This is a genomic window from uncultured Microbulbifer sp., assembly GCF_947504145.1.
Lineage (GTDB): Bacteria > Pseudomonadota > Gammaproteobacteria > Pseudomonadales > Cellvibrionaceae > Microbulbifer.
In genome coordinates this window covers 114,898-230,240 of record NZ_CANNGQ010000004.1, presented here as the reverse complement: position 1 = coordinate 230,240, position 115,343 = coordinate 114,898, and the positions used below count along the sequence as shown (strand labels likewise).

General features: G+C 57.0%; 79 protein-coding genes (2 of these 79 only partly in view). 47 read left to right on the top strand and 32 right to left on the bottom strand.

The genetic code is table 11. The features are described from left to right. From gltB to Q1A74_RS14225, 4 genes are all read left to right on the top strand, one after another. Positions 1–3,414, top strand: the 3' portion of a protein-coding gene (gene gltB, locus Q1A74_RS14240) for a glutamate synthase large subunit (protein ID WP_299597498.1). The gene continues 1,038 nt to the left of window position 1, outside the view; the window shows 3,414 of its 4,452 coding nt (coding positions 1,039–4,452); its start codon lies beyond the left edge, outside the window; it ends in the stop codon at positions 3,412–3,414. Positions 3,415–3,429: 15 nt separating this feature from the next. Next, positions 3,430–4,848, top strand: a complete 1,419-nt coding sequence (locus Q1A74_RS14235; protein WP_299597495.1) for an FAD-dependent oxidoreductase — start codon at positions 3,430–3,432, stop codon at positions 4,846–4,848. A 496-nt stretch (positions 4,849–5,344) separates the two neighbouring features. Next, positions 5,345–6,424: a uroporphyrinogen decarboxylase gene (gene hemE / locus Q1A74_RS14230; protein ID WP_299597492.1), complete on the top strand. Its 1,080-nt coding sequence runs from the start codon at positions 5,345–5,347 to the stop codon at positions 6,422–6,424. A gap of 134 nt (positions 6,425–6,558) precedes the next feature. Next, positions 6,559–8,019, top strand: coding sequence for an HD-GYP domain-containing protein (locus Q1A74_RS14225; RefSeq protein WP_299597489.1), 1,461 nt, complete (start codon positions 6,559–6,561; stop codon positions 8,017–8,019). 31 nt (positions 8,020–8,050) lie between these two features. Here Q1A74_RS14225 and Q1A74_RS14220 read toward each other — a convergent pair whose 3' ends face one another. The 4 genes from Q1A74_RS14220 to rsgA all read right to left on the bottom strand — a co-directional run bounded on the left by Q1A74_RS14220 (position 8,051) and on the right by rsgA (position 12,257). Continuing rightward, the gene (locus Q1A74_RS14220; RefSeq protein WP_299597486.1) at positions 8,051–9,277 is read right to left on the bottom strand and encodes an MFS transporter; all 1,227 of its coding nucleotides are present in this window, start codon (positions 9,275–9,277) and stop codon (positions 8,051–8,053) included. Between the two features lie 5 nt (positions 9,278–9,282). Then, positions 9,283–10,134: an archaetidylserine decarboxylase gene (gene asd, locus Q1A74_RS14215; RefSeq protein WP_299597483.1), complete on the bottom strand. Its 852-nt coding sequence runs from the start codon at positions 10,132–10,134 to the stop codon at positions 9,283–9,285. A gap of 251 nt (positions 10,135–10,385) precedes the next feature. Next, positions 10,386–11,192: a sulfurtransferase gene (locus Q1A74_RS14210; protein WP_299597481.1), complete on the bottom strand. Its 807-nt coding sequence runs from the start codon at positions 11,190–11,192 to the stop codon at positions 10,386–10,388. Positions 11,193–11,225: 33 nt separating this feature from the next. Then, positions 11,226–12,257 carry a small ribosomal subunit biogenesis GTPase RsgA gene (gene rsgA, locus Q1A74_RS14205; RefSeq protein WP_299597478.1) on the bottom strand — a complete coding sequence of 344 codons (1,032 nt, stop codon included), beginning with the start codon at positions 12,255–12,257 and terminating at the stop codon, positions 11,226–11,228. Between the two features lie 83 nt (positions 12,258–12,340). Here rsgA and orn point away from each other — a divergent pair, with 83 nt between their 5' ends. Next, on the top strand, positions 12,341–12,916 hold the full coding sequence (gene orn, locus Q1A74_RS14200) for an oligoribonuclease (protein ID WP_299597475.1): 576 nt from the start codon (positions 12,341–12,343) through the stop codon (positions 12,914–12,916). 8 nt (positions 12,917–12,924) lie between these two features. On the opposite strand, the gene Q1A74_RS14195 is transcribed toward orn, so the two are convergent. Then, positions 12,925–14,160: an MFS transporter gene (locus Q1A74_RS14195; protein WP_299597472.1), complete on the bottom strand. Its 1,236-nt coding sequence runs from the start codon at positions 14,158–14,160 to the stop codon at positions 12,925–12,927. 317 nt (positions 14,161–14,477) lie between these two features. Here Q1A74_RS14195 and Q1A74_RS14190 point away from each other — a divergent pair, with 317 nt between their 5' ends. The 3 genes from Q1A74_RS14190 (at position 14,478) to Q1A74_RS14180 (ending at position 19,467) form a co-directional block, all read left to right on the top strand. Next, positions 14,478–15,332: a carbon-nitrogen hydrolase family protein gene (locus Q1A74_RS14190; RefSeq protein ID WP_299597469.1), complete on the top strand. Its 855-nt coding sequence runs from the start codon at positions 14,478–14,480 to the stop codon at positions 15,330–15,332. A 190-nt stretch (positions 15,333–15,522) separates the two neighbouring features. Continuing rightward, entirely contained in the window at positions 15,523–17,901 is a 2,379-nt protein-coding gene (locus Q1A74_RS14185; protein WP_299597466.1) for a TonB-dependent receptor, read from the top strand. A gap of 87 nt (positions 17,902–17,988) precedes the next feature. After that, complete coding sequence (locus Q1A74_RS14180) at positions 17,989–19,467, top strand: sulfotransferase (RefSeq protein ID WP_299597463.1); 1,479 nt, start codon at positions 17,989–17,991, stop codon at positions 19,465–19,467. A gap of 62 nt (positions 19,468–19,529) precedes the next feature. Here the strand turns inward: Q1A74_RS14180 and Q1A74_RS14175 are convergent, their stop codons facing one another. Together Q1A74_RS14175 and Q1A74_RS14170 are read right to left on the bottom strand one after the other, a co-directional pair. Further along, positions 19,530–22,283, bottom strand: coding sequence for a M1 family metallopeptidase (locus Q1A74_RS14175; RefSeq protein WP_299597459.1), 2,754 nt, complete (start codon positions 22,281–22,283; stop codon positions 19,530–19,532). Between the two features lie 277 nt (positions 22,284–22,560). After that, positions 22,561–24,120 (bottom strand): alpha/beta fold hydrolase, encoded by a 1,560-nt coding sequence (locus tag Q1A74_RS14170; RefSeq protein WP_299597456.1) that lies wholly within the window; start codon positions 24,118–24,120, stop codon positions 22,561–22,563. A 354-nt stretch (positions 24,121–24,474) separates the two neighbouring features. Here Q1A74_RS14170 and Q1A74_RS14165 point away from each other — a divergent pair, with 354 nt between their 5' ends. Together Q1A74_RS14165 and Q1A74_RS14160 are read left to right on the top strand one after the other, a co-directional pair. Beyond that, positions 24,475–26,067, top strand: coding sequence for a hypothetical protein (locus Q1A74_RS14165; RefSeq protein WP_299597454.1), 1,593 nt, complete (start codon positions 24,475–24,477; stop codon positions 26,065–26,067). A gap of 151 nt (positions 26,068–26,218) precedes the next feature. Beyond that, entirely contained in the window at positions 26,219–27,190 is a 972-nt protein-coding gene (locus tag Q1A74_RS14160; RefSeq protein WP_299597451.1) for a glycosyltransferase family 2 protein, read from the top strand. 17 nt (positions 27,191–27,207) lie between these two features. On the opposite strand, the gene Q1A74_RS14155 is transcribed toward Q1A74_RS14160, so the two are convergent. The 7 genes from Q1A74_RS14155 to Q1A74_RS14125 are packed head-to-tail and all read right to left on the bottom strand — an operon-like array spanning position 27,208 to position 30,645. Then, a complete protein-coding gene (locus Q1A74_RS14155) occupies positions 27,208–27,591 on the bottom strand; it encodes a VOC family protein (protein ID WP_299597449.1) in 384 nt (127 codons plus the stop codon). An 18-nt stretch (positions 27,592–27,609) separates the two neighbouring features. Then, positions 27,610–28,173: a sugar O-acetyltransferase gene (locus Q1A74_RS14150; protein WP_299597447.1), complete on the bottom strand. Its 564-nt coding sequence runs from the start codon at positions 28,171–28,173 to the stop codon at positions 27,610–27,612. Between the two features lie 28 nt (positions 28,174–28,201). Next, positions 28,202–28,462, bottom strand: a complete 261-nt coding sequence (locus Q1A74_RS14145; RefSeq protein WP_299597445.1) for an FMN-binding negative transcriptional regulator — start codon at positions 28,460–28,462, stop codon at positions 28,202–28,204. An 8-nt stretch (positions 28,463–28,470) separates the two neighbouring features. Then, positions 28,471–28,770 (bottom strand): hypothetical protein, encoded by a 300-nt coding sequence (locus Q1A74_RS14140; protein WP_299597443.1) that lies wholly within the window; start codon positions 28,768–28,770, stop codon positions 28,471–28,473. Between the two features lies 1 nt (position 28,771). Beyond that, a complete protein-coding gene (locus Q1A74_RS14135; RefSeq protein ID WP_299597441.1) occupies positions 28,772–29,557 on the bottom strand; it encodes a bifunctional 2-polyprenyl-6-hydroxyphenol methylase/3-demethylubiquinol 3-O-methyltransferase UbiG in 786 nt (261 codons plus the stop codon). A 3-nt stretch (positions 29,558–29,560) separates the two neighbouring features. After that, positions 29,561–29,707 (bottom strand): hypothetical protein, encoded by a 147-nt coding sequence (locus Q1A74_RS14130; protein ID WP_299597438.1) that lies wholly within the window; start codon positions 29,705–29,707, stop codon positions 29,561–29,563. Positions 29,708–29,727: 20 nt separating this feature from the next. Beyond that, entirely contained in the window at positions 29,728–30,645 is a 918-nt protein-coding gene (locus Q1A74_RS14125) for a LysR family transcriptional regulator (RefSeq protein ID WP_299597435.1), read from the bottom strand. Between the two features lie 139 nt (positions 30,646–30,784). Between Q1A74_RS14125 and Q1A74_RS14120 the strand changes: the two genes are divergently transcribed. From Q1A74_RS14120 to Q1A74_RS14100, 5 genes are all read left to right on the top strand, one after another. Continuing rightward, complete coding sequence (locus Q1A74_RS14120; protein ID WP_299597431.1) at positions 30,785–32,230, top strand: NAD-dependent succinate-semialdehyde dehydrogenase; 1,446 nt, start codon at positions 30,785–30,787, stop codon at positions 32,228–32,230. A 212-nt stretch (positions 32,231–32,442) separates the two neighbouring features. Further along, positions 32,443–33,756, top strand: a complete 1,314-nt coding sequence (locus Q1A74_RS14115) for an aminotransferase class III-fold pyridoxal phosphate-dependent enzyme (protein WP_299597428.1) — start codon at positions 32,443–32,445, stop codon at positions 33,754–33,756. Positions 33,757–34,111: 355 nt separating this feature from the next. Beyond that, entirely contained in the window at positions 34,112–34,942 is an 831-nt protein-coding gene (locus Q1A74_RS14110) for a DUF6515 family protein (protein WP_299597425.1), read from the top strand. 196 nt (positions 34,943–35,138) lie between these two features. Next, positions 35,139–37,439, top strand: coding sequence for a mechanosensitive ion channel domain-containing protein (locus tag Q1A74_RS14105; RefSeq protein WP_299597422.1), 2,301 nt, complete (start codon positions 35,139–35,141; stop codon positions 37,437–37,439). A gap of 184 nt (positions 37,440–37,623) precedes the next feature. Further along, positions 37,624–39,030: a rhomboid family intramembrane serine protease gene (locus tag Q1A74_RS14100; RefSeq protein ID WP_299597419.1), complete on the top strand. Its 1,407-nt coding sequence runs from the start codon at positions 37,624–37,626 to the stop codon at positions 39,028–39,030. Between the two features lie 64 nt (positions 39,031–39,094). Here the strand turns inward: Q1A74_RS14100 and Q1A74_RS14095 are convergent, their stop codons facing one another. After that, positions 39,095–40,525 (bottom strand): tetratricopeptide repeat protein, encoded by a 1,431-nt coding sequence (locus tag Q1A74_RS14095; RefSeq protein ID WP_299597416.1) that lies wholly within the window; start codon positions 40,523–40,525, stop codon positions 39,095–39,097. Positions 40,526–40,681: 156 nt separating this feature from the next. On the opposite strand from Q1A74_RS14095, the gene pepB reads away from it, so the two are divergent. Further along, positions 40,682–41,971 carry an aminopeptidase PepB gene (pepB, locus tag Q1A74_RS14090; protein WP_299597413.1) on the top strand — a complete coding sequence of 430 codons (1,290 nt, stop codon included), beginning with the start codon at positions 40,682–40,684 and terminating at the stop codon, positions 41,969–41,971. A gap of 72 nt (positions 41,972–42,043) precedes the next feature. After that, positions 42,044–42,241, top strand: a complete 198-nt coding sequence (locus tag Q1A74_RS14085; RefSeq protein ID WP_299597410.1) for an antitermination protein NusB — start codon at positions 42,044–42,046, stop codon at positions 42,239–42,241. Between the two features lie 267 nt (positions 42,242–42,508). Here Q1A74_RS14085 and Q1A74_RS14080 read toward each other — a convergent pair whose 3' ends face one another. Beyond that, a complete protein-coding gene (locus tag Q1A74_RS14080; RefSeq protein ID WP_299597407.1) occupies positions 42,509–44,032 on the bottom strand; it encodes a UxaA family hydrolase in 1,524 nt (507 codons plus the stop codon). Between the two features lie 406 nt (positions 44,033–44,438). Between Q1A74_RS14080 and Q1A74_RS14075 the strand changes: the two genes are divergently transcribed. The 11 genes from Q1A74_RS14075 to Q1A74_RS14025 all read left to right on the top strand — a co-directional run bounded on the left by Q1A74_RS14075 (position 44,439) and on the right by Q1A74_RS14025 (position 58,998). After that, on the top strand, positions 44,439–45,176 hold the full coding sequence (locus Q1A74_RS14075; RefSeq protein WP_299597404.1) for a FadR/GntR family transcriptional regulator: 738 nt from the start codon (positions 44,439–44,441) through the stop codon (positions 45,174–45,176). 268 nt (positions 45,177–45,444) lie between these two features. Then, positions 45,445–46,884 carry a glycoside hydrolase family 28 protein gene (locus Q1A74_RS14070; protein WP_299597401.1) on the top strand — a complete coding sequence of 480 codons (1,440 nt, stop codon included), beginning with the start codon at positions 45,445–45,447 and terminating at the stop codon, positions 46,882–46,884. A 240-nt stretch (positions 46,885–47,124) separates the two neighbouring features. Then, entirely contained in the window at positions 47,125–49,767 is a 2,643-nt protein-coding gene (locus Q1A74_RS14065; RefSeq protein WP_299597398.1) for a TonB-dependent receptor, read from the top strand. A gap of 190 nt (positions 49,768–49,957) precedes the next feature. Further along, positions 49,958–52,471: a glycoside hydrolase family 88 protein gene (locus Q1A74_RS14060; RefSeq protein ID WP_299597395.1), complete on the top strand. Its 2,514-nt coding sequence runs from the start codon at positions 49,958–49,960 to the stop codon at positions 52,469–52,471. A gap of 28 nt (positions 52,472–52,499) precedes the next feature. Next, complete coding sequence (gene kduI, locus Q1A74_RS14055; RefSeq protein ID WP_299597392.1) at positions 52,500–53,342, top strand: 5-dehydro-4-deoxy-D-glucuronate isomerase; 843 nt, start codon at positions 52,500–52,502, stop codon at positions 53,340–53,342. Positions 53,343–53,387: 45 nt separating this feature from the next. Beyond that, positions 53,388–54,179, top strand: a complete 792-nt coding sequence (locus Q1A74_RS14050; protein WP_299597389.1) for a gluconate 5-dehydrogenase — start codon at positions 53,388–53,390, stop codon at positions 54,177–54,179. Positions 54,180–54,516: 337 nt separating this feature from the next. Further along, the gene (locus Q1A74_RS14045) at positions 54,517–54,690 is read left to right on the top strand and encodes a periplasmic nitrate reductase, NapE protein (RefSeq protein ID WP_299597386.1); all 174 of its coding nucleotides are present in this window, start codon (positions 54,517–54,519) and stop codon (positions 54,688–54,690) included. Positions 54,691–54,869: 179 nt separating this feature from the next. After that, complete coding sequence (locus Q1A74_RS14040; RefSeq protein WP_299597383.1) at positions 54,870–55,259, top strand: chaperone NapD; 390 nt, start codon at positions 54,870–54,872, stop codon at positions 55,257–55,259. 1 nt (position 55,260) lies between these two features. Beyond that, complete coding sequence (napA, locus tag Q1A74_RS14035; RefSeq protein WP_299597380.1) at positions 55,261–57,762, top strand: nitrate reductase catalytic subunit NapA; 2,502 nt, start codon at positions 55,261–55,263, stop codon at positions 57,760–57,762. 41 nt (positions 57,763–57,803) lie between these two features. Beyond that, entirely contained in the window at positions 57,804–58,292 is a 489-nt protein-coding gene (locus tag Q1A74_RS14030) for a nitrate reductase cytochrome c-type subunit (protein ID WP_367275404.1), read from the top strand. 19 nt (positions 58,293–58,311) lie between these two features. Beyond that, positions 58,312–58,998, top strand: coding sequence for a cytochrome c3 family protein (locus Q1A74_RS14025; protein ID WP_299597377.1), 687 nt, complete (start codon positions 58,312–58,314; stop codon positions 58,996–58,998). Positions 58,999–59,137: 139 nt separating this feature from the next. Here Q1A74_RS14025 and Q1A74_RS14020 read toward each other — a convergent pair whose 3' ends face one another. The 7 genes from Q1A74_RS14020 to Q1A74_RS13990 form a co-directional block, all read right to left on the bottom strand. Then, the gene (locus tag Q1A74_RS14020) at positions 59,138–60,628 is read right to left on the bottom strand and encodes a mannitol dehydrogenase family protein (protein ID WP_299597374.1); all 1,491 of its coding nucleotides are present in this window, start codon (positions 60,626–60,628) and stop codon (positions 59,138–59,140) included. A gap of 14 nt (positions 60,629–60,642) precedes the next feature. Continuing rightward, positions 60,643–62,058 (bottom strand): glucuronate isomerase, encoded by a 1,416-nt coding sequence (gene uxaC, locus Q1A74_RS14015; protein WP_299597371.1) that lies wholly within the window; start codon positions 62,056–62,058, stop codon positions 60,643–60,645. Between the two features lie 440 nt (positions 62,059–62,498). Continuing rightward, positions 62,499–63,677: an alginate lyase family protein gene (locus tag Q1A74_RS14010; protein WP_299597368.1), complete on the bottom strand. Its 1,179-nt coding sequence runs from the start codon at positions 63,675–63,677 to the stop codon at positions 62,499–62,501. A gap of 96 nt (positions 63,678–63,773) precedes the next feature. After that, a complete protein-coding gene (locus Q1A74_RS14005) occupies positions 63,774–66,722 on the bottom strand; it encodes a TonB-dependent receptor (RefSeq protein ID WP_299597365.1) in 2,949 nt (982 codons plus the stop codon). Between the two features lie 362 nt (positions 66,723–67,084). Then, the gene (locus Q1A74_RS14000; protein ID WP_299597362.1) at positions 67,085–69,547 is read right to left on the bottom strand and encodes a glycoside hydrolase family 2 TIM barrel-domain containing protein; all 2,463 of its coding nucleotides are present in this window, start codon (positions 69,545–69,547) and stop codon (positions 67,085–67,087) included. 62 nt (positions 69,548–69,609) lie between these two features. Then, positions 69,610–70,383: a 2-dehydro-3-deoxy-D-gluconate 5-dehydrogenase KduD gene (gene kduD, locus Q1A74_RS13995; RefSeq protein ID WP_299597359.1), complete on the bottom strand. Its 774-nt coding sequence runs from the start codon at positions 70,381–70,383 to the stop codon at positions 69,610–69,612. Positions 70,384–70,419: 36 nt separating this feature from the next. Beyond that, on the bottom strand, positions 70,420–71,712 hold the full coding sequence (locus tag Q1A74_RS13990; RefSeq protein WP_299597356.1) for a glycoside hydrolase family 88 protein: 1,293 nt from the start codon (positions 71,710–71,712) through the stop codon (positions 70,420–70,422). Positions 71,713–71,911: 199 nt separating this feature from the next. Here Q1A74_RS13990 and Q1A74_RS13985 point away from each other — a divergent pair, with 199 nt between their 5' ends. From Q1A74_RS13985 to kduI (Q1A74_RS13975), 3 genes are all read left to right on the top strand, one after another. Then, positions 71,912–72,988: a DUF4861 family protein gene (locus tag Q1A74_RS13985; protein ID WP_299597353.1), complete on the top strand. Its 1,077-nt coding sequence runs from the start codon at positions 71,912–71,914 to the stop codon at positions 72,986–72,988. 125 nt (positions 72,989–73,113) lie between these two features. Further along, a complete protein-coding gene (locus Q1A74_RS13980; protein ID WP_299597349.1) occupies positions 73,114–75,729 on the top strand; it encodes a BNR-4 repeat-containing protein in 2,616 nt (871 codons plus the stop codon). Between the two features lie 66 nt (positions 75,730–75,795). Beyond that, a complete protein-coding gene (gene kduI, locus Q1A74_RS13975; protein ID WP_299597347.1) occupies positions 75,796–76,629 on the top strand; it encodes a 5-dehydro-4-deoxy-D-glucuronate isomerase in 834 nt (277 codons plus the stop codon). Positions 76,630–76,732: 103 nt separating this feature from the next. Here kduI (Q1A74_RS13975) and Q1A74_RS13970 read toward each other — a convergent pair whose 3' ends face one another. Continuing rightward, positions 76,733–78,883: a hypothetical protein gene (locus Q1A74_RS13970; RefSeq protein ID WP_299597344.1), complete on the bottom strand. Its 2,151-nt coding sequence runs from the start codon at positions 78,881–78,883 to the stop codon at positions 76,733–76,735. Between the two features lie 455 nt (positions 78,884–79,338). Here Q1A74_RS13970 and uxuA point away from each other — a divergent pair, with 455 nt between their 5' ends. Both uxuA and Q1A74_RS13960 read left to right on the top strand, forming a co-directional pair. Then, complete coding sequence (uxuA, locus tag Q1A74_RS13965) at positions 79,339–80,514, top strand: mannonate dehydratase (protein WP_299597340.1); 1,176 nt, start codon at positions 79,339–79,341, stop codon at positions 80,512–80,514. Positions 80,515–80,627: 113 nt separating this feature from the next. Further along, positions 80,628–82,073, top strand: a complete 1,446-nt coding sequence (locus Q1A74_RS13960) for a mannitol dehydrogenase family protein (protein ID WP_299597336.1) — start codon at positions 80,628–80,630, stop codon at positions 82,071–82,073. Positions 82,074–82,113: 40 nt separating this feature from the next. On the opposite strand, the gene Q1A74_RS13955 is transcribed toward Q1A74_RS13960, so the two are convergent. Next, entirely contained in the window at positions 82,114–82,821 is a 708-nt protein-coding gene (locus Q1A74_RS13955) for a FadR/GntR family transcriptional regulator (protein ID WP_299597332.1), read from the bottom strand. Positions 82,822–83,275: 454 nt separating this feature from the next. On the opposite strand from Q1A74_RS13955, the gene Q1A74_RS13950 reads away from it, so the two are divergent. From Q1A74_RS13950 to Q1A74_RS13900, 11 genes are all read left to right on the top strand, one after another. Further along, on the top strand, positions 83,276–84,262 hold the full coding sequence (locus tag Q1A74_RS13950; RefSeq protein ID WP_299597329.1) for a sugar kinase: 987 nt from the start codon (positions 83,276–83,278) through the stop codon (positions 84,260–84,262). 98 nt (positions 84,263–84,360) lie between these two features. Continuing rightward, on the top strand, positions 84,361–85,347 hold the full coding sequence (locus Q1A74_RS13945; protein ID WP_299598380.1) for a TRAP transporter substrate-binding protein: 987 nt from the start codon (positions 84,361–84,363) through the stop codon (positions 85,345–85,347). A gap of 41 nt (positions 85,348–85,388) precedes the next feature. Beyond that, a complete protein-coding gene (locus Q1A74_RS13940; protein WP_299597326.1) occupies positions 85,389–85,982 on the top strand; it encodes a TRAP transporter small permease in 594 nt (197 codons plus the stop codon). Between the two features lie 15 nt (positions 85,983–85,997). Then, positions 85,998–87,299, top strand: coding sequence for a TRAP transporter large permease (locus tag Q1A74_RS13935; RefSeq protein ID WP_299597322.1), 1,302 nt, complete (start codon positions 85,998–86,000; stop codon positions 87,297–87,299). Between the two features lie 48 nt (positions 87,300–87,347). After that, positions 87,348–87,635 (top strand): hypothetical protein, encoded by a 288-nt coding sequence (locus Q1A74_RS13930; RefSeq protein ID WP_299597319.1) that lies wholly within the window; start codon positions 87,348–87,350, stop codon positions 87,633–87,635. Between the two features lie 145 nt (positions 87,636–87,780). Continuing rightward, complete coding sequence (locus tag Q1A74_RS13925) at positions 87,781–91,740, top strand: CBM35 domain-containing protein (RefSeq protein ID WP_299597316.1); 3,960 nt, start codon at positions 87,781–87,783, stop codon at positions 91,738–91,740. A gap of 439 nt (positions 91,741–92,179) precedes the next feature. Next, the gene (locus Q1A74_RS13920) at positions 92,180–94,717 is read left to right on the top strand and encodes a fibronectin type III domain-containing protein (protein ID WP_299597313.1); all 2,538 of its coding nucleotides are present in this window, start codon (positions 92,180–92,182) and stop codon (positions 94,715–94,717) included. 112 nt (positions 94,718–94,829) lie between these two features. Continuing rightward, positions 94,830–97,832, top strand: a complete 3,003-nt coding sequence (locus Q1A74_RS13915; protein WP_299597310.1) for a TonB-dependent receptor — start codon at positions 94,830–94,832, stop codon at positions 97,830–97,832. Between the two features lie 163 nt (positions 97,833–97,995). Then, positions 97,996–99,255, top strand: coding sequence for a pectate lyase (pelA, locus tag Q1A74_RS13910; protein ID WP_299597307.1), 1,260 nt, complete (start codon positions 97,996–97,998; stop codon positions 99,253–99,255). Between the two features lie 34 nt (positions 99,256–99,289). Further along, positions 99,290–100,093 carry a rhamnogalacturonan acetylesterase gene (locus tag Q1A74_RS13905; RefSeq protein ID WP_299597304.1) on the top strand — a complete coding sequence of 268 codons (804 nt, stop codon included), beginning with the start codon at positions 99,290–99,292 and terminating at the stop codon, positions 100,091–100,093. Between the two features lie 192 nt (positions 100,094–100,285). Continuing rightward, positions 100,286–100,510 (top strand): DUF2061 domain-containing protein, encoded by a 225-nt coding sequence (locus Q1A74_RS13900; RefSeq protein WP_299597301.1) that lies wholly within the window; start codon positions 100,286–100,288, stop codon positions 100,508–100,510. A 63-nt stretch (positions 100,511–100,573) separates the two neighbouring features. On the opposite strand, the gene Q1A74_RS13895 is transcribed toward Q1A74_RS13900, so the two are convergent. The 5 genes from Q1A74_RS13895 to Q1A74_RS13875 form a co-directional block, all read right to left on the bottom strand. Beyond that, complete coding sequence (locus Q1A74_RS13895) at positions 100,574–101,146, bottom strand: NADPH-dependent FMN reductase (RefSeq protein ID WP_299597298.1); 573 nt, start codon at positions 101,144–101,146, stop codon at positions 100,574–100,576. A gap of 426 nt (positions 101,147–101,572) precedes the next feature. Next, positions 101,573–102,589 (bottom strand): LacI family DNA-binding transcriptional regulator, encoded by a 1,017-nt coding sequence (locus tag Q1A74_RS13890; RefSeq protein WP_299597295.1) that lies wholly within the window; start codon positions 102,587–102,589, stop codon positions 101,573–101,575. Between the two features lie 183 nt (positions 102,590–102,772). Beyond that, entirely contained in the window at positions 102,773–104,107 is a 1,335-nt protein-coding gene (xylA, locus tag Q1A74_RS13885) for a xylose isomerase (protein WP_299597292.1), read from the bottom strand. A gap of 25 nt (positions 104,108–104,132) precedes the next feature. Continuing rightward, on the bottom strand, positions 104,133–105,665 hold the full coding sequence (gene xylB / locus Q1A74_RS13880; RefSeq protein WP_299597289.1) for a xylulokinase: 1,533 nt from the start codon (positions 105,663–105,665) through the stop codon (positions 104,133–104,135). A gap of 478 nt (positions 105,666–106,143) precedes the next feature. Further along, positions 106,144–107,250 carry a DUF1254 domain-containing protein gene (locus Q1A74_RS13875; protein ID WP_299597286.1) on the bottom strand — a complete coding sequence of 369 codons (1,107 nt, stop codon included), beginning with the start codon at positions 107,248–107,250 and terminating at the stop codon, positions 106,144–106,146. 211 nt (positions 107,251–107,461) lie between these two features. On the opposite strand from Q1A74_RS13875, the gene Q1A74_RS13870 reads away from it, so the two are divergent. The 3 genes from Q1A74_RS13870 to rrtA all read left to right on the top strand — a co-directional run bounded on the left by Q1A74_RS13870 (position 107,462) and on the right by rrtA (position 112,258). Then, a complete protein-coding gene (locus Q1A74_RS13870; RefSeq protein ID WP_299597283.1) occupies positions 107,462–109,369 on the top strand; it encodes a hypothetical protein in 1,908 nt (635 codons plus the stop codon). A 94-nt stretch (positions 109,370–109,463) separates the two neighbouring features. After that, positions 109,464–111,503 carry a bifunctional 2',3'-cyclic-nucleotide 2'-phosphodiesterase/3'-nucleotidase gene (locus tag Q1A74_RS13865; RefSeq protein ID WP_299597280.1) on the top strand — a complete coding sequence of 680 codons (2,040 nt, stop codon included), beginning with the start codon at positions 109,464–109,466 and terminating at the stop codon, positions 111,501–111,503. Between the two features lie 116 nt (positions 111,504–111,619). Further along, positions 111,620–112,258, top strand: coding sequence for a rhombosortase (gene rrtA, locus Q1A74_RS13860; protein ID WP_299597277.1), 639 nt, complete (start codon positions 111,620–111,622; stop codon positions 112,256–112,258). A 61-nt stretch (positions 112,259–112,319) separates the two neighbouring features. Here the strand turns inward: rrtA and Q1A74_RS13855 are convergent, their stop codons facing one another. Both Q1A74_RS13855 and Q1A74_RS13850 read right to left on the bottom strand, forming a co-directional pair. Then, on the bottom strand, positions 112,320–113,183 hold the full coding sequence (locus Q1A74_RS13855) for a hypothetical protein (protein WP_299597274.1): 864 nt from the start codon (positions 113,181–113,183) through the stop codon (positions 112,320–112,322). Positions 113,184–113,307: 124 nt separating this feature from the next. Next, a protein-coding gene (locus tag Q1A74_RS13850; protein ID WP_299597271.1) for a DEAD/DEAH box helicase crosses the window boundary here: on the bottom strand, positions 113,308–115,343 show its 3' portion. The gene runs 1,183 nt beyond the window's last position; 2,036 of the gene's 3,219 nt are visible here — the last part of the coding sequence; its start codon lies off the right edge, out of view — the gene reads right to left on this strand; its stop codon occupies positions 113,308–113,310.

The following is a 115,343-nucleotide window of genomic DNA, read 5'->3' as shown; positions in this document are numbered from 1 at the left end:
GGTCGCCACGCGGTGTGTACCCTCGATCGCAACGGCCTGCGCCCGTCCCGCTGGGTAATCACCAAGGACGACTTCATCACTGTTGCCTCGGAAGTGGGTACTTACCAGTACGATCCGGCGGACGTGGTTGCCAAGGGCCGCCTGGGCCCGGGCCAGATTCTTTCTGTGGACACCCTGAAGGGCGAGTTGCGCCACACCGCCGAAGTGGACGGCGAGCTTAAAAAAGCACAGCCCTACAAAAAGTGGCTGAAGGAAAAGGCCCGCCGCATTCGCTCTACTCTGGTCACTGCGCCGGTGGACAACAACTTCTCCCTGGATCAGTTCAAGGTCTTCCAGAAGCTGTTCAGCTCCTCCCTGGAAGAGCGTGATCAAGTGATCCGCCCGCTGGCGGAAGCTGGTCAGGAAGCGGTGGGCTCCATGGGCGACGATACGCCAATGGCGGTATTGTCGGAAGGCAACCGCTGTCTGTACGACTATTTCCGTCAGCAGTTTGCCCAGGTGACCAACCCGCCTATCGATCCGCTGCGGGAAACCATCGTCATGTCCCTGGAGACCTGTCTGGGCCGTGAGAAATCCGTATTCGAGGAAACCGTCGAGCACGCGGACCGGGTGATTCTGTCCTCGCCCGTACTGTCGCACATGAAGTACACCGCGCTGCTGGACCTGGGGCGCGAAGAATTCACCGCGAAGACCTTTGACCTCAATTACGATCCCGCTCAGCTGGATCTGAAGAGTGCCATCGAAAAGCTGTGCAGCGATGTGGCGGATTCTGTGCGCAACGACGGCACTGTGATCATTGTGCTGTCGGACCGTGAGATTGCAGAGGGCAAGCTGCCCATCGACGCGCTGATGGCCACCGGTGCGGTGCATCATCACCTGGTACACAACGGGCTGCGTTGCGATTCCAACATTGTGGTGGATACCGCAACGGCGCGGGACTCTCACCAGCTGGCATGCCTGATTGGCGTGGGCGCCACAGCGGTGCACCCGTACTTCTCCTACAGCATCATCAATCACCTGATTGAAACCGGTGAGCTGCTGCTGGACGCGGCCACTGCGCAGAAGAATTACCGCAACGGCATCATCAAGGGCCTGCTGAAGATCCTGTCGAAGATGGGTATCTCTACCATCGCCTCCTACCGCGGTGCGCTGCTGTACGAGCTGGTGGGTCTGTCTCAGGACGTGATCGATCTGTGTTTCCCGGAAGCACCGGCGCGTGTACTGGGCGCGGGCTTTGCCGAGCTGGAAGACGATATGCGCGCGCGCGCAACACTGGCGTGGAAGGCGCGCAAGAAAGTCTCTCCCGGTGGCCTGCACAAGTTTGTCTACGGCGAGGAATACCACGCCTTCAACCCGGATGTGGTCAAGGCCCTGCAGGAAGCGGTGCGCACTGGCGATTACGGTGCCTGGCGCGACTACGCCACCCTGATCAATCAGCGCCCGGTGGCCACACTGCGCGACCTGCTGGCACTGAAAAAAGACGTGCAGCCGATCCCGCTGGACGAAGTGGAGCCCGCAGAAAATATCCTGCGCCGCTTCGACTCCGCCGCCATGTCGCTCGGCGCTCTGTCGCCGGAGGCCCACGAGTCCCTGGCCCAGGCCATGAACCGTCTCGGCGGTCGCTCCAATAGTGGTGAGGGCGGTGAAGACCCGGTGCGTTTTGGTACCGATAAGGTTTCCAAGATCAAGCAGATCGCCTCCGGCCGCTTCGGTGTCACTCCGCATTACCTGGTGAATGCCGAGGTACTGCAGATCAAGGTGGCCCAGGGCGCCAAGCCCGGTGAGGGCGGCCAGCTGCCCGGCGGCAAGGTGAACGAGCTGATCGCGCGCCTGCGCTATTCCGTGCCCGGCGTGACCCTGATCTCGCCGCCGCCGCACCACGATATCTACTCCATCGAGGATCTGGCGCAGCTGATCTACGACCTCAAGCAGGTCAACCCGAATGCGCTGGTTTCCGTGAAACTGGTATCCCGCCCAGGTGTCGGCACCATCGCCGCGGGTGTGGCCAAGGCCTACGCGGACCTGATCACCATTTCCGGTTACGACGGCGGTACCGCAGCGAGCCCGATCACCTCCATTCGCTATGCGGGGTCCCCCTGGGAGCTGGGGCTGGCGGAAACCCACCAGACCCTGCGTGCCAACGACCTGCGCGGCAATGTGCGGGTGCAGACCGACGGCGGCCTGAAGAGTGGCCTCGACGTGGTCAAGGCGGCAATTCTCGGCGCTGAGAGCTTTGGCTTTGGCACCGCACCCATGGTGGCGCTGGGCTGTAAGTACCTGCGTATCTGCCACCTGAACAACTGCGCCACCGGCGTCGCCACCCAGAACAAGGATCTGCGCGACGAGCACTATATCGGCACAGTGGAAATGGCGATGAACTTCTTCAAGTTTGTGGCCGAAGAAGTACGCGAGTGGATGGCCGGCCTGGGTATTCGCACCCTGGATGAACTGGTGGGCCGTGTGGACCTGCTGGAAGCCATCGAGGGCAAAACTGCCAAGCAGAAGACGCTGGACCTGTCACCACTGCTGCACACCGATGCGCTGCTCGACAGCAAACCGCAGACCTGCCAGCAGGCCCGCAATGAACCGTGGGATAAAGGCCTTCTGGCCGAGCGCATGGTAGAAGAAACCCTGCCGGCGATCGAAAACCTGGCCGGTGGTGAGTTCAGCTTCAAGCTGACCAACTGCGACCGCTCCATCGGTGCGCGCCTGTCCGGAGAGATTGCCAAGCGCCACGGCAATCAGGGCATGGCAGATGCGCCCATAAAACTGCGCCTCACCGGCGTTGCCGGCCAGTCATTCGGTGTGTGGAACGCCGGCGGTCTGGAGATGTATCTGGAAGGCGACGCCAATGATTACGTGGGCAAAGGTATGGCCGGCGGCAAGCTGGTGATCCGTCCGCCTCAGGGCAGCGAATTTGCGTCCGAGGAAACCAGCATTGTGGGCAACACCTGTCTGTATGGTGCTACTGGCGGCAAGCTGTTCGCCTCCGGTTGTGCCGGCGAGCGCTTCGGTGTGCGTAACTCCGGTGCCTTCGCGGTCGTCGAGGGTTCGGGTGACCACTGTTGTGAATACATGACCGGCGGCATGATCGCCGTGCTGGGCAAGACCGGGGTCAACTTCGGTGCCGGCATGACCGGCGGCTTTGCCTATGTGCTGGATATGGATCGCGATTTCTTCGACAAATGCAACCACGAGTTGATCGAACTGCGCCGTATCAGCAGCGAGGCCCTGGAGGAATACCAGAGCCACCTGCGCGAAGTGATCGAAGAGTTCGTCGCCGAGACCGGCAGTGCCTGGGGTGAAGAGTTGTTGGACAACTTCGACGATTACCTCAACAAATTCTGGTTGGTGAAGCCCAAGGCTGCCAGCCTCGCCGGACTGCTGTCCGATGTACGCAAGCGCGGCGAATAAGGGGGAGACTTATCTATGTCACAGCGTCTAAACAACGATTTTCAGTTTATCGACGTGGGCCGAGTGGACCCCGCCAAGAAAGACATCATTACCCGCACCAATCAGTTTGTGGAAATTTACCAGCCATTCAGCGAAAAGCAGGTGGCCAGCCAGGCCCACCGCTGCCTGGATTGCGGTAACCCCTACTGTGAGTGGAAGTGCCCGGTACACAACTACATTCCGAACTGGCTGCGCCTGATTAGCGAAGGCAACATCATGGAAGCCGCGGATTTGTGTCACGAGACCAACTCCCTGCCGGAAGTGTGCGGCCGCGTGTGCCCTCAGGACCGTTTGTGTGAAGGGGCCTGTACCCTGAACGACGGTTTCGGTGCAGTAACCATCGGTAATGCGGAAAAGTACATCACCGATACTGCCTTCGCCCTGGGCTGGCGACCGGATATGAGCGCGGTGAAGAAGACCGACAAGCGTGTTGCCGTCGTTGGTGCCGGCCCTGCAGGTCTCGCCTGTGCAGACGTGCTGGTGCGCAACGGCGTACAGCCGGTAGTGTTCGACAAGTACCCGGAGATCGGTGGTCTGCTGACGTTCGGTATTCCCGAATTCAAGCTGGAAAAATCCGTGATGCAGCAGCGTCGCGCGATCTTTACCGAAATGGGTGTGGAATTCTGCCTGGAAACCGAGATCGGCAAGGACATCACCTTTGACCAGCTGATGGCCGATTACGATGCGGTGTTCCTGGCGATGGGTACCTACAACTACATGAAGGGCGGTTTCCCCGGTGAAGATCTGCCGGGCGTATACGATGCGCTGCCGTTCCTGGTGGCGAATGTGAACCGCAACCTGGGCTTTGAGAAGAGCCCGGAAGATTTCATCTCGGTGGAAGACAAGCGCGTTGTGGTTCTGGGTGGTGGTGACACCGCGATGGACTGTAACCGTACTTCCATTCGTCAGGGCGCCAAGCGCGTAACCTGTGCCTACCGCCGCGATGAAGAAAACATGCCCGGTTCCCGCCGCGAGGTGGCGAATGCGAAGGAAGAGGGCGTACGCTTCCTGTTCAACCGCCAGCCGGTGGAAATTGTCGGCGACGGTAAGGTGGAAGGCGTGAAGGTGGTGACCACCAAGTTGGGCGAGCCCGACGAAAACGGTCGCCGTCGCCCGGAAGTGATTCCCGGTTCCGAAGAGGTGATTCCAGCGGATCTGGTGCTGGTAGCCTTCGGCTTCCGCCCGAGCCCAGCGGAGTGGTTTGGCGATCACAATATCGAAGTCGCTGACTGGGGCGGTGTTGTTGCGCCTGAGAAGCAGGAATATAAATTTCAGACTACCAACGAGAAAATCTTCGCCGGTGGCGACATGGTGCGCGGTTCTGACCTGGTTGTTACTGCTATCTGGGAAGGGCGCCAGGCTGCTGAGGGTATCCTCGACTTCCTCGAAGTTTAACTCTGGGCTCTATATCTGAGTCTGTGGTACCGCTAGCTGGCTTTGTGGCGGTACTGCTACCGGTAAAGGTTTGCCAGACACGCCGTGGACCCATCCCTGGGGGCTCTGCAAAAACATCCTGTTTTTGAAGGTCTGGCAAACCTTTACCGGCACCAGCACGTTCTCATCGAACTTCAGAGCTCGGTTCGGGCCACGAACGGGTTTCTCCGTGATTTTAAATTGCACGTGAGTCGGTGCGAAGGCTTTGATACCGGGTGGTTGTATGCGGGACCTTCTCCGCCAGGGATGGCGGTGCAGAGCCCCCAGGGAGGGGTTTACGGCGTGTCCCGCATACAACCACCCGGTAGCAAAGCCGCCCAGCTCCTCCTGAGTGCGAACCCCAAAACCTCCAATAGCCCACCCCAATCACCCGCATAAATCCCGAGTCAGGCGAGTCTCTGTCCTAAACGAGACCCCGCGAGTACAATGGCCGGCCATTTACCCAGCCGTTGTGATCATGTCCGATACCCAGTTCGCCCCCCTCCAAAACGACCGTTTCCTCCGCGCCCTGCTGCGCCAGCCCGTCGACCGCACACCCATGTGGATGATGCGTCAGGCCGGCCGCTACCTGCCCGAATACCGCGCCACTCGTGCCAAAGCCGGTACCTTTATGGATCTGTGCCGCAACACCGAACTGGCCTGCGAAGTGACCCTGCAACCGCTGGAACGCTACCCCCTGGATGCCGCCATCCTGTTTTCCGATATCCTCACCATTCCCGACGCCATGGGCCTCGGGTTGTACTTTGAGGAAGGCGAAGGGCCCAAATTCAAAAAGCCCGTGCGCACCAGTGCCGATATCGCGGCGCTCGAAGTCGTGAATACTGCGAAAGATCTCAGCTACGTGACGGACGCGGTGACCACCATCCGCCGTGAGCTGAACGGTCGCGTGCCGCTGATCGGCTTTTCCGGCAGCCCCTGGACCCTGGCCACCTACATGATCGAAGGCGGCTCCAGCCGGGATTTTGCCCGCGCCAAGGAGATGCTCTACAACCGTCCTGAAGACATGCACCAGTTGCTGACCGTCCTGGCGGACTCGGTGATTGATTACCTGAATGCGCAGATCCGCGCAGGGGCACAAACGGTGCAGATCTTTGATACATGGGGTGGGGCCTTGAGCCACGCGGCCTATAAAGAGTTCTCTCTGAACTACATGGCGCGCATCGTGCAGGGGTTGATTAAAGAACATGACGGCCGCCAGGTGCCGGTGATCCTGTTCACCAAAGGTGGTGGGCAGTGGCTGGAGGCGATGGCGGATGCCGGTGCTACCGCACTGGGGCTGGACTGGACCACGGATATTGCGCAGGCACGTGCGCGAGTGGGTGACAGAGTGACCTTGCAGGGCAATATGGACCCGTCGATTCTGCTGGCGAGCCCGGAGCGAATTCGCGAGGAAGTGGCCTCGGTTCTGGCGGGCTTTGGCCGTGGGACCGGCCATATCTTTAACCTGGGCCACGGGGTTACCCCCAAGGTAGATCCGGCCCACGCCGGTGCCATGTTTGATGCAGTGGTGGAACTGTCTCCTCAATACCACCAATAACCCGGAATGAATTTGGTGGGTGAGCAGTCACTGACCACTTTTCCGTGACGCAAGTCACAATTATAATGCGTACTAGCGAGTAGACTTGTGTGACAATTCGCCCCGCTTTGGGCTTCCCAAAGCGGGGCATTAGTGTGTGCCAGCTATGCCGTATCCCGGCTGGTCACAGCTATACCCAGAACAAAAATTACGCAGCAACCATTAGCGGCAGCGATCAAGTGGCAATCCAACAGGCGAAAGTATTTGTTGAAGACCTGCAACGAGGCATGTTTGTGTCTCGTCTGGATCGCCCGTGGACGCGTACCCCGTTTGCTCTGCAGGGTTTCTATATCCGCGACTTGGAAGAAATCCGCCAGCTGCAGAAATACTGCCGTTACGTCTACGTGGATGTGGTCAAGACCGTAGGCGATGTGGGCGTCAAGCTGCGCAAGCTGACACGCGCCGCCAGTGAGGCCTCTGCCAGTGTCGCGCCCGCCAAGGGCACCCCGCGCCGAATCCCCGTTGCCATCAGCTGTAAACCGGTCCAGATCAAGCACGATAGCTACGCCCCCCCGGAGCCTGCTCGCAAAGAGGCGGCCAAGGCGAGGCAGTTGCACGATCGTATTGTTCAGGGCATGCACGAGGTCATGGTCCAGCTGAAAACGGATCGGCCGCTACCCACCGCACAGGTGAATCAGACCGTCACGCAGATGGTCGACAGCGTTCTGCGCAGTCCCGATGCCTTTTCCTGGCTGGCGCGGGTGCGGGAAAAGGACGAACACACGTATAGCCACTCGGTGCGCGCCAGCGTATGGGCGGTGGTGTTCGGGCGGCATATTGGCCTGCGTCGTCAGGAGCTGGTTCAACTGGGTATTGCCACGCTGCTGAAAGATGTGGGCAAGCTGTATCTTGCCGATACAGTGCTAAAAGCCGAGAAGCGTGAGCCGCGGGAAGAGCTGGAGTATCGGAAGTTCGTCGATTACAGCGTGAAACTGCTGTCGGTCGATCCGAATGTCGATCAGCAGATACTCAACATTGTGCAGTGTCACAAAGAGCAGTACGACGGAAGCGGCTATCCCCGCGGTTTACGCGGCGGCCAGATCCCGGTGCTCGCGCGTATGTGCGGTATTGTGACTTTTTACGATGAGGCCACCAATCCCCGCGGTGCGGAATTCCCATTGCCCCCTTCCCGGGCAGTCGGGCAGCTTTATGATCTGCGCAATTGCGCGTTTCAGGAGCAGCTGGTGGTGGAGTTTATCCAGTCCATCGGTCTTTACCCTACCGGCACCCAGGTCGAACTTTCCACCGGTGAAATTGCGGTGGTGGTTGAGCAGAGTCACAAACGCCGGTTAAAGCCGAAAGTCATGCTGGTGACAGATCGGAATAAGCAGCTTCTGGAAAAGCCGCGGCTGTTTGATATGGCTGCGGATGACGATCGCAAGCAGGCGGTGGTCAACAAGGGTAAAAAACTGCTCGCAGAAATGGGCCTGATTACCATTACCCAGGATCTGGATCCCTGCCGCTATCCGCAGATTGATGTGGCCAAGGTGCGCGACCAGTACCTGTACGAGCAGCGCCTCCCGGCATTTATCGCGCGCTTTATTCCCAGCCGTTAATTCCCGTTATTTTTTCTCGGTTTCCGCAACTTCAGGCGGCGCTTTCCTGTGGGTTCTGCTTTGCGGTCATCGGTGCCAGCAAGGTAAGAAGGCAGGCCGCCAGAATAAGTCCCGCGAACAGTAGCCCCACTCCCTGAACATCCCATCCCCGATCGAGAAGAAAGCCCAGCAGCAGCGGTGATGCCGCGGTGGAGAACACCATAGCTGCCTGTGATACGGAGCGGATAGCGCCGAGGTGACTGCTGCCGTAGCGCTCGGGCCAAAGCGCGCTACCGGCGGTGCCGGTTCCCGCCTGGGCAATACCGATCAGCGCCAGATACACATAGGGAACCCAGCTGGCATTACACAGCGCCAGCAGTACCAGCGCGCCGATCATCGGGATCAGTGCCAACGGCAGGCTGCGCTGGGCGCCGTAACGGTCCACCTGTCCCCCGGCAAATAATAGTGCAAGCAGGTGACCTGCGGCATAACTGCCAAATGCGCCGGCGAGCACCGCCATTGACCAGCCGCGTTCGTCGGCGATCGCGGCCTGGTGAAACAGGATGGCGGTAACCACAAAGGGCGTCATCAGCGCGGCGGGCAACAGGCAGTAGAACCCCGGGTCTTTCAGCACCTCAGCGCGGGTGTAGTCACTTTTACTGGTGGTATTTTCGGTGCTGCTTTGCCCATCGTGTTTGCCGGTATCGCCGGCCAGCCATATCAGAGTCGGTAACACTGCGACGATTAACACCGCTGCGGAAGCCAGCCAGACACTGCGCCAACCACTGCCAGCAATCATCAGGGAGCCGCCGGTAGGCAGTAGTGCCTCGGCGATGGGGAAGCCCAGTGCGGCGAGCGCGATGACTTTTCCGCGATTGGCTGTGAAATAGCGTCCGGCCGTGGTCATTCCCATGTGGGTCATAAACCCCTGCCCGGCGAAGCGCAGCAAGAAAAACCCGGGCAGAAGCATCCAGGCGCTGTGTGCGCTGGCGAGGGTGATACAGCCGGCACTGAGTAACAAGACACCGAGTATCGCCACGCGTTTTAGTGGCCAGCGATCGATCAGTGTGCCCGCGCTTAACAATACGAACGCCGACAGTAATGTTGCTGCGCTGTAGCTGGCGCCATACCAGCTGTTGCTGAGGTGGAATTCTTCGCGCAGGGCGCCGCCAAAAATGGCGATGAAAAATGTCTGACCAAAGCCGGAGGCGGCGACCGCGACCAGTGCGAAGAATGCTAGCTTGGGGTTGCTGCGGATAAATGCGGGGACTGCTGGCATTTTGGTTAAGCGAGATCCCCGAAGTGCTCACCCATTTTAACGGGTGTTTCCGCAGCCAATTCTTCCAGCCAATTTACCTTGTCGGCACCAAACAGCAGTACCACTGTAGAGCCGAGCTTGAAGCGGCCCATCTCTTCACCTTTTTTCAGTGCGATAGGTTTTTGCTCGTCGTAACGGGTGGTTTGGATCTGACGTTTGATGGGCGCCACCTGTCCGGCCCAGACGGTTTCGATGGCGGCGACGATCATGGCACCAACGAGGATCATGGCCATGGGGCCGGCGGCGGTGTCGAAGATGCACACGAGGCGCTCGTTGCGGGCGAACAGGCGCGGGACATTTTCAGCGGTGGTGGTGTTTACGGAAAACAGTTCGCCGGGCACATAGATCATGCGCTGCAGTACGCCGTCGAGCGGCATGTGTACGCGGTGGTAGTCTTTGGGTGACAGGTAGACGGTGGCGAATTTACCACCGGTGAATTGGGAGGCGACTTCTGGATCGCCGCCCACCAGTTCGAGCAGGCTGTAGTCCTGGCCTTTGGCCTGGAAGATTCGGCCGTTGTGGATTTCACCCAGTTGGCTGATGGCGCCGTCGGCGCAGCCGGCGATGGTGCCTGTGCCTTCGACGATGGGGCGGGCGCCGTCTTTGAGGGCGCGGGTGAAGAAGTCGTTGAAGCAGGTATAGGCGGTGTAGTCTTCCTCAAGCGCCTCACTCATGTCGACTTGGTATTTTTCCACGAACCATTTGGTGAATGGATTTTTGATGCCGCCGATACGCGTTTCGGCGAGCCATCCAGCGGCGCGGGAGAGTAGGTGCTGGGGGGTGATGTATTGCAGGAAGATAAACAGTTTCGGGTGCATTGGGGTTTTGTGGTCCCGTTGGTTGTAGTTCTGTGGCGGTCAGGCGCCGGGGATTCGTTTTCGAAACCGCTGTGAACCCATCCCTGGGCGCTGCGGCGCAAACATCCTGTTTGCGACGCTTTCGAAAACGAATCCCCGCCACCTGACCTGCGATTTAAGTTTTTGTTCTTCGTTAGCGAGATCGAAGGCTCAGACCGACAGTCATCGTCATACCCGCGAAGGCGAGAATCCAGTGAGCGATAGCAAGAAGCTTAATTCTCCACTGGCGTATCCGGCAGGTTGCCCCATTCGCTCCAAGAGCCCGGGTAGGCCTTGATCGGAAAATCGAGAGATTTCCCCACCAACCACGTAAATGCCGATCGATGGTGACTCTGGCAGTGGGTCGCGATTTCTTTTTTCCCATCAATCCCCAGTGTGGCGAGAAATTCTTTCGCATCTTTGCGAATCCGCAGATCCCGTTGAGGATCCATCAGCTGTGTCCACTCACAATTGATCGCGCCGGGAATGTGCCCGCCTTTCATTGCCAGTACCCGTTCACCGGAGTGCTCCTGTGGTGAGCGGGCGTCCCAGATTTGCAGGTCGTTTTGAGTCAGGCGCTGTTGGATTTGTTCCGCGTCGATCATTGGCGCATCGTTGGCAATCTGAATATCGATACTGCTGGGGGTGACGGATACGTCTTCGTTGGTAAGCGGTAGACCGGCGTTTTTCCAGGCGATCATACCGCCGTTCAGGTAGCTGTATTTTTTGTGGCCAATCACTTCGAGGGTCCACAGCAGGCGCGCGGCCCAGCCGCCGCCTTCGTCGTCGCAGGCGACGATGTGGGTGTCGGGGGTGAGGCCGATGGCGCGCATGACCTGGGTGAGGCGCTCGACGGAGGGCAGTTTACCCGGGGCCGGAGGTGTGCCGGCCATGAGGGCCTGGAAGGGGAGGCCGAGGGCGCCGGGGATGTGTCCGGCCTGGTAGTTGGCCGGCGCGCTTAAATCGACGACGCGGATTTCTTCGTGCTCCAGCAGTGGTGCCAGTTGTTCCGGTTCGAGGATCAGGGGTACATCGCTCACGTGGGGTTCCTTGTTGAGTGGCCTTTGGTTTGCTCAGTCGTTTTCCAGGCTGTTGCGCAAATGTAGAAAGCTGTCCATGCGCCGCTGGCTGATGTCGCCGCACTCCAGGGCGCCCTGAATGGCACAACCGGGTTCGCTCTGGTGGCGGCAGTCGCGGAAGCGGCAGTAGCCGATAAACGGGCGGAATTCGACGTAGCCTTCCAGCAGTGCCTGCTCGCTCATATGCCAGATGCCGAACTCGCGGATGCCCGGGGAGTCTATCAGATCGCCGCCGCTGGGCAGGTGAAACAGTTCCGCGGCGGTCGTGGTGTGGGTGCCTTTGCCGGTGGCTTCCGACAGGGCGCCGGTACGGGCATCGGTGCCCGGAAGCAGGCCGTTGATCAGGGAGGATTTGCCGACGCCGGACTGGCCGACAAAGACGCTAGTGCCTTCGGCGAGCGTTTTGAGCAGCCCGTCGAGGCCTTCCCCGGTCTTGGTGGATAACTTCAGTACCGGATAGCCGAGATCCGGATACGGCGCCAATAGTTCTTCAAGTTCTTCGCGATTGCTGTCGTCAATCAGGTCGATTTTGTTGAGTAGCAGCAGCGGCTGGATACCGGTGGTTTCCGCGGCCACCAGATAGCGGTCAATGGCGTTGGCGAACGGCTCGGGGAAGGGTGCGATGACGATCAGAATGCGGTCAATATTCGCGGCCACGGTTTTCATATCGCCGTAGCGGTCCGGGCGCTGCAGTTCCGAGTGACGGGGCAGGCGAGCGCCGACCACGCCGAGGCCGCCAGTGGACTCACCGGTAGCGGGATTCCAGGCCACGGTGTCGCCGGTTACCAGGGTTTCGATATTGGCGCGCACGTGGCAGCGCTGTCGTAACCGGCTGTCGGATACGCTTTCGACGAGGACCTGGGTGCCATAGTTGGCGATGACCAGGCCGGTCTGCTCTGCCCCCAGGTCGCCGATTTCCGCGGCCTGCTCGAGGTTTTCCTCACGCTTGCGCGCGCGGGCCTCCCGCTCCTCCTGGATTTTGGCGATACGCCACTGCTGGCGGCGGTTGAGTTTGCGTTTGCTCATGAGGGCTCGGTTTGCGGAAAGCGCCGGATTATAACTTGCATCGATAGGTGGTTGCGGTAACTTGCCCGCTATCCTCACTGATAATGGCGCCGTCAGCGGCAATTAAGGAGACTATTGTGGATCAGAATAATCTGATCTGGATCGATCTGGAAATGACCGGCCTCGATCCTGAGAAGGAGCGCATCATCGAGATCGCCACCGTGGTGACGGATTCTCGGCTGAATGTGCTGGCGGAGGGGCCGGTGATGGCGGTTCATCAGAGCGATGCACTGCTGAACGCCATGGACGACTGGAACACGGAGCAGCACGGTGGCTCCGGACTGGTGGCGCGGGTGAAAGAGTCGCAGATCAGTGAGCACCTGGCCGAGCGGGATACCATTGAGTTCCTGCAACAGTGGGTGCCCGAGGGTGCATCGCCCATGTGCGGCAACTCCATCGGCCAGGACCGACGCTTCCTGGTGAAGTATATGCCGCTACTGGAGCGTTACTTCCATTACCGCAATCTGGATGTCAGCTCGGTGAAGGAGCTGGCGCGGCGCTGGCGCCCGGATGTGCTCGATGGGGTCAAGAAAACCTCTTCACATCTCGCCCTGGATGACATTCACGATTCCATCAACGAGCTCAAGCACTACCGGGAACATTTCTTCCGCATGAGCTGATTGGGTGGCTATCGATCCAGCCTGGCGGCTGCGGGAACAGCGGCCAGGCAGATCACCAGCACCGTAGTCGCCAGAATAATCAGCTGCGTGTAGCTACCCCCACCGGTAATAAAGTACCCCGCGACCAGCGGGCCACAAGCGAGCCCGAGCTTGGACGCAAACCCGCCAAAAGCGCCCATCTGACCGGCGGCATCAAAGCGCGATGCCATGGTGAGAAAATAGGGTACGCAGAAGGCCCAGGTCATTCCGGTCACGATGTTGGCGAGAATGAATACCGGGCGAATATCACTGAAAACAAACATCAGCAAACCCACCAGGGTGATGATTAGCGCGATCGCCAAAGGTTTGGCCAGGGGGAGTTTCTGCCCGGTCACAGCCGCCAGTGCCGCACCGCCGATCGCGATCAGGTTCGCCCAGAACAGAGTCTGGCTGATAAAGCCAAGCGGCAAATCGAAAGACTTGCCAAGATCAAAAATAAACGCGAACAGAGCCATGTTGGCAAACTGGAAGCAGAACAGCGCCAGCAGTGTTACCGCAATAGGGAGCATTGGCAGTGGCACCCTGTTTTCTGCCTGTACGCGCTTTTCTTCTTCGGTAGGCAGCGGGTAGTCCGCTATCAATGGCAGCATCAACAGCGTGATCGCGCTGAAGGTGATCAGGGCATAAAAGGGCACATATGTGCCGTGCTCGGCCACAAGCGCCGGAAGAAATCCCACCCCGATGGCGCCACCGGTGTACTGCACCAGTAACACCATGCTGTAACTGCGCCCTGCGATACCACTGCGGGCAATCACCGCAAAACCCAGTCCCACCAACGCACCACCGAGCATCCCGTGCACCAGCCGCAGGGGAATCAGCAGGTCCAGATTGGCGAGCTGAATGGTCAGTACATCCATGCCGATGGAGCAGCATAGGAGAATGGCGGCGGCACGTTTCCAGCGGGGAATATGTCGGATCAGCCAGGAAACCGTAAACGCACCGATTACCGCACCCATGGTGTTGGCAAAGGTGATCTGGCCCGCCTGCTCCGCACTCAGGCCCGCGCCTGCCATCAGCGCATCCACAATCACCGGAAAAATATTGACGTAGTAGAGCCCGGCAGAGGAAAGAAAGGCGAGAAAAATACTCGCAATCCAGCCATTGCTTACCAGCAATCCTGCCGAAGCATCAGGTTGTGGAACTTGATTGCCGGAATAGCCCGAGTCGGGGGCGTCTGTTGCTGCGGATCTGGCAGGGTTTTGCATGGGTACTCCGGCGAAATTTAATCGGCTTTGTTCTTGTGATTGTTATGGCGTCTGCGCGGGTGCTCACTGGGCGCGAACGATTCCTGTACCGGACCAACGCTAACTTATTACAGCGCGCGGGATAGTGCCAGATGGATGCTCTCGGTGGATCCAATCACCGTTCAAGGGGGCAGGAAAGCCTTTTGGACTCATGCCTCTCGCTCATCTGGCCCTATAGCTGTGCCGGGCTCTGGGCCAGTATTGATCCAGGCCACGACAGGCACTCTGGATAGTCCCAGAAAATCAAAACCAATAATCCAGAATCAGGAACCGGTGTGATGAGTAGCAACCGCAGGTCTTTCGGAATAGCAGCGCTGCAATTGAAGCTGGATGAGGCAGACAACCTTGAGTTGTTGCTGCAGAAGATCCAGCGCACCAAATTGCGCTACCCCTGGGTCAAGATGATTGTGCTGAGTGAACTGGCTCTGCGCGGTGTGGGTGCTCAGCATGCACGGGAACTGCCCTCCGCCGAGGAAGACGCTTTTTGTCGGACCGCACGGGAGCTTGGTATCTGGCTGATCCCGGGTTCTATGTACGAAAAATGCGGCAGCGCCGTATTCAATACCACGCCGGTGATCAATCCCGATGGGGAAGTGGTGTCCCGTTATCGCAAGATTTATCCGTTCCTTCCCTATGAGAAAGGCGTTACCGCCGGTGATCAGTTCGTCGTTTTTGACGTGCCGGAAATCGGCCGCTTTGGTGTCTCAATCTGTTATGACATGTGGTTCCCGGAAACCACGCGAGCCATGGTCTGGATGGGTGCAGAGGTCATCATCCATCCCACCAAAACCGACACCATCGACCGCAAGGACGAGCTCTCCATGGTGCGTGCCAGCGCCGTTATGAATCAGTGCTACATCATCGACGTGAACGGTGCCGGCGCACAGGGTAATGGTCGCTCCATCGTCGTCGGCCCGGAAGGAGATACTCTCCACGAAGCGGATACAGAGGAAGAAATTATCTCTCTGTACCTCGATGTAGAAAAAGTTACCCAGGTGCGAGAGCGCGGAATGAAAGGCCTTGGCCAGACATTGAAAAGTTTCCGCGACGGTAAAGTGCGCTACCCACAATACCAACCCGGCGCTGTATCACCCGCGCTGGAGCAGCTCGGTGAGCTGAAAGTGCCGGAGTAAGACTGGCCACACAGAATTCATTTTCACAGGATGATTTTTCACTCACAACAAACTGGACCAGTCGTTGTAGACTAACTGGCACTAGGTATGGGCCAGGGTCCAGATATAAAACTAATCACAACAAAAGTCGGTGCAGTTTCACCAGACAAGACCAATCAAAATAACAGAACCAGACCTAGCAGAGGGCATCATGAAACAACCAATCAAGCAGGGGTTTAGCAAATCCACTTTGGCCAGCGCCGTAGCGGCAGTGTCTGCCGGAGCATTGTTCAGTGTGTCGCAGGTGTCTTTCGCACAAACAGAGAGCGAGGGACCGATCGAAGAAATCATCGTAACGGCAACCAGTCGTGAAGCTTCGATGCAGGATATTCCTTACAATATTTCTGCGGTTTCTGGTGATGAACTAGTATCCGCTCAAATCACTGACCAAGCGGAATTGATGCGTAGTATTCCCGGTGTCGCTGTTGTCGATCGGGGTAGTCGTAACTCTGGTGTGATCAACGGAATCATGATTCGTGGTTTAAACGTTGACGGTTCTGCTCTTGGTGATTATGCACTTTCAGCTTCGCCTACCGTGTCCACGTACATCAACAGTACTCCGGTATACGCAAACTTCATTTTGAAGGACCTCGAGCGCGTAGAGGTTTTGCGCGGTCCTCAAGGCACTCTGTATGGCTCTGGCTCACTTGGCGGTACCGTACGTTATATTACCCGTAAGCCCAGCACTGAAGGTGCAGAGGTTAATCTCAACTCGGGTGTTTCTTCTACCGCCGGTTCGGAGGGGCTGAATTACTACAGTGATGCAGTAGTAAATGTGCCGCTGTCCGATAATTTTGCGGTGCGTGCAGCAGCGGGCTTTGTTAATAGCGCGGGTGTAGTCGATTACGTCAATGTATACCAACTTGACAATGAAGGCCTGCCGACCGCTCCGAATGGTGTACTTTCACCTGATGCGGATTATCGCAGCGTGGAGGATGCCGATACCGTCGATATCAAATATGCCAAAGTAGCAGCGTTATGGCAGCCCAACGAAAAGATTGAAGCTGTGCTGACCCATATGATGCAGGAAGATGATATCGGTGGTCGACGTCAACAAACTCTGGGTAGTGATGGTTTCGGCAACCAGTACGATGACTACGAAAATGGGTCTATCCAACTTGAACCGTCCAGCCGTGAAGCCGATATGACGTCCTTGGAAGTCGATATCGATCTCGGCTTTGCGACCTTGACTTCAGCCACTTCTCAATACGATCACGTTGGTGAATCAATTTCTGAAAATACTGGCTTTTACGCGCAACTGGGATGGATTGGTGGTTTCTACTACAACCATACTCGTCCAATGGCGCAGGCGGTGCGCCAGTATGAGGATAGTGCATTCATTCAGGAAGTACGTCTGGTTTCCCAGACGTCCGGTAATTTTGATTGGACCCTCGGCGCTTTTCATATCGATCAGGATACAGCCGGCGCTCAGCAAAGTTACCTGCGCGGCTTTGACCGCTGGGCGGAAGCCGCATGGGGAATCGACCTTGTTGCAACTGATCAGGACTGGGATTACGACCGCGAGGACAACTTCACCGAAAATGCCATTTACGGTGAGGCCACCTGGCACCTCGACCGCCTGCACTTTACTTTAGGTGCCCGCTATTTCGATAACGAGTATGAGTCCGATGTGTTTATGGACTTGCCGCTGTGGGGCCCGGGGGTTATCGGCGACGCTGTTTACGAGAATCGCACCACTGCGGACTCGGGAACCCTATTTAAAGGCAACGTAGCCTACGATATCAATGAAGACACCATGGCCTACGTTACGGTTTCTGAAGGTTATCGCCGTGGCGGCAATAATGCTGTGCCTCTTTCCGGTAATTTTGAGGAAAGCGATGCTTGGCTTGATTACGATTCAGACTCCGTGCTTAACACCGAATTTGGTATCAAGGGCACGTTAGGCGGTGCACGTTACACCTTGGCTGCCTTTATGGTCGACTGGGATGATGTCCAGATCAATACTTCGACGCCTAGCGGTTTTTACGTTGTCGCCAATGGTGAAAACGCGAGTACCAGCGGTATCGAATTTGAGCTGCAAGGAAGCTTGACCGAGAGCCTGTCTTATGGGCTCGGTTATGCTTATGTGAAAGCGGAGCTCGATGATGATCTGATCTCGCCCATTGGTGGCCACATCACCGGAGCAGGTACCCGGCTGCCGGGGGCTCCAGAACATACCTTGACTTCCACACTGGACTACAGTGCGCCGATTGGCGACGGTGGCCTTAATTTGATCGCGCGCCTGGCCGGTTACTACCAGTCGTCGACCACCAACGCAGCCAGTGAAAGCCCGCGCTTTGCCGAAGAACTGGACGGCTTTGCGATTGTAGACGGCCATATTGGCCTTGCCGGTGACTGGTGGACAGCAACACTGTTTGCTAAGAATCTCACCAATGAAGCGGGAACCACCGGTGTATTCAAAGAGGAATATATGGGAACAGACCCGTCACAGAACTACTTTGGTAATGGCTCTAAAGAGTTTCTCGCGTTGCCGCGTACTGTTGGCGCTAACCTGAGCTTGGTTTTCTAAGTATCGGTTGCGTGTGACCTCGTTATTGTTGATATGATTCAGGGGCGCTTAGCGCCCCTTTTTTTGCTTTGACCCAGGTGAACGAGTTTGGTTACTGACAGCGATTCTGCCATTGTGGCGATTAAGCAGGCCAATCGGCACTTGCAGGAAAATCAGTTTTCTCAAGCGCTTACTGTTTTACTGGATGCACGACGATGCTCGCCAGATTCCCTAATTCTTTTCCCTCATACCATTCGCTGCCTAATGTTTGTTGGAGAACATGCTCGGGCTGGTCAACTGCTTGACGAATATCAATCGCGAGCCAACACGGATCTTCGCCATCTGGCTGAATGCGCGCAGTTGATGACGCAATGTCAGAAAATTCCGACAGGGGTTGAAATCTACCGGGAGTTGGCGAAAAGCGGAGACCGGGATGCGCGGTATAACCTGGCCGCGAACTTGGTGGCGGTGGGAGAGATCGCCGAAGCTGAAAGTGTGCTGCAGAATCTGCTTGAGCAGTTTCCAACTGATGGACAGGCGCAGCAGGTGTTGAGCGGGCTCGAGAAAGCAACTCGAGAAAAGAATAGTGTAGATCGGGTTCTGGCGATGTTGTCTCGCTCGAGTTTGCCCGTATCGGAGCGTATTCAACTCCATTTCGCACTAGGTAAGGAGCTGGAAGACCTAGGAGAATACGATCAGGCATTTTCGAGTTTTCAGCAGGGCGCTCGGATTCGCCGACGGGGTATGCAATACCGTGTTGAGGATGATGTGCGCGCACTAGCGCTGATCGGTGATCAACACGGAAAAGCCTTTAATGCGGAGTTTGAAAGTGATATCGAAACTGGTCTCGACGGTTCTCGCATGGTATTTGTTTGTGGCTTACCGCGGTCCGGAACTACGTTAGTCGATCGTATCCTTTCAAGCCATAGTGACTGTGGGAGTCTTGGTGAAATTACAGATTTCCCAATGTCCCTGATGGTTACAGCCGGTAAGAAGCTCACCAAAGAAACCTTGATTCAGGAAACTGCACAGTGGTCTCCGAAGGCTATCGCTGCGGGCTACCTAAAACGGATTAACAATTATCCGGGAAATAGCTTGAAATTGATCGACAAGACACCGCTTAATTTCCTGTATGCGGGTTTGATCGCGCGATCCATGCCTTCGTCGACCACTATCTGGATGGAGCGCCACCCGATGGACTCTTGTTTTGGCATGTTTAAAACACTGTTTCAGATGGGATATCCATTTTCTTACGATTTAAAAGAGCTTGGTTTCTACTATGTAGCCTACTGGAATTTGAAGGAGCGCTGGCGGACGTCGTTGGCGAACAGTGTGACCTTTCAGCGTTATGAGGATCTCGTGCATCATTTTGATCGTGATGCTCGGGCTCTAGTAGAAAGAATCGGCTTGGATTGGGAAGAATCCTGTGGTGATTTTCACAAAAATAAAAGCGCGGTCGCTACAGCGAGTTCGGCTCAGGTTCGTTCTCCACTGTATAAAACAGCAGTGGAGCGTTGGCGACACTATGAGTCGCAACTTGCGCCGCTGGCTGAACAGTTAGAGCGTGCGGGGATTCCCTTAGATTGAAATACTTCCATCTATAAAAATGGCAGCCAAGGCTGCCATTTTTGTTTCTAGTGGTGATCTGGCTATTTCAAGCTGCCCACTAACTCCTGCCCCTTACCTTTCTGTGCCACACACAGGTTTATCCCTTCTTCAGTCTGTGCCAGCGCCCGCTGGTATCCGGGCACCAGTTTTTCCTGTTGGGTAAACAGCATCTGCACTTGCTCGAGCGATTGCTGATCACAGAAATTGGCGGCAAAACGCGGGGTGTTGCGTCGCCACTGCTCCGGAATCTTTGCCACTACCGCAGCGAAGTTATCCTGTAGCCACTGCCAGTTCTTTGCCTGAAGGTCCGGTTCGATCAGGGCATTCTGAATCAGGCCGAACGCTTCCCGTGCACCCATGTCTTCGCTCAGGGCCAGGCTGTGGATGGTATCCAGTTGCGACGGGTCGGTGACGCGGCCGATGGCGTTGGCGCTGGCATTGTCGAACAGCGGGTCGTCCAGCTCACTGCGCACCTGGATCAGGTGATCGAGAAATTCCTTGCCGGAATCCTGGATGGCGACGGTGAGCGCAGCTTCGTACAGGTCGGAGTCCAGTGCCTTGGCATCGCGCTCACCGCGGAAACCGGTAAATTGCTCGGCGCGTTGTTGCAGCTGTTTACGGGTCTCCTGGTCTTGCCCTTCCAGGGCCAGGAAACCGAGCAGGCGGCTGCGCAGCAACTTGCTTTCCGAGTCGCTGTTGTCGGCCAGGGCCTGTGCTTTTTTAGCGTACTGTTTCTTCAGAAAGTCCTGCCAGTTCTTTGCGTTGTCCTTGTCCACATAGTGGTCGGCGTACTTGGCGAGGTAGCCCAGCGGCGCTTCCACTACCTGGCGTTTGTCGGAGGTTGCGGAGAGACGCACGACTTCCAGCAGAGTAGCGGGTTTCAGTTCGCCCGCTTCAAACGCGGCGAAGGCGCTGTCGATCACTGACAGGCGCTCGGTGGGGTTCAGGTTTTCGAACTGGTCGAGCAGTGCCTGCCAGTGTTTTTCTTCCATATTGAAACGGTAGTAGCCGCTGCCATTGGCGTTCGGCATGACCCACTGGGGGCAGGCGCCGCCGGATACCGCAATTTCCTGCTGGCTGTCGCTCAGAAACTCGCACTGAGCCACGCCGGAGCTGCCGCGCATACAAACCGGAATGCTCCATTGCTGGCCGGTTTCGGAAATGGGCGAACCCAGCGGCTTGTAGCGCTGTTGTTTGACCCGCATCTTCGCATCGCCTTCCGTGCTGCAATCCACGCTCAGGCTCAGCAGTGGTACGCCTTTCTGTTCCACAAAAGTCCGAAAGGTTTCGGTCAGTTGTGGGCTCTCGGTTTCATCGCCGATCACTTTGTAGAAATCCGGCGAGTCCGCCACGCCATCGGCAAACTGTTCGATATAGCGGCCGAGTGCCGGGCGGAAGGTGTTCGCGCCGAAGTACTGGTCCACCATGTGGATAACGCCGAGGCTTTTGGCGTAGGTGATGGCGTCGTAGGCGTTGCGGATATTGTTGTTGTCGGTGATCGGCTCGCGAATGGCGCGGGTGCTGGCGAGGGAATCCAGTTTCATCGCGCCTATAGCGCGCACGGCGGCGTTCAGGTCGTGGCCGCCGTCCGGTTCCATGATGGTGAGTGCCAGGGGTGTGCCCCAGGTGGCGAAGCCTTCTTTCAGCCATAAATCGTCCCACCAGGGCGGGGTGACCAGGTTGCCGAACCACATGTGGGCAATCTCGTGGGCGTGTACCCCGAGCAGGGCCAGGCGCAGGCCGGGGGCGGGTTCATCGCCTTCTACCAGAATGCGTTGCTCGCGGTAGGTGATGGCGGCGGAGAGTTCGGTGGCGCCGCTGGGCCATTGCGGTGCGGCAATAATGTCCAGCTTGCGGAAGGGGTAGGGGCGCTGAAGCTGCTCTTCAAAAATGCGCAGCATTTCCGGGGTTTTATCCAGCACGTACGCCATGTCCTTGCCGCGGCCTTTGCGCGCGAAGCCGCGCAGGGGCAGCGCTTCTTTGCGGTATTTGTTGGCGGGGATGGCCGGGCGCTCGACGACATCGAAGGGGCCGACGGCGAGGGACAGCAGATAGGTGGGCATGGGGCGGGTCTGGGCGAAGGTGACTTTTTCCATGCCGTTGCCCGCATCGACACGCTCGGTTTCGGGGCCGTTGCTGATGGCTTTGTAGCCCTTGGGAATGGTGAGGCGGATGTCGTAGGTGGCTTTGAGTCCGGGTTCGTCGAAGCCGGGCAGGAAGCGGCGCGCCTGGATGGATTCGGATTTGGCCAGGGCGTAGGCATCGCCTTTTTCTTCGACCTTGAACAGGCCGGCGAGGTTCTTATCAAACGGGGCGCTGTATTGGATGCGCAGGGTGATTTTGCCCGCGGGCACGCCGCCGGCGAAGTCGACGCGTACGACGCCGCTGTCGAGCATCTGCCGGTAGTGGGCGGGGACGATTTTGTCGCCCTCGGCCGGCACGATGGCTTTGATGTTGGCGACGTCGATGTTGTTGCCGTGCATCCAGATGTGGTCGGTGGCTTTGTCGATTTCTATGTCGATTTCGACCTGGCCGTGGAAGGTGTCTTCGCGGGGATCGAGGGTTAGGTCGAGGCGATAGGCGCTGGGGCGGACACCGTCGGGGAGTTTGCCGGCAGGTGGTTGTTCTTCGACGCTGGATTCTGTTTCCGCGTTTTCTGTGGCGGCTTGTTCGCTGCTGGTTGTTTGCGCTGCGCTTTTTTCCCCGGAGGGGTCTGTAGTGGTTTTGTTGTCGGAGCCGCAGGCGGTGAGCAGTATCAGCCCGGCAAGCAGGGCCGGAAGGGTAAGAATTCGCATGTTCAATCTTTGCTTTGGAATGGATGGTTCGCGGGTTTTCCTTATTGTAGCGGGTCGGGTGGGATGGTTTGCAGGGTGGGTGGGACAGGTTGAGCCTGGTGCCAGCTCGGTGGAGAGCTTCGTGGGTGGTTTGGTGGCGGCGCCGCTAGCGGGTACGGCCTTCTGAGACACGCCGTGAACCCATCCATGGGGGCTCTGCAAAAACATCCTGTTTTTGAAGGTCTCAGAAGGCCGTACCCGCTATCGCCACCTACTCATCTGGCTTTTATGCGCTGTATTACAAATGTGGAATCGTTAGTACCGATTGCCTGCTGCTTATGTACGGCACTTCAATCTCATAATTCCTGTCTTCCGGCTTCTGATAAATCGCGCCTTCGGTATCAATCGCGAGTGTCACCACGTGCCCCGGTGGTACGTCGTAGGAGGTGGTGAAGAGTTCCATGGAGATTTTCTGAGTCTGGCCCACCTGTGCGTTGTGCAGGGTGAGTGGGGCGTGGGTGATCAGGCGGCCGAGGCCCAGTGGGCCGGTGTCGTAGAGGTGCACCTGGAGTTGTACTTCTGGTTTGCTGGGTTTTATCCACATTTCGAGGCTTGGGGTGCCGCGGATTTTGAAGGTGCTCCAGTGTATCGGTGAGTTGTACTCGATGGCGTAGTAGCCGTTGATGTCGGTCATGTTGGTGTAGACAGGAATGCCGAAGCCTTCCAGTGCGTCGGAGATGACGGGGATGCCGGTGCCGGCTTTGGTGTCGGCGCCGCCGTGGAAGTCGTTGCTCCAGTTCCAGCCGCTGTAGGGGCTGGTTTTCATGCTGGCGTTGTTGAAGTAGGTGAAGCGCGGGTGGAGGTGGTATTGAGTGGTTTTGTCGGTTACCGGGAAGTCGTCGAACTGCTCGAGCTTGTTGCCGATGCGCACGGTCATGTCGACCTTGGGTTCGCTGTCGATGCCGTTGGGCTGGTCTTTGAGGTAGCGGTCGAACCAGCGGAAGGTGGTGGCCCAGATGTGGCCGTGGTTGCCGCCGAGGGTTTCGGTGACGGCGTGGGTGCCGGGGTTTAGGAGGAGCTTTTTGGGGCCGTCCAGCAGGCTGTAGAGCTGGGTCATGCTGTTGGGTTTGAACAGGTAGTCGGCGAAGTTATTGGACATTAATACGGCGGTGCCGTTGCTGTTCAATTCCGGCACGTAGGAGAGGGCGGATCGCGGGGCGGCGAAGTCTTTTACGCCCTGAATATTCTCGGTAGCGCGGAGATTTGCCCAGATGGTGTCTACTTCTGGGTCCAGGTTGAGCGCGGTGGTGGTGAGGATGGTGCCCCACACCAGGTTGACGGTGTTGCCCGGGTAGAGTCCTTCGATCACGTCGGACCAGCCGGAGAGGGCGGCGACGGCGTCGACCCGGGGATCCTGTGCGGCGGTAACCAGGGAGATGCCGGCGCCGTAGGAGATACCTGCCATGCCCAGTTTACCCACCGGATAGTTGGCTTCCAGCCAGTTGATCAACACGCTGGCGTCGGTGATGGAATTGTTGCCGGCCACGTCCACCAGTCCGCCGGAGACACCAAAACCCCGGGTGGAATAGCTCATCACCAGGTAGCCGTTGTCCGCAAGTTCGGCGGCCTGCAGCAGGTACTGGTGTTTATCGAGCATCCAGCTGTTGGTGAGCAGCACCGTGGGGTAGCCAGCGGCGGGGGGCGGTGTTTCCGGGATGAACAGGTTGGCGTCCAGCTCGGTGCCGTCGAAGGTCGTGATATCCAGGTCGGCGATAAACGTGGGTGCGGCTTGGGAGGTGGGCGTGAACGCGGCGCACAGGGCGCAGGCCAGCAGTGCCGGCAGGGCGAAAGTCTTCATGGTCTTCTCTCGGTATTTATTGGTTTTATTACATCGCTATCGCGCCGGCCGACTGAGCGAACCGGTGGGACGTCTCGAGTCTAGGGGGGCAGGGAGGCGAGAAAATCGCGAAACGCAGTGACTGTGAATTGGTTATCGGTCAGTGGCGTGTGGCTATACGCAGAACTTTTCAGTCATTTTGTGACCGCGTGTGACCAAAAAGTCGTGACTGCCTTATACCCAGGGTGAATTACAGGTTCTCGTTTAAGATTGTTCTTTTTTTAAACAGTGAAAAACGGTATTGTGGATTTTCGCGCAAGGTTGATCAAAAAACGGTCAACTGAAAAATTGACGAAACATCCGGGTGGCAAGAATATGTTTTCACGAATGCTCGCGTACTTAGTCGTATTTTCCGGCGCATGGCTGTTTACCAGTGATGTGATGGCGGACAATCTGGCGAAAGACACCTGGTACGAAATTGACAGCGCTAACTTTCACATCATCACCAACGGTGAAGCCAGCTCCGTACGTCGCCTGGCGGAGGATCTGGAGCGCTACCGTGCGGTGGCATTGAGCCTGCTGGGCGCGAAAGACGATGGTGCCAAGCTGACCATTTATGCTGCTGCCGACCGCGAAAGTTACGCGGGCCTGGTGGGTGAAGACCTTTCCGAACTGACCAACGGTCTGTTCGACACCACCGCCGAGGGCAGCTACGCCCTGGTGAACCTGGATGGTCGCACCGGTGAGCGCCAGCTGGAAGCGCGGGAGTTCCTGTTCCACGAGTACACCCACTTCCTGAGCTATAACGGCACCACCACCCACTATCCCTACTGGTATAGCGAAGGCTTTGCCGAGTTCATGTCCACCATGACGTTCGGCCCCGGCAATACCTACGATATCGGTGCCATTCCAGGCGAGCGCGCCATGACCCTGCTGTACACCGCGCCGATGCCGCTGCAGGAATTGCTGCGCGCTACCGTGTACAACACGCCGGACGAAGAGAAGGGCCGTGTGTATGCCAGCGGCTGGATGCTCGCCCACTGGATCATTATGGAGAGTGGCAAAGCCGAAGAGTTCAAGCAGTTCGTCAAGGACTACAACAACGGCGCCGACCCGGTGAAGGCGCTGGCGAAAAACCTCGGCATGTCCATCGACGAAATCGAAAAGGTGTACAACGACCAGTTCCGCGAAGGCCGTTTCCAGTTGGCTCGTGGCAAGGTGCCGGCCACTTTCAAGTCGGAGCGTCCGAAGCTGAAAGTCTTGGAGAGTCAGGAAGCCGTGGTTGAGCTGGCGCGTTTTCTGGTGAAGTCCGGTTACAACCCCCACGGGTTGCACGAACTGGTGAAATACGCCGAACAGGATGACGTCTACACCCCCGAGCTGACTGCAGTGCGTGCCGATGCCGCTACTCGCGAAGGCGACTTCGACCGGGCCGCTCGTCTGCTGGCCCAGGTGGCGCCGTCTGACCGCGAAGAGTTTTGGTATCAACGAGCGCAGGCCTGGTTGTGGTTGAACCGCGAAATCGGTTCCATGGGTGGCGATCGCAGCAAAGAGATGATGAAAGGCGCTCGCGACAAGTTTGTAAAGCTGGTCAACAACCAGTCTGACGAGGCCATGAACTGGTACGGCCTGGCGATCACCATGCAGATGCTGGGGTACCCCAAAGACCAGTATGTGGAAATGTTGGAGCAGGCTTATCTGCGTGCACCGCGCGAACTGCATATCGCCCAGTGGATGGCGCAGGAACTGTACGACCGCAAAGACGCGGCGTACTTCGCCGAAGTGGCGCAGCCACTGATGTTGGAACTTACCGACGAGGCCGAGTACAACCAGATGAAAAACATGCTGGCGGAGCTGAAGCCTACACTGGCCGATAACGCCAAAGCTGAAAGCAGAATACAGGGCAAGGCCTCGGTTAAGGATAAGACATCCGCAGCCGCTAGTGGCGCCAGCAAGGCAACGCCCTGATCTAAAACGACTGTATAAAACGTCTTAACCGGGTATCCGATAGAAGCGGCGTGCAATAGCCGCTACTATCGGACCCGGTTTTTTCGTTTAAGCGCCCCGTTTTCGAAAAGCGGGACAATAAGAATAAGTTCAACAACCGTTGGGGGAAGCTTTGAGCCTTCTGATATCCATCGTGTGCCCGATGTACAACGAAAGTGCGGGGCTCGATCACTACTTCAAAGAAATCACCCGGCATCTGGACCAGATCGGTCATCCGTACGAGCTGATTTGTGTCAACGACGGCAGCACGGATAACACCCTCAAACTTTTGCAGGCGAAAGCAAAGGAAGTTGAACAGACCCGAGTGGTGAACCTCTCCCGGAACTTTGGTAAAGAGTGCGCCCTCTCTGCCGGGCTGAGCGTGGCAGAAGGGGATGTCGTCATTCCCATCGATGCAGACCTGCAGGATCCGCCCGAGCTGATCGTGCAGATGCTGGAAAAATATAAGCAGGGTTTTGACGTGGTACTGGCGCGACGGGTTTCGCGCAAATCGGATTCCCTGGCCAAGCGCTGGACCGCCGGCATGTTCTACCGGCTGTTAAAGCGTCTCTCCAAGGTGCAGATCCCGGAAAACGTCGGTGACTTCCGCCTGATATCACGCCGCGTAGTCAACGTACTGAACAACCTGCCGGAATCTCAGCGCTTTATGAAAGGCCTGTTCGCCTGGTGCGGTTTCCCCACCGCCTATGTGGATTACGAGCGCCCGGAACGGGTTGCCGGTGAGAGCAGTTTCAGCGGTTGGAAATTGTGGAACCTAGCCTGGGAGGGCATTACCAGTTTCAGCACCGTACCATTGCGTATCTGGACTTATATCGGCGTGCTGGTTTCGTCCGTGTCCTTTCTCTACGGTGCCTGGATTATCGTGCGAACACTGTTACTGGGGGTGGACACTCCCGGCTATGCATCCACCATTGTGGTGGTGCTGTTTCTCGGTGGTATCCAGCTGATCGGTATCGGTGTGATTGGTGAATATATCGGCCGTATTTATATGGAATCCAAACGTCGGCCGGTCTTTGTGATTGAGAGTGTGACGGAGAGCCCTACTGAAAGCCTTTCTAAGGGCGAGAATAACGTTGTGACCTGAATTTCCCAGAGCGGCAATTACTGCTCATAGAGTTCGAGCGGTAACCCGTCCGGGTCGCTGAAAAATGTAAATCGCTTGCCGGTGTATTCATCTACCCGCACCGGTTCCACTTCCACGCCGCGGGACTCCAGTTTCGCTTTCATCTCCTCGACCGAATCTACTACGAACGCCAGATGCCGCAAACCCTGCGCCTCCGGATAACTTGGCCGTGCCGGTGCATCGGGAAAGGAAAACAGTTCCACCTGGCCTCCCTCTGATAGGCGCAAGTCGAGCTTCCAGGAATCGCGTTCGGCGCGGTAGTTTTCCGCAATGATTTCCAGCCCGAGAATTTCGCTATAAAAACGTTTCGAGCGCGCATAATCGGAGCAGATGATGGCGGCGTGGTGGATGGATTTCAGCATTGATGGACTTCTGAATCGTCAGGATTTGGGCTCGATGGTGCGGATCACCCTGGCAGGATTCCCGCCTAGTACGACGTTATCACCAAAGCTCTTGGTCACTACTGCGCCGGAGGCAACCACCACATTATCGCCCAGTGTCACCCCCGGATTGATCACCGCCATGCCGCCAATCCAGCAGTTGTCACCGATGGTGATCGGCTTGGCGTATTCCCGTCCGCTGTTTCTTTCCGCAGGATCCAGTGGATGGGTTGCGGTATAGATGCCTACCTGGGGTGCCAGCATACAGTTGTCACCAAAGCGGACCTCTGCCACGTCCAGAATCACACAGCCGAAGTTGGCAAAAAAGTTTTCGCCCACGTGAATGTTCTCGCCGTAGTCACAATGGAACGGCGACTCGATCTGGATTTGCTCGCCGGTGCTGCCAAACAGTTGCTTGATCAATTTATCCCGGCGCTGGCGGTCCTGCTGACTGACGGTATTCAGCTCTTCGAACAGCAGGCGAGCCGCCAGGCGCATTTTCGCCAGCTCCGGATCCGCCGGGTCGTACATTTCGCCCGCGAGCATTTTCTGCTTTTCAGTCATTTATTCTTTCCTCTACAGCAGGGGGCGTTCACGATGGGCTCCACTCTTCCATCGCGTCGGCCATGGAAATTTCTCCCTCCGCGCGCAGCGCTTTGATGACGCTCTCATGGTCTTCTGCAGGACGATTCTGGCTCAGCTTGTACTTCCCTTGAATCTCTGTGATTTCAATCTCCACACCCACGATAGCGCGCAGAAGCTTGTGCGAATATTCCGGTCGCCACGGGTTGTCGGCGCCGGCTTCGTATTTCTCGGAAAGTTGATCGACCACGAAGTGTTTTGGTGTATACATTACCCGATTTACCGACTTCGCTCATAGGTGGGTGAGTCGTATTGACTGTAATCGACTTCTTCGAAAATCCAGGAGGCGGGTGCTTCTGCTTTGCGTTCGGCGATGGTTTTTCCAAACACATCGATGTGAATGTTCTCAATCATCTCGGCTAGTTCGTTTTTGCTGCTGAAACCAAAAAACACACCTGCCTGCATAAATCCTTCCAGCCTGTGGCGCTCGACGGGCGGTATCCGCACACCGAGTTTGGAGTTGGTGAAAAGTCTGTGAAGGCGACGGGAGACTTGCTGGATAAATTTGTCTTGTTGCATACTATCCTTTTCTCCAGCTGGCAATAAACGCCATTGGTAGGCTGTGGGGCGCGTCAGCTAAATCTTTACAGTAATTTCCGATGTTCGAGGCGGACTCTTCAAATGTCTGCAGGTGAAGGCCGCTAGCAATGGCTGCGGTAAGAATGTCACCCAGCGTATGTTGGAAGTAGTAGTTAGGCTCGGCATCGTATTTTTCGCCAGAGAAGTAGTCCAGTCCATCGGTATCCAGCTGCGCTTCCCGATTGAAGTAGGAATAGGCGATCTTCGAAGGGCTGCCCTCTTGGTACATATTGAGCACAGGGTGTATCTCTTCCATAAGCAGGGCGCCGCCGGGCTTCAGAAGTCGGTTGCAAATTTCAAAGAATCTGGGGAGGTCAGGCATCCAGTTGACTACTCCGACCGTGACTACAGCAAAGTCGAAGCGTTCGTAGTGTCGCTCCGGAATTTCGTAAATGTTGTACGTTTCGAATTGTACATTGGTGTAGTGCGGATGCTGTGAAAGTGCGCGAGCCTGTTCGATAAATTTGTCTGATCCATCAATTCCCAAACAGTAGCCCGCACCTTTGTTTTTTATTGAAAGCAGATCTTTGCCGTTGTTGCAGCAGACCTGGACGACGGAGGCACTGTCCAGGTTCTGCGCATCGACCAGGCGGTTGAACTCCACCTCAAGGGCATTGAAATCCGAGGCGGAAGCCTTCTTGAGGAGTTCTGGGTTTCGCCGTTGATGAATTTCTGCGACCTGATTCCAGGACTCTAGTGTCTGCTCTGTATAGAACTTATATTTCATGGTTTAGCCAAACAGTCGCCCGAATATTGCACCCAGTTTAATCCCCAGGGCAAATATGCCTATTCCGGTAGCAATCACAGCCAGAGTTAAAAGTGCAGATTTTTCGCTTGAAGAAGTGGTATTCCACCAGGAACTGAATTCCTTACGCATACTGGAATGAACTCCCTTGTTCAGTGGTTGCAAAGTATCAGTGCCGCGGTAAAAAGCTGCACCGCCGGCTGTTCTGCGGCGCTGCTTTTACAGGTAATGGCATTCTGGATCTGGTAACTGAAGCGTTCCGGCCTCAGTGCGGCCAGCTCCCCATTTCTAACATAATCCTCCGCCAGATAGGTGGGCAGGAAGCCGATAAATTTCCCCGACAGGATCATCGCCAGGCGCGCGGCCATGTGGTTGGCGATACTTTTGTGGGGGAACAGGCGGTACAGGTGGGCAGCACCCGATAGTACGGCGTGGTCCGGGGCGGCCAGTTCCTGTTGGGTGATCAGCTCTTCATCGGAGTTGGTGGCGCAGGGGTGGCCGGCGGCGGCGTAGAGCAGGGACTGGTGACTGAACAGTGGCTGGTAGCTGAGGCCCGGGCGGCGGGAGTGCAGCGGGTTGATACCCACATCGGCGCGGCCGGCGAGAATTTCCAGCTCCAGCTCGTGAGGTGCCGCCAGCTGGATGTCCAGTTGAAGTTGCGGCGCCCGCTCACGCAGGCGCGCGATAGTGGCGGGCAGGTCCAGCTGCGGCATGGCGAGGGCATCGTCTGGGAGGATCACCCGCAGTTTGCCGGTGAGCTGCGACTGGATGGCGTTGACCTGGCTCTTGAAGCTGGCCAGGTGGCCGTCCAGCTCCAGAATGGCCTGGTACAGGGATTCGCCCTCGGGGGTGAGCTTGAAATCGGCGCGGCCGCGGGAGCGGATACACAGCTGCATGCCCAGGCGGGTTTCCAGGTCCGACAGGTGCACGCTGATGGTGGAGCGGTTGATGTTCAACGCCACTTCCGCCGGCGCCAAACCACCGGCGCGGACGACTTCGCGAAAGACCCGCAGTAGCCGCAGATCCATATCGCTGAGGCGCCCGGACAGGGGCTGTGTGCTTTTGGCCATGGCTGGGGCTCGTGGTAGCTTGGGTGACGCTAAGTTTGATAGATCCAAACTTTAGTTGCAAAGATCTTACTATTCGCCGTCGGACTGCCGGTCCAGAATCCTTGAAACGCCGATAAACAGGCTGATCACGGAGTATTCGATGAATCTGAATAATAGCCAGCTGTTCAAGACCCAGAACTACATTGACGGCCAGTGGCGCGACGGTGCCGGTAAGTTGGCGGTCACTGACCCCGCCAGCGGTGAATTGCTTGCGGAGATTGCCGATGGCAGTGCCGCCGACGCTGAACAGGCGGTGGCCGCGGCGCACGCGGCTTTCCCGGAATGGAGCCGCAAGACCGCCGCTGAGCGCGCGGCCGTATTGAAGCGCTGGTACCAGCTGATCGCCGACAACCGCGAGGATCTGGCGCGGCTGTTGACCCTGGAACAGGGCAAGCCTCTGGCAGAGGCCATGGGCGAGATCGACTATGGCGCGTCCTATATCGAGTGGTACGCGGAAGAGTGTCGCCGCGCCTACGGCCAGACCATCCCTACCCACAACCCCACCATGCGCCTGCACACCATCCGCCAGCCGGTGGGTGTGGTGAGCTGTATTACCCCGTGGAATTTCCCCAACGCGATGATTACCCGCAAGGCGGCGCCGGCACTGGCGGCGGGCTGCACCGTGGTGATCAAGCCGGCGTCGGAAACACCACTTTCCGCGCTGGCGCTGTGTGTGCTGGCGGAGGAGGCGGGCCTGCCGGCAGGTACCCTGAATGTGGTGGTGGGATCCGATTCCGCGGCCATCGGCAAGGTGCTGACCCAGGACCCGCGCGTATCCAAGTTCACGTTCACCGGCTCGACCCCGGTGGGCAAGCTGCTGATGGCCCAGTGCGCGAGCACCATCAAGAAGATGTCCATGGAGCTCGGCGGCAACGCGCCGTTTATCGTGTTCGACGATGCGGATATCGATGTGGCGGTGACCGCCTGCATGGCGACCAAGATGCGCAACTCGGGCCAGACTTGCGTGTCCACCAACCGGATTTATGTGCACGAGGCGGTGCACGATGTATTTGTGGATAAGTTGCGTGCGCAGATGGAGGCGCTGCAGCCGGGGCACGGGCTGAAGCAGGGGACGACGTTTGGCCCGCTGATTTTCCGCCGTGCGGTGGATCGGGTGCACGGCCTGGTGGAGGAGGCGGTGGCCAACGGGGCGCGCCTTTTGTTGGGCGGGGATTTTCTGCCGAACGGGGAGAATTTCTACGCACCGACGCTGCTGACGGAGGTGCACGATGAGATGCGGATTGCGCGGGAGGAAATTTTTGGGCCGCTGGCGGTGGTGCAGAAGTTCCGCGATGAAGATGACGTTGTGCGCCGCGCCAATGATACGCCGTTCGGGTTGGCGGCGTATGTAATGAGTGAAAACATTCACCGGGCGAACCGGGTGGTGGAGGCGCTGGAATATGGGATGGTGGCCTGCAATGCGGGTGTCTTCTCGACCACGGTGGCGCCGTTTGGTGGCAGCAAGGAGTCCGGTATTGGACGCGAGGGCGGTGTCGAAGGCATGGCCGAATTCTATGAGACCAAATACTGCTGCTACGGAGTGTGAGCTTCGTTGCTTGTGGCGAACCTTCTAATTGGCTTTGTGGCGGCAAAGCACCGGGTATCTGTTTTCAGAACCGCTGTGAACCCATCCCTGGGCGTTGCGGCGCAAACATCCTGTTTGCGACGCTTCTGAAAACAGATCCCCGGCACTTTGCCTTCGCATCGAAATTTTTACTACGTTAGAAAGACTCTAATTCTTAAAAATCGGAGAACATCATGTCCGAATTGAATACCAACGCATTCTGGATGCCGTTTACCCCCAATCGCACCTTCAAAGCCGCACCGCGTATTGTTGAACGCGCGGAAGGGATTTATCTGTTCGAAAAATCTGGTCGCAAGATCATCGATGCGACCGCGGGCCTGTGGTGTTCCAATGCCGGTCACTGTCGTTCGGAGATTGCCGAGGCGATTCATCAGCAGGCGATGAAGCTGGATTACAGTTCCATTTTCAATTTTGGCCACGAGCTGGGTTTTGAATACGCGGAGCGTCTGGTGCAGTACACACCGGATCCGCTGAATCACGTGTTCTTCGGCAATTCCGGTTCCGAGGCGGTGGAGTCGGCGCTGAAGATTGCACTGCAGTACCAGCGCGCGCGCGGTAAGGGTTCGCGCACGATGTTTATCGGCCGTGAGAAGGGTTATCACGGGGTGAATTTTGGTGGGATTTCTGTCGGTGGTATTGCGCCGAATTACCAGAGTTTTGGTCAGCCGGTGAAGGCGAATCATATGCGCCATACGCTGGATATCGAGCGCAACGCGTTCACCAAAGGGCTGCCGGAGCACGGCGTTGAGATGGCCGAAGACCTGCAGCGTCTTGTTGCGTTCCATGGGGCGGATCAGATTGCGGCGGTGATTGTGGAGCCGTTCTCCGGCGCCGGTGGTGTGATTCTTCCGCCCAAGGGGTATCTGAAACGCATCCGCGAGATCTGCGATCAGCACGACCTGTTGCTGATTTTTGATGAGGTGATTTCCGGTTGGGGTCGACTGGGTTCGCCGTTTGCGTCGGAAGAGTTTGGTGTGACGCCGGATATGATCACGTCCGCCAAGGGCATCACCAATGCGACGGTGCCTCTCGGTGCGGTGTTTGTGAGCGACAAGATTTACAAAACGGTCATGGATGCCGCGGCGGAGGGGATGGTGGAGCTGTTCCACGGTTATACCTATTCCGCGCACCCGGTGGCCTGTGCGGCGGGGATGGCGACGCTGGATATTTACGACCGCGAAGGCCTGCTGACCCGTGCGTCCGGCGATATCGGTAAGCATTGGGAGGAAGCCGTGCACTCACTGGCGGACCTGGACAATGTAATTGATGTGCGTAATTACGGGCTGGTGGCGGCGATCGAGTTGCGCGCGCCGGATAACCTGAAAGGCAAATTTGGTGGCAAGGCGTCGGCGCTGGCTTGGGATGCGGGGGTAATGGCGCGGGGTATCGGCGATGCGCTGTGTATGTCGCCGCCGCTGACCATTGAGGCACATGAGATCGATACCATCGTGAGTACCCTGCGCAAGGTGATCTCGGGCCTGTCGTGACTTCCGCATGTGGATTAGTCCCGGTCCGGCGGCTATTCGCCGGGAAAACTTGGATACCTGTTGGGGCAATCTACAATAAGAGTTGTAGTCGGGCGTACAGCAAAAGTACGAAGCCGTGATGGCTTGGGTGCTCTGCTGAATTCGCCAATCACATTGTTGAGTGGCGCTCCGGCTACCAGCGCATACGGCCTCCGTCCGTCGCATTTTTTGCGACGGGCGGAGACCGTGTGTCGCTTTAATTTTTACGCTTCTTTTTAGGCTCCCTCGAACATCTTCGGGAGCCAATTCGGGTGGGGATTGCAGGGTGCCGGTTTCGGTGCGCTGTAGTGTTGAATGTGCCGTATTGAGGTAGCACATGCGCGATCTCCCCCGGGTTCCTGCCGCTTATTTTTCCCGTCCTCTGCTGTACGGTCTATCCAGTGCGCTGGCTTTACTACTGGCGCTACCCGGTGGTGTGCTGGCGCAGGCTACGGACAACTCCAGTGCCGAGTCCGACGAGGATTACCAGCGCGATCCCAATCGCCAGCGCTCGCTGCCCGCGGGCGCCACCCGCCTTACTTTGAGCGGCAATATCTACTACTACCAGGGTGGCTATTTTTACCGCAAGGAAGACGACGGTTACCTGCGCGTGGAACCACCGCTGGGGGCAGAGCTGACGTTTCTTCCCTCCGGCAGCAACGGTTTCGAGATCGACGGCCGGCGGTTTTTCCTGAGCGGCACGGGCACCTTTTACCGCTACGAGCCAAAGCGCCGCAGTTACATTGTGACTACGCCGCCCTATGCGTGGCGGCGTCATTACAACGGGGACATAGTGGGGGCCTATGAAGACCGCCTGTACGGTTACCCGGACGAGGACCTGGACGACCTGCGCGACCGCTCCGGCATCCCGCAGGCGTATCCACCGGATGCCCTGTCGCCGAACGAACTGGATGGAGAGGGCGAGCCGGTGTACGAAGCGGATGGCTACCGCGACCGGCGCCGGCGTGCACCTCGCCCCTATGCCAATGTGCGTCCGCCCTATGATGCCAGTGGCGAACGCAACGACAACCGCGCCCTGCTGGAGTCCGCCTGTCGCCAGGATGCGTTTGATGCAGCGCGCCGTGGCAGCACCCTGGAAGACCAGCGCCTGCGAATCTACCGGCGGGAGTATCGCGATTGTATCCAGCGCTATGACGCGCGCCGCTGAGGCCCTGAATTTCTCATCTACACTGAGTCAGATGTAGTCCCCGCGCACAGGGCACTGAAACGATTGTTTTCGTGCAGTATTGGTGGTGAGTATCGGTACTGGACATTGATACTGGGTATTGGTCCGGATGGAACTCATAGGGGCTGGGGGCAAGGGAACCGGGGTCAGGGATAGAGGTACAGGGACAGTCTCAGCCATGGGAGTTTTCGGCACCGCCCTTTTTCCGTATTTCCCGCGCTTTGCGGCCACGTCTTTGCGCGTGCTGCTGGCGGTTTTCTGCCTGCTCTGTTTTCTCATTCCTTCCTTCGCCATCGCGCAACTACCTTCCACCAAGCCGAAAGAGTTCTCTCCGGTTGTTCCCGATTTCAGTAACCTCGCCGCAGACTGGTGGACCCAGTGGCCGGACGTCACCCTCGAGCAGCGTGACCTTTGGCTGAAGGATGTCGACAAGGCCTGGCAGGACTGGAGCGCCACCCTGCCCGAGGAGGCGAAGCTTTCCGAAGAGGTCGCCGCGATCAATCAGCGGCTGGCAGGCATTGGTAAAACCTGGGAGAAGCGCGAGGAGCTGAAAAAAGTCAGCGTGCTTCCCACAATCACCTTCCCCGAAAAGCCGACGGTACTGCAGTGGGCAGAGTCCGATGCCGGAGTCACGCGCGGCAAGCAGCGCTTCGATGGCCTGAAGCTGGAAAAGTCGCAGATGGACGAGAGTGTCGATCTGTCGCTCAACCGGCTGCGGGAAACTGTGGGTGCACTGCGTGAAAAGCACCACGCTGACTCCAAGCATCTAAAGGCCACTTTGGATGTGTTCCTGGCACAGATCAGCCACCTGCAGATTCTTGAAGAGCAGGGCATGCTCAACGAGCAGCTGGCGGCCTGGGATGAGGAGCTGAAATACGCCGATGGCGAGCTGGCGCGAATGCTGAAGGGCCTGCAATTCAGCAGCGAAGCGGCAGAGAAACTGGCGGCCGCGCGTACCGAGGAAAAATCCAATCTGGATGAGCTGGCGCGGGAGCGCAGCGACTCCCGCAACCTCATTTTCGAAAGCTCCGACGCCGCAGTCACAATGGAGCAGCAGATCCAGATGATGATCTACAGCGTGGAAGCGCTGGAGAACCGGTTGCAACTGCGCAAGCAGGAGCTGTTGCTGGCCATGAACAGCGTATTGGATGCCGGCACAGAAGATGAAAAGCTCTCCTTCAGTAAAGACCTGGTGAAAAACGCGGAAACCATCCGCGAAAATCTCGTGCGGCAGGTAAATGTACGCCAGCGCCAGATCGTCGCCTGGGTGGGGGAAGATTCCGAGGCCATGCGCAAATGGTGGGGACAGTTTGAAAAAGTCGCCAGTGGCCTCGGCCGGGTGCGCGACCTGACCGAAGATGTGAAGCGCTATGAAACCGCCCAGCTGTTTGTGTACCAGCGCCAGCAGGGATGGTGGCAGACCATGGGCGACCGGATTGTGCTGCAGTTTCAGCAGCTGCGCAGTGGCTGGCGCAACCTCGCCAACTACGAGCTGTTTGCGGTCAGTGAGCAGCCGATTACCCTGAAAGACATCGCCAAAATGATCCTGGTGATACTTGCCGCCTGGGCCTGCTCGCGGCTGCTCAACTGGATTCTGCGCCGCATGGTGCGCCGTAACCGCACCAGCGAACAGGCCGCCTATACCCTGTGGCGGGTGTTGAATTACTGCATCGTCCTGATTACCTTCGTCATCCTCCTTGCCATGGTGGGGCTGGATACTTCCAAGCTCACCTTGATCGCCGGTGCCCTTTCGGTAGGTATCGGTTTCGGCATGCAGGCCATTTTCTCCAACTTTATTTCCGGCATCATTCTGCTGTTTGAGCAGCCCCTGCGGGTGGGTGATCTGGTGGAGCTGGAGTCCGGCGTGTTCGGGCGTATACGCGATATCAATGTGCGCTCCACCCGTATTACTACCCGCGACAATGTGGATATCCTGGTGCCCAACTCGGAGTTCGTCACTGGCCGGGTGACCAACCACACCCTGGAAGACCCGGTGCGGCGCATTCACATCGGTTTCGGTGTCGCCTATGGCACTGACCCGGAAGAAGTACGCGAGGCGGCGATGGCTGCTGCAGAACGGGTACCGGTCACCTTTTCCAACTGGCAGCGCAAAACCGAGGTGTGGCTTACCGGCTTTGGCGACAGCTCACTGGATTTCAAACTGGTGGTGTGGGTCAACAGCAACGCGGTGTCTTCGCTGGGCGATCTCAACGCGCTGTACAACATCGAACTGCTGCATGAATTCAACGAGCGCCGTATCGAGATTCCCTTCCCCCAGCGAGACCTGCACGTGCGCAGCTGGGGGGAGCAGGATACTCTGCCCGCACAGGGTGAGGGTTCTGGTCCCCGCAAGCCCCCGGCACCCAAGGATGAGCGCCGCGGATCGGCCGGCATCGAAGACTGGCCCGATGATGCTGGCGGGGAGGGTGAGAGCGGCAGCGAAGGTGGTGGTGACGACGGTGGCGCCCCCAGTCATTGAGGGCCATTGAGGACAATAGCGAATCACAGTATCTCAACGACATTCTGTGACGTTTATCACCACATTTTCGACGTAACTGCCACGCCCGGGGCTGTTCATATTTCACAGCCCCTGTATTCTGAATGGCTCGAACGGATCACCCGCCGTGATCCCCCGCACTACCAACCGAGCCGCAGGTCCGCCCTTGCTGATTATCCCCATTCAGAACAAGCCTGACTGGCGACGCCCCCCCCTGGTCTGTTTTGCCCTGATCCTGATCAACCTGCTGGTGTTCGTGCTCTACCAGAGCGGCGATGAGGCGCGCTGGCAGGTGGCGGAAGAATATTACTTCTCCAGTGAACTGCCGGTGCTGGAAGAGCAGCGCTTTTACGAATTTGTGGACGCGGAAAAACCTGAGTGGCGCACCCAGGCCCAGGGCGCCGGGGAAGAATTTATTTACCAGCAGCTGTTGTGGAGTCACGAATTTCACAACTGGCTGCTGCCGCAGTTGCGGGATGAGGGCGAGCAGCAGTGGCTTGATCAGCGCAATCAATTCAGCGAACTGCGCGACCGCCTGTCCAGCTTTGCCTATGGATTGACTCCGGCAGAGCCGACGCTGCAAGGCTTGTTCGGTCATATGTTTCTGCACGGCAGCTGGGAGCACCTGCTGGGCAATATGATCTTCCTGCTGCTGTTTGGTCTGTCGGTGGAGCTGGCGTTGGGAGCGGCCTGGTTTATCGGCCTGTATCTGCTGGGTGGTCTCGCTGCGGCTGGCCTGCATATGGGGGTGGAAGCGGGCAGCCTGATACCGGTGATTGGTGCCTCCGGTGCCGTCTCCGCGGTGATGGGGATGTTCGTGGCCGTGTACGGGGTGCGTCGCCTGCGGTTTTTCTACACGCTGGGGTTCGCGTTTGGAGAATTTACTGCGCCGGCGTTGCTGGTATTGCCGTTGTGGCTCGGCAAAGAGGTGTTCGGGTATTTCTTCGGCAACGATAACATTGCCTACTGGGCGCATTTTGGCGGTCTGGTGGCGGGCTTCGTGGGCACCATGGCGCTGATACGGTTTCGGCCAAGCCGTGAGATCCAGGTGGAAGAAGACCTGCCACCCACCCCGGAACAGCTGGCGCTGGCGCGGATCGAATCTCTGCAGAATAACGGAAAATTGCTGGAGGCCAATCAGGCTGCCGCCAGCGCACAGCGGCAGCACCCGCAGTCGCTGGCACTTATCCACAAGTTTATTGAGCTGAGCAGGCTTGCGCCGGAAAGCGAGGCGCATCATCGCGCCTGGCTGGCACTGTTCGCCCTGGCAAAAGCGCCCGAACAGGATTTTGCGCCGGTGGCCAGCGGCGTTGAAACCTATATGGAAAGCACCAGCGAGCCGCGGGCGTTGAATGCGCGGACCTGTCTGGTGCTGGCACAGCGCGCAGCGCGGGAAAAACACTGGGAACTGGTAGAGCGCCTGCTGCAGCGGCTGCAACAGAAAGAGCAGCGCCACCCGCTGATGGCGCGGTTGGCCAACGGTCTGGTAGAGCACTATCGCCGCTGTGGGGATGAAGAGCGCGCGCGCAAAGCGCAGGATTTTGCCCGCGCGCTGCAGCCTGAGGTGGTTTAGTTTATTTCATTGAGCTTTGTGCGAAGGCGCCTCTACCCGGTAGCGGTGCCGCCACTGCCCTTGATTAAACTGGCTGTGCGTTTTGCTCCGCCGCCAGGATCCCTTCCAGCTGTTTCACCTCTCGCAACACACCGCTTTTCGGATACTTTTTCTGCACAAACGCCAGCAACTTGCGACTGTTATCGGTGCGATTGAATCCATCCATATAGATTTTCGCCAGCAACAGATAGGCGCTATCCAGGCGGGTGTAGTGCGGGTCTTCTTTGTGCAGGTTGTTGATCAGTGCCAGAGCGGGTTTGAACTGGCGTTGGCGGTAGAGCGCTTCCGCAATCTGGTGGCGCAGTAGCGATTTGTCGATTGCCGGTGCGCCCTGGCTTTTGGTTATGGCCAGGTAGAGCTCTGCGGCCTTGTGCGCGTGGTTTAGTTTTATAAACCGCTCTAACAAATGTGGGCCCAGTTCGCGTAGGGCTTTTTTATCATCGGTGGCAAGTAGCAACTGCACATAACGCTCGTTGAGGGGGATGTCGTCCGGTTGCTGGCGCAACACATTCACCAGCGCCTTGCGCGCTTCATCGTGCCGACCTTCACGCAGAAAAATTCCCGCATTGGCCAGTGCCTTTTTGCGCTCGAATTCCCGCTCTTCCAGAAATTCCTCGTCATCCACCTGCGCAATCACACCCAGCTTGCGCTGCCGGGTCAGGCAGATGTAGCCCATCATGGCACTGGTGACGATGGAGAAATAACTGGTTACAAACGCGATCAACGGCAACAGCATCCACACCGGGAGCTTGTCCATCACCGCAGGCAACAAATAAGCAGGTGCGGCGGATACGGCGCTGGTGGAGAGCCAAAGCAACCAGTAGGGCCAGCCGATGATCAAGGTAAATTGCAGCAGCTTCAGCGGGTTTACCGCGGCGCGCATACTCTGTTCCAGCGCAAGTACGATCATGGCCGCTGGCGCCAGCAGGGACAGGGCAATGGAATATACCTGTACCGCACTCTCTCCGAGCCCGGCAAACAGCATACCCACACCGCCGGCTACCAGGATCATCCCGATCACCTTGGCAAAAATCGCTGCACTGCGGCCGTCCTGGGCGTCGCCAAAGCTGGGAGCTTCCAGTTGGCCGCTGGCGAGCTTTTCAATCACCAGCAGGTTGTAACGCATTACCACGGCGAGGGTCGCCACAAACACGAAAATCGACAGAATGCCGAGGCCGGTCATGGCCAGGGCGGCCACGGCGCAGACTGCAGATACGGTAACGGGGCCGGATGCAATCCCGTAGCGGAAGTAGAAGGGTGCCATCTGCCAGAAGGGCCTGGCCTTGTTGCTGGCGCCGACATTTTCCAGACGCTTGTTACACAGAGTGCATTTGGGGGTGGACTGGTAGTAGTTGTCCACCGAGCCGGGTACACAGTCGCCGCAGTAGTCCTTGCTGCAGCCGGTACACTGCCAGATGGCATCCGCTCCCGAGTGGTAATGGCAGTTTGTCCCCATGGTGATTCCCTCACGCTTCTTTGTCGTTATTTTTAACCGGTGAAGTGTATCGACAGTTTCCCGCATGGCGCAAACGGATGCTTGTAGCCTGCTAGAATGACCCAATATTGTGTCTCAGGCACTTTTTCCTACCATCACAATTTCAAGGTGTACAGAATGACAACAGCGATGCAGGTACGGCTGGACAATTCCGCGGCGGCGGAGCACTGGGGCAAGAATGCCCTGCTGAGTTTCAGTGAGCACGAGGCCTGTATTCACGCCACCGAAGCTACCGGCGGCACCCTGGTTGCGGTACAGCGCGCCGCGCGCCGCCTGGACGGTATGGGGGTGACCAATATTGCCCTTGCCGGCGATCAATGGGATCTGGAAAGCCGCTGGGCCTTCTGGGCCGGCTACTACAATCCAAACCGCAAGAGCACCCTGGAATGGGGTGTTGGCGAGGGTGACGAGCGCAAAGAGCTGGATGCGCGCAAGGCCGCCAGTCTGTGGGTGCGGGAGATCACCAACGGTACGCCGGAAAATGTTTTCCCGCGCGCGCTGGCGGAAAGTGCTGCAGACATGCTGCAGAAACTGGCGCCCGATGCGGTGAGCTATCGCATCGTGTCCGGTGATGAATTGCTGGACGAAGGCTTTATGGGGATTCACAACGTCGGCCGCGGCAGTGTGCGCGGCGGCGCGATGCTGCAGCTGGACTATAACCCTACCGGTGATGACAGCGCCGATGTGGATCTGTGTCTGGTGGGCAAGGGCATTACCTTCGATTCCGGTGGTTACAGTATCAAGCCTTCGGCGGGCATGGCCCATATGAAGTCCGATATGGGCGGCGCGGCGATGGTTGCCGGCGGTCTGGCACTGGCCATTGCGCGCGGCTTGAACAAGCGCGTAAAACTGTATCTGTGTTGTGCAGAAAACCTGATTTCCGGCCATGCATTCAAGCTTGGTGATGTGATCACTTACAAAAATGGTGTCACCGCAGAAATTTTGAATACGGATGCAGAAGGACGGCTGGTACTGGCGGATGGCCTGATCGCCGCCAGTGAAGACAATCCCCGCTATATTCTGGATGCGGCGACGTTAACCGGTGCTGCGAAGATGGCGGTGGGGCGCGATTACAACTCGGTGCTGAGCCTTGAAGATGACATGGCGGAAAAGGTGCTGAGTGCGGCGAAAGCTGAAAATGAAAAGGCCTGGCGTCTGCCGTTGGAGAAATTTCACATGGAGCAGATTCCTTCGGGCTTTGCAGAGACTGCCAACGTGGGTATGGATGGCACGCCCGGTGCGTCAACTGCTGCCGCTTTCCTGGCGAAATTTGTGCGTGATGACGGGCGTGGTTGGGTGCATATGGATCTTTCCGGCTCTTACCTCCCGGGACCCAATGATCAGTGGGCGCAGGGGGCTAAAGGCCATGGGTTCAGGACTATTGCCCGGTTCCTGTTAGACAATTAATTTTAGTGGTAGCCACGTACGCAGCCTTAACTTTTTACATTTGTGCCTCTGTATAGGCAGTGAGGAAAATTCATGGAAGAGTATCAGGTGATGATTCAGTCACGAGAGTGGCTGGTAGGGTGGGGAACGCTTTCATTGATTAATGCAGGTTTGGCCCAGGGCAAAAACCGCAGCGGTTTAATCTGGTGGGTTTTGAGCCTTATTTTTGGGCCGTTAGCCACTTTGATTTTAGTGTTGCTGAGCAAAGCGCCCGCAAAAGTGCACGACTAAGTGCTTGCTTACGAAGCTCTTGCTCAGAAGCTAAGGTGAGGTGGCGGGGATTCATTTTTGAAAGCGTCGCAAACAGGATGTTTGCGCCGCAGCGCCCAGGGATGGGTTAACAGGGGGGCGCCCAGCTCGGTTTCAAAAATGAATACCCGGTGCCTCGCCGCCACAGGACCCGCTTCAAAGCACCTACACCACTGAACCATCACAGAAACCCAAAAACAAAAAACCGGCACAAGTCCGGTTTTTTGCGAAACGAGAGAGGGAGAAAGGTTAAACCACCGCCCCAATATGCCAGGGTACAAACTCGTTATCACCGTAGTCGAGCTTCTCGCTGGCACTCTGCTCACCAGAAGCAATCGACAGAATGTGTTGGAAAATCATCTCGCCACATTCGGCAACGGTGTAGCGCTTGTCCAGAATACCACCGCAATCGATATCCATATCCTCGCGCATGCGCTCAAACAGATTCGAATTACTGGCTAACTTGATACTGGGTACCGGCTTGCCGCCGAAGGCTGAGCCCCGGCCCGTGGTGAAGCACACCACATTTGCACCGCTCGCCACCTGGCCTGTAACAGAAACCGGATCGAAGCCCGGGCTGTCCATAAACACCAGCCCCTTCTTGTGCACCGGCTCCGCGTACAGGTAAACATCCTGTAACGCTGTGGTGCCACCCTTGGCCTGTGCACCCAGCGACTTCTCTGCAATGGTCGTCAGGCCACCTGCTTTGTTTCCAGGGGAAGGGTTGTTGTTCAGCTCTACGCCATGCATCTGCGTGTATTGTTCCCACCATGTAATGCGGTCAACCAGCTTCTGTGCCACTTCCGTAGAGCAGGCGCGCCGGGTAAGTAAATGCTCAGCACCGTAAATTTCTGGCGTCTCCGAATAAATGACGGTGCCGCCCTGGCGCACCAGAATATCCGCAGCTGCACCCAGGCCCGCGTTTGCTGTAATGCCGGAATATGCATCGCTGCCGCCACATTGCACCGCAAGGGTCAGCTCGGAAGCCGGGATTGCTTCGCGCTCGCATGCATTCGCCGCGGGTAACATGTCGGTCAGGCGCTCAATGCCCGATTCGATTGCCGCGCGGGTACCGCCCTGCTGCTGAATCGTCATTACCTGAAATGCATCACCCTCCTGAAGGCCTGTTTCCCGCATCAGTTTGGTAATTTGCATCGCTTCGCAGCCGAGGCCAATCAGCAAAACACCGGCGAAATTGGGATGGGCAATATACCCGTGCAACGTACGCAGCAGTGTCTGGTAGCCTTCGCCTGACGTGGACATACCGCAGCCGCTGTCGTGGCCCAGGGCAACAACGCCATTTACGTTGGGGAAATCGCGCAGCTTCCCGCTGTCGCGGAAGTGCGCCGCAATCGCACGGGAAACGGTAACTGAACAGTTAACGGTAGACACCACCGCGAGGTAATTGCGGGTGCCGGATTTACCACTGGAGCGGCGGTAACCCATAAAGGTTGCACGCGCTTCTGGGGCGATAAACTCCGTGGGCACATAGTCTTCACAGAAAGCGTGCTCCACCTGGTGGGTGCCCGCTCCCATATTGAATTCGTGTACGTGGTTGCCGGGCGCAATGTCCGCCCGTGCAAAGCCGATAACTTGGCCGTACTTGATGACCGCTTCACCGGCGGCAATCGGGCGTACGCAGACCTTGTGCATGGCAGGCACGTCGGTAACCAGGGGCATCATGCTGCCGTTCCAGTTCACCAGGGTGCCAGCTGGCAGGGGGGCCTTACTGACGGCGACGTTATCGTCGGAATGTATATGTATCAGATCCATCTTGTCCTGACTCCGCTAATAAGGACTTGCGGTCAGTTGTCGTTATGATTGGTTGCAATCTAACACTATATTGGTAAGGCCGCAATCGGTAGGTTAGTACAATTTGGTAAGACTGTGTTGGTGATTCTCGTATTGTGGTGGCTAAACCCCATCTGCTAGAATCCGTGCAATATTTCCGCAGCTATATATAAGTAGCGATTGTGACTGGCCATTAGGGCAGAAACCGTACGGTCAGCGGAACTGGGATAGGTCAGGCAGGTTAGTTCGTTGTCGGCTCAATCGGGATTACCATAGTGCTGGCTGATTGACATTGCTTGATTGATATTGCGTCGCAGCACTGGATTGTGCGCCCGAATCGCGATTCGAAGAAAAACAGATGCAACAGAATTTGCAGGGGAGTAGTTAAATGCAGGGTGCCAGACTTTACCAACAGGTGGCTGAGAAGTTGGCCGCCGCTATTGCCGCCGGTGACTATCCGGCCGGCACGCGTCTTCCTGCTGAGCGCAAGCTGGCCGAACGCTTTGAAGTCAGCCGCCCCACCGTGCGCGAAGCGATTATCGCGCTGGAGCTGGCGGGCTGCGTTGAGGTAAAAGGCGGCTCAGGTGTGTATGTGACCGATACCGAAGCCAGCGCCTTCTCTGCCGGTGAGAGCGATATCGGGGCATTCGAGATTCTGCAGGCGCGGATGATGTTTGAGGGCGAGGCCGCAGGCCTTGCCGCGCGGGAAATGTCCGACGAAGAAGTGGCGCAGCTGGAAAGCATTCTCGAAGAGATGGTGGCGGAAAACGCCTCCGAGTCCAACGCCGAAGTCGCGGACGAAAAGTTCCACCTGCACATTGCCCAGTGTACGCACAATGACGCCGTGGTATCGGTGTGTGAGCACCTGTGGAAGCTGCGTAATAACTCTTCTGTTTCCGCCCGGATCCTGGAAAAGGTACGTCAGGCCGGCTCCAAGCCCCGCATTGAGGAGCACAGTCGCATCCTTGAGGCGATCAAAAAACGCGATCCGGAAGCAGCCCGCAATGCTATGCGTGATCACTTGCAGCGCGTGGTACAGCAGCTGCTGGATGCCACCGAAGCCGAAGCGCTGGAGCAGGCACGCCGTGAAATGAGTGCCGCCCGTCAGCGGTTTGCGCTGCCCTGATCGCCCCACCTCTGCACGCTTCGCTATATCCTGAAAAGCCGGCCTCGCGCCGGCTTTTTTTCTGCCTGTTCCCCTGCCTCCCGCAGCTTTATTTGCTCCCAAAGTCACCCTCTCCCGGTAGGCGGCGTGACCGTCTGGTTGTTGCCTCACCTAAATTGGTATGACAGTATTAATGCAATTTTTATACTGGTCTTGCCATTTCGGCGGGGCAGGCAGCGATGATCAGCCGTCATTGCGCTGGTACAACAATAAAGCCCGGGAGGTATTTATGACCGGACTCAATCGTCGAGTCTTTCTGCAATCACTGGCGGCCACCGCCGCACTGCCCGTCGTTCCGGGGCTTTTGCCACAGGCGGCGGCCATGAGTCGCCCGCCCCGGGCGCAGTACAAAGGCCCCTGGGCACGGGTTCCCCAGATACTCTCGGATATCAAGCTCCCGGCAATCCCCGCGCGGGACTTCAACCTGCGCGAGCTGGGTGCCCGGGGCGAAGGTGAGGATGCCAGTGCCGCTTTCGCCGCGGCCGTAGAGGCCAGCCGCAAAGCGGGTGGTGGCCGCATCGTGGTGCCTGCAGGTAAATACCGCACTGGCCCTATTCATCTGGTATCCAATACCGAATTGCACCTGCAAGAGGGTGCGGAGGTTCACTTTATCCCCGAACCTGAGCGCTACTTGCCGGCAGTCAAAACGCGCTGGGAAGGCATGGAGATGATGGGCTACTCACCACTGATCTATGCGTATCAATGCGAAAACATTGCCCTGACCGGAAAAGGCCTGATTGATGGCGGTGCCGACTGCGATACCTGGTGGCCGTGGAAAGGCCAGAATACCAAGTGCGACAACAGCACCAACGCGGGAGATACCCAGCACGGGCCGCGGACGGAGCTGATGAAGGAAGTGGAAGCAGGCGTGCCGGTGAGTGAGCGGGAATACGCTGAAGGCTCCTTCCTGCGTCCGCCGCTGGTGCAGTTCTACGAGTGCAACAGGGTACTGATCGAAGGCGTAACCCTGGAGAACTCCCCATTCTGGGTGGTGCACCCGGTGCTGTGTAACAGTCTGACCGTGCGCGGTATTACCACCAGAAGCCACGGCCCCAATTCCGACGGTTGCGACCCGGAATCCTGCCGCAACGTATTGATTGAAGACTGTCTGTTCGACAACGGCGACGACTGTATCGCGATCAAGTCCGGCCGCAACGCCGATGGCCGTCGGGTGAATGTCCCCACGGAAAACGTGGTGGTGCGGAACTGCCAGATGCGCGACGGTCACGGTGGCCTGGTGCTTGGCAGCGAGATCTCCGGTGGGGTGCGCAACGTGTTTATGGAAGACTGTGTGATGAGCAGTCCTCATCTGGAGCGCGGATTGCGTATCAAGACCAATTCCGTGCGCGGCGGAAAGATACACGACATCTACGTACGCAATCTCACCATCGGCGAAGTGAAAGACGTCATCGTCATCAACTTCTACTACGAAGAGGGGGATAAGGGTGACTTTGACCCCAGCGTATACAACATTCAGGTGGAAAACCTGGTGTGCAAAGACGCCAAGCGCGCCTTCCAGATCCGGGGCTTTGAGCGCGCCCCAATCCGCGACCTGCAAATTACCAACAGCCGTATTGACCACGCTGACTCACTTGGTGTGATCGAAGAGGTTACTGGCCTGACCGTTAATAACGTATCCATCAACGGTGAGCTGTTCAAACCAGGCTGATCAGTTGGCCGGCTTAGCGAGTAAAGCCGCCGCCAGCGCCGCCCGAATCCCACTAGATTTGGGCATGGTGGCGCGCTATTCTACTTTTTGACCGAAAATCGCACGGAAATAAGTAAAAAATTGGTCTGCCAAAAGTTGATAGTTGGTAATCCATGTGAGACTATCAACACGCTTTAATAATAAGCGGTATTACCAAAAAAGGTTTTACCAAAATAACGACGATAAGCGGAGATGAGAGTCATGAAGACCTTCGAGCTGAAACCACTCACCCTTGCGATGGCCATTGTTGCGGTGCCGGCCTTTGCACAAGAAGCGAATACCTCCGGCGATGCCACTCTGGAAGAGATCACGGTAACCGGTAGTTACCGCGACAGCCTGTCCAAGGCTCTGGACCAGAAGCGCGACGCGGTAGGTTCCAAGGACGCGATCCTGGCGGAAGACATTGCCGACTTCCCCGACCTCAACCTGGCAGAATCCCTGCAACGTATCCCGGGTGTTGCGATTACCCGTGATGCCGGTGAAGGTCGTAACATTTCAGTACGCGGCCTCGGTGCACAGTTCACCCGCGTTCGCATCAATGGCCTGGAGGCGGTGTCCACTACTGGTGGTGCAGATTCCTCTGGTAGTACCAACCGCGCACGTACGTTCGACTTCAATACCTTTGCTTCTGAATTGTTTTCGAACCTCACTGTTCACAAGACCTCATCTGCGGATCTGGACGAAGGTTCTCTGGGTGCCACTGTTGACCTGAATACCGGCAGACCGCTGGATATGGATGAGAGCTTCACTTTTGCGGCGAACGTGCAGGCGGGCTACAACAGTGAGTCTAAAGAGGCTGACCCCCGCACCTCCTTCCTGGTTGCCGGTCAGAATGAAGCGGGCACCATTGGTTGGCTTGCAACCTATTCTCAGTCCAAGCGCAATGTGCTTGAGCAGGGTTTTTCCACCGTACGCTGGACTGCTAAAGAAGAGATCGCCAACTGCTCCGCGTGTGCCGACGATGCCGAGCTGGCGGATCTGAACGAAGGTTTCTTCCCGCGTATTCCCCGCTACGGCAAGTTTACTCACGAACAGGAGCGCCAGGGCTTTACCGGTACGCTGCAATTCCGCCCAACCGACAGCACCGAAATCCTGGTGGACTACCTCACGTCCACTTACGATGCGACGCGTGAAGAAGAGTTCGTTTCCGTCAGCCTGAAAGACGGCGGCAACTTTCCGGAATACGACGTAACCGACTACACCATGGATGGTAATGGCACCATCACCTCAATGACCGTAGACAACTACGACCTGCGCGTAGAGCACCGCTTCGACGAGCTGGAAACCAAGTTCGACCAGCTCTCTATACGCGCTTCACACGAATTCACTGATCGCCTGCGTGGCGATATGGTTTGGGGGGCGTCAGAGTCCAACTTCAGCAACCCGATGCAAACTACTGCGATCGTTGATGCCATCAATGTGCAGAATGAGTTTTCCTACAATGCTACTACCTCTGGCGGTAGCATCGATTTCGCTGACTTCGATACTTCTAATCCGGAAAATTTTGACTTTGTAGAGCTGCGCCATCGTCCGAACACGGTCGATAACACCTTCGATACCGCCGCGTTCAATCTCGAGTTCGACTTGACCGATACCTTGAGTCTGAAGGCCGGCGCGTCCAAGAAAAGCTTTGAGTTCGATGTGGAAGAAAACCGCGCGGGGCCGAAGTTTAGTGGCATTCCCGCTACTGCACTGCAGGGCGGTTCTACCAGCATGAACGGTATTACCTGGTTCTCTCCCGATGTGCACTCCACGTTGAAGACGTATTCTGCCGAAGTTGCCGCAAGTATGGCCCCTCGCGCTTCAGATGTTCGCAACGTTAAGGAAGACGATACCGGCTATTACGCCCAGCTCGGTTGGGGTACTGAGGTCGCAGGCTTGCCAGTGCGAGGCAATTTCGGGGTTCGTCACGTTACCACCGAAGTTGAATCGACCGGTTTCACCGACCTGAACGGTGACCTTATCCAGGTGGTAGCGACGAACGAATATACCGACACCCTGCCATCGTTGAACTTGGCTGTGGATGTACACGAAGACATGGTTGTGCGCTTCTCCGTGGCCGATGTGATGTCTCGTCCTGCACTGGGCCAGCTGACTCCCGGCGGTAGCATTTCTCAGTTTCTGGGCGAGGTCAGCTACGGCAACCCGAAACTGGATCCGTTCCGTGCTCGCGCCTACGACATTTCCTATGAGTGGTACTTCTCCGACGATGCCGTATTCGCGGCTGCGTACTTCTACAAAGACGTTGAGTCTTTTATCAAGAAGGACACCTTCGAAAATCAGTCCTGGGCTGATACCGGATTCGACGAATCCGTGCTGCGTGACGAAGGCGAGTACGATGCGAGCGATGACTGGAGTATCAACCGTTACTTCAATGGTGAAGGCGGTGAGATTTCTGGTGTTGAGCTGCAGTACCAGCAGGCATTCTTCGACAACTATGGCCTCATCCTGAACTACACCTATGTAGATTCTGAAATGAACTATGGCACCGCGGAAGAACCAAACTATGGCCCACTGAACAACCAGTCCAAGAATTCGTACAACGCAACTGTTTACTACGAAAACGAAGACTGGAATGCACGTATCTCTTACGCGGCGCGTAGTGACTACAACACGCGCGAAATGGGCAACGGTCGCGATGGCAACGACTTCGAATACACCGAAGGTACCTCCAACGTGGACTTCGTAGCCGGCTACAGCCTGAACGATAACTGGAAGCTGAGCCTGGAAGCGATCAACCTCACCAACGAACCAAACCGTCAGATGATCGACAGCGCGGGCCGTATCGTGGTCGACCACACTTACGGTCGTCAGTATTACGTAGGTGCTCAGTACAAGTTCTAATCCAATATTTTGATAAGAAGTAGAGATTAAGAGCTCGATTTAGTACTGAACAGAGCGGCCGGGTGCAGGGATTCTGCTGGTGGAAACACCAGCGTCAGGATTCGAAGTCGCACCTGGCCGTTTTTCGATTTACCGCCGTTCTTTTTTAATGGCAAATAACAGAATAAAACCCGAATTTGTGGAGATGTCTGTGAAACCGTTTAATCCGCCCAAAAGCAAACTGGGCCTGAATGCCCTCGCCTTTGCGTTCATCGCGGCCACTCTAACCGCTTGTGGCGATAAGGCGATGCAGTCGCCGGAAGAAGCCGCCACGCCGGAAGCCAACGCAGAAAAACCCGGCGCGATTGCAAGCCTTGAACTCGCCAATCCCTCTGACTTCCCGCGCCTGGACGAAGCGGTTTACCTCAGTTTTTACGAGCTCGGATTAGAGGCCGGTTTTGCCGCACCTGTTGCTGTGTGGAACCAGGCTGACCAGATTCCCGTGCAGGCCATCGACAAAGACGCCGATGGCAGAAAAGATGGCATCCTCTTCACTGTGGATGTGGCTGTCGATGAGACCCTCAAGCTGCGCATCGCCAAAGCCGATGCTGCTGTCTCGCCTGTTGCCAAACGGACCCAGGCAGAAATATCCCACAAAGTGGGTGGCGAATGGGTTGAGCGCGAATACAGGGGCGGTAGCTTCCAGCGTGTAAGCTCTCTCGATGTGCCCCAAGAGCACACCGACCACTCCTACTTCATTCGCTATGAAGGCCCAGGCATCGAATCCGATCTGGTGGGCTACCGTGTATATCTGGACTGGCGCAACGGCTTTGATATTTTTGGTAAGAAAACTCGCGAGCCGGTATTACAGGGTGTGGGCCAGGATGGATTTGATTCCTACCACGAACCCGCCGATTGGGGCATGGATATCCTCAAAGTAGGCAGCGCTGTCGGTGTTGGTGGCTACGGTTACTGGGACGGCGAAAAAACCATCCGCGTGAGCGATGTACAAGATTGGCAAGTGGATATTGCCGAGAACGGGGACATCTATTCTGCATTCAAAATTCAGTACAAAGACTGGAAACCCACCGAAACTCTGCAGACCGACCTGACTGCTGTGCTGTCCATACACGCCGGATCCCGTCTGGTGGAAGTGAATGCGAAAACCAGCGAAGAGCTGGACAACCTGGTTGCTGGCATCGTGAATCACGAAGGCACTGACTTGATTGTTGGTAACATGGACATTACCGGCCACGCTTACACCTATATCGGCACTTACGGTGCGCAAAGCCTGGATGGCGCCAATCTGGGCATGGCGGTGATCGCCAAGCGCAAGGCCATCGATGAAGTCACCAAAGATGAACACAACCAGGTTGCGGTGCTCAAGCCTGCCGGCAACGAAGTTCAGTACTACTTTGTCGCGGCCTGGGCCAACGAAGTGGAGACTGAGCACGGCCCGATTACCACCAGGGCTGAATTTGAAGCCTACCTCAAGCAGGAAGCGGAAAAGCTCACCAAACCTCTGCGGCAGCGCCTCACCACCGCCGCGAGTGAAGCGGCAACCGAGCAGCCGCTGACAGCCGATGTGGCCCTGGACTGGAGTAAGCGCCTGGCGGATTCTGAGCTGGAACGCAAAACACTCGATTACCGCTTCGGTGGTTACGACCATATCCGCAAACGTCCATCCTATTTTGAATACACCACCGGTATGGTGCTGCAGGCCTACGACGAACTGAATCAGGTTGCGCCGGAAGCCCGTTACGCCGACGCCGTGCAAACCGTGATGGGCTCCTTCGTGAATGAAGACGGCAGCATCAACGGTTACGTGCAGGAGAAATACAATATCGACAGCATCCGCGCCGGCACCATGCTTCTACGGATGTACGAGCGCAACGCAGATCCCGCGTACAAAAAAGCCGTCGACACCCTGTTCGAACAGCTAGAACACCACCCACGCACTTCCCAGGGCGCCTTCTGGCACAAGAAGCGCTACCCCTATCAGGTGTGGCTGGACGGCGTATACATGGGTATTCCCTTCCTCGCCCACTATGAACAGTTGATGCACGAAGAGCCGGACGTGGAAGAAGTGCTGGCGGAGTTCAAAGTCGTCAACCAGATTCTCAAAGACCCCGAAACCGGCCTTTTCTATCACGCCTGGGACGAAAAGCGCGAGCAGGTGTGGGCCGATAAGGAAACCGGTCTTTCCGCCTATCACTGGGGCCGCGGGATGGGATGGCTGGCAATGGCTCTGGTAGATGTATTGGACTTTATTCCGGAAGAAAATACCGAAGAGCGGCGGTACCTGTTGGACATGATTGCCGAAATCGCACCGGTGATTGAAACATTCCAGGATGCGCAAACCGGTACCTGGTGGCAGATTATGGACAAGCCGGGTGCGCGCGGCAATTACCGGGAGTCCACGGCCAGCACCATGTTCACTTACTTCTTCGCTAAGGCTCTGAACCAGGGCTACCTGCCAAAAGACCAGTATCTGGCCACGGCGAAAAAAGCCTACCAGGGCCTGCTGGACGAATTTGTACAGGTGCACGCGGACGGCACCATCAGCATCACCGATATGTGTCAGGTGGCTGGCCTGGGCTACGGCCGCGATGGCAGCTACGAGTACTACATGAGCGAGCCAATCTACGACGACGACCCCAAAGGCACCGCGCCGTTTATTACTTCCGGCGTTGAGATGTACAAGCTGCTGAAATCCGAATCTTAAGTCGTCACCGAATTAACTGGGTAGAGTTATGACCACTGTATTTGAAGAGCGCCACGCCAGTCACCCGGGTGACTATGTCAATTACGATACCGATCGACTGCGCGACGAGTATCTGGTGCCGAACCTGTTTACTGCCGATACCGTCAATCTGACCTACACCCACGTGGATCGCGTAATTGTCGGTGGTGTGATGCCGGTAGAAAGCAGCGTAAAGCTGGAAACCGTAGACGCACTAAAATCCGACTATTTTCTCGAGCGCCGGGAGCTGGGCATCATCAATATCGGTGCCCCCGGTGTGGTGGAAGTGGATGGTGCCGTGTATGAAATCGGCACCAAGGAAGCACTGTATGTGAGCCGCGGGTCCGAGAGCGTGGTGTTCAGCAGCAATGTAAAAACTTCTCCGTCGAAATTTTACATTCTGTCCACCCCCGCGCACCGCGAATTCCCCACCACCAAAGTGGGCCAGGGCGATGCCCAGGTGATCGAACTGGGTGCCGCAGAAACCTGTAACAAGCGCACCCTGCGCAAGCTGCTGGTAAAAGACGTGTTGCAAACCTGCCAGCTGCAAATGGGCATGACCGAGCTGGCTCCCGGCAGCTGCTGGAACACCATGCCGTGCCACACCCACAGCCGCCGTATGGAAGTGTATATGTACTTCAATCTGCCCGAGGAGCAGGCCGTATGCCACTTCATGGGCCCGCCGCAGCAGACCCGTACCATCTGGATGCACAACGAGCAGGCAGTGATCTCTCCCACCTGGTCTCTACACTCAGGTGTGGGTACCAGCAATTACACCTTTATCTGGGGAATGGCGGGCGAGAACCACGATTACGACGATATGGATAAGGTGCAGCCCACCGAGCTGCGTTGATCTTGATCGAAACCTGAGTAATCGCGAAAAATCTGGAGTAAAAGAATGTCCAACTCACTGTTTGATTTAACCGGAAAGCTCGCCCTGGTAACCGGCGCCACCCACGGCCTCGGTATGGCCATGGCAGAAGGCCTCGGCAACGCGGGTGCAAAGCTGGTTATTACTGGCCACTCCTCTCAGGCAAAACTCGACAACGCCGTTTCCGAGCTGCGCGAAAAAGGCCACAACGCGCACGGGTATCTGTTCGATGTCAGCGACGAAGATCAGGTAAACGAGATGGTACCGGTGATTGAAAAAGAACAGAGTCCGATCGATGTGCTGGTCAACAACGCCGGCATCATTCGTCGCGTACCGCTACTGGACATGGAACTGTCAGAGTGGAACAAAGTGCTGGAAACCAACCTCACCGGTGTGATGGTGATGAGCCGTCCGGTCGTGCGCCGTATGATTGAACGCGGCGCTGGCAAGATCATCAATATCTGCTCGATGATGAGCGAGCTGGGGCGCGATAGCGTTTCCGCCTACGCGGCCTCCAAAGGAGGCCTGAAAATGCTGACCCAGAATATGGCCACGGAATGGGCGCGCCACAACATCCAGGTGAACGGAATTGGACCGGGCTATTTTGCCACGGCGCAGACCGCGCCGATCCGCGTAGATGGCCATCCGTTCAATGATTTCATTATCGGACGCACCCCCGCTGGCCGTTGGGGCAACCCTGAAGACCTGCAGGGCACTGCGGTATTCCTGTCCAGTGATGCGAGTAATTTCGTCAACGGTCAGGTGGTCTATGTGGATGGCGGTATTCTCGCCACCATCGGTAAACCCAGTAATGAGTGAATGCTGAGTTATTCACGCCGCCGTCAGCCTGGATTTCAAAACTGGGCGAAGGCATGATTTAAATGAGATTGATTGTTTTTCAGCCGGGCCTTGCCCGGCTTTTTTTGTGCCCGGGCAAAGGTGTTTTCCCTATCCGTGGTAATTTCCGCTGTTTTCGCTCCCTTCTTTCTTGCCCTAACGGTATCCCTTCCTAGACTCAAACTATGTGGGTAAGAATGGCGTCGCGCTATGCCAGTAAAGCGCTTTCCCCCTGATCCATGAGAAGTCATTGGTTTTAATAAAGGCCAACTTTTTTATTTCTCATGGGAATAAACCCAATCAATTGAGGGTGCGTCTCTTGACTGAAGAGCAACTTCCTTCGAGCAAAGAACAGCGCCGCAGAGAAGGACGCCTGGTACTGTTTATTCTCGTATTTCTGTTTCCGATTCTGGCGGTCGCCATTGTTGGGGGCTACGGGTTTGCCGTCTGGATTCTGCAAATGATTTTCGGGCCGCCGGGCCCACCGGCCTGAATTCGCCGCCGCACTTCCGGAGCGCCCTGTAGGGCGCTGCACCAATGGCAGTGTCTTCAACGGCGAAGGCGCTGCTATCCCGTCTCGTACGCTGACCGCCATCGCCACAAGCTGGAAACCGTACCAGTGGTGCAAGTGGCGACAATGAGACGAATCTTAGCAAAAACAACTGGATCACTATGAGAGAGCACCACTACCGAAACCGGGATTACACCGCCTCTGCAGCGGATAACGGTGAAAAGTCACACGGCGGCACGGTACATATTGTCAGCCTTATTGTGCATGTGCGGCCGGTGAGTATTTCTGGGTTCTCCCAGTGGGTGGATGAGCAGCCCGAGCTGGAAATCCACCTCGGTGATGACAATGGAAAACTGGTGGTGGTGATGGAAACCGCCGACCACCATCGGGTCAATGAACTGATTGAAGTCACCAAGGATCAGTCAGGTGTTCTGAACGTGGCCATGGTGTACCACGAGGAAATGGCAGTGTCTGATATGGACGATGTTCTGAACGAGCAAGGCGCAGCAGCCGACGGTGAACAACCGGTAAAAATTGTGGGAGAACTGTGACATGGCCATTACCCGACGGGATTTCACCAAAGCGAGCGCGGTAGTTGCCGCTGCTGCCGCCGCCGGCCTGGCAGTACCAGCAAAGACCCAGAACCTGGTCAGTAAAGGCGGCGCCAACGAGCTGACCTGGAACAAAGCCCCGTGCCGTTTTTGTGGTACCGGCTGTAGTGTGATGGTCGCCACCAAAGACAACCGCGTGGTCGCAACCCATGGGGATATCAAGGCGGAAGTGAACCGCGGCCTCAACTGTGTGAAAGGCTACTTCCTGTCAAAAATCATGTACGGCAGCGACCGTCTGACCAAGCCATTACTGCGTATGCGCAATGGCAAATACGACAAAAATGGCGATTTTGTGGCAGTGTCGTGGGATCAGGCCTTCGACATCATGGAGCAAAAGTTTAAAGCGGCGATCAAAAACCACGGTTCCGATTCTGTGGGTATGTTCGGCTCGGGCCAGTGGACCGTATGGGAAGGGTATGCCGCCAGTAAACTGATGAAGGCTGGCTTCCGCACCAACAATATCGACCCCAATGCACGTCACTGTATGGCCTCTGCGGTGGCGGGCTTCATGCGTACCTTCGGCATCGACGAGCCCATGGGCTGTTACGACGATTTTGAACACGCGGATGCATTTGTGCTGTGGGGTTCCAATATGGCGGAGATGCACCCCATTCTCTGGTCGCGGGTTACGGACCGTCGCCTGTCGCACCCGGGGTGTAAGGTTGCGGTACTTTCTACCTACGAGCATCGCAGTTTCGAGCTCGCCGATATACCGATGGTGTTCACGCCCCATTCGGACCTGTTAATTCTGAATTTTATTGCCAATTACATTATTCAGAACAACAAGGTGAACAAAGACTTCGTCAAAAAACATACGCGCTTCGTGCGTGGTGAAACCAATATTGGTTATGGCCTGCGCGATGAAGATCCACGCGAACAGAAGGCCACCGGGCGGGACAAGGTAAATGCGTGGACAGATATGAGCTTCAAGGAATTCGCAGAATTCCTCGAGCCGTACACGCTGGAGCGCGCGGCGAAAGAAAGCGGGGTATCGAAAGCTCGCCTCACCGAGCTGGCTGAACTCTACGCGGATCCGAACACCAAGGTGATGTCTCTCTGGACCATGGGTTTCAATCAGCACACCCGCGGTGTCTGGGCGAATAACATGGCCTACAACATTCACCTGCTTACCGGGAAGATTTCTACTCCGGGTAACAGTCCTTTCTCTCTCACTGGCCAGCCCTCCGCCTGCGGTACTGCCCGGGAAGTCGGCACCTTCTCTCACCGCCTGCCAGCGGACATGGTGGTCGCGAATCCGAAGCACCGGGAAAAGGCCGAAAAAATCTGGCGGTTACCGAAGGGCACCATTCCTCCGAAGCCAGGCCTTGATGCGGTGGCGCAGAGCCGTGCGCTGAAAGACGGCAAGCTCAAAGTCTACTGGACCCAGGCCTCCAACAACGCCCAGGCCGGCCCCAACTTAATGCAGGAGTTACTGCCCGGTTGGCGCAATCCGGATGCGTTCGTGATTGTCTCCGATGTGTACCCGACCACTTCGGCACAGGCGGCGGACCTGATTTTGCCCACCGCCATGTGGGTGGAGAAAGAGGGCGCTTACGGCAATGCCGAACGTCGCACTCAGTTCTGGCATCAGCAGGTAAAAGCACCCGGGGAAAGCAAGTCAGACCTCTGGCAACTGGTGGAGTTTTCCAAACGCTTCAAAACCGATGAAGTCTGGCCCGAGGAATTGAGCAAGCAGCGCGGCTATCGTGGCAAGACCCTGTACGACGTGCTGTATGCCAACGGGCATACCAACCGTTTTCCCACCGAAGACCGCGACAAGAAATTTTCCAACGACGAAGCGGATGCGTTCGGGTTCTACATCCAGAAAGGATTGTTCGAGGAATATGCGGAATTTGGCCGTGGCCACGCCCATGACCTGGCACCGTTTGACCGCTACCACCAAGTGCGCGGCCTGCGTTGGCCTGTGGTAGATGGCAAGGAAACCCTGTGGCGTTTCCGCGAAGGCTCCGACCCCTACGTGAAGAAAGGTGCTGGTATTGAGTTCTACGGCAATGAAGATGGCCGCGCGCGGATCTTCGCTTTGCCCTATGAGCCGCCGGCGGAATCACCGGATCAGGCTTTTCCTTTCTGGTTGTGTACCGGGCGGGTACTGGAGCACTGGCACACGGGCTCCATGACCCAGCGAGTACCGGAGTTGTTTAGCGCGGTACCCTATGCAGTGGTGTATATGCACCCGGACGATGCTCAAGCACAGGGTTTCCGTCGCGGCAGTGATATCAAGGTGATTAGCCGGCGCGGGGAAATGATCGGGCGTGTGGAAACCCGCGGGCGGGCGCGGCCGCCGAAAGGCCTGGTGTATGTGCCTTTCTTTGATGCGCAGCGCCTGATCAACAAGGTGACTCTGGATGCCACTGATCCAATCTCAAAGCAGACGGATTTTAAAAAGTGTGCGGTAAAGCTGGAGTTGGTCTCACTGGCCTGAAGCTGGCAGCAACGTAACCCAATGAGAGTCGAGTAGCGATCATGACCGGAAAGCAGGTATTTACTATCGCCGTCGCCGTTATTGTATTTGTATGCGGACTGGCCACTGTTGCGGAACAGTTCCCGGATGCACCGGCGCCGGATGGTATTCGCAAGGGCGGCACGTTGTTTGAAGAGAGTCCGGCACCACAGCTGGCGGACCCGGTGAACACAGACGGCAAGCGGGTACGCGCTTACCCGGAGCAGCCGCCCACCATTCCCCATACCATTCGCGATTATCAGATCAACAAAAACACCAATCGCTGCCTGGAGTGCCACAACCGCATTCAGACTGCCGTGAGTGGTGCACCGATGATCAGTGTCACCCATTTCATGGATCGGGATTTTCAGGTTCTCGCCGATGTGGCACCGCGTCGGTACTTTTGCCTGCAGTGCCATGTGCCGCAAACCAATGCCAAATCCTCGGTGGGTAATACCTTCAAGGATGTGGATATTTTGTTGCGCAATCAGAAACAGAAATCCTCCCAGTAACGGATCCGGGGCCTGAGTAATGATTGACTGGATTAAAGGCTATTGGCGCACACTGAGCCGTCCGGCCACGGCATTCAGCCTCGGCTTTCTGCTGTTGAGTGGGTTTGTTGCCGGGATTGTTTTCTGGGGTGGCTTCAACACAGCCCTAGAAGTGTCGAATACGGAAAAGTTCTGCATCAGTTGTCATGAGATGCGGGACAACGTCTATCAAGAGCTCAAGGGCACCATTCACTGGACCAATCGCTCGGGGGTGCGCGCTACCTGCCCGGACTGCCATGTCCCCCACGAATGGACCCACAAAATTGCACGCAAGATGCAGGCGTCAAAAGAGGTGTGGGGCAAGATCTTCGGGACTATCAATACTCGTGAAAAGTTTTTGGAAAAGCGCCTGGAGCTGGCGCGGCATGAATGGGCACGCCTGAAAGCCAACGACTCCCTGGAGTGCCGCAACTGTCACGACTTCGAATACATGGATTTCAGCGTGCAGAGCGAGCGCGCGCGTAAACTGCACTCCACTGAGCTGGCCTCGGGCAAGGCCACTTGCATCGATTGCCACCGGGGTATCGCCCACCATCTGCCGAATATGGAAAACGAAGATGCCTGGGGGCCGGATAACCCCGCGCATGATGACAGCCGTTTTGGTGAGGATAATCCGCTGGATTTGGATAAAGACAAAAAGTCAGGCACGCCGAATAAGGTGAACTGATCGCAGCAGGCCCCCATGCATGGCATAAAAAAATCCCGCAGCACAGGCTGCGGGATTCAAATCTACAAACTATGGATTTCCGAATGGAAGACCGTAGTTACCATCGGCGGATGAGCACACTGTAAACAAACATAAAAACTTACAAGTCGCCAAACGCTTGTTCCACACACGCCAGAGTACCCTGCGCATCGAGTTTGTTCAGCCAGTTCACCACTGCTTTTTGCAGCTGCGCGCTCTGTTTCAGGTCGTCACCGAACACCGGAGTGAACGCGAGGAAGTTCGCGGCCAGTGCTTCGTTACCGGCAGGCTTGTACTGATCGCAGATCGCTTTCAGCTCCACCGCCAGCGGGTCGGAAACCTCGATAGCATTGCCTTGCTCGTCCACGGCGGATACATAACGGATCCAGTTGGCCAGGGCAAAGCTCAGCACTTCTATGGGGCCATTGTTCGCGAGATGATGACGCAGGGTGCCCAGCCAGCGCTGCGGAATCTTCTGCGACCCGTCCATGGCGATCTGCCAGGTGCGGTGGCGCAGAGCGCGGTTCTCGAAACGATCGATCAGTTCTGCCTGGTAAGCGGCAATATCAAACTCTGCCGGCACCTCGATGGAGCTGGTGGCCTCGGACTGTATAAAGTGCAGTGCCAGCTTGTTAAACGCCGGTACCGCCATCACATCCGCCACCGTCTCACAGCCGGCCAGGTAACCACTGTAGGCGAGCATGGAATGGCTGCCATTTAACAGGCGCAGCTTGATCAGCTCGTAAACTTCCACATCGTCAACCAGAGTGGCACCGGCCTTGTCCCAAGCTGGGCGGCCGCGCAGGAAGTTATCTTCCACCACCCACTGGGCGAAGGGCTCCGCCATTACCGCCGCCTCATCGCGACAGCCGATCAGCGCTTCCAGCTCTTCGCGGTCCGCGTCGGTCGTGGCCGGCACAATACGGTCCACCATGGTGGATGGCGTGGTGGTGTTTTCCGCAATCCACACCGCCAGTTCACTGTCGACTTTCTCCGCAAACTGCCCCAGCACATTGCCCAGCAGCTTGCCGTTGGACGGCAGGTTGTCGCAGGTCAGCACGGTAAAGCCCGGTAGGCCGCGCGCCTTACGCAGAGCCAGGGCACCGACGATGTAACCCAGAGCAGACCTGGGAGCCTGCGGGTTGGCCAGATCGTGAATCACGTCCGGGTGCTGCGGGTTCAGGTCGCCGCTCGCCGGATCGTGGCAGTAGCCTTTCTCGGTGATGGTCAGGGAAACGATACGCACACTTTCCTGGGCCAGAAGCTCCAGTAATTGTTGCGGGCTTTCCGGGCCCACCAGCACATCGCTCACCGCACCGACGATCTGCACCTTGGTGCCCGCGTTGGATTTTTCCACCACGGAATAAAGGCCATTCTGCGGCACCAGCTGATCGCGCACGCCGGCAGAACGCAGGCTAGCACCCACAATACCCCAGTCCTTTTCGCCGGCGGCAATACGGTTTTCCGTGAACCAAGCCTGGTGCGCGCGGTGGAAGGCCCCGATACCCAGGTGCACGATGCCGGTGGTGACTTCGTTGCGGTCGTAGGCCGGCTTGATCACCTCAGCGGGGAGGCTTTCCAGAATATTGTTGTTGAGTCGTTCTTGGCTCATTTCTTTTCCACCTATCAAAGCTTGTAAGCTTTTTTCGCCAGGTTGTAGGCGAGGTCCGCGGCCAGTTCGAAGGCTTCGTCTTCCTGCAGGCGGTGGTCGGAGACCAGCTGCGCCAGCCACACACAATCCATGCGGCGCGCCACATCGTGACGGGCGGGGATGGACAGGAATGCGCGGGTGTCATCGTTAAAGCCGACGGTGTTGTAGAAGCCGGCAGTCTCGGTTACCTGCTCGCGGAAACGACGCATACCTTCCGGGCTGTCGTGGAACCACCAGCTCGGGCCCAGTTTCAGCGCTGGGTAGTGGCCCGCCAGCGGCGCCAGTTCGCGGCTGTAGCTAGTCTCGTCCAGGGTGAACAGAATAATGCTCAGCTCAGGCTCGTTACCCACTGCTTCCAGCAGCGGTTGCAGCGCGCTGACGTACTCGGTCGGGGACGGAATATCGCAGCCCTTGTCGCGGCCGAAGCGCTCGAACACCAACTTGTTGTGATTGCGGAAAGAGCCCGGGTGAATCTGCATCACCAGGCCATCCTCGATACTCATGCGTGCCATCTCGGTCAGCATCTGGCCGCGGAACAGCTCCGCATCTGCCGCACTGCCATTACCGGTAACTACCTTCAGGAACAGCGCCTCGGCTTCCGCCGCAGACAGGTTCGCTGTGGTCGCCGTCGGGTGACCGTGGTCGGTGGAGGTCGCGCCCATCTGCTTGAAGAATTCGCGACGGTTGCGCAGTGCCGCCAGGTAGCCGGACCAGGTGGACGTGTCTTCACCGGTGATCTCGGCCAGCTGCGCCAGGTTATCGGTAAAGCCTTCGAAATCCGGATCCAGCACCGGGTCCGGGCGGAAGGCAGTGATCACACGGCCTTTCCAGCCGCTGTCCAGAATCTTCTGGTGATGACGCAGATCGTCCAGCGGGGACTCAGTGGTGGCAATCACCTCGATATTGAAGCGCTCGAACAGCGCCCGCGGCAGGAACTCCGGTGTTTTCAATGCGCTGTCGATGCGGTCGTAGTACAGCTCGGCGGTGTCGCTGTTGAGCTGAACATCCAGCCCAAATACATCGTGGAAAACCGTATCCAGCCAGGTGCGCGATGGAGTGCCGCGGAACAGGTGGTAGTTGTCCGCCAGCAGTTGCCAGATCTTGCGTGGATCCTGCTCTACCGGAGTGCCGTCCTGGGTGCGGATGCCCAGGCTCTCCAGGGGGATGCCCTGGGAATAGAGCATGCGGAACACATAGTGGTCCGGGCGGATCAGCAGGTCGGCCGGGTTGCCGAAGGGCTGGTTGTCGGCGAACCAGGATGGGTCGGTATGACCGTGGGGGCTGATGATCGGCAGATCTTTCACGCTCTGGTAAAGATTGCGCGCGATATCCCGGCTTACTTGGTCAGCCGGAAACAGACGGTCGGGGTGCAGAATCAGAGGGCGTGTCATGTGGATGCTTCCAGATTTCGGGTTTGCCATTGGGAACCGGCGGCTCGCGCTTCTCGTGTAGATGGAAGTCGTTGGAGGCCGAATCCGTTTATTGTTGTGTGGTTTTGCCAGCGCCGGAAACTTATATCGGCCGAGTCAGGCTCGAAAAAGAAAAGAGCCCGGCTCACCGCGCAGCAAGGGCTGCGGCGGGAGCGGGCGGTATGCGCGAATCAGTAGCAGAAGGGGTCCAAACCAGCCCCCTTGTGCCCGGTGCGCCAGGCGATGGAGAAAACCTCGATACTCGGTACGAGAGTGTGTATTGAGCAGCGATTGCCGCCATACTGTCAAAATTGGCTTTACCAGTCAACGGTTCTGGTAAGGCATTTGTCCTGATTTGGGTTCCCGGCCGCAGAATTTACCGCTGTTGGCCGGTCATTTCTGTGTTGCCAGTGGGCTAGGACCTATTCTACCGGCACCAAGCGTGGGTCTGGTGCCGCTGTAGATAAGTTGGCAAGTTTGTCCCAAGCCTGTGTGAACAGGGCGTCGGGGTAGGCCCGCTGGGCGTGGTACAGGGTGCTGCGGGCCACCTGCAGGTCCAGCCCGTACATCTCTTTGTAAGGCCAATTCTCTGGGGCCAACACGGTTTCTGCGATGAGCGCGTAGCCCTTTTTCAGAGCGTGACCGTCTACCGAGTAGTTCCAGATATCCACGCCCACCTTTTCGCCAAAGCGCCCCAGCAGGTTGTACGCCTCCAGATTGAAGTTGGCGTAGTGCCAGGGGCGGGTGCGTTCGAACTCTGCGTGCTGGTTACCGTGGCGATCGAACTGAGCGCCGATACGCCGCATCTGGGTGATGCGCAGGCGCCGCTTGGCGGTATCCAGGTCGCCGGTGAAGAGTGCAAAGGCCACTACCTGAGCATCGAACCAGGTGCCGTGGTTGTTGTGCCAGTTATCCTCTTCAAAGCCGTTGTCACTGGTCAGAAGCCAGTGATTGAACTGCCGAAACCACTGCTGAATATACTGAGTTTCTTCTGTACTCAGGTGCGTGCCGAGTAATTCGACCGCATCAATCAGCGGAATAAAAAAGCGCGCTTCAATGATGCCAATACCGCGGCCGTCGTTTATCCCGGGGATGGCCTGCGCGTGCTGAAAATTGGGGTTCATCCGCGTGTCCGGGTGGATAAACCAGTTGTGCAATTGTGCGCGGGCCTTGTCGGCGTAGCGCGTGTCGCCGGTGGCGCGGTAGACGAGCGCGAGTGCGGTGACATCGCGGCTCAGTGCTACCAGGCGGCGATTGTCGCCGGCCTGCTGGTTAATCTCCGGGTTGCGTTTGCCGTCCCGGCGGATATAGGGCAGTCCGTTTTCGGTATCCGGATTCGGCCACCAGTAAGGCCCCAGGCTGTAGTAGTCGTGCCGGTCGCCACTGGCGGGTGCGGATTTTTTGTCGACGACGGAATAGAGCGGGTTGTTCAGTGCTTGCCACGCACTTTCCGTAATTTCGGCGAGGGTTTCCGGTTCTCGCTCCAGTGCATCAAACAGCTCTGCATCGAATACTGCTAATTTCTCGCTGGCCGCGGCCCAGCCAACTTGGGAGAGCAGCGCAGTAAAAATGACGATGAGTATAGGTGTCAATCTGGGCATCGCGTACCACACCTCTTCAAATTGCAAACCGCTAAGGGGAGAAAAAAGGGACTCCATTTGGAGTCCCCTTTAGTCAGTGGTCTATGTGCCGACAACTCAGAAGAAGTTGTACTTCGCCTGCAGCACAAAAATACGACCGTCGAAGTGGGTGGCGCGAGGCTGGAATTCGTTATCCTGATATTCCTCGTACAGCGCTTCGGTGAGGTTGTAACCTTTCATGGACAGGCTGAAGTTGTCGGTGACGTTGTAGTAAGCCGACAGGTCCAGGCGGCCTGCGGCCTTCACGTTCTTGTTCCCTTCACCATTAAAGGTACCGACACTTTCCAGCTCGTATTCACTGCGGTAGTTGTAGGCCAGGCGCACACCGAAGGGACCGTCTTCCCAGTAGCCGATCACGTTGTAGGTGTCATCAGAGATGCCAGGAATGCGCGCTTCCAGCGGGGAGTCCTGCTCGGTGTGGGAGTAGTTGACGATGCCGCCCAGGCCATTCCAAGGGTACGGCAGGAAGCTCAGGTTTTGCTGAATGGACAGCTCGTAACCCTGCACCTGAATCTGCTCGTCCACGTTCTGGATCTTGGTAATGCTGACCTGATCGCCGGCCATGATGTAGTCCGCGTCGATCACATCGTAGGCATCTACACCGTTGGTGACACAGTTGTCGCCGTCGAGCGACAACGCGCCCACATCCAGGTCGTAATCCGCCAGCAGGCTGCCGTCACAGCTGGCAACGCCGGTGAAGAAGTTGTCGATATTCTTTTGGAAGGCGGCAAAGGTAATGGCGCTGCCTTCGCGGTTATACCACTCCAGCGACACATCGTAGGACGTCGCGGAGAAGGGCTCGACATCCGCGCCCGGCAATTTCACGCTGACTGCACCCGGCACCGAAGAAATGGTGGTGGCTGGTGTGGCGGCGCGCACGTTCGGGCGGGAGATGGATTCGCCGTAGCCGAAACGCAGCATCAGATCTTCACTCAGTTCCACCGCCAGGTTCAGGCTCGGCAGCAGGAAGTCGTAGTCGCTGTCGACGGCGCGCTTTTCCGGGTTGTTGATGTCGGTGGCACCGAAGGCGTAGTACGGCGAGGCCGCGGTCTGTTCGGAGTTCACATAGCGCACGCCGGCGTTACCGGAAACCGGCAGGTCGGCCACGGTGAAGTCCAGGTCGGTCATCAGGTAGAGCGCCGAGGTATCTAGTTCCACGTCGTACACCAGGCCGGCACTCTGCTGGCCACCGCGGGCGATCAAGCCGGTGGAGGGCACGCGCACGGGGATTTCACCGGTAACGGGGTCGGGTGCTACGTTGCCGATGGAGGCGGCGGCCAGGGCGTTGAGCGCATCTACATTCAGTGCATACCAGCCTTCGCCAGCGCCGGCAAAGCCCGGTGCGTCGCCGCCGAAGAAGTTGCCTTCGTTGACGTAGGCCGGATCGCCGATAGCGGCGTTGTTGAGGATGCCGTTCAGGTCGATGCCGGTGGGCGAGCTGCGCAGACGGTCGGAATCCTGAGTCTGGCTGGAGAAGCGGTAGCCAAAGGACACCGCGGAGACCGCCGGCAGTTCCAGCGCGCGTTTGGCGTTGAACTCAAACGAGTTGGCTTCGGTTTCCAGAATCTCAGAGGTACCGGTAATCAGTGCCTGTACATTGGGGTTGTCCACCAGGGTTGTGATACCAGAACCGCTTAGGGTGTCTTTTACCAGCCACTCACCGTCCAGGTTGACGTTTTCCAGCCCGTCGAACTCGGTAACGAAGTTGCCTACATCGCCATCACCGGTATAGAGACGCCCGGAAATTCCGCTGGTGCCTGCAGTAAAGATCGGGGTGTAGAAGAGTTCGCTCCAGTTGTTTTCCGCAGAAGACAGGGATACCAGTCCGTCGATGGTCCAGTCGTCGTTGGCCCACTCCGCATCCATCAGTACCGCTTGGGATTGTTCGTAGGTGTCCCAGATACGCGAGGTGTTGCGGTAGTCCACTTGGTCAAACAGGATGTCGGACACGGTGAAAATCGGGTTGCCGTTGGCGTCTACGGTACCGGTGTCACGGGGTGCGCTGTTCGGGGTAATGATGGTGCCACCGCTGCGGGTTCGCAGGTCGAGCTCCTGCTGGCCGTTTTCGTTCATGTCGCGCTCGGTGTAGAGCACGTTCAGGCCGAGGGTCAGGTTGTCGTTGGCCTGGAATTCGATACCGCCAGAGAAGGAGGTACGGGTGCCTTCGTTGATCTCGGAGCCCTGGCGCAGTTCGCCGGGCATTTTCACCACGGCGTTGTCCGGCAGATTGTTGGCGGCAGCCCAGGTGGCATAGTCCTCACCGCTGGCACCGACAAAATTGCCGTTGCTGGGAATATTGTCGTAGCGGTTGATCTTCACCGTATCGCGGCGGAAGGTCTGCTCGGAGGTCGCCAGGGTGGCGGTCACCGCGAGCTGGTCAGTGATCAGGTGCTTGGAGCCAGACAGTACCATCTCGCTGTCCAGCGCGTCGGCCAGCTGTTCGCTGCGGCCGGCAATAGAGAGGCTCAGCTTGCCGTCATCTTTGTCCAGTGCGCGCGGCAGTACCAGATCCACGGTGCCGGCAATACCGCCTTCCTGCATGGCCGCGGTCTGGGTCTTGATCACATTGGTGCCGTTGAATACCGCTGGATCAAAAGCGCCGAAGGGGTTCGGTGCGCCGAACGCCTTGGTGCTGCGCGCCGGGCTGGCAAAGGTCTGGCCGTTGGCGGTGGTCTGCACAAAGCCAGACGGCATACCGCGCAGGTTGATACTGGATTCGCGGCGCTCGCCTTCGCGATTGAGCTGCACGCCGGCCACCGCTTGCAGGGCTTCACCCATATCCAGTGCCGGCAGGGTGCCGATATCGTCGGCGGAAATACCGTCGACAATGGTGGAAGCATTGCGTTTAACGTCGAGCGCGTTATCCAGGTTGCGCTGGAATTGCGCGGTAACGACCACTTCTTCCAGGGTGTCACCTTCCTGCGCCAGGGCCGGTGCCGCGGACAGGGCGATTACGGTGCTCAGCAGGGTTTTGGTGAACGTCGGACGAATTCGATTGCTTGTCATGATCAGGCCCTCAGAGGTCTGTTTGTTATTTTCATGTGTTGTCTGACGGTGCCGCTGTCAGAACCTACCATCGCTAAATCTTGGACAGGTTGGGCAATGGTCACGGAAAAATGACAGATCGTCAAGTGGCCTTACCATCTATCCAGTCGTTAATTGAGGTGTCTGAGGCCTCATTGTGAAGCTTTTCGCGCCCCTGTGGCAGTCCATTGAGGTCGACGGGAGATTACAGGCAAAAGTGTGGAGGCGTGTGTGATCAGGCTGGCTGTAGGCGCCAACACCTTGCGCAAGGGGGATTACGCAAGGTCTTGGTAGGGTTTGTATGAGGTAGGTGGGGTTAGATGGGTGTGGCAGTTTGGTTCGGTTTAGTGAGATCGCGCCGCCGGCAGCTCGATATAGGCGCCCTTGATGTTCTGGGTACGAAACTCTACAACGGCCGGTCGATTTCCAGGCTTGAACTGTATGGTGGCAAGGCCATTGGCCATTTCTATACTGGATGAACCGGAATAGGTGCCCTGATTCTCCACCAGTTCTCCGCCGCCATTGAGTACCGAGAAATAGGCGCGCTCGCTGAAATTGATCGCGCGTCTGCCCTGCTTGTCCCGGGCTTCCGCGGTGATCAGGTAATCACCGCTGGCGGTGCGTATCGCATTAAGCACCACCTTCTCCGTCTTGTCGGGCTCTCCCAGGTGGTAGGTAAGGTCGTAGCCGTCTTCGGCGATCTGCTTGCCGGCGGCATTTCTGCCCACCGCGCGCAGCTGATTTTCTCCTTCCTTAAACGGCACCTGCCACACCAGTCCATGGGCGGGAAACTGCCCCGGCTTGCGCTTTTTCTTGCCGAGGCTTTTGCCGTTCAGGAAGAGCTCGGCGGAATCGGTATTGCAGTACACCTTGACGGGCCGCCCGCTCTCCGGCCCAAAGCGCACGGTCCAGGTGTGGGATTCAATCCAGCAAAACGGTGTATCGGCCCAGTAACTCGCGAAAACGTAGTAGGCATCCTTGGGATTGCCCGCGCGGTCCACCAGCCCCTTCTGGTTGATATAGGGCACGGGATTCTCCGGGCGCAGCGGTGTGCCGAAATCCTTGAACGCCCACTGTGCATTACCGGCGAAATGCTCGGTGCCTTCGCTTACCGACAGGTGCCAGTCAAACAGGTTCACCATGTAGTTTTCGTTCCAGTCGCTGTCCTTGGCCACGCTTTTCACTACCGCCTGGTTCATGGCTTCGGTAACGGATACTTGGGCGTCGGGGATGCCGTTTTTGTCGATGGGCGTTTCCGTATGCCTGCCGCGGTGGCTGGAACCACCGTATTCCATATGCAGGAAGGCGGGGTACTTACCCATCGCGTCTTCAAGCGCTGCCTCGTATTGACCGTAGGCACCGCCATACCATCCCGCCCAGACAGAGGGGGAGAAGGCATCCACCACTTCCGCGCCTGGGTAGTACTTGCGGATGGTCGTCATGCGCTGCGGATCCAGTTCCTTGGCGACCTTGTTTAAGTGCTTGAGGTAGGGCAGCACCACCGCATCATCGCCACCACCCGGGAAGTCCTCTTCCCAGTAAATCTCGTTGCCCAGAGACCAGAAGGCGATGCTCGGGTGATTGAAGTTCTGCGCGATCTGCTGCCGCAGCAGTCGTTCGGTATTCTCTTTCCACTCCTCGCCGCCCATACCGCCGCGACACCAGGGTAATTCATCCCACAGTATCAGCCCGAGTTCGTCTGCGGCGCGGTAGATTTCCGGGTCTTGAGGATAGTGCGCGAGACGCACAAAGTTGGCCCCCATCCGCTTCATTTGCAGCATATCCGCGCGGTGCTGGTCATTGCTCATGGCGGCACCGATACCCGCGTGCTCTTCATGGCGATGGGTGCCGCGAATCAGCACCCGTTTCCCGTTGACGAAGAAACCCTGGTTGGGACGCATCTCAAACCAGCGGTAGCCGAAACGCTCGCGATGCTGATGCAGGGTTTTACCGTCAGTGTCCTGCAGCTCGGTAACCAGTGTGTAGAGTGCCGGTGAATCCGGGGACCAGAGTTGCGGTTGCTGCAGCGGTGGGAGCTCGGCCTCCCCCTGCTCGCCGTCAATCTCGGTTTCGCTGCTGCTTACGGTTTTTCCCGCAGGGTCCAGCAGTGTCAACTGCAGCCGCGCTGCCTTGCCGCTGGTGCGGGCTGCGGACGATTTATCCAGAGTGATCTGCACCTTTGTCTGCGCCGATTCACGGCTGACATTGGGGGTGGTGATCGTCACAGACTGGATGTGTTCCGCAGGCAGTTGCTGCAGCCACACATCGCGGGTCAGGCCGCCGTGAATAAAAAAGTCGGCCTTTTGTGAAGGGATCAAGTTGCGATCGTATTCGTTGGATACGCGCACCTGCACCAGGTTGTCGGCATCGGGCTGCAGGTGTTCGGTAAGCTCGACGGTAAAGCCCAGGTAGCCGCCAATATGTTCGCCGATCTCGCGCCCGTTCAGGTAAACCTGCGCCTTCTGATTGGCGCCCTCAAAATAGAGTTTGTGGCGGGTGCCAGTGGGCAGATTCTCCGCGATACGAAAACGCTTGCTGTACCAGCCCGCACCGCGCCGGTAACCGGGCTGTGCATCCACGGTATCGGTGGCGTTCCAGGTGTGCGGCAGCGTCACATCCGTTGCGCCCGCCGCATCCAGCGACGGTGGCGATAGCCGTTCGTCCTGCAGGTATTCCCAGTCGCTATTAAACAACTGCTTTTCCTGTAGCGCTGAAGCCCAGGCTGTGGAAAACAACAGGTAAAAAAAAGCACCGCAAAAAAACAGTGCGGTGCCTGAGGGTGAGGATAATTCCTCTGCGCGTTGCATGGTTGGCTCCGTAAATTTTTATCGAAATAGTTTCTCGGATTTGCCTAATTTTTTTGACGTTCCTAGCGTGCCATCCAGCCGCCATCTACCAGCATGATGTGACCATTCATGTAGTCGGCCGCGGGAGAGGCCAAGAACACCGCGGCACCGGCCAGATCTTCCGGATTACCCCAGCGCCCGGCGGGAATACGCGCGCTGATCGCCGCATTGCGCTCGGCATCCGCGCGCAGGTTGGCGGTGTTGTCGGTGGCGAAATAGCCCGGTGCAATGGCATTGACCTGAATATTGTTTGCCGCCCACTCGTTGGCCAGCGCCTTGGTAAGCTGGGATACTGCCCCTTTACTGGCCGCGTAAGCGGGCACGGTAATACCGCCGGAGAAACTGAGCAGGGAGGCAATATTGATAATCTTGCCCGAGCCCTGTTTCAGCATCATCGCGCCGGCGGCGCGGCACATTCTGAATACGCCGTTGATGTTGGTGTCCATCACCGCGTTCCAATCGTCATCGGAATAATCCACCGCGGGTGCGCGGCGGATGGTGCCGGCGTTATTGATCAGAACGTCCAGACGGCCAAAGCGGGATTCCACTTCCTGGAACAGCGCATTGATCTGCTCCGGCTGGGACTGATCGCAACCCAGTGCAATGGTGTCGATGCCTTCGGCGCTCAGTTCCTGTTGTGCATTCTCGGCACTGGCGGAGGTGGAACCCACCACCACCACCCGCGCACCGGCGCGGCCAAGAGCCAGTGCCATCGCCTTGCCGAGTCCGCGGCTCGCACCGGTGACCATGGCGACCTTGCCCTCAAGGCCAAATTGTTTCTGCAGGTAATCGCGCATGGTGCGATCTCTCCTCAATTTACTGCGTAAGAGCGTTTACTTGTGATCGAGCTGGATGACTTCCGAGGCGGCCAGCAACAATGCGCCGGTGCCGTAAAGCTGGGTGTCTTCCGCGGTAGCGGAACCTGGTGCAAAGGCGACCTGTTGAACCCAGCCCAGTTTGCCGTTTGGCTGCACGCTGTCTACCAGTGACGCCCAGCCTTTGTGTACCGCGTCCACGTACTTCTCATCTTTTAGCAGACCACTGTTTACACCCCAGGCCAGCGCGTACACCAGCAGGCCGGTACCGCTGGATTCCGGTGGTGACTGTTCCTCGATCTCCAGCAGTGAAGAGGGCCAGCTGCCGTCCTTTTGTTGCAGGTCGACCAGTCGCGCGCTCATTTCCTGGAACAGGGTTTCGTAGCGCTCTTTTTCCGCGAAGTGATCCGGCAGTTCTTTCAGTGTGCGTGCGATACCGGCGAGTACCCAGCCGTTGCCGCGGCCCCAGTAAATCAGGCGGCCCTTGCTGTCTTTGCGCTCGAAATAGCGGCTGTCGCGCAGGTAAAGCTTTTCGTCGGTGTTGTAGAGATAGTCGGTAGTCACCCAGAACTCTTTATCCATAAAGTCCAGGTACTTCTGCGAGCCGGTAATGCGAGCCAGCTCCGCCCATACCGGTGGTGCCATAAAAATGGCATCGGCCCAGCACCAGCGAATGGTGCAGGAGGGATCGTCGAAATTACGATGGGCAAGGTCCTGGTGGAACTTGTCATCGTCATCAAAATAGAGGCTGGTGTCCGGCTGATCTGCCAGCACCTTGTCGAACTGCTGTTTCAGGTGTGCGATTTTTTCCTCGCCACCCATGCGCTCGTACAGGTCCAGATATACGGTACCCATTGCATGGTCGTCAGCGTGGTGTACCCGCGGACCCAACAGCCATTGATTGGTGAAAGCGTTGTTGATTACCGCCTGTTCGTAGGGCAGCTGCTTGCTCACTTTGGCCCATTCCAGCAGGCCGATCTGCCAGGTGGCATACATCCAGCCCTGGGGAATACCGCTAGCGCGGCCTTCTGCGCGCATCATGTTGCTGCGCAGGTCGTACTGGCTCAGCTGCCAGTCCGCCACGCGGTTGGCGGCAGCGGTGATGTCTGCCTGGGTGAGTGCGGGAGAGAGCTTGTCGGCGTAGGCCGGAATCTCGGCCGCAGGTGCCTGCCAGGCAACTGGCTCTGGCCAGTACTCTGCCTGCGCCGCACCACTGGCGCTGGCGAAGGCATTGGCGGAAGTGTGGATGCTGGTGCAGAGACCGCCGATCAGCAGTCCCAGCCCGAGTTGCAGGCTTCGGTTCAGAGTCATGATGCCACCTTTATTACTGTTATTTGTATTTCTTGGTGCTTTCAGCTACATCGCACGATCGTATCAGATGCGCGCAGGGGCCGAGCGTTGATGCGGGTCGCTATTCCCGCATTGCCACCGTTTTGATTTGGTCATGTGGTAATACCAGTTGCAGTAGTGTATGTTGGCCTTACCATAAAGTCTAGGTGGGGAAATAATAATGTTGGATTTCACGCATAAAGCGGCGCTCGCGGCGGCCGTTGCCCTGATCTCTACGAGTGGCTGCTCGGACAGCCGTAACGCACAGTCGGCGGCGCAAACGGAAGTGGCGCCTGTTCAGACTGCCGTGCAGAGCGCATCCACAGAAGCGAAAGAAGCGAAACATGGCGATAGCAATGTGGACGCCGAGGTAACGGGTGCCTACGCGGAACTGGCCGTGCGCCGTGGCGGCGTACCGGGAGACGACGGCAAGCTGCAGGGCGGTGAATATGTGCCGGTGGAATTTATGCAGCTGCCGGAAGACCACCAGATCGGCAACCGCCTGTTCAAATATGAAGGCCCGGGTTGGGAATCGGAGAAGGTGGCCTACCGGCTCTATTTCGATGAGCGTGCGGCGATCGATATTTTCGGCAAAACGAAACCGCAGCTGGTGCTACCAGAGGTAGGGCAGGACGGAACCGACTATCACGCGCTGTCTGACTGGGGAATGGACGTTCTGAAAGTGGGCCCGTCGCTCGGCATTGGCGGTGTTGGTGTCTGGCACCAGGGGAAGTTGGAAGGGGTTCGGCAATTCACCGGTGCCTCGGTAAACGTGTCTAACGAAACCGAAGCCTCCGCTGTGCGCGTGCAATACACCGGCTGGAAATCTGGCGGCGGCGAACGGAATCTCGAGATGACCCTGCGTATCGAGCCCGGCTCCCGGCTTACTCAGGTTCACACCAAAACGGAAATCCCCGCGGAAAGCTGGGCCACCGGAATCGTGCGTCACGGCCTGGAGCCGCTGGTATCTGCCAAAGACGGTGGCGAGTGGGGTTATCTCGCTACCTGGGGTCCTCAGAGTCTGGCGGACGACAACCTGGGTATGGCGATCTTTTTCCGCAACGCAGATCTGCAACAGATCACCGACGATGAATACAACCATCTGGTGCTGCTGAAGGGGGGCACTGAAGCGCAGTATCAATTTGCCGCGGTATGGCGCGATGAGGATGTCCAAAACCGCGCGCAGTTCGTCGAATACCTGAACGCGACGGCAACAGCACTGGGAAGCAGTAGCATCGTTGGTGGTGCGGGAGAATAGTCGAGTGAGAAGGTGAAACTACATCGCACTTTTGATGCGTGCCTGTATACCGTATCTCTGAGAAAGTAATACAGAGCGAGCCAGCTTTGGAATCACTTTCACACGCTTTTCCAAGGAGTTTTTTCATGCATTGCACCAATCGCATTGCCCGCGAGAAGCCCAGATTCAATCTGGGTTTCAAGTGGGTTGTTGGTCTGGCGAGTCTACTTTCCTCGGCTGTTTATGCGGAGGTTGAATTTGAATCCCAGTATAAGGTGGCCGACAACGGTCTCTACTTTAATGGGGAACAGGTCGGCTATGAATCACCGGACAACGGCAATAGTGACGTATACGACTACAAGTTCGGTCCGAGAATTTCCGCCCATGGCGATGCGATAAAAGTCTATGATCAGTTCATTTTTACTACCTGGTATAAAGGCGGTAAAAACGCACGAAATCTGATGTTGTCCCGCTATAACATGCAGACTGAGGTGATAAAAACCGTTGAGTTTCCCCATCGGCATACCGGACTGCGGGGGGACTGGTGGATCGGTGAATCGCATAATACTGCGGCTATTGGCATCAGCCCAAAGGATGGCAAGCTGCACATTCTTTACGACATGCATTCCTATTCGAGTAGTCAATTTCCTGATGACTATTTTCGTTATGCCTTCACAACTGTAGATGCCGCAACCGTTCCTGATGACGAGTTTACGCTCGATCTATTTGTGGAAGACCAACCGGGCGATTACGGCCATGTCAGTCTGAATGGTGTGGCCGACCCTGCCCAGTTTCAGGATCTTACCTACCCGACATTCTTTCTGAATGAGAACAATGACCTGATGTTCTTCATGCGCACAGGAGGAAACGACAACGGTGGCTACGTATTTACGAAATACGATGCATCAACAGAGACCTGGAATAGATTCACCCAGTTCAATCACCTGAATCAGGCAGCAAAAAGCCCGGACCTCGATCACAACTGGGGACTGTATGGCGACATGAAGTTTGTGAATGGAAAGCTGAGAACGGCTTTCCAGATACGTAGCGGCAACAAGAATGACAAGTTTCTGTATCAGAACGGCATCTTCTACGCCTATTCTGATGACCAGAACGGAAAAAATCAGTGGAAAACCCACCGGGGGGAAGAATTCGCGATCCCCCTGGTGGATCCACAGTCATTAAAAGTCTATGAACCCGGTGACCTGGTTGAGGCGACCGGAAAAGACGAGGTGTATATCGTCAGCGGTTTTGATTTTACCGTAACGGATCGTGGTGATGTGCATATCATCAGCAAAGTCAAAGATCAGGTCATCAATAAAACCGTCTATCTGCACTCCTATAAGCCCTCCGGAAGCAGTGAATTTATTCACTCTACGGAGTTTGCCGGTGCCGACAAGCTGTACACCTCCGGCGACAAGGTTTACATCATCGGACTGAAAAGTGGTCGCCCTTGGGTTCAGGCCACCGACGGTGGTACCAATGATTTTCAGACGGTATATGAAACTGGTAGCGGCTCGGCCTTTGGCCACGGGGTTCCGCATATTTATGACGAAAAGCTCTACTACTACCTTCAGGAAAAGGGCGATAGCACCAGCCTGCCGCTGCACGTACAGGTGATCGATCTCGACTTACCGAAGACGGACAGAGGGCCGGATGGATTTACTTTCGACTCCAGGGAAGGAGAGATCGTTCACGTTGTGGGAGTACAGGATATCGCCTTTGGCGCAGCGGGTAGCTTCTTCTATCTGTACAACCAGTCCGCCGATTTGCAGTGCGCTACCGAGGTTTTCGGTGATCCACAGCCGGGGGTTGTCAAGAACTGCTATGTAAGGGCCGCCAGCGACGCCGCAGAAGTTGATCCGGATGACGAATACTGTGCGGTGGCGGATCACACCTTTTCCGCCGCGCAGGAAAAGTTTGCCGATGCGTGTGTGGATTTTGCCTTTGAACGGTGCGAGGCCATCACTGTGGATTCGGTGCAGTGGGTGATCTGCAGTAGCGTCACGAACACTTTGGATATTCTACCGGTGGTCAATGGTAGTCAGAAAACCCGGGTCGAAGCCGAGGACTACTCCAGAGCCAGCGATGCCTCCCCGGTTAACAAAGGTGGAGATTACCGTTCCGGTGTTGTGGATATAGAAGTCACCACCGACAGCGACGGGGATTTTCATGTGGGCTGGATTTCCAGTGAGGATCTTCTGCACTACGACATTCTTATTACCCAGGCGGGCCCTTACCGTATGCAGATGCGCGCAGCGATTCCGCTGGACGACATCACCCTGGATGTTCGAGTCGACGATCAGCTTGTGGTAGCCGAACAGGCGCTTGCGAGTACTGGAAGCGAAGGCAGCTTCACGACATTCGATATCGAACTGGGTCACCTCGAAACTGGCTCGCAGGTCCTCACTCTGCAGTTTAGCAATGATTTGAACCTGAACTGGTTCTCTCTCGAATATCAGGAAACTACCGGCGTCGGGGACTCTGTAGATTCTGGGGAATCCGGGGGTTCCGGGGACTCAGGGGATTCCGGGGATTCAGGGGATTCCGGGGATTCCGGGGATTCCGGGGATTCAGGGGATTCAGGGGATTCTGGGGGGGCGGACGAGATAATTGATAATTCCGATGCTTCAAGTAATCAGAATACCGGGGAAGCGGGTAGTAAGGGTGGCGCGATTGAGCCGCAAATTCTCATTCTTTTGGCCATGATCCTCTTTGTATATCGCCGTGCCCAGTGGCGGTGCAGGTCTAACTCCCTGTGAAACTATTCGTTTTTTGTGAAAAGCGCGAAAGCGTCAAGATAAACATCCACGTGTTAAGGAGCCAAAATGCAATTTCTTCACAGCGCCGACAGTGTGCGCTATCAGCGCATGACCAATGCAGAGTTACGCGAATCTTTTTGCATGGAGTCGCTGTTTGAGCGCGGCACTCTGAATCTCACCTATACCGATGTGGACCGCGCAGTAGTGGGTGCCGCAGTACCTACCGTTCAGAAGCCGCTTTCACTACCCACCCACAAAGAGCTCGCCAGTGCGTATTTTTGTGAGCGACGCGAGCTGGGTGTGGTGAATATCGGCGGTGTCGGTGTTGTCGTGGTGGACGGCAAAGAATATCCGATGGAAAAATTTGATAGCCTGTATGTCACTCGCGGAAGCCAGGCGGTAACCTTCACCAGCGCAGACGACAGCGCACCGGCGGAATTCTATCTGGTCAGCTACCCGGCGCACCGGGTGACCGAAACCGTGCATATCCCGCTGGACAAAGCCAACCGGGTGGAGCTCGGCAGCATCGATGGCAGTAACGAGCGGGTTATATGTCAGTCTATCTGCCCCGGAGTGGTGGATAGTTGTCAGTTGGTGATGGGCATTACCCGCCTAGCCAGCGGTAGTGTGTGGAATACCAAGCCGCCCCATACCCACCGCCGCCGTACAGAAGTCTATCTGTATTTTGATTTTCCCCAGGACGAGCGTGTATTCCATTTTATGGGCCAGCCCCACGAAACCCGCTCTCTGCCCCTTGCGCCAAAGACCGCGATTGCCTCACCGCACTGGTCCATCCACAGTGGTGCGGGCAGCTGCAATTACAGCTTTGTGTGGGCTATGGGTGGTGAAAATCAGCAGTTTGACGATATGGATCACCTCAAGCTCGGTGATTTAGGCTAGCCGTCTTTTTTCAGTCTTTCTCTCTCCGCCAACATTGCAGCCCCACCTCGAGTGGGGCTTTTTTGTGAGTAAATCGGCAGCACAGAGTGCCGCCCTATACAAATCAGTAAGCGCGAACTTTTACGTAAGCGCAGCCATTACTCGCCTGGAACTTGAGGGTGGTTCCGCTAAATCCACCGGAAGACTCGTAGTTCGAATCCACTACCAGTGAGCCGCTGCCATCCACTGCCGTGATGGTGCCGCGGAAATCGCAACTGGGATTGTCGTTGCTGTCCCACACCTGCAGGTTCTCGCCGGACAGACTCCGGTCGAAGCGCACGCAGCTACCACTGCCCAAAGTAATTTCCTGGCGGCTGTCCCACGGCAAATCGATATAGCTACCGCAGCTACCACTGCCACCGCTGGAGCTGCCACTGCCAGAACTGCTGGACGAAGAGCTGCTCGATGATGAACTGCTGCCACCGGAACTGGAACTACTGGACGAGCTGCTGGAGGAACTGCTCGAAGAGCTACTGGAAGAACTGGATCCACTGCCAGAACTTCCCCCGGTATAGACCCCGGACAGCGGCATCTGCGCATGTACATCTTCCGCGTAGCTCTGATCCCAGGTACTTACCGGTGTGCCGCTGACATTCAGGTGCACAAACTGACTGCCATCCCAGGCAAACGCATAGCTGACCCCTGGGGCATCGAATAGGCCCCAGGAGGCAATGGGTGCACCGACACTGGTCGCCTTTTTGAGGGTGTTGTTAAGAAATACGTTGTTGGGGCCGGTGGGGCCGGACCAGTTACTGGCGTGATCCCCGGAGCCGTACCAGATCGGTTGCCAGGTACCGCTGTCCGGTGCGCCGTTGGTCCAGTTGCGGTGCTCGAAAGGTACTGCCACCATATTGTTGCGAATCAGGTTGTTGCGCTCCCAGCCACCGTGCAGGTTGATATCGCTATCGAGAGTATTGTTCTCGACGATATTGCCGGTGGCGGACCACTGAAGAGTGAGGTGGCGCAGGCGCGACAGGGTGTTGCCCTGAATCAGGCTGTCATAGAGTTTGGAGCCGCGGAAGTAACCATTGCCACCGGCACCCTTGTTCCAGGAACCGTTAAAACTATTGTCCTTAAACGTCATATGGCGGGCGAACTCGGTGACCAGTGGGTGCGAGCCCATCATGTCCATGCGCACATTCTCCACCCAGCCATCGGCAGCCCACTTAAAAATGATGCCGTGAATCGCATCCTCTGGGCACAGGTTCACGTACTTGTGGCCAACGCCGGATGGATTAGATGCGGAGTAGTCGTTGCCGTTGTAGCCCACGCAGTTGGTGCCGGTGGTAGACATCTGCAGATAGAAATCGCGAAAGCCCACATCTTTCACCGCAGTGACTGGCATTACCCGGCTCTTGTAACCGCTGTTGTTGTTGATCGGAATATCGAACTCGAGCGGCGCGTCGAGGGTGACGGTATCGTTACTGATATTGCGAGCCGTCACGGTAAATATCTGCGTGCGCATGTGCCCGGTTTGCAGGTGGGATTTTGAGCGCTTGCTGCTGGGCACTTGGCCGAGATCCAGGAAGGCGGTATCCGTTGCGGCGCCCACATAGATCAGATCACCGACAGAAAACTTACTCGCGCCGTTATTTTCCAGGTGCAAAACCGTATCGCCAAGAGATGCCGTCTGATCAAACTCGATACTGTGCTTCCAGTGGAAGTTGATACTGCCCTCGTAGTTCTGTTCGCCGGAGTGCTTGATACGGGTCTCCACACGGAAGGCGCCAAAACCGGGCCAATACTTTTTATCGAAGTCCGGCGCGCCGCTGGAGTCTGCTCCATAAGGCTGCCAGCTGCGCACGGTGATTTTGGTACCGCTCGCGGGGTTGTTGCCGGCACCGATAATCACCACACCGGAGCGGTCCACGTGCACCTCATCGTCCAGGTGTATTTCTCCGGCAGGCAACTGAATCGTCACACGGTTGGAAGGTGAGTTCCCCAGGGGAATCATGGTATCGATGATATTTTGCAGGGCGACCGCATCGTCCATCCCATCATTGGCAATAACCCCGTGGGCGGCGGCATTGATGGTTTGACTGAAATTGGATGGCAGTGGCTGGCCGCTCTTGTAGCCCGGTGCTGCCAGCAGTGGGCCACTGAACGAAGCGCACAGGGCGGTGGTTACTGCCAGCGCAACCGGGAGTCGGACTCCGTTGCGTGTGGCTGTTTTTCTCAATAATCGCTGTTTCGGCGGTTGATGTTGCTTATTCATTATTATCTCCGGAAATGATTCCAGGTTTGTGTGTCTGGCACACCGCGGTGGCGGTGCCAGGGCGTTCACAGGCCGGCAGCCATACAACCATTACCGCGCTGCCGGTCATGTCCGGCGTTTGAATACCGCGACGCCGGAAAGGAAAAGGTAAGTGGCTTTCTCTGGCCTTACAATCTAGCCACTAGGCTTTTTAATCAAATCGCAATAAATCACTCATGCGTGGCGTAAAAAACATCGTATTCGCGTTGATATGATTAAAAATTCGACGCCTGGCTGCGCGTTTTGCACTAAATTCAGGCTTTCGAGGAGGTGGCACTTGTCATTGACTGCAAAACTGAGTTTAATTGGTCCGGTGGTCTTACCAGTTGCATGTTTCACAATGAATACATGGCAGCCCGCTGGAGCTGAGGCTCGCGGATACAAGACCCGGAAGTGGAAAGAACAGGAAAAGTCCGATGCAAGAGACATGGCGCTGGTTTGGACCAGATGACGGAATTACCCTGCGGCACATCGCCCAGGCAGGAGCGACGGGAATTGTGAGTGCACTGCACGATATCCCCGCCGGCGAAGTGTGGCTGGAAGAGGCAATACAACAGCGCAAGGCATTGATCGAGGCCGAGGGGCTCAGCTGGTCGGTTATTGAAAGCATACCGGTGCACAACGATATCAAGGCGCGCACCGGCGATTTTGACCGGATGATCGAGAACTACCGCCAGTCCGTGATCAATGCGGGCAAGGCCGGGGTGACCACTGTCTGTTACAACTTTATGCCGGTGGTGGACTGGACCCGTACCAATTTGAATTACACCCTGCCAAATGGCAGCCAGGCCCTGCGCTTCGAAATGGCCGACTTTGCAGCCTACGATATCCATGTGCTGAAGCGCGCAGGCGCCGAGGGCGACTACCCGCCGGAAGTACTGGCGCGTGCAGAAACCTACCTGCAAACCAAAAGCAGCGACGAGCTCGCGCAACTGGAGCGCAACATTATTGCCGGTCTGCCCGGCGGTGAGGGCTCCCACGATCGCGACAGTATTCGGCAGTCCATCGAGCTGTTCAACGCTCTGGGTACCGATCGCTATCGGGAAAATCTGTTCCTGTTTTTGCAGGAGGTTATTCCCGCGGCGGAATCTGTGGGTGTGAAAATGTGTATCCACCCGGACGATCCGCCCTTCTCCCTGTTCGGCCTGCCGCGGGTGGTATCGACGGCGGAAGACGCGCGCGCTCTGCTGGGCGCCTATCCCAGCCCCTCCAACGGACTGACCATGTGTGCGGGTTCGTTTGGCGCGCGCGCGGACAATGATCTGGTGTCGATGACGCGGGAATTTGCCGAGCGTATTTACTTTGTGCACCTGCGCAATGTAATCCGCGAAGCCGACGGGTCGTTTTATGAGTCCGATCACCTCGCCGGTGACAACGACATGGTCGGATTGATCCGCGCATTGTTGGAGGAGGAGGGGCGTCGCCGCAGTGCCGGCTCTGGCCGTGATATTCCCATGCGCCCGGATCACGGCCACCTGATGGCCGATGAACTACAGATTGGTTCCGCAAAACCCGGATACTCCTATGTCGGGCGTCTCAAAGGGTTGGCGGAGTTGCGTGGGGTCATCCATGCCCTGAAAGCGCTCGGTTGAGGTAGCTTATGCCCGCGTTAGCGCAGCGATCGTCGGCTCAGACTTCAAAACTGTACCTTCAGTTTCTCAAGTCCGTTTCTGAGAAGCGGGCTACCCTCGGCAGTGGAGTGGCCATGCCGGGCTACAACCCTGCGGAGTTGGGTTGCGGTATTGTGCATATCGGCATCGGCAACTTTCATCGCGCGCACCAGGCGGTGTATGTCGATGACCTTCTGCGCAAGTCCGGCGGTGACTGGCGGATTACCGCGGTGAGCCTGCGCAACCCGGATGTGCGCGACCGAATGCAATCGCAGAATTGTCTCTACACTCTGTGTGAACGGAGTGCGGACACCGAGCGGTTGCGGGTGGTCGGCTCCGTGGCAAATGTTCTGGTTGCACCGGAGAGCCCCGCTGCGGTGATTGCGGCGCTGGCTGCGGATTCCACTCACGTGGTAACAGTGACAGTGACCGAGAAGGGCTATTGCCTGAAGCCCGGTGGACGCGCACTGGATCTCTCCCATCCGGATATTGAACACGATGTGCTGCACCCGGCTGCGCCAAAAACCCTGGTGGGCTTTTTGCTCGCGGCCTGCCGTCTGCGCCGCGAGCGAGGGTTGCCGGGTTTTAACCTGTTGAGCTGCGACAATCTGCCGGACAACGGCGCTTTATTGCGGGATTGCCTGCTCACTGCAGCGCGCCTGCAGGACAGCGGCCTTGCCACCTGGATACTGCGGGAAATCGGTTTTTGCAGCACTGTGGTGGACTGTATGGTGCCCGCCACCAGTGAGCCCATTGCCGAGAGCATTCAGCAGCGCGCGGGCTACCGCGATACCGCCTGCTTGTTGAGTGAAAATTTTCGCCAGTGGGTGATAGAGGGGAACTTTATTGCACCCACCCCGGACTGGCGTTCGGTCGGCGTCAGTGTGGTGGCCGATGTTGCACCCTATGAGCGAATGAAGCTGCGCCTGCTGAACGGCACCCATTCGGCATTGGCATTCTTCGGCGCACTGAGTGGTTACACCTGTATTTATGAAGCGGCATCCGACCTGCAAATTCGCAAGTTTGCACTGGCTCTGATGCAGAAAGAGGTGTTGCCGACCCTGGAAGAATTACCTGATATCGATTTCGAGCACTACTGCGCCAATCTCATAGGCCGGTTCTCCAATCCCTCGGTGCCTTATACCTGCCAGCAGGTGGCCTCCGACAGCAGCCAGAAATTACCCCAACGTATCCTAGAGCCTATGGTGGAGCGTCTCCGCGAGGGCGAGCAGAGTCCGCTGCTCACCGCTGTTGTGGCGGCCTGGCTGGCGTACGTATTTCTCGGGACATTTTCGGAGCGGAGCTTCCCACTTCAGGACCCCGCGGCACAGCCGCTGGTGGCGATGCTCAAGCGCCAGAAAAATCAGCGGGGTTTTCCCGCGCGCGATCATGTTACAGCGCTATTGACGCACTCAGGTATCGTGCCTGGGGCGTTGCTTCAAAGCGAATATTTTGTAGATGGGGTGCGAAATCAGCTGGCGCTGATGATTGAGGATGGAGCCAAGTCTGCATTGGCTGTGCTTTTGAGAGGGGAGCGGTAGCGCACCCTTTTCAGGGCGCGCCACCGGGTGCATTCCCAGCTTACGCCGGGTCCTGCTCAAAGTAGGTCGCCGCCGCTGCGGTGGCGTTATCGATATGGTTGCGCATGGCCGCGCGGGCCTTCTCCGGATTGCGCTGTTCCAGTGCCAGAATAATTTTGCGGTGGTCTTCGATAGACGGGTGGACACCCTCCGCGCGCAGTCGCTCCATAAAGCCGGTGCTGAGTTCCGACTGATTGCGCAGTTCCCACAGCCAGTTGACGATGCCGATGATCGCAGTGTTCTGGGAAGCCTCGGCAATAATGCTGTGGAATTTCCAGTCCGCCTGTTCAGACGCGTCCGCGCGGGTTTCTTCTTCTTCCATTTCCTTGACTGCCTGCTTCAGTTCACGAATTTGTTCGCTGCTGATGCGGGCCGCGGCCAGTGCGCACGCTTCCGATTCAATAATGAAGCGGGTTTCCAGAATCTCAAATGGGCCTACACCTTTGTCGCCAATTTCCGGTTGTGTCTGTTGGTACTGCTTCTGTGTAGCGTAGATACCGGAGCCAGTGCGGATCTCGATCACGCCGGAAATTTCCAGGGCAATCATCGCTTCGCGAATAGTGGGACGGCTGACCCCGAGCTTTTCCGCCAGCACCCGCTCCGAGGGCAGGCGCTCGCCGGGCTTGATCGACCCACCGGTGATCAGCCCCGAGAGCTGCTCGGCAACTTTTAGATAGAGTCTTTCGGCTTTTACTGCTTGCAGTTCCACGCGTATCGCGCCCCTGTATGTGAATAAGTTCTGTGTTTGTTTCGGGCTGCTGTGCGCATTGTCACATGCCGGCCAGGGTGGTTGCTGTCGCGGTCAGAAAGCGTTGAGAGCACAACCTGTCTGACCACCAGTCCCAATATCCTGACGATTCTAGCGAATTCCTGCCAACCAGAGAAGTTGTTCCCATTGTTTGGAGCAAAAGGATTGTCTCTCGAGGCGTAATCCAGTTGCAATTCCGTGGAAAAGCTGAATAATCTGGTAAGGTGGCATTACCAGTTGGTGTTGGGTGAAATTTGGCCTCACACGCGTCGCACGGCGCGGCGACAGTTGCCTTGGGGGGGTAAATTGGTTATACCTGTGCTGGATTTTGGTAAGGCCTTGCTGCGCAAGTGGCGCAATCCGCTGGGCTGACGACGATAAATACAACGATGTTGGAAATACAGAGGTGGACGCCGTGAAGCTGGCAGCACTGGGAGAAGTAATGGTGGAACTGGCGCCGCAGGCGTCGGTTCAGGGGCAGGTGGGTGGCGACAAGCCGCTGCTGGCGCAGTCGTATGCGGGGGATACCTACAACACGGCGGTGTATATCGCCCGCGGCGGTGTGCAGGTCAGTTATGTAACCCTGCTGGGCGATGACCCCTACAGTGAGGAAGTGCTCACTCGCCTGGCCGGCGAATCCATCGATACCAGCGCCATTGCGCGTCTGCCGGGCCGCTGCCCCGGTCTCTACATGATCCAGAACACCCCGGATGGCGAGCGTTATTTTACCTACTGGCGCGGTCAGGCGCCGGCGCGGGAGCTGTTTGCGGATGCCGATCGCCGCGAGGCGCTGAAGGCCCACCTGCGCACCCAGGACTGCCTGTACTTGTCTGGTATCACTCTCGCGATCATGAGTGCGGAAGCCCGCGCCGAGCTGCTGGCATTCCTCAAGGAGTACCGCGCTGCGGGCGGCCGTGTGTCCTTCGACAGCAACTACCGTCCGCGTCTGTGGGGTTCCGCCGAGGCGGCACGAGAAGCGGTGGCGGAGTTCCTGCAGCAGACCGATATGGCCCTGCTGACCTTTGAGGATGAGCAGGCCCTATGGGGCGACGAGCGCGCCGGTGAGTGTGCCAAGCGCAACTCCGACTTCGGTGTGTCTGAGCTGGTGATCAAGCGCGGTGCGGAACCGGTTCTGTTGCAGTACGAAGGTGAGCTGACGGCCATCGATGTGCCGCCGGTCAGCAGTGTGGTGGATACCACCGGCGCCGGCGACTCCTTCAATGCGGGCTATCTGGCTGCGCGCCTGCAGGGGGCCAGCCCGGAGGCGTCGATTGCCGCCGGCAACCGCTGTGCGGCCAGGGTGATCGGTCACCGCGGCGCCATTATTCCACGCGCCGATTTTTTGGCGACGCAGCAAGTGCAGGATTGCACAAGCGGTGCACAAGTTGTTACGATGGTATGACCAATCTGGTCTGCCGTTCGGGAGGTCGTGCTCCTTAAAGCGTCAAACCAGCAAACCTGTACTCGATAAGAAATAAATAACAGGTCACAACGATGATAATGAGAAGATTCTGGCGGCAGCTGCGCGCTGCGGCCCTGGCTGGCACCACCCTGTTCCTGGCCAGCTGTGGTTTCCAGGAAGACCAGGTGGCCCTGAAGCTGGCCCACACCCTGGACCAGCAACACTCCGTGCACCGTGCCATGGTGTTTATGGACGAGCGCCTGCGGGAGCTGTCTGGCGATACCATGCGTATCGACATCTACTCCGGCGGCCAGCTGGGTAGCGAGCGCGAGCTGATCGAGCTGCTGCAGATCGGCAGCCTGGCAATGACCAAGGTCTCCGCCAGCCCCATGGAGGGCTTCGTGCCGGAGATGAAAATCTTCAATCTCCCCTACGTATTCCGCGATTCCGAGCATTTCTGGAATGTGCTGCAGAGCCCCATCGGCAAAGACCTGCTGGTGGCCTGTGAGCGCGCACGCCTGCGCGGCCTGGGCTACCTGGATGCCGGCAGCCGCAGCTTCTACATGAACGATATCGGCGTTCAGTCGCCGGCGGATCTCGCCGGTCAGAAAATTCGCGTTCAGAACAGCCAGACCTCGATCAAAATGGTCAACACCCTCGGCGGCGCCGCCACTCCGGTGAGCTGGGGCGAGCTGTACACCGCGCTGCAGCAGGGTGTGGTCAATGGGGCCGAGAACAACCCGCCGAGTTTCTACCTCTCCAAACACTACGAAGTGTCCAAGTACTACACCCTCGACGAGCACACCTATGTGCCGGACCTGCTGCTGATCAGCACCGAGGTGTGGGGCAAGCTCACGCCACAACAGCAGGAGTGGCTCGAGCAGGCAGTTGCGGAAGCGGTGACCTACCAGCGCAAGCTGTGGCAGGAGTCCACCGAGGAATCTCTGGCGGCGGTGAAGGCGGCCGGTGTGGAAGTGATCTACCCGGACAAGCAACCCTTTATCGATGCGGTCAAGCCGTTGCACGACAGCTACAAAGGCACCGAAGTCGGCGATCTGCTGGATCAAATCAAAGCGATTATGTAATTCATAAAAGCCCACTAAAAAAATAAAAGTGGAAGGCAAAGATGATGCAGAAAATTGAAAAGGCCCTGGCCTTTGTGCTCGGTTCACTGCTGGCGCTGATGGTGCTGGACGTGACCTGGCAGATACTCACCCGCTTCCTGCCCATGCAGCCAAGCTCCTATACCGAAGAGGTGGCGCGCTACCTGCTGGTGTGGATTGGTCTGCTGGGTGGCGCCTACGCCTATCGTAAAAAATCCCACCTGGGTATCGACCTGCTGACGAATGCCCTGCACGGCGCCAAGCGCCGCGCGCTGCAGATTTTTGTGGTGCTGGTGTGCTTCGCCTTTTCTGCCATGGCGATGGTCTACGGCGGTGCCAAGCTGATGCTGCTCACCTTCGAGCTCGAGCAGTACTCCGCTGCGCTGGGGCTGCCCATGGGGTTTGTGTACAGCGTGTTGCCGCTGTCCGGCCTGCTGATCTGTCTGTTCTCTGTGGATCACCTGATCCAGCTGGTCACGGCGAAGGAAGAGTTGCCGCCGGTATCGGATTCGGAAGTGCATCCATACACGGACAGCAACGACGATGCGGAAGCGTCGGCGACCGGTCGGGAACCCCAACAAAAACAAAAGCAGCCCAAAGCTGCTGTCGAAGCCTAAGCGAGGAGAGTCATCGTGGAAGTCGCAGTTCTGGTATTACTGGTCAGTTTTCTGATCCTGCTCGCTCTGAATGTTCCCATTTCCATCAGTATTGGTGCGGCCACCGTGCTCACCATGTTGTGTACCATCGATTTTGACCCGGCCATGATCACCATGGCCCAGCGGATGGCCAGCGGCATCGACAGTTTTGCACTGCTGGCGATTCCGTTCTTTATTTTCTCCGGCATGTTGATGGGCAGCGGCGGTATCGCCCGGCGCATTATCGACTTCGCCAAGGTGCTGGTGGGTATGCTTCCCGGCGGCCTGGCATTCGTGAACATCATCAGCTGCACCCTGTTCGGTTCCATCTCCGGTTCTGCGGTTGCCGCCACTTCGGCCATCGGCGGTTTTATGATTCCGTCTATGACCAAGGCGGGTTACGACAAGAACTTCAACACTGCGGTGACCGTGGCATCGTCCACCACCGGTCTGTTGATTCCGCCGAGCAATATTCTCATCGTCTTCTCCCTCGCCTCCGGTGGTGTTTCCATCGCCGCGCTGTTTATCGCCGGTTATCTGCCGGGCCTGCTGCTGGCGCTGGGCCTGATGATGGTGTGTGGACTCTGGGCGAAAGCGAAAGGCTACCCGGTGGGTGAAAAGCCGACCTTGAAAGAGGCGGTTCAGAAAACTGTGGACGCGGTGCCCAGCCTGTTCCTGATCTTTATCGTGATTGGCGGCATCATCAGCGGCTTCTTCACTGCCACCGAGGCCAGCGCTATTGCGGTGCTCTACTCGCTGCTGCTGTCCTGTGTGGTGTACAAGGAAGTGAAGCTGACCCAGTTGCCGGCGCTGCTGACCAAGTCCGTCGAGACCACCGCGATTGTGATGTTCCTGATCGCAGCGTCTTCGGCCATGTCCTGGATCATGTCCTACCAGAATATTCCGCAGACCATCAGCCAGGCGCTGATCACTCTCAGCGACAACCCGCTGTTAATCCTGCTCACCATCAACCTGATTCTGCTCGCCGTGGGTGCCTTTATGGACATGACCCCGGCGGTACTGATTTTTACCCCCATCTTCCTGCCGGTGGTGACCGAGCTGGGAATGTCGCCGCTGCAGTTCGGTATCGTGATGATCCTGAACCTGTGTATCGGCCTGTGCACGCCGCCGGTGGGCAGCGTGCTGTTTGTGGGGGCGAGTATTTCCAAAACATCAATCACTGCGTTGATTCGTCCGCTGATGCCCATGTACCTCATGATGTTTGTGGTACTGGGGCTGGTCACTCTGGTGCCGGCCATCAGCGAGTTTCTGCCGCGCGCGCTGGGATTGATTGAGTAACTCTGTCCTTTGCACGGATACCCCCAAAGGGTTGCTCGCAGTTGATTGGTGATTGGGATTCGTCTCAGTAGTTGTATCGCCAGGCGCGGCGTTTTTTCATTGTTTTCCTCGCATCATCATCAGGATGGCATTGCCGGGCTTTTTAGCCCGGCTTTTTTTTGCCTGCCTTTTGCCGTGGTCGTTCGTGCCAATCCTTTGCTCGGTCTCACACTTCTGGTTGACTGGCTTTACAGCTTGCCAAATAGGCTTTACACCGCCGGGTTATCTGGTAACCTCCGTGTCGATATTTGGTATTGCCAATTTATAAGAAAACAACATTTTGGTTTTACAGTCTAATTTGGCCAAATATCGGGGCGGACCCCGCTGTATCTGCCGCCCGTAGCGATGATGATTGGTCCGAATCTCCCTGTGCTTAGTATTTCGCAGCCACTCCGTGACCGATTGTCTTGATCAGACCCAAATAATAAATACGGAAGGTCACATGCAAATCAAGTTGAAGAGAGCGGCGGTGCTGAGTGCATTGCTGGGCACCTTCGCGGCCGCGGATGTCTCCGCGCAGGCCACGGGGTTTGCCACCCAAAATGGCGGCACTACTGGCGGCGCCGGCGGCAACGTGGTGTACGCCACTACCGGCACCGAAATCCACGCGGCATTGTGTAATCGCCCGTCGGACGACACCCCCGTCATCATTCACGTCGAAGGCACCATCAATCACGGCAACACCAGCAAGGTGTCTGGTGACAGCTGTAATACCGCAGACGGCGTGATCGAAATAAAGGAAGTGAGCAACGTCTCCATCATCGGTGTCGGCAACGGCGCGCTGTTCGATGAATTGGGGATTCACCTGCGCAGTGCTTCCAACATCATTCTGCAGAACCTGCATGTGCGGAATGTGAAAAAATCCGGCTCGCCCACCTCCAACGGCGGTGATGCCATTGGTATGGAAAGTGGCGTTTACAACGTGTGGGCAGACCACCTGACCCTGGAAGCGCAGGGCGGTGAGAGCGACGGTTACGACGCGCTGTTCGATATGAAGGCGGACACCAAATACGTAACCCTTTCCTACAGCATCCTGCGCAACTCCGGCCGCGGCGGTCTTGTGGGTTCCAGTGATAGCGACACCAACAATGGCCCAGTCACTTTCCACCATAACCTCTACCAGAATATTGATTCCCGCACCCCGCTGTTGCGCGGCGCCACGGCGCACGCGTTCAACAACCATTACACGGGTATCAATAAATCTGGCATGAACCCGCGGATCGGCGGGCGCATGAAGGCGGAAAACAATTACTTCGAAAACTCGAAGGATCCGCTCGGCACCTTCTACACCAATGACATGGGTTACTGGGAGGTGAGTGGCAACGTCTGGTCCAACATTACCTGGACCGCGGATGACGATGACAACCATCCCGCCGGCCCTAACCCGACATCCACCACGTCCATTAGTATTCCCTACAGCTACCAGTTGTGTAACGGCAATCTGGTGCCGCAGATCGTCGCGGCAACAGCGGGTGCCAACAAGGGCAACCAGGTCGCGGACAGCGGCTGCGTTGCGGGTTCTTCCAGTTCCAGCAGTTCCAGTTCGTCGGGCGGCAGTAGCTCTGGTTCAAGCTCCAGCTCTGGTGGCAGCTCTACCTCCAGTTCTTCCAGCAGCTCGTCCAGTTCTTCTGGCGGCAGCGGCTCTGGCGGCGGCGAACTGGGCTCGAACCTCGCACTCTCCGGCGATGCAGATGGTTCCAGCAAAGGCAGTGGTTCCAGCTACGGCAATGCTATCGACGGTGATACCAGCAGCTACTGGCAGCCGGGCTCTTCCAGTGGTGAGCGCATCTCTGCGAAAAATTTCGGTGGTTCTTTCAATACCGTGATCATTCGTGAGATTGGCAGCAACGTGCAGAACTGGCGCCTGGTCAACAACGACAACGGCGATGAACTGGCTTCCGGTAACGGGATCGGTTCTGAACGGCAGGTATACCTTGGCGATGTAAGCATGGGCAAGATCAATCTGATGATCGATTCCGCTTCCAGCGCGCCGCAGATTGCCGAGTTTGAAATCTACAATGCATCAGGCAGCGGCTCTTCCTCCGGCGGCAGCAGCTCGTCTTCCTCCTCCAGCTCTTCCTCTTCTGGTGGATCTTCCGGCGGTTCTTCCAGTGGTGGCGACGTGACTCTGAGCGTGGGAACTTCCGGCACCGATGCGCAGCTGAATTGGAACACCGACGGTATCGATGTGCGCAACCAGGAAGTTTACCGGGATACCGATCCGGATCCGGCCGGCCGCCTGCGTATTGCAACTGGTGTGATCGGTAACAGTTATACCGATATCAATCTGGCGGACGGCACCTACTACTACTGGGTCAAAGTCACCGACCAGAATCTGGTGGTGTACAACTCCAATGGCGACGATGCAGTAATCAGCACGGCACCGAGCACGTTGGTGCTCCAGGAAACGGAAGCGGGTTACTGTTCTGTAGACGGCGCGCTGGAATCCGAGCACAGCGGCTACACCGGCAGCGGTTACGCCAATACCGAGAACGAAAGCGGACTGGGTGTGGACTGGTCTGTAGTGGTACCGGCTGCGGGTAATTACACCCTGCAGTGGCGCTACGCCAACGGCAGCAGCGACCGCCCCGGATCCGTGCTGGTAGATGATGGCCCCCAAGCCAACGTCAGCCTGCCGGGCACCGGTGCCTGGGGTAACTATGCCGATAGCGGTTCCGTGACCGTGTGGTTGAACGCGGGTTACAACGAAATCCGACTTGAAGCGACGGGAAGTAGCGGTCTGGCAAACATCGACAGCCTGTCTGTGATCGGTTCTGCCCCGAGTGCTGGCGACTGTAATGGCGGCGTCGGTTCTTCCTCCGGTGGCAGCAGCTCTAGCAGTTCTTCTTCCAGTAGTTCCTCTGGTGGTAGTGGTTCCGGTTCCTCTGGCGGCAGCAGCTCGTCGTCCAGTAGCTCCAGTAGCAGTTCTGGTAGTGGTTCTGGTAGTGGCTCAGGCTCCGGCGGTTCCTCCTCCGGCGGCAATCCAATCGCCTGTGAAACCCTGGCCACCGACCCGAACGTAAACTGGCGCGATTCCTCCGTACTGGATACTGACCAGAAGATCGTACAGTGCCTGTATGAAACCCTCGGTCGTCCGGTGGGTTACGGTGAAAACGCCATGGGCGGTTACGATCCCAATGGCAACAGCAAGCTGACCGTGATCACCAAAAACAGCAGCGTGCCGGTTGAGCAGCAGATCCTCGACGCCATCACCGGCGACGAGCACAACTGGATCGTGTTCGACAAATTTGATTTCGCCTCTGTTGGTGGAGAGGAAACCGAAATTTCCATGCACCGCAACTTCTGTGGCGATTCTTCCGTACAATCTGCCATCAATGGTAGCGAAGCCCAGTGTCGCGATTTCCGCAGCTGGTGTTCCAGCAATGGCCTGTCTGGTGATTCCTGTCTGGCGGAGTTTTTCAACAACCGACTGGACGACAATGACCTGCCGATCCGCAACGCCAAGATCGGTTCCCACAAAACCATCGACGGACGTTTCAGCAACGGCTACTTCCGCTTTAACGGTTTTGCCATTGGTTCCGACAGCAGTGGTCAGCCGGTGGAAACCGAGCAGAGCGTAATTCTGACCCATCTGGATTTCCGCGGTGCCGGTCACGTTGAGGACCACGGCCTGGATCCGGACATGATCCGCAACACCGGTGCGTCCCACGACATCTGGATTCACAAAAACACCTTCGACACCACCGGTGACGCGGCGTTTGATGTGAAAGTGGGTGCCTACGACATCACCATTTCCTTCAACAAACTGATCAACGTGAAGCGCGCTTCCCTGCACGGCTCCAGTGACTCTCGGACCATCAACGAGCAGATCACCACCACCATGCACCACAACGCGTTTATCACCACCGACGACCACTACGACAGCCTGGGTAACACCCTGCGTCGTATCCCGCTGATCCGTCGCGGCACCTCACACATGTTCGATAACTTCTTTATGAATTATCGCAAGGACATCCTGAGCGTGCGTGTGGGCGCAACCGTGCTGTGGGAAGACAACACCTTCATGATGAATCGCGACTTCCAGGAAAAGGATGACGTGGTGCAGGCGTTGAACGAGCGCGGCGAAGAGCTGGCGCGCGATGTGGACGACGGTAACTTCCGCAGCGAAGGCAGCAAGGTATGGTTCTCCGACGCCGCCTGTAACCTGGATTCTTCCCTGGTGTACACCATCAGCGACAGTTCCGGTTCTGTGCCTGATCTCTCGCAGAACTACTCACAAGATTCTCGCAATGTGATCGCCGCCGAGCGCCGCCCGGCAGGTCAGCAGCTCGCGGACTATGTGATTGCCACGGCGGGTAAAGACGGACATATCCCGTTCAACTCACCGCTGGCCAATAGTCAGAGTTACGTGATCGATCTTGGCGGGGCCGGCTGCCAGTAAGTCATTTCGATGAGATGACAGTTTCTCGACTTGAACCCATCTGCTCCTCGGGGCAGATGGGTTTTTGTGGTGGTGGGTAACGTCGCTCAGAACTCTGGTGGTAGTGCGATTGGAACCACAAATTTGGTCCGGCCGATTTCCCTGCACCTGTCCGGGAGCACCTTCGCCCTGCCGCTCCTGAGTTTCCTTAGCTCTCCAGGGTGTCCACTCTTTGTTCGCTTTGCCTCAAAAATGAACTGGCCTGACCCCGTATGGCAGTATTTTGACTGGCATCCGCCATAATTGGTTGAACATGCCAAACCAATCTGTTTCTATTGTCTGGCCAATAAGAATTCCAGCTGGGCCTGCATGGTGACCGCATAGTTAGAAGTGCGGCACTCCAGGTGATGTATCCAGGCTCATAAAAATAATGACTGACATTGAGAGAGAAGGGGTGACCATGAAACCTTTACCTTGGGCAAAGTCCGCACTGGCACTGTGCGTTATGGGGACACTGACCGCTTGTGGCGGTGGTGGTAGCAGTTCAGCAGGAGAGGGCGATATTGCCGATCTGCCTGAACCGCCACCCGTCGTGGTTGTACCGCCGGAAGAGAGCGGCATCACCAATACACCACTCCCCATCGTGGAAAGTTTTGGTGAATACACCGGTTTCGACCAGAGCGACACCATCGATTTCTTCAGCCCCAACTACAGGGCACTGGCCACTGCGGACAGCAGTGAGTACGAAGATACACGTCCCGCATTTTACTATCCGACCTGCTGCTTCTTCGACCAGGACGATCCCAATATGGAGGTCACGGTCGATAACAAAGAGCGCCTGGGCATTGTTTCTGATAACGGCGACCCTTCACTGCTAATCAGTGATGCCCGCTTCACTATTGGTCAAACCAGGTCTGAGCTCGCTGGTGATGTAAAGGATCCTAAAAAGGATTCCACCCCCGGTGATGACGGCGGCAGTGGTTGGGGTGAGCTGGACCTTTCCGAGCCGTACCGTATTTCTTTCTGTGTCGCCTCGGCCTCGGGCGCTAGCTCCAAAACCCAGGTCTATGTGAACAACAACACCACCGGTGAGGCCAACTCTATTCATGGCGGTGGCTCTGTGGGTTCTCGCCTGTTTGATGTGGAAACCGGCTCTCTCGTTGCAGGTGAGCGCGTTGTAATCAATGTGCCCGGTGATACCTACCTGCAAGCGGGGGGAGATGTAGTCGATAACAAATCTGAAGTGATCGGCACCGAAAAATCATTTCTGCATTTCCGTGTATCCAGCGGCGGTACCGCGATCATCGACGACCTGTTGATTGAGAAGCAGAGCGAAGATGGGCAGTCCGCGTTGCCCGAGTGCACGCCATTCCAACCGGCTTCACCACCAGATGCGCCCGAAGCGCCGACCACCTTCGCGACCGACGCGCAGATGGCAGTGAGCTGGGGCTCAGTACTGGGCGCCGCTACTTACGACCTAGCGTATAGCACCAGCGACGACATGAGCGCTGCAGAAGTGGTTGCCGGCCTTACCGATACCTCTACTACGTTGACCGAACTGGACAACGGCAGCACCTACTACGTTTGGGTGCGCGGTGTGAACAACGTGGGCCCGGGCGAGTGGAGCGCATCCGCAACCGGTACACCGGAAGCGCCGGTTGGCGACAACTGCACCCCGACCACCACCGTCGACCCGTCTGCAACCAATGGCATTATCTGGAGTGTTTACGACGGCTGTACTCACCCCGGTGATCTGGGCGCGGTTGTCATCAACGGCAGTGAGCAGACCAACTTCTCCTTCGGTGACGATGAGCTGGAGTGGTTTGAAGTGAGCCCGCAAGGCGTCATGGAGCTGGATACCCTGGACGGTACCAGCGATACCAAGCCGGTTGGTGATCTCGACGGCATCGTTGCCGCCGGCGCCTATCCCAAGCACTTCACCTGGATTGCCCGTATCGACAACGCCAAGGCCGTAACCCAAGGCGCGCGCGGTTTCGAAATCGAGACGCACATCGATGAGCGTCGCCTGAAAGCCATACTCCGTCCCGACTCTGGAAAAATTCAGATCGAGAAGTTCCTCGCCGGTGAAGTCACCGCCGAAGTGGAAGATCTGGATTTCTCCGATGGCTACCACACCTACCAGATCAGCTTCACCGTAAATGACCCGGCCGCAGGTGCCGACAACATCACGGCTGTTGTCTACCGCGATGGAACAGAAGTGGGCAACTTTACCGGCCCCGGCCGCTCCGGTGGTTCCGCCAGCCTGTTCCGTATTGGTGAAGGATCCGGTAGCGCCTTCCACGCCAATCTCGATTGGCTGGTATGGAGTGATCACGCAGCAGCAGATGTTACTGCCGAGCAGCTGGTCGGCGAACTGCCAGAAGGAATTGGTGAGCTGGATGTCTACGCCGGCGCCGATACCTCCGCGATATTTGATGAAAACTTCAATGGCGTTGGTTTGGTTGAAGACACGGACGCAGAGAGCGGTAATTTCTTCGACGCTACGTACAAAGCGCAATCTGGCGATGCCAGTAAACCCATGTACTTCGCTACTGGCGGCAGCTCACGCATTACCGTGGCTGACGGCAAACTGTCACTGCACGACGCGCGCTTCAGTATTGGTGACGCCCTGCAAGGCACAGATACCGCCGATACGGATACGACCGGTCGCGGAGATCTGGATCTGAGTATGCCTTATGTCATCACCTTCGATGTGGTGGAAAATCCCAACACCTCTGTCGAATCTGGCAAGTGCCAGGTGTATGTGGACAACAACACCTCCAGTTCCAGCAAGTCAATCCACGGTGGCGACTCGAAAGTATTCGAAAGTTATGCCGCGGTTATGGCCGATGGTGAGCAGCCAATCGGCACGGTCACCGTTACGAGCGATCCGGAGGCACACATAGGTACCGCCAACTCCTTCCTGCAACTGCGTTGTGACAGCGGAACCGCGGATAACCCGGTGGTGATTGACAACTTCAAGGTGCGCTACCAGTAATTCACAGAGGGGCGCCGGCTGGAGTCAGACGTACCGCCGGCGACTACAAAAACATCGAACGGCCTGAGTCCGTTACACCAACAGGCCGCATAAAACCGATGGGAGAGTCGAAATGACTTATAAAAAACAGATTCTCGCCGTGGCCATCGCCATGGCCGCTTCCACCAGCCTGATGGCTCAGGAAGCAACTGAGCAAGCAGGAAATACCTCAGAAGAAACTTCCGATTACTCTATTGAAGAAGTATATGTAGAAGGCGTGAAAAGTGCGGAGCTCAACGCGCGCGCTGCCGAACGCGACAAAAATGTGTTCAGCTCCGTGATTACTCAGGATGACTCCGGCAACTTCGCTGACCAGAATGTGGCGGAATCCTTGCAGCGCCTTCCGGGCATTACCCTGCAGAGCTCCGAAGGTGAAGGTAAGTTCATCAATCTTCGCGGCCTTGGCCCGGGTTTTGTTTCGGTACAGATGAACGGCTCGGAAATGGCAAACAGTGGCGGCGGCCCGGCTGATAGTGAGAGCCGTGGTTTCTCTTTGGATGCTCTGCCAGCCGACGTGCTTTCGTCGATCGAAGTGCTAAAATCACTGACGCCGGATATGGATCTCAACTCCATCGGTGGTAGCGTCAATGTGACGACCGTATCCGCACTGGATCGAGGAAAAGATACGTTCAAGGTGCGTGCCCAAGGCGCATTCCAGGACCAGAGCGGGGAGACCTCACCCAAACTGACCCTGCAAGGCACCAATATTTTTGCCGATGAAACCATTGGTTTCAGCTACTCGTTGTCTTACGAGAATCGCGTTACTGAGGGCTACGAGTCCCGCGCCCACGATAGCAGCCTGCCGCGCTACATGACGCTGGATGGCGCTGACAGCCCGATGTTGATCCCGTTTGAACTGCAAAACCGTCAGGAAAATGCCGAACGTGAGCGCATCGCCGGTATCTTCGACCTGGAATACCGCCCGACCGATAACAGCAAGTACTACGCACGCTTCAGCAACACCGTGTACACCGACGAAGATACTGCCCTGCGTGAGTACTATCGCTGGGGCCAGGCGGACGCGGATGAAGTGGTCTACCTGGATGCAGCGAACAATGTATTTGGTTCCGGTGGCATTGACTTGCAGCACCAGTTCTTTATGCAGGAATCGGAAAGCGACACCAAAGTGTTCTCACTCGGCGGTGAGAACCTGTTCGGCAACAACTGGACCGCGGATTACGAAGTCACTTACTCAAGCGCCACTCAGGATTCGCCTGACGGCCGCCGGGTACAGTTCCGTTCGCGGGATATCACTGCGCTGGGGCACACCGGCGAAGATTTTCTCAATGGTCAGATAATTCACCCGGACCAGCTGGGTGATCTTGCGGGCATTGAAAATGTTGAAGGTGCGAACGGTTTCGGCCCCTCCGGATACCAGTACGGAGAGGTCGTGCAGCCGTATATGCTGTACGACAATCTGTTTATGGAAGACAGCTATCGCGAAGACAGTCTGAGCCAAGCGATGGCGAACCTGCGCAAAGATTTTGACATGGGCCCGGTCAACTTTGTAAAAACCGGTTTCAAAATCAAAAACCGCGAGCGTAATCGCGATAAAAATCGTGTAAGTATCATTCCCAATGACAAGCGCGTTGCTGGCTGTGATGGTGATCAAGAGTGCCTCGACAACGCTGGTGCGCGTCTTGGTGATTTCGAAACCTTCATGCCGGATAACCCGTTGTTCGACCATGCGTTTATCACACAAGCTGAAGCTGAGCGGCTGATTGCCGCCACCCGTCAAATTGCCGACAGCTACGACCCGGAACAGCGTGAGCTGGAAAGTACCCGCAACGACTACGAAATTACCGAAGATACCGCCGCTGCTTACATCATGGGCGAGTTCCAGGTAACCGACACCGGTGCCCTGATTGCCGGTGTGCGCTATGAGCAGACCGACTTCAACTCTACCGGTTATCTCTCGATCCGCAACGATCGCGATGAGAGTGCCGACCAGCTGGAGTCTTTCGATATTGCAGTACCACTGGACGATACATCCAACTCCTACAGTGGTTTCTTCCCCAGCCTGCACTACCGAGACGAGCTGCGCGACGACCTGTTGCTGCGTGCATCTCTGTGGACTTCATTCTCCCGTCCGTCTTTCGACGAAGCTCGTGCTTATGCGCAAGTGCGCGACCGGGTGATCTTCTGTAACTATGACCCAGCAGCAAACTTGGAAGCAGGCAAGGAGTGTAACGACCGGCCTGCTGAGTTGCAGGGCGAAATTGCCGAAGAAGATTTCACCGATGGGTATAAAGCGCAGAATCTGGAAATGTCTGCGGACAATGTATTGGAAATCGGCAACCCGAAGCTGGACGCGATGACTGCGACCAACTTCGATATTTCTCTGGGTTGGTACGCCAGTGAAAACCTGTTTATTCAGGGGGCGGCGTTCTATAAGCAGATTGACGATTTCATCGTAGAAGTCGCCGGTGCCGATCTGAAGCTGGCCGACCTGCCATACACCCTGCCGGTGGATCAGGTCACCATGTTCAACATTCCGTCGAACCTGCAGCTGACCAACGCGCAGACTTACCTGAACGGTAAAGGTGCTGAGGTCTACGGTCTCGAAATGACCTACAACCAGTACTTTGTCGAAGGCCTGCTGAAGAACTTCTTCATTCAATCCAACTTCACGTTGCTGCACTCGGAAGCGGACGTTGGTGAAAGCGTGCGCGCCGAAACCATCCGTCTGCCGGAGCAGGCCGATGTAACGGTGAACACCACGCTGGGTTGGGAAAACAACGATTTCTCCGTACGTTTTATTACCAACTACCGCAGCGAAATCCTCAAGCGCATCGGTTCCTGCACCGAAGCAGATATTGCAGCAGACGCGGCCCTGGGCTACTCCCAGGACTGTGCTGCCTGGTCTGATGTGTACCAGGATGCCGGTGTGACCTTCGACATCAAGGCCACTTACAGCGTGAACGACAACGTAAAACTGTACCTGGATGCGGTGAATATCACCGATCAAAGCAACATCCAGTACTTTGAAGGTAACGAGTACTCCAGCGGGCACATGATGTACCTGAGCGAGACGTACGGGCCTACCTATCAGATGGGTGTAAACGTACAGTTCTAAAAAGTGTAAGTGCGGGTGGGCACTCGGGGTGCCCACCCGCAACGCCTGACTGGCTCAATCGGTTAGGTTTTGGTCACAATACGTTCATTGTTGTTTCGCCATTTTTGCCCCGCTTGCGGGGCTTTTTTGGTTGTAGACGATCACTAGAGTTCCAGGTGAATCCATGCAGTTCAAACTATTTCCAAGCATCGCCGCTGTTGCGGTATCCGTACTGCTGACCGCTTGTGGTGGCGGCAGTGGTGGCTCCGATGCCAACCCTCCGGTCTTCGACGCGTCCAGCAGTTCATCCAGCTCAAGTTCATCCTCAAGCTCTTCCTCCAGCTCTTCCAGCAGCTCATCATCTGGCGGCAGCAGTTCCAGCTCGTCTTCTTCCGGCGGTGAAGCGCCAATGCTCTCGCAGACGGGCAATCCGATTTACGGTGAGTTGGATAATTACAAATCCTGGTTGGGTGGCAGTCTTTCGGCGGACGAAACCCGTGCGGACAACATGATCACTTGGCAGATGCCCCACGGTGGCTTTTACAAATACGATGTATCCAAGTACGACACAACCTGGAATGGCAGCAGTGCGCGATCCGACTGGACCGGTGAAGGCGGTGTGGAGTTGGGCACGATCGACAACGATGCGACCGTTACCGAACTAATGTTCCTGGCGGATGTGTACCAACGCAGCGGCGACAACAGCTACCGCGATGCGGCACGCAACGCGCTGGAATTTCTGCTCACCATGCAATACGAATCCGGTGGCTGGCCGCAGGTGTACCCCAAGCGCACCGGCACCACTTATTCCAACCATGTGACCTTTAATGATGGTGCCATGGCACGGGTGCTGATCTTGCTTGATCACGCCGCGCGTCAGGAAGCGCCCTTGGATGGCGATCTGTTCAGCGAAGATCAGCGCGCGCGTATCGAGACCGCCATAGATGACGGTGTGGAATTTATCCTTAACGCACAGATCGTACAGGCCGATGCCAAAACCGTCTGGTGTGCGCAGCACGACCCGATAAGCTATGAACCCCGTGGAGCGCGCGACTACGAATTGCCATCCAAGAGCGGTAAGGAATCCATGCTGGTGACTGCCTTCTTGATGTCCCAGCGGCAAACGGTCGAAGTGGAAGCCGCTGTGCGCGCCGCCCTGGCGTGGTACCGGAGCCCGGTAGTGCAGGAAGCAGATACTGCCTACGTCAAGCGCTCAGGCGGTAGTGACGATGACTCTCACAACCCGATTCAGACAAAATCCGGAAGCACCATGTGGTACCGCTTCTACGACCTGGAGCAGGATGTTGGTTTCTTTGCCGACCGTTCCGGTATCAAACAGTACAACATCATGGCTATTGATCCCGAGCGCCGCTATGGCTACGAGTGGGGCGGAAACTACGGTAGTGAATTGATCGGCTATGCCGAGAGTGTGGGCTACTTCTAATCGGATTTCTTGCAAACAGATAGCCCGTACACTGGTGAACAGCGTACCGGGCTCTGACAGTAGAGGTAAACAATTACATAGTATGAAAAGAATATTTTTTTCCCTTGCGCTGCTGCTGCCTTTGGCTGCCAGCGCCGAAACTTTGTATATGGCTGGCGACTCCACCATGTCGATAAAGGCGGATGCGGACTTTCCGGAAACTGGCTGGGGAATGCCGTTTGCGCTGTTTTTTGATGAGCGTATTAACGTCGAAAATTATGCAATGAATGGCCGGAGTACACGGACATTTATTGAAGAAGGACACTGGGGCAGGATCGAGAAGGCGCTGCAGGCGGGTGATTTTGTCATTATCCAGTTTGGGCATAATGACGAGTCAGAACACAAGAAAGACCGCTACACCACGCCGGAACAATACAAAGCCAATCTGGCGCGTTTCATTGGTGAAGTGCGCGCAAAAGGCGCATTCCCCCTGTTGATGAGCCCGATCACGCGGCGCTATTTTGACGAAAATGGATCCATCAAGCATACCCACCCTTATGCACCGCTGAGCCGGGAAGTGGCCAAAGAGGAGAAGGTAGACTTCATTGATATGGATGCGATCACCCGGGACTACTTTCAGCAGCAAGGCGATGAAAATTCCACACTGCGTTTTCTACATATAAAACCCGCTACCCATCCGAACTACCCGAATGGTGTTCGCGATGACACCCACCTGAATCAACTTGGGGCACGGGAAGTGGCACAGCTGGTGCTCCGGGAAATGAAAAAGATGCAGCACCCACTTGTCGAAAAGGTCCGTGAGGCGACGCCCAAACACCTGACTTTCAGTTACGACTGAAGCGCGCCGGTTCGGCCGGAGTGGCGGGTCACCCTGGTGGCTGCCCGACTCATTGGTCGTTTCAATTAAAGGGATCGACTTGGTTGGCTTTTAAAAATAGGAACCATTCTCGATAATGTGCATAGTGATCTGGTGGTTTTTTGATCAGTTGCGTGTTTCGTGAAGAGCGCGCAGGTGCAAGAGGGTGATTCCATGAAACAGCAAGCCATGACCAAGACCTGTAGTTTTGCCGCTGTGCATATGGCCGTGGCCTTTGCGGTAGGGTATCTGATGACGGGTGATATCTGGGTCGGCAGTGCCCTGGCGCTGGTGGAGCCCGCCTGCAATACCGTGGCGTTCTACTTCCATGAGAAGTGGTGGAATCGGGGTAAGTCTGACCAGTCCGAAACCGCGGATATCCAGCGGGTTCCCGCCTGATCAGTCACACTCGTTCTGGTCACCTTCTGTGGCCAGAGCGGTGCGCACAGCCTTTGCTATTCGCTACGAGTTACTTCCGCTGTTCAGGCGCTGCTGCCACGTCCCGAGAGCGCTCACCAGGTCGCCAATAAACTTCCTGGTCACTTCGTCGGTCAGCTTTCCGCTCTCATCAAATTTTTTGTGGGCGAAGCTGATCATCACTTCCGGTTTATTCACGAAATGCGCATCCAGATAAATCAGGATACGGCGCAGGTCATATTGTGCCCGCGCGCCGCCAAAGGCGCTCATGCTGGCACTCATCACCGCCACGGGTTTGTCGGCAAAGGGTTGCGGATCGACGCGGGAGAGCCAGTCAATGGCATTTTTCAGTACGCCGGACACCGAGTAGTTGTACTCCGGGGTGGAGAACAGGATGGCGTCTGCATCGAGAACTTGCTGGCTGAGGGTTTCCACTGCTTCGGGCACGCCCGTATCCCGCAGGTCCTGATCATAGAGCGGGATACCGGCCAGGTTGGCGTAGGTAAACCGGGCGCTGTCGCCGGCCATTTCCTCCGCGGTCAGCAGGGCTGCGCGATTGAAGGAACTTTTACGCAGGCTACCGGCGATGGCAAGGATCTTCAGTGGCTTGGATGCCATGGTATTGCTCAGTTGTTACCAAGTACAAAACACCGTTCCAGGTCTTTTGGATAGCGCAGGCTCAGATTGCTGACGCTTTTGCCGATTTTGGATTGTGCGCTCGGCTGAACCTGATCTGACTTCTGATGTGCAGTCAGTGTGGCGGATTTGTGTGAACCCCGGGATTTTACCGGCAAAGGCGTATTCATGGTGGCGACCTCTACTACGTTATACGCTGCTGCTCGTCTTGCTGCTCTCTGTAGTCTGACCATCCCGAGCCATGTGGTACCGGACGGGGCAGCTACCTTTTAACTGTAGTGTAAAACTGATTGGTTTCGCCGTTCTTAGTGCAGTTTGCGCGCAAATCCCAGCTGCCGTGAGACTCAGCGCAAATTTCCGGTGATCTGCAGATAAATGAAGGGCCGAACCGCCGACGGGGCGAAGGGTTCAGCCCGGTGCCTTACCCGTGGATTTCCGTACGATCAGGTTGTGCGGAAGCATCTCCGGTGCGCTGTCGCCATCGCTGCCGTCGATGGCCTGACACAGGCGGCGCATGCTGCGTTCACCGATCTCTTCCGCCGGTTGTGAAATGGTGGTCAGGGGAGGGTCGGCAATCTCCGCGTAGCGGATATCATCGAAGCCGATCACCGAAATATCCCGGGGGACTTTCAGTCCCGCGTTCTTGATTTCGTGCATGGCGCCGAGGGCCATCTCATCGTTGGCACAGAAGATGGCGGTGGGGCGCTGCTCCAGATCCAGCAGGCGCCGGGTCGCGCGGCGGGCGCCATCGATGGTCTGCTCGCCCTCCACAATCCAGTCGTTCGACACCGCGAGCTTGGCCTGGCGCATGGCCTTGCGGTAGCCCTTTTCCCGATCCTTGGTGAGCAGTGAGTCCCGCTTGCCGGCAATAAAGCCGATGCGCTGATGGCCCAGCTGGATCAGGTAGTCGGTTCCGTCCATGGCGGCGGCGATATTGTCCACGCGCACGCTGGGGAAGTGGCTGAGCTCCGCGCTCACACTCTCCAGGCCGAGCACCAGCGGCGGGTGCGCGCGCTCGTTGTCTCGGTTGCTGGCTGCTTCGTCAAAGGGCGAGATGCTCGCCAGCAGCAGGATGCCGTCCGCCTGCTTGGAGAATACCAGATCGGTGTACTCATCAAATTCGTGGGAGTTTGCCTGGGTATCGCGGATCAGGATGCTGTAACCCTGCTCGTCCGCGACCCGCCAGATACCGCGCATCACCTTGTCGAGAAACGGGTCGCCAACGGCCGGCAGCACCACCACGATCAGGCTGGTTTTGCCACGGCGGAAGTTGCGTGCCAGCGAGTTGGGCGCGTAGCCGGTTTCCCTGATCGCCGCCTGCACCTTGTTGCGGGTCTTCTCCTTTACCTGCTCCGGGCTGTTGAGATAGCGGGAGACGGTGGCGGTGGAAACACCGGCGAGTTTGGCGACTTTCTTGATGGACACGGGTTTGTCCTCTGAATGGTTGTTCCGGGGATACCAGCGCGTCTCGGCAGGCGGAGGGCCAGATGTTAGCGTCTACGCCATCTGAATGATATCCGCCCTCTAAAAAAGGGCCTGCAAATGCAGGCCCAAACCAGAGCCCTTCGCGGGCCTTTCAAGAGTCATCTGACGTTGAGGTGATATCAATCAAATGTGTTGATTGATTAGATTTTCATACAGCTCCTGCTTGCCGCTGGTCGGGCGAGGCTCGCCGTTTTCAACGGCCAGGTTGCGCAGGTCTGCCAGGTTCAGTTTACCTTCGGTAAACGCCTTGCCGTTCCCTTCACTAAAGCTGGCGTAGCGTTGTGCCTTCCAGCTCTGGTAAGGGGACTCGGTGAGAATTCGGTTGGCGATTTCCAGGCCGCGGGCGAAGGTGTCCATGCCGCCGATATGGCCGAGGAAGATATCTTCCATGTCGATGGATTCGCGGCGCACCTTGGCATCGAAGTTGAGGCCGCCGGTTTTGAAGCCACCGTTTTCCAGAACCACCATCATGCCGTGTACCGCATCGTAGATATCGGTGGGGAACTGATCGGTGTCCCAGCCATTTTGATAGTCGCCGCGGTTGGCGTCGATAGAGCCGAGCATATCGGCGTCCGCACACATTTGCAGCTCGTGGGCAAAGGTGTGGCCGGCGAGGGTGGCGTGGTTGGCTTCGATATTGAGCGCGAAGTCCTTGTCCAGACCGTGATGACGCAGGAAGCCGATGACGGTCTGGGCGTCGAAGTCGTACTGGTGCTTGGTGGGTTCCATGGGCTTGGGTTCGATCAGGAAGGTGCCCTTGAAGCCGATGGAGCGGCCATAGTCCCGCGCCATGGTGAGGAAGCGCGCGAGGTTGTCCTGCTCGAGTTTTGTATTGGCATTCTGCAGGCAGATGTAGCCTTCGCGGCCGCCCCAGAACACATAGTTCTCGCCACCCAGCGCCACGGTGGCATCCAGCGCGGCTTTCACCTGGCTGGCCGCGTAAGACACCACGCTGAAATCCGGGTTGGTAGCGCCGCCGTTCATGTAGCGCGGGTTGCTGAACAGGTTGGCAGTGCCCCACAGCAGTTTCATGCCGGAGGCTTTCTGGCGCTCTGCGGCCAGCTCTACCAGTTTGGACAGGTTGCTCTCGGTCTCGGTAATGGTGATGCCTTCCGGTGACATATCCACATCGTGGAAGCAGTAGTAGGGCACGCCCAGTTTGGTGGCGAATTCGAATACTGCATCCATGCGCTGCTGCGCGGCGGCCATAGCATTGGGCGCGTCGTCCCAGGCAAAGTTCTGGGTGTCGCGACCAAAAGGATCGGCGCCTTTGCCGCAGAAGGTGTGCCAGTAGCACACGGCAAAACGCAGGTGCTCTTCCATGGTTTTGCCGGCGATGACTTTTTGGGCATCGTAGTATTTGAACGCCAGAGGGTTGTCGGACTCGCGGCCCTCGAACGGAATCTGGCCAATTTCCGGGAAATATTCCTTGTCACCGATAAAAAGATTTCTGCTCATTATTGTTCTCCAGTTGGTGCTGAATTTAGTGGATTTGGGGATACTGCTGGCTGAGCAGATCCAGGAATTGTTGGTAGTGGGTTTGATACGCCGCGGCTGTATCGCGATCGGGGGTGCAGCCGAGGGATTTGTCCAGGGTGAGATGCTCTACGGTCAGAGCACAGAGATCTTCACCGGCGCCGCCACAGCTCCACAGTGCCTGCATCGCGGCACCGAAGGCCGCGCCTTCCTGCTGGGCCGGCACTTCCACCGGCAGGTTGAATACGTCGGCAATCATCTGCCGCCAGTGCGGGCTCTTGGCGCCGCCGCCGGTGAGACGGATGGCAGTAAACTGCTGACCCGCGCGATTGAGCGCATCCAAGCCGCGGCGCAGGGTAAAGGTGGCCCCCTCCATGGCGGCGCGGCACAGGTTGGCCGCGGTGGTATTGCTGTCGGTCATGCCGTGCAGGCTGGCGCGGGCGTGGGGCAAGTTGGGGGTGCGTTCGCCGCTGTAAAACGGCAGGCTGATCAATCCATCGGCGCCGGGCCGGGATTCTTCCAGCAGTTGTTCGCACTCGGCGATGGATTTGCCCAGCATCCTGCGCGTGGTTTCCGTGGCCACGGTGCAGTTCATGGTGCACTGCAGGGGCAGCCAGCCGCCGTTAGACGAACAGAAGGCGGCCAGCTCGCCGTTGGGATCGATGGCCGGTTTGTCGCTGTAAGCAAACAGGGTGCCGGAGGTGCCGAGGCTCATGGTGAGTACCCCGGGCGCAATCGAGCCGGTGCCGAATGCGGCCATCATATTGTCGCCACCGCCGGTGGAGACGTGTACCTCGTTCGGCAGGTCGAATTCGCCGGCGACTTTTGCGGAGAGTGCAACGGTGCTGCCGGCTTCGTAGATCGGTGGCAGCAGCGGCAGCAAATCGCGATCCGGGTCTATGGCGGCGAGCATTGCGCGGTCGTATTCCCGGCGCAGAATATTCAGGTAGCCGGTGCCGGAGGCATCGCCGTACTCGGTGTAGATTCTTCCTGTGAGGAAAAAATTCAGGTAGTCGTGGGGCAGAAGAATATGCGCGAGCTCCGCGTAAGCCTCGGGGCTGTTTTTCTTCAGCCACAAAATTTTTGGCGCGGTATAGCCCGGCAGAATCGGATTGCCGACCGCATCAATGCAGCGTTCGGCACCGCCAAAGCGCGCGGTGATTTCATCGCACTCCGGGATGGTGCTGGTATCGCACCAGAGTTTCACCGGGGCGATGACCTCGCCCGCGCTGTTCAAAGGCACAAAGCCATGTTGCTGGCCGGAGACGCCGATACCGCGTACGCGCTTTTTGATTTCCGCCGGCAGTTCGTTCATGCACTGGCGCAGCGCGTGCAGCCACCAATCCGCTATCTGTTCGCGACTGCCGTCGTCGCGGCTGATCAGCTCCAGCGGGGCGGCACTCACGTGCAGGATTTCTTTCTGCCCCGCATCGTAGGCCAGCAGTTTCAGACTCTGGGTGCCGGCGTCGATACCCAGGTAGACGTTCTGTTCGCTACTCATCACGCCGGCTTTTGCCTGCGACTGACTGAATTTGTCCATGATTGTTATCAGCTTCCCATCGGTCGCTTTACTGGTGTGGAGAGTCTATCCACTATTATGTAAACGTTTTCATTTTGTCTTAGTTTGCCTAACGTGCATGATAAATTCTAGAGCTAGGTGGTAATCGCGTTAAAAATGATGACGTTTACATTTCGGGTCATGGGTATCCTCGATGTATAGCCATTGATAATCAGGGCGAAAGATTTATTTGATTTAAGCTATTTGATGGCGCTGGTTATCCTGCACCTGTTTTCAACAATCAGTCAGGGAGTAAACGTATGAAGGTTTTCAATAGGCAGGCGGTTGTCGGTGCGGAGTGCAACTACGACGACAATTACTACGGTGATCAGGTATGTGTGCTGAAAAAATCCTGACATCACTGGTGACGTCAGCCGTACTCGGCGCTTTGTCAGCGCGGGTGCGGCAAAGCGAACGGGCGATTCCGTCACCCGTTTCGCCAGAATAAATCGATACCGGGCTAGGGAGCAGGTTTGGGCTCCGGCAGTTTGTACTCATTGTTCTGCACCGATTGGTCCGGCATGTATACCCGAAACGCCAGAGTCCAGTTGTCGGTCGGTGCGATCAGCAGATTCTTGGTATCTTTGCCGCAGGTCTTCTCGGTGCCAAACTTCAGGGTGAAGCTTTGGCCATCCGCATTGGGTTTGATTTCGTGGTTGGACAGGCTCGAACCCTCCTCGGTTTTCAGATAGAGGTCGTCGCCATAAATGGTCATGGAATAGAAACCGAGTTTCGGGTCCGTCATACCGGGTATCGGATAGTCTGCGGTGTAGCAGGTATCTTTGCTGACTTTGTAGGTGTTGAAAGAGTACCAGGCATCTTTATCCGGCAGTAATCCGGTGGCAACGGCAGCCCCCACATTGATGTCATTTTGGGGAATGGTGCCGCGGGGCCCCATGGTCTTGCTGACCCCACGTGAATCCGCCTGCTTAATGTACTCATCCGTCAACGCCTTGAGCTGCGCCTTGTTCCAGTCGATGACCTGATATTTTTTGGGTGTATAGCCATCGGGAAAGGTGATTTTGTACTGATTTTGCTGGGCGTTCGCTTTGGCGATATCGCTCGGGTCATTCGGATTGACCTGGGTACGGATATTCACTACCAGAAAATTGGTGACGGTTTTCGGGTCGATCGTATACTCCCCGGCTCCGTAGTAGACATTATCGGTCACGTGATCGTGTTGCATGATATGCACCGACACATAGCGGCCATCACCCTCGGGAACCGTGACTTTTGCCCCATGAGACGCATCAATAATGGCAAAGGAGTAGAGCGTATCCCGGTTCATCAGCACTGCCGGTTGCTTATCCAGTTCCATGGGCTTGCGGTGGTGATAGAACTGATTGACTGCCCCCAGCTCGGCCTCGCGTTCCATCGCCATATCGAGATTGGCAAGCGCGTAGTTGTGTCGGGTTACCGACACATCCTTTTTATCCACCAGCGTAGTTTCCAGATTGCGCACTTCGTCCAGGGTCAGCAGAGGGGTTTTGTCGGCAATTGCTGGTGCCGCACTCAGCGCCAGGGCAAATGCGAAAAAGGTAGCGGGTGTGAATAGCTTTGCAGTCATGTTCAAACCTCGAATCTGACTGTGTATTTACGGCCCGGCCGAGAGGGCGGCTCGGGCGAAGAGAGTGTGAGCTTAGTATCTCCAGTAAGCGTAGAACAAATTTGCGCCAATGCCGGGTTGGTTGGTGTAACTGAAGTGTTATCAAACCTTAGTCAAAAATTCTTTTCCTTCCGTCAGGCTGTGGGCTACACCCTCATCAAGGACGGTTTCCATGAAAAGAATAGCTCTGACAACATTGTTGCTTGCCAGCGGCCTCGCCGAGGCTGCCGCTTATGACTGGAATTATCCCGCGCCCGTTAAATCCCCCGGTGCCAATGACAATGGCAAGGTGGTGTTGTTTGATGTTTCCCATGGGGGAACCGAAGGCAATGCGGACTGGGTCGTCGATGGTGCCTTCTCCGATTTTGCCGATGCGCTGGTGGCGGCCGGCTACACGGTCGAAGAGTACCGGGGGGTAGATAAAAACGGTGATGGAATCATTCAGTTTGTGGATGACTACACCAATCCCACCACAGCCAACAGCAACGCCAATGAAACGGTCATCACCTATTCCGGCATCAGCCATGGGGATGTGCTGGTGTTGGCAGAAAGTAACCGGCCGTTTACCCAAAATGAACTGCAGGCGCTGGAAGATTTTGTTGCCGACGGCAAGGGCATTTTCTTTATCGGCGATCACTACAACGCCGACCGCAACCTGAACAGCTGGGACAGCACCGAGGTTTTTAACGGTTACAACCGTTCCACTTTGTTGCAATTTAATGTCGGCGGCAGCTACGGCGACCTGCGTAACCCCGGTTCTGCCACCGCTGGGTGGCTGCCAGAGCAGTTTGGTATTCGCTTCCGCTTCAATGCAATCGACTGGCACAGTGGCGCCAGCGGTATTGTACCGGCGGCGGATGTAGAGGGGCTCACCGATGGTGTGGGCCCGGTATTGATGGCCGGCGGCGCTACCCTGGCGGTGACCGATCCGAGCCGTGCCAAAGGGCTGGTGTACTTCTCTCCCAATGACAATCCCAGCGACTGGACGCACGCGGTTGATTCCGGCCGTTACTTCGGCGGTACCGCGGAAGGGCCTTATGTCGCCATCGCCAAGTCGGGCCCCGGTAAAGCGGCATTTATTGGGGATTCCAGCCCCATCGAAGACAACTCTCCCAAATACAAACGCCAGGACAATGGCAATACCAAAAGTACCTACCCCGGCTGGACCGATGCCGGAAATGCCGCCCAGCTCAGCCTGAATCTGGTGGACTGGCTGGCAACCCCGGAAAGCTATACCCACTTCAACAGCAGTGCGCACCCGGCGGGAACCGCCACACCCAACCCAATGGCCAGTGAAGAACTGGATGACCCGGACAACGGTCAGCCCTGGAGTACCCCCTCCAGTGGCTACAACCCCTGGGACCCGAGCACCTTTGACTACGGCGCCTACGGCGCACCGACGGGCCCGCAGAATGGTAGCGGTGGTAGCAGCAGCGGCGGAGGCAGTGGGAATTCGCTGACGGTGAGTGAGGCGCTGTCTCTTCCGGTGGGCACTGCGGTCACCGTGCAGGGTGAAATTACCCAGGGGATCAACGGTGTTTACGCGCTGGAAATCCAGGACCCGGCGAACGGTAGCTTCCTCTACGTCAAACTTGAAAGCGAGTATCGCAGCGCGTTCAGCCCGCAAAACAATCCGTCTGTCATCGGTGAAACGCTGGAAGTCAGCGGTAGCCGCGACAACTACATGTCTGAACCCAGTATCGAATCCGTTTCCCATATGGAACTGGTAACCGCCGCTGGAGGAAGCAGCAGCGGTAGCAGCGGAGGGGGTTCCTGCGGTTCTTCACAGGCAGTTTCCGTCGATACCGTGTATGCCAGCAATCAGGGAACGACAGTGACTGTGATTGGTGAAGTCGTCGGTGGCATTAACGGCCCCTACGCGCTGGAGCTCGGTGACCTGAACAGCAATACAACGGTGTACGTCAAGTTGGAATCTGATCAGCGCGCGCAATTCAGCCCGGTCAACAATCCCTCCATCGTCGGCAAGACGCTGGAAGTGGTTGGGGTGCGCGATCTGTATATGAGTTATCCCAGCGTGGAGTCTGTCAGTGCGCTGACCGAGATTTCCAACTGCCCCTGAAGATTCATTCTCAAAATCACAATTTACTCTGAGCGGCGAGTCGATCTCGAACTTCGCCGCCAAGTACTTTTTCAAGACCGAACAGGTAACAACCATGCCGTTATTTTCCCGATCAATTTTTGCATCCGTCGGTTTGACCGTTGCCGGTGCCACTTTCTTAGCCGCCTGCAGTGATAGCAACAGCGGATTCAGTACGCCGGTTGTCGATGAAGTCGTTGCCGAGACGGTGCAGGCCGATCTGCGCCTGATGGAAACCACCGATATCCACGCAAACGTAATGGACTACAGCTATTACGGCGATGCGGATGACCCCAAGGTTGGCCTGGTGCGCACGGCGACGCTGATTAAAAATGCCCGCGCGGAGCTGGAGAATCCGCAGAACAGTGTGCTGGTGGATAACGGCGATCTGATTCAGGGCAGCCCCATGGGAGACTGGCGGCAGTCACAGGGCATTGCCGCCGGTGAGGTACACCCGGTGTTCAAGGTGATGAACGAGCTGCAGTACGATGTGGCCAATTACGGCAACCACGAATTCAATTACGGGTTGGAATTCCTCGCGGAAAGTATCAACGATGCTAACTTTCCCTACATCAGTGCGAACATTTTTGTCGATGACGGTGATAGCGATGACAGCAACGATGCGCTGTATTTTGAACCCTACCGGCTGATCGAGAAAACCCTGCTGGACCGCAACGGCGATGCGCGCGGTATCACCATTGGCTTTATTGGTTTTGTGCCGCCGCAGATCATGCAGTGGGATAAAAACAACTTGGAAGGCAAGGTAAAGACCCGCGATATCCGGGCCATGGCGGAACGTTTTGTGCCGGAGATGCGCGAGCAGGGTGCCGACATCGTGGTGGCCATTCCCCATTCCGGCATCAGTACCACCGCCTACGATGAGAACAGCCTTGAAGAAAACAGCAGCTGGCACCTGGCGGATGTGGAAGGTATCGACGCGATCATGTTCGGCCACAGCCATTTGCTGTTCCCGTCTGCCAACTATGCAGATACCGCAGAAGTGGATATTGAAAACGGCACCATCAAGGGTGTGCCCGCGGTCATGCCCGGTTACTGGGGCAGCCACCTGGGGGTGATTGATCTGGTGCTGGATTACGATACCGGCAGCGATGCCTGGACCATTGTGGAGAGTGCTGTATCCACCCCGGCGATTTTTGCCGACGATGCCCCGGCGGTGGAAGCGGATGCGCTGCTTGAAACCCTGGTGGCTGACGATCACCAGGCCACCATCGACTATATGAATCAGCCCATCGGCGCGTCTTCCGATGATATTTTCAGTTTCCTGGCCCTGGTGAAAGACGACCCTTCCATCCAGATCGTCAGCGATGCGCAAAAGGCCTACGTGGAAAACCTGATTCAGGGCGATGTGAACCTGCAGCACCTGCCGGTACTCTCGGCAGCGGCACCCTTCAAGGCCTGTACCCGCGACGGTATCTGTGCCGATGAAGGCAGCTTTACCACCGTCGCCAAAGGCGAACTGAAAGTGAAGAATGCCGCAGACCTTTACCTGTATCCGAATACCCTGATGGCGGTGAAGCTGTCCGGTGCAGAACTGGCGCAGTGGCTGGAGTGTTCCGCATCGCAATTCAACCAGATCGATACCCAGTCCAGCGCCCGTCAGGAGCTGGTGAACTTCAGCGGTTTCCCCACCTATAACTTCGACGTGATCGACGGTGTCACCTATCAGATCGATGTGACCCAGCCCGCACGTTACGACCGCGACTGCGCGCAAGTCAGCGAGGGCGAGCGCATTGTCGATCTGCAGTATCAGGGCGAGGCCGTAGACGCGGGCGATGAATTCCTGGTGGCCACCAACAATTACCGCGCGGGCGGTGGCAAGTTTGCCGGCACCGGTGGCGAGCACATTGTGATCGAGTCGCCGGATGAGAACCGCACCGTGCTGTCGAACTACATCAAACGCAACAGCCCGGTTACGCCCACTGCCGATGGCAACTGGTCCTTCGCGCCCATCGAGAGTGCTACGGATCTACAGGTGGTTTTTCGCGTGCCGAATACGGACCGGGTAGCCAACTTTGTTGCCACCAAGGCACCGGAAGCGGTATTTCTGGAAGTGAACGAGCGCAACGAAGCGGTGTATGAGCTGGACTTGCAATAACTAGCCGTACAGCAGTTTGCTCGACATCTTCGGTGACTGTGAAATTGCCAAACCCGGGCTTTTCAACCATAGTGCGGCATTCCCATTTTTAATGGCGCGCTGCGCACATATCGAAGATGCTCGATATAGATCGAAAAAATCTCGCCGGCAGCATTGGCGGCCCCGCTTTGCTGCTGTTGCTCTGCATGCTGATGCAGTGGCTCCAGTCTGTTTACCCGCACGGGTTTATGTACGACCGCGCACTGCTGGCCGAGGGCCAGTGGTGGCGGTTGCTCACCGGGCACCTTGTCCACACCAATACCGCACATCTGCTGCTGAACAGCGCGGGCATTGTGGCCCTGTGGTTTGTCTTCGGGCAGAGCCAGTTGCTCGGCCGGCGGCACCCGGTGGAGGCGTATCTCGGCCTGGTGGTATTGCTCTCGCTACTGATCAGCCTCGGCCTGTGGTGCTGGTTTCCGGAGGTGGAAAGTTACTACGGCCTCTCCGGTGTCTTGCATGGATTGTTCTGTTTCGGCGCGGTGAGTGAATTGTTCCAGCGCCGCTGGTCCGGCGGGCTTCTGCTGATCGGCTGTTTTCTGAAAGTGGGCTGGGAGCTGACCGCCGGTGCCAGTGCGGCGACAGCGGCCATGATCGAAGCGGAGGTGGCGGTGTCCAGCCACCTGCTTGGTACGGTTTTGGGAACCCTGATCGGTGCTGTAATCGGTGGTGTCTTCTGGTATTCCGACTTGCGAAAATTCAATGTTGCGGGCGATTAAAGGGCCGCAGTGTAGCAGTCAGTGAAAACACCAAAGGTTTTAGCAAGGCCTGTGCCCGCGCTCAGTGTGCTTGGTCGGTGCTTCTCTGGAACCAGCGCGCAAAAACATTTTCCACCACTGGTACGACATTGATGCCAACCATCCACTGGGGGCCGAACTCATCCGGGCGTTCGGTGTAATAATTGAACTCCATTCCGAACCGCCACGGGGTGTCACCGAGTATCACTGTTTTACTGACTGCGAGATTGATCGGCGTAGTCCAGGTTTCCGTGTTCCAGTTATAGGTGGCAATGGGAGAGCTAGCGATACTCCACGCATTGCCCGGCAGGTATACCGCGATAGGCTGCAGGGTGGTGATACTGATGTTTTCCTCTCCCCAGCCTGCCACATCCCATTGATGATTGGGGAAAAAGCCGATGACATATTTTTTCGACACCTTGGCGATGAGAAATTCCGGGCCGAGGGTCATCTGGCCGATGCCGAGCTCACTGGAGGTTGCGGTGGGCAGACTACCGGCTGCGCCGACAGAGAAATTGACTCCGGATTCTGTCGTATGACCGTAAGAAATATCAAAGCCGATATCTCCAAGGCCCAGCTCCTGGGTAAAACGCCCCTCACTTGAATCAAATACCGGCTGATCAAAAAAAACCGGAAATGCCGGGCGGACGAAAAACATATCGCCGCCGCCGAGCTTTATTGGAAAAGAGGGCTGGAACAGCAGCTCATAGCCACGTTGGCCGTCGGCATCCCCCAGGCTGCCTTCAAACCAGCGGAACTGATTTTTGAACGTCAGGCGTGCGAGGGACGTGTTGGGGTTGGACAATTGGCGGCTAACTTCATTGGCAGATAGGTCGCCGCCTTCATCGGCTGTGTGCCCCGAGGTGGAATACAGCAAAAATAATATCACGCCAAGGCGTTTGACCATTTACCTGAGCTCCCTGTCGTTCCTTGAGAGGCATAAGCATAGTCCGTGGTGCTGCATGGCGCTGGCCGAGCTCCGTTTTGCACTATGCAATCACTGCAGTTCGCGCTACGAACGACTCCGCTCCTCAAGACAACAGTGACAGTAGTCCTTCCCTGTCTGCGGGTAATTTCGCGGTATTCGTCGCGTCGAAGAGCGCGTCGGACAGCGCCTGCTTATGTCGCTGCATCTGGTGAATGCGCTCCTCTACCGTATCCGCAGCCACCAGCTTGTACACAAACACCGGTTTGTCCTGGCCGATGCGGTGGGCGCGGTCGGTGGCCTGGTTTTCTACCGCCGGGTTCCACCAGGGGTCCATATGGATCACCACGTCGGCGGCGGTCAGGTTGAGGCCGGCGCCGCCGGCTTTCAGGCTAATCAGGAATACCCGAACTTCACCGCTCTGAAAAATGTCGATGGCCTGCTGGCGTTTGCGGGTCTGGCCAGTGAGTTTGGTGTAATCGATTTTCTGCTCGCTGAGCAGTTCCTCGATCAGTTTCAAAACCTGGGTGAACTGGGAGAAAATCAGAATATTACGACCTTCTTCCAGCAGTTGCGGCAGGTTTTCCTCGAGCCAGTTGAGCTTGGCACTCTCGCGAATACCGGCAGCCTTGTCCAGTTTGACCAGGCGCGGATCAATGCAGGTCTGGCGCAGCTTCAATAGCGCGTCGAGAAATTCGATATGGCTCTTGCCCATTCCCTGTCGTTCCACCAGATCGCGAATGCGCTTCTCCATACTGATGCGTACACTCTCATACAGCGCGCGCTGTTTGCTGCCGAGTTCGACATATTGAATCGTCTCGGTCTTCGGTGGTAGCTCTGCTACCACTTCCGACTTGGTGCGCCGCAACATAAACGGGCGCACTTTCTGCGCGAGTTCCTGTTGGCGCTCGTGGTTGCCATGGCTTTCGATCGGCGTGCGGTAAGTCTGCTGGAAGGTTTTTCGGCTGCCGAGTAACCCCGGCAAGGCAAAGTCCATCAGCGACCAGAGTTCTCCCAGGTGATTTTCCAGTGGCGTGCCGGAAAGGCACAGACGAGTATTGCTATGGAGACTGCGCACCACTTCCGCAATTTGGGTGGTGGGGTTTTTGATCGCCTGGGCTTCGTCCAGCGCCAGCAGGCTGAACTCGCGGTCTTTATAGTACGTCTGGTCCCGGGCCAGCAGTGGGTAGGTGGTGATGACCAGGTCGCTGTGTTTGATCTGGCCGAAGGCGGCATCTCGATCGGGCCCATGCACCAGGGTGGTTTTTAGCTGCGGCGTGAACTGCGCCGCCTCGTGCATCCAGTTGCCGGTCAGGCTGGTGGGTGCGACCACCAGTGCGGGTTTGCCCAGTGCGCCGGTTTCTTTCATGTGCTGCACCAGCGCCAGGGTCTGCAGAGTTTTCCCCAGGCCCATATCGTCGGCGAGGATGCCGCCGAAGCCGTACTGCTGCAAAAAAGCCAGCCAGTTGAGGCCGTCTTGTTGATAGGGACGCAGGGTGGCATTGAGGTCTGTGGGCTTGGGTATCGGTTGCAGGCCGGAAAAGTCCCGTAGGGTTTCCATCAGCTTTTGGGTAATGGGCGCGTGGCGCTGCTCCAGGCCTTCGATTTCGGAAAACTGCGCTGCCTGGAATGCGGGGAGTCGCACGGCTCGAGCGAGCTTTTTCTCCTTGAGTAAATCCAGTAACAGGCCGCGAATATTCTGTAGGGGTTTGGTGTCTACACTGATCCAGTCGCCATCGACAATAATGCTCAGCTGCTCCGGGGTATCCTGCTCCAGCCATTGTTCAATCAAGTCGACAATGGGCCACTGCCGGCCGTTTGGCAGCGTCAGATCCAGCCCCAGTTCAAACCAGTTGTCGTTGGTGTCCGCGCTGTCGGTGAGTTCGACCGCGATTTCCACATGGGAAAGTTCAAAACGATAGCTGGGATCGGTTTCGATCACCCAGCCCTGTTTCTGCCAGTCGGGTATTTGGTCCCGCAACAGGGCACTCCAGCGCTCGAATATTTTTTCCGGCTTGGTGGCGTCCAGTACCCACACTTCTTCTTGCCCACCGAGGTTTTCCTGAATCAGGTACAGGCCCTGACTGTAGATCTGGTCAACGCATTGTTGTTCGCGCTGCATATCGCGAATGACATGCAGGT

Bases quoted from the DNA above. Each gene is read 5' to 3' on its own strand.
- Q1A74_RS14235 (WP_299597495.1), top strand. From the start codon at position 3,430: ATGTCACAGCGTCTAAACAACGATTTTCAGTTTATCGACGTGGGCCGA.
- hemE (WP_299597492.1), top strand. From the start codon at position 5,345: ATGTCCGATACCCAGTTCGCCCCCCTCCAAAACGACCGTTTCCTCCGC.
- Q1A74_RS14220 (WP_299597486.1), bottom strand. From the start codon at position 9,277: ATGCCAGCAGTCCCCGCATTTATCCGCAGCAACCCCAAGCTAGCATTC.
- asd (WP_299597483.1), bottom strand. From the start codon at position 10,134: ATGCACCCGAAACTGTTTATCTTCCTGCAATACATCACCCCCCAGCAC.
- rsgA (WP_299597478.1), bottom strand. From the start codon at position 12,257: ATGAGCAAACGCAAACTCAACCGCCGCCAGCAGTGGCGTATCGCCAAA.
- orn (WP_299597475.1), top strand. From the start codon at position 12,341: ATGGCGCCGTCAGCGGCAATTAAGGAGACTATTGTGGATCAGAATAAT.
- Q1A74_RS14195 (WP_299597472.1), bottom strand. From the start codon at position 14,160: ATGCAAAACCCTGCCAGATCCGCAGCAACAGACGCCCCCGACTCGGGC.
- Q1A74_RS14190 (WP_299597469.1), top strand. From the start codon at position 14,478: ATGAGTAGCAACCGCAGGTCTTTCGGAATAGCAGCGCTGCAATTGAAG.
- Q1A74_RS14185 (WP_299597466.1), top strand. From the start codon at position 15,523: ATGAAACAACCAATCAAGCAGGGGTTTAGCAAATCCACTTTGGCCAGC.
- Q1A74_RS14175 (WP_299597459.1), bottom strand. From the start codon at position 22,283: ATGCGAATTCTTACCCTTCCGGCCCTGCTTGCCGGGCTGATACTGCTC.
- Q1A74_RS14170 (WP_299597456.1), bottom strand. From the start codon at position 24,120: ATGAAGACTTTCGCCCTGCCGGCACTGCTGGCCTGCGCCCTGTGCGCC.
- Q1A74_RS14165 (WP_299597454.1), top strand. From the start codon at position 24,475: ATGTTTTCACGAATGCTCGCGTACTTAGTCGTATTTTCCGGCGCATGG.
- Q1A74_RS14155 (WP_299597449.1), bottom strand. From the start codon at position 27,591: ATGCTGAAATCCATCCACCACGCCGCCATCATCTGCTCCGATTATGCG.
- Q1A74_RS14150 (WP_299597447.1), bottom strand. From the start codon at position 28,173: ATGACTGAAAAGCAGAAAATGCTCGCGGGCGAAATGTACGACCCGGCG.
- Q1A74_RS14145 (WP_299597445.1), bottom strand. From the start codon at position 28,462: ATGTATACACCAAAACACTTCGTGGTCGATCAACTTTCCGAGAAATAC.
- Q1A74_RS14140 (WP_299597443.1), bottom strand. From the start codon at position 28,770: ATGCAACAAGACAAATTTATCCAGCAAGTCTCCCGTCGCCTTCACAGA.
- Q1A74_RS14135 (WP_299597441.1), bottom strand. From the start codon at position 29,557: ATGAAATATAAGTTCTATACAGAGCAGACACTAGAGTCCTGGAATCAG.
- Q1A74_RS14130 (WP_299597438.1), bottom strand. From the start codon at position 29,707: ATGCGTAAGGAATTCAGTTCCTGGTGGAATACCACTTCTTCAAGCGAA.
- Q1A74_RS14125 (WP_299597435.1), bottom strand. From the start codon at position 30,645: ATGGCCAAAAGCACACAGCCCCTGTCCGGGCGCCTCAGCGATATGGAT.
- Q1A74_RS14120 (WP_299597431.1), top strand. From the start codon at position 30,785: ATGAATCTGAATAATAGCCAGCTGTTCAAGACCCAGAACTACATTGAC.
- Q1A74_RS14115 (WP_299597428.1), top strand. From the start codon at position 32,443: ATGTCCGAATTGAATACCAACGCATTCTGGATGCCGTTTACCCCCAAT.
- Q1A74_RS14110 (WP_299597425.1), top strand. From the start codon at position 34,112: ATGCGCGATCTCCCCCGGGTTCCTGCCGCTTATTTTTCCCGTCCTCTG.
- Q1A74_RS14105 (WP_299597422.1), top strand. From the start codon at position 35,139: ATGGGAGTTTTCGGCACCGCCCTTTTTCCGTATTTCCCGCGCTTTGCG.
- Q1A74_RS14095 (WP_299597416.1), bottom strand. From the start codon at position 40,525: ATGGGGACAAACTGCCATTACCACTCGGGAGCGGATGCCATCTGGCAG.
- pepB (WP_299597413.1), top strand. From the start codon at position 40,682: ATGACAACAGCGATGCAGGTACGGCTGGACAATTCCGCGGCGGCGGAG.
- Q1A74_RS14085 (WP_299597410.1), top strand. From the start codon at position 42,044: ATGGAAGAGTATCAGGTGATGATTCAGTCACGAGAGTGGCTGGTAGGG.
- Q1A74_RS14080 (WP_299597407.1), bottom strand. From the start codon at position 44,032: ATGGATCTGATACATATACATTCCGACGATAACGTCGCCGTCAGTAAG.
- Q1A74_RS14075 (WP_299597404.1), top strand. From the start codon at position 44,439: ATGCAGGGTGCCAGACTTTACCAACAGGTGGCTGAGAAGTTGGCCGCC.
- Q1A74_RS14070 (WP_299597401.1), top strand. From the start codon at position 45,445: ATGACCGGACTCAATCGTCGAGTCTTTCTGCAATCACTGGCGGCCACC.
- Q1A74_RS14065 (WP_299597398.1), top strand. From the start codon at position 47,125: ATGAAGACCTTCGAGCTGAAACCACTCACCCTTGCGATGGCCATTGTT.
- kduI (WP_299597392.1), top strand. From the start codon at position 52,500: ATGACCACTGTATTTGAAGAGCGCCACGCCAGTCACCCGGGTGACTAT.
- Q1A74_RS14050 (WP_299597389.1), top strand. From the start codon at position 53,388: ATGTCCAACTCACTGTTTGATTTAACCGGAAAGCTCGCCCTGGTAACC.
- Q1A74_RS14040 (WP_299597383.1), top strand. From the start codon at position 54,870: ATGAGAGAGCACCACTACCGAAACCGGGATTACACCGCCTCTGCAGCG.
- napA (WP_299597380.1), top strand. From the start codon at position 55,261: ATGGCCATTACCCGACGGGATTTCACCAAAGCGAGCGCGGTAGTTGCC.
- Q1A74_RS14030 (WP_367275404.1), top strand. From the start codon at position 57,804: ATGACCGGAAAGCAGGTATTTACTATCGCCGTCGCCGTTATTGTATTT.
- Q1A74_RS14025 (WP_299597377.1), top strand. From the start codon at position 58,312: ATGATTGACTGGATTAAAGGCTATTGGCGCACACTGAGCCGTCCGGCC.
- Q1A74_RS14020 (WP_299597374.1), bottom strand. From the start codon at position 60,628: ATGAGCCAAGAACGACTCAACAACAATATTCTGGAAAGCCTCCCCGCT.
- uxaC (WP_299597371.1), bottom strand. From the start codon at position 62,058: ATGACACGCCCTCTGATTCTGCACCCCGACCGTCTGTTTCCGGCTGAC.
- Q1A74_RS14010 (WP_299597368.1), bottom strand. From the start codon at position 63,677: ATGCCCAGATTGACACCTATACTCATCGTCATTTTTACTGCGCTGCTC.
- Q1A74_RS14005 (WP_299597365.1), bottom strand. From the start codon at position 66,722: ATGACAAGCAATCGAATTCGTCCGACGTTCACCAAAACCCTGCTGAGC.
- Q1A74_RS14000 (WP_299597362.1), bottom strand. From the start codon at position 69,547: ATGCAACGCGCAGAGGAATTATCCTCACCCTCAGGCACCGCACTGTTT.
- kduD (WP_299597359.1), bottom strand. From the start codon at position 70,383: ATGCGCGATTACCTGCAGAAACAATTTGGCCTTGAGGGCAAGGTCGCC.
- Q1A74_RS13990 (WP_299597356.1), bottom strand. From the start codon at position 71,712: ATGACTCTGAACCGAAGCCTGCAACTCGGGCTGGGACTGCTGATCGGC.
- Q1A74_RS13985 (WP_299597353.1), top strand. From the start codon at position 71,912: ATGTTGGATTTCACGCATAAAGCGGCGCTCGCGGCGGCCGTTGCCCTG.
- Q1A74_RS13980 (WP_299597349.1), top strand. From the start codon at position 73,114: ATGCATTGCACCAATCGCATTGCCCGCGAGAAGCCCAGATTCAATCTG.
- kduI (WP_299597347.1), top strand. From the start codon at position 75,796: ATGCAATTTCTTCACAGCGCCGACAGTGTGCGCTATCAGCGCATGACC.
- Q1A74_RS13970 (WP_299597344.1), bottom strand. From the start codon at position 78,883: ATGAATAAGCAACATCAACCGCCGAAACAGCGATTATTGAGAAAAACA.
- uxuA (WP_299597340.1), top strand. From the start codon at position 79,339: ATGCAAGAGACATGGCGCTGGTTTGGACCAGATGACGGAATTACCCTG.
- Q1A74_RS13960 (WP_299597336.1), top strand. From the start codon at position 80,628: ATGCCGGGCTACAACCCTGCGGAGTTGGGTTGCGGTATTGTGCATATC.
- Q1A74_RS13945 (WP_299598380.1), top strand. From the start codon at position 84,361: ATGAGAAGATTCTGGCGGCAGCTGCGCGCTGCGGCCCTGGCTGGCACC.
- Q1A74_RS13940 (WP_299597326.1), top strand. From the start codon at position 85,389: ATGATGCAGAAAATTGAAAAGGCCCTGGCCTTTGTGCTCGGTTCACTG.
- Q1A74_RS13925 (WP_299597316.1), top strand. From the start codon at position 87,781: ATGCAAATCAAGTTGAAGAGAGCGGCGGTGCTGAGTGCATTGCTGGGC.
- Q1A74_RS13920 (WP_299597313.1), top strand. From the start codon at position 92,180: ATGAAACCTTTACCTTGGGCAAAGTCCGCACTGGCACTGTGCGTTATG.
- Q1A74_RS13915 (WP_299597310.1), top strand. From the start codon at position 94,830: ATGACTTATAAAAAACAGATTCTCGCCGTGGCCATCGCCATGGCCGCT.
- pelA (WP_299597307.1), top strand. From the start codon at position 97,996: ATGCAGTTCAAACTATTTCCAAGCATCGCCGCTGTTGCGGTATCCGTA.
- Q1A74_RS13900 (WP_299597301.1), top strand. From the start codon at position 100,286: ATGAAACAGCAAGCCATGACCAAGACCTGTAGTTTTGCCGCTGTGCAT.
- Q1A74_RS13895 (WP_299597298.1), bottom strand. From the start codon at position 101,146: ATGGCATCCAAGCCACTGAAGATCCTTGCCATCGCCGGTAGCCTGCGT.
- xylA (WP_299597292.1), bottom strand. From the start codon at position 104,107: ATGAGCAGAAATCTTTTTATCGGTGACAAGGAATATTTCCCGGAAATT.
- xylB (WP_299597289.1), bottom strand. From the start codon at position 105,665: ATGGACAAATTCAGTCAGTCGCAGGCAAAAGCCGGCGTGATGAGTAGC.
- Q1A74_RS13875 (WP_299597286.1), bottom strand. From the start codon at position 107,250: ATGACTGCAAAGCTATTCACACCCGCTACCTTTTTCGCATTTGCCCTG.
- Q1A74_RS13870 (WP_299597283.1), top strand. From the start codon at position 107,462: ATGAAAAGAATAGCTCTGACAACATTGTTGCTTGCCAGCGGCCTCGCC.
- Q1A74_RS13865 (WP_299597280.1), top strand. From the start codon at position 109,464: ATGCCGTTATTTTCCCGATCAATTTTTGCATCCGTCGGTTTGACCGTT.
- rrtA (WP_299597277.1), top strand. From the start codon at position 111,620: ATGCTCGATATAGATCGAAAAAATCTCGCCGGCAGCATTGGCGGCCCC.
- Q1A74_RS13855 (WP_299597274.1), bottom strand. From the start codon at position 113,183: ATGGTCAAACGCCTTGGCGTGATATTATTTTTGCTGTATTCCACCTCG.